Genomic DNA, 115,343 nt, shown 5'->3' with positions numbered 1-115,343 from the left:
TACCTTGAAGGACTGCAAGGTGCCGGAAACGGGAGCAGTGATTTCACCCTCGTTCCTGTCGACCGCAGTGCCGGAAACGGACGCCTGGCCGCCGTTGACGCTGCCGAGGCTGGAAAGGAGAATGCTGGGCAGGCCGACCGAAACACGCTTTCCGTCAATCTCGAGATAGGTTCGTGTCATGGAAGGATCGTCGGCCGGTGCCGGGCGCTCCATGGCGTCGGGCACGGCCGCAAAATCGGTTTCGATCCAGCGGGTGTGAACCTTGAACCCATCCGTGCCAATGAAGTCGTCCGTCTCGATCGCGGCGCGATGGAACGGAAGAACGGTCGCGATACCCTCGATGCGGAATTCCTTCAGCGCGCGGCGGGCACGGCGCAGGACCTGATCTCGGTCGACACCTGTCACGATGAGCTTCGCCATCAGCGAGTCGAAGACACCAGGCACGACGGAGCCGCTGACGACACCGCTATCCATGCGAATGCCGGGACCGGACGGCGCGTCGAAAACCGAGATCGAGCCGGGCGTCGGCAGGAAGCCGCGGCCAGGGTCTTCGGCATTGATGCGGAACTCCATGGAGTGCCCGCGCGGTTCGGGCGTTTCGAGGACCCGCAGCTTCTGGCCTTCGGCAATACGGAACTGCTCGATGACGAGATCGATGCCGGTGGTTTCCTCGGTGACAGGATGTTCCACCTGCAGGCGCGTATTGACCTCAAGGAAAGAAATGGTGCCGTCAACGCCGAGCAGGAATTCGACGGTGCCGGCGCCGGAATAACCGGCTGCGGCGCAGATCGCCTTGGCGGCGTCATGGATTTTTTGGCGCTGCTCATCGGACAGGAAGGGGGCGGGGGCCTCTTCGATCAGTTTCTGGTTCCGGCGTTGCAGCGAGCAGTCACGGGTGCCGAGGACAAGCACATTGCCGTGTTTATCGGCCAGAACCTGCGCTTCTATATGGCGCGGCCGGTCAAGGAAGCGCTCCAGAAAGCATTCGCCACGACCGAAGGCGGCGGTTGCTTCGCGCACGGCGGATTCGTAGAGGTCGGCGATCTCCTCCATTTTCCAGGCAACCTTCAGGCCGCGCCCGCCACCGCCATGGGCAGCCTTGATGGCGACCGGCAGGCCGTGCTGTTCGGCGAAGGCGGTGACTTCCGCGGCGGAAGAGACGGGGCCATCACTGCCGGCAACCAGTGGTGCGCCAACGCCGGTGGCGATGCGCCGTGCTTCGACCTTGTCGCCCAGCGCCTCGATGACATGAGGATCCGGCCCAATCCAGATCAGGCCGGCATCGATGACGGCCTTTGCGAATTCCGCGCGTTCAGAAAGGAAGCCGTAACCCGGATGGACGGCATCTGCGCCGGCGCGTTTGGCAATCGAGATCAGCTTATTGATATCGAGATACGTCTCGGCGGGCCGCACGCCTTCCAGCGCATAGGCTTCATCCGCCAGCCGGACGAAAAGCGCGTCCTGATCGGGATCGGCATAAACGGCGACCGATTTCAGGCCGTAATCGCGACAGGCGCGGATGATGCGCACCGCGATCTCGCCGCGATTGGCAATCAGCACTTTTTTCATCGCTTTTCTCCTCGGAACTATGTGTTTTTGGCCGCGATTTCGGCAAAGGGGCCGATCGGGCGGAATTTGATTTTGGCGTTGACCGGGATCTGCCCGGCAAGATCGAGATGATATTCGGCCACTGAGCCTATAACGGGATAACCACCAGTCAGGGGGTGATCAGCAAGGAAAAGAACCGGCTGGCCGCTATGGGGAATCTGGATCGCGCCCGTTGCCGTGCCTTCGCTCGGCAACTCGGCGCTGTCCTTGCGTTCCACCGGCACGTCGCCGGCAAGGCGAATGCCGACGCGGTTCGATTGCGGGGTGACCTGCCAGAGCTGGCCGGTCAGCGTGTCGATACCCTTCAGCGTAAACCAGTCCGTTCGGGGCCCGAGAACGATATCCAGTGTCACGATCTCGCCCGTTGCCGGCGGCTCGAAAGCCGGAGCCTCGTTGATCGATACGCTGGATAGACCTGACTTTTCGCCCTTGAGCGGCAGGATGGCACCTGCACCCACTGGCTCGGGACCGACGACAGCCAGAGTATCGGTTGCAAAACTGCCGAGCACCGGCTCGACGTCGAAGCCGCCGCGCACGGCAAGATAACAGCGCATTCCCTTCGGCGGCTGGCCGAAAGTGATCACGTCACCGGCTTCAAGGGAGACCGGGCCCGGGGTTTTGGCAGCGAAACTGCGCTCTGCCGTCTTGATCGTGACGGGGCAGGGGGCGCCGGTTATGCCGATAACGGTACGGTTCGCGCTTTTGAAGGAAAAGCCGCCGAGCGTCAGTTCGAGACAGGGCGTGTTGACCGGATTGCCGACGATGCGGTTTGCGGCATTAAATGCGCCGCGATCCAGCGCGCCGGAGGCGGAGACACCCTGCCCGGTCTGGCCGAAACGGCCGAGGTCCTGAAAGATGGCTGGCATTGGCGCGGCAAGCACCTCGAAATGCGGGCCATCCTTTTTTGGTACTTTCCTGTCCGGTGCCGGAGCTGGGATATCTACCGTTCGACCGGTCTTGTCCATGTCGAAGAAACGCACACGGTAGCCCGGCTGAAACAGCGCGCCGGGGTCGCGGTCTATATCCCACATCTTCACCGGCGTCGTGCCGATGATCTGCCAGCCGCCGGGGCTGTTTTGCGGGTAGACGCCGCTGAAAGCACCGGCCAATGCTACGGAGCCGGCCGGAATACGGGTGCGCGGGCTTTGCCGGCGCGGGACATGCAGCGCGGGATCGCCTCCGACCAGATAACCAAAACCGGGAGCGAAGCCGCAGAAGGCAACTGTGAATTCGCTTTCGGTGTGCCGGCGAATAACCTCTTCGATGCTCAGGCCGGTTAGTTCGGCAACATCTGCAAGGTCTTCGCCATTATAACGGACGGGGATTTCGACAAGATTGTCCGACGGCGCGATCTTTGCCGAGAGATCGCGGCTCGCAAGCCGCGCAGCCAGCGCTTCGGAGCCGATCTTCTCGGGCCGGAACCGGATCATCAGCGTGCGGGCAGCCGGCACCGTCTCTTCTATACCTTCGATGGGATCGTTCTGCAGCGAGGCGAAAAGCGCCAGCGTTTCATCGAGATCGGCGAGTTCGACAAGAATGGTGGCGAGGCTGACGGGAAGAAAACGCATCATATCCTCACGCGTGATAGGCGGAATCGGGAATATCGGTAATGAACATGTGTCCCGGCGCATGGGTAATGGCAAAGGGAACACCGGATGCCATCACGGCGGCCTGTGGGGTGACGCCGCAGGCCCAGAAGACCGGAACCTCGCCGGGTTCCATCCGCACCGCGTCGCCGAAATCGGGCTTTGCGAGATCGGTAATGCCGATCTCCTCGGGCGCACCCACATGCACGGGCGAACCATGCACCGCTGGAAAACGTCCCGAAATGGTCGCCGCATCAGCGACGCGCGACGCCGGGATCGGCCGCATGGAAACGACCATATTGCCCTTCAGCCGACCGGCCGGACGGCAGGGGCGGTTGGTGAGATACATGGGCACATTGCTCTTGTCCGTCATATGGCGGATTTCGATACCCGCCTCCACCATCGGTGTTTCGAAGGTGAAGCTGCAGCCAATGAGGAAGGCGACGAGATCGTCGCGCTCAGCCCATGCGGCGGTGGCATCAGCGGTTTCCTCAACAAGCTTGCCGTCACGCCAGATGCGATAAAGCGGCAGATCAGTCCTGAGATCGGCGCCAGGCGCCAGAAGAGTGGTCGGCGATCCGGGATCGGACACGTCGAGTACCGGGCAGGGCTTGGGATTGCGTTGCGCATAAAGCAGGAAATCGAAAGCCCAGTCGCGCGGCAGCACGATCATGTTCGCCTGCGTGAAGCCGGGCGCGATGCCGGAGGTAGGGGCGACAAGACCGCCGCGATAGGTGGCGCGGGCCTGGCGGGCGGCGTCCGCGTCCGTGTGATTGAGATAGGATGTGGGTATCGTCATCGGCTATCCTTTCAGCGATTGGATGCAAAAGAGCGGATGTCGATGCCATCAGCCTCGAAGCGCCGGCGGATTTCCTGGGCGATGGCGACCGCACCGGGGCTGTCGCCATGTACACAGATGGATTGCGCCTCGATTTTTATAATACTGCCATCGATGGCCTCCAGCGTGCCTTCGCGGGCAAGCTGCACCATGCGGTCGGCAATTTTTGCCGCGTCATGCAATACGGCACCGGCTTCCCGGCGGGAAACGAGCTGGCCCTGAGGCGTATAGGCGCGATCGGCAAAAGCTTCGGCAACGACGGCAAGACCGGACTTGCGGGCGAGATCGAGGATGGGCGCGTTCGCAAGGCCCATCAACACCAGTGAAGAATCTATGGCCTTGATGCCGTCGATCACGGCCTGCCCCTGTTTCGCATCATTGGCGATGCGGTTGTAAAGTGCGCCATGCGGCTTCACGTAACGCACCGTGGTGCCCGCAGCGGCGGCAACACCTTTCAGCGCGCCTATCTGGTAGATGACATCGGCAATCAGTTCTTCCGAGGTGGCGTCCAGATCGCGGCGGCCGAAGCCGACGCGGTCAGGATAGGAGACATGGGCGCCAACGACCACGCCCTTTTCGGCAGCGGCCTTGACGGTGCGGTAGATGCCGGCTGGGTCGCCTGCGTGAAATCCGCAGGCGATGTTGGCGCTGGAAACGATGGCGAGCATCGCCTCGTCATCACCCATGCGCCATGCGCCGTAACTTTCACCAAGATCGCTGTTGAGATCGATAGCGGCCATGTTTGCCTCCCTTATTCCATCAGTAGCCGAGCAGGGCAAAGATCGCGCCCGCCGATTTATAGGCCATATACCAGGTGAGCGCGCAGGTCAGCACGCCAAGCACCAGCAGCCAGCGCGGGTAGTGGTACCCGTGCATCAGATCCGCGCGCTTCCAGGCGGCATACATGAAGATCGAAAGACCGATCGGCAGGACGAGACCGTTGAGACCGCCGACGAAGACGAGCATGGCTGCAGGCGGGGTGGTGATGATGACATAGGCAATCAGCGAAATGGCGATGAAGCCGACCGTTGCCAGATTACGCTGACGCTCCGTTATGTCAGGCTTGAAAGCTGTCAGGAATGACACGGAGGTATAGGCCGCGCCGATGATGCTGGTCATGGCCGAGGCGAGGAAGACGGCGCCGAACAGGCGGTAGCCGATATTGCCGGCGGCGGCATGGAAAGCCTGGCCGGCCGGATTCGCCGCCTTGCCGGAGAGATCGATGACCACGCCACTTGCGACAACGCCGAGGATGGCAAGGAACAGGACGTAGCGCAGGACGCCGGTGATGGCGATGCCGCTGAGCGCCGCGCGATTGACCGCGTTGATATTTTCAATGCCCACCATGCCCTTGTCCAGCAGGCGATGCGCACCGGCATAGGTGATGTAGCCGCCAACCGTGCCGCCTACGATGGTGGTGATGGTGACGAAATCGATGGTGTCTGGCAGGAAAGTCTGGCGGAAGGCTTCCGCGACCGGCGGGCCGGAAACATATGCCGCATAAACGATCAACGCCAGCTTGACAAAGGCCGCGACGAAAACCACGCGGTCCATGGCAATGCCGGCGCGGCGGGACAGGAAGATTCCGATGGCCGCCAGTGCACCGATTGCACCGCCGATCTTCGGATCGAGATCGATCATGGCGTTGAAGCCGAGGCCCGCGCCGCCAATATTGCCGATGTTGAAGAACAGGCCGCCGATAATGACGAGAATCGCAAGCAGATAACCCGAACCCGGAATAGCGGCATTGGCAATGGCCGGTGCCCGCATGCGGGTAATGGTGACGATGCGCCAGATATTGGCCTGCACGACAAAGTCGATGAGGACGGAAATGACGATGGCGAATGCGAATGCGGCGCCCAGTTTAACCGTGAAATTTGCGGTCTGTGTTATGAAGCCCGGCCCGACGGCCGACATCGACATCAAGAACATTGCCGAAAGCAAGGCATACCGTTGATTCTTCGCCTTGCGCGCAACCTCGTTAGGGTCGGCGGGCGAGAGCTTATTCTGCTCCATGGATTTTCTCCGCTCCATTTGCAATCCGCCCCTCGCGGATGCTTTATGAGACCGAATTTGGCCTGTTCCGCGAAATTGTCAACATTGTTCAACAATAAATAATAATCGTTCTCTTATTTTGTCTATTTGTTGGACGTTATGCGCATGAATTCAGCATGTTTTTTTCGTGCTTTGCTAATGCTTTGTGCTATGGGCAGAACATGCCGTGTCCGAACATGCCTGTCACGGAATTCCAGATGCTGCATTGCTCTTAGGAAAGGAGCGCCATGACGGAAACGACAGAGGGTCTGCCGCTTGCGGATCGATTGGCCAAGGGTATTCGTACCCTGCTGATATCAGGTGAGCTGGCGCCGGGGCAGCGCCTGTCAGAGGCAGCCTTCAGTGAACGTTTCGATGTCTCCCGCAATTCGCTGCGCGAGGCATTCCGGCTTTTGACCAAGGATGGGCTTCTGCGTCATGAGGCCAATCGCGGAGTGTTCGTCGCAGTTCCCACCATCTCCTCGGTCATCGATATCTACCGGGTGCGGCGCATGGTGGAATGCGGCGCGCTGCGGCAGGCCTGGCACAAGCACCCCGCGATCAAAACGATGCGGGCAGCGGTTGAGGATGCGAAGGTAAAGCGTGAGGCTGCTGATTGGCTGGGCGTGGGCAGCGCCAATATGAAATTTCATGCCGCTGTCGTTGATCTCCTCGACAGTGCCCGGATCAGCGATTTTTACGAGCGTATCGCCGCTGAACTCCGGCTGTGTTTCGGTCTCTTGAAAGATCCCGAACAGCTTCATTCTCCATTTGTCGACATGAACAGCAAAATTCTGTCACTGATGGAGGAAGGCAAGGCGCAGGAAGCGGGCGACGAGATGGACACCTATCTCAATCTTTCAGAGCGTACGGTCCTGAAAGCGCTCGAACGTGCCGTGGAACACGCCTCCTGACATAGCGGCGGCGGCGGCGAAAGTCTCGTGCCGTACTGTTTCACTTTTGCCGATCAGGGCGATTGCCAAGTTTGCTGCGCTGCGTCATCAATGCTGGCATGACGCTTCGCGACCTGACAATTCTCGTTATCGACGAAAACGCGATCCGCGCTTCCATCATAGAGGAGGGCCTGCGCGAGGCGGGCTATCAGCGCGTTACCGTCATCCACGAAGTGAACGGGGTGGCGCGCACCATCGAGACGCTGCAGCCTGATGTCATTTTCATCGATCTTGAAAATCCCAATCGTGACATGATGGAGCATCTGTTTCAGCTCACCCGCACGGTTGGCCGGCCTATCGCCATGTTTGTCGATCGTTCCGACACCGCCTCAATCGAGGCAGCCGTCGAGGCCGGTGTCTCCGCCTATGTGGTGGACGGGTTGAAGAAAGAGCGTGTGAAACCGATTCTCGATATGGCGGTCAGCCGCTTCAATGCTTTCAGCCGCCTGCAGCGGGAGCTGGCCGATGCGAAATCGGCGCTTGAGGAGCGCAAGGTCATCGAACGCGCCAAAGGCATATTGATGAAGATGCGCGGCCTTTCTGAAGAAGAGGCCTTTGCACTTCTGCGGCAAACGGCAATGAACGAGAAAAAGAAGATATCCGAGATCGCGCAAAGCGTGGTCACCGCGGCCGGTCTGTTGATGTGACGAAGACCAGCCGGACAGCGTGGAGTGAATAACATGGCGGCACCGGAACAAACGGCAGGACCAGACAGCGGAGCGACGAAAGCCCCGGGCGCACCGGCAAGGGTCGGCAGTGACCGGCAGAAAATCCTGCGTGCTGGCTTTATACCCCTTGTTGACGCATCGGTTCTTATCGCAGCGGCCGAATTCGGCTTTGCAGAACGCGAGGGCATTACGCTCGATCTCGTGAAAGACGTTTCCTGGGCAAATGTGCGTGACCGGCTGGCGTTCCGGCAATTCGACATTGCCCATATGCTATCGCCAATGCCCGTCGCCTCCATGCTCGGGCTCGGTTCCAACCCGTCGCCGACGATTACGCCTTTTTCACTCGGACGCGGCGGCAATGCGATCACGCTTTCGACCCGCCTGTTTGACCGCATGAAGGCCGTGACCGGACTTTCCGAAACGGCGGGAGCGCTCGAAAATGCTGAGGCGCTGAAGCGTGTGCTTGATGATATGCGTGCCCGCGGCGAGCCGCCACCGACGCTTGGCATGACTTACCCGTTTTCCTCGCATAATTACGAATTTCGCTACTGGCTTGCCGCTGGCGGCATTCACCCCGACAACGACGTCAAGCTTGTGGTCGTGCCGCCGCCGTTGACATCGGATGCGCTCGCTGCGGGAGCGATTGACGGTTTCTGCGTTGGAGCGCCGTGGAATATCGTCGCCGCCGAACGCGGTGTCGGCCGGATCGTTGCCGCCAAGCAGGATTTGTGGCCTTCCGCACCCGAAAAGGTCGTCGGCATGCGGCCCGAATGGGCGGCAAACCAACAAGAAGCGGTCGGACGGCTGCTGACGGCGCTTGATGCGGCCGCGCGCTGGTGCGACCTTGCAGAAAATCACGATGAACTAAGCCGGGCCCTTGCCGATCCGCGTTACATTGGAGCGCCTGAGGCGATTATCCGTCGTGTGCTTGCCGGTGAATTCAGCATTGATAGCCGGGGGAATAGGCGCGTGATCGACAAATATTTCACCTTTCATGGCGGCCATGCGAATTATCCCCGGCAAAGTCAGGCTTTGTGGATTTACAGCCAGATGATCCGCTGGGGGCAGGCGGAATTTTCTCGCAAAGGCGTGGCGGCCGCCTTGTCTTCCTACCGGCCGGATATTTACCGGGCGGTGCTGGGCGACGCCAATGCACCTGATGATGCCGATATCCGTGTCGAAGGGCAGGAAGAGGGTGATCGTTTCGTAGATGGCCTCATATTCGATCCCGCCGACATAGAAGGCTATGTGAAGGAATTTTCAGTACGTACATCTACGGCTGTTTCTCAACCTTCCGGTGAGGCATAAACGGCCCCCAAGCTGGTCAAGCTGCGTAAAATTCAAGCGCGGGATTTCTCCATTTGCCCAAATGCAAGCCAAGAAAATCCCTGATTAAAATTTAGTCGTAAAGCTCATCTCCTGAAATACGCCTTTCTTTTCAGGGTTATAATCTAGTTTTGATAAACTGGCACGCCTTTTGCTTTTTGTTTTTCGCACCGGTCAACGGCGATCGGAGCGAGCAGGGCGCGGCATAGGCGCTTTCAAAGACACAGACGTCGCAAGGTTTTGCAGTCCGGACTTCTCCCGTCCGCAGACGCAAACACCGAGCGGCGTTTTTTTATTTTCCGGTTTTTTCGCAAGCGAAAACGTCACCTACGGGTGGCCCAATAAGGGGAACATGCGAATGAAAAAGATATTCTCCGGCGCTGTCAGCCGCCGCGCGATTTTGAAGACCACGACCACCGCAGCCCTTGTCACTGCGGTACGCGGCGCGTTTCCCTCCGGGGCTTTCGCAGCCACCGCCGAGCCTGAGGTCAAAGGTGCAAAACTCGGCTTCATCGCACTCACCGACGCCGCACCGCTCGTTATCGCCGCGGAAAAGGGCCTCTTCGCCAAGCATGGCATGCCTGACGTCGAGGTTCTGAAGCAGGCGTCATGGGGCGCAACGCGCGACAATCTGGTGCTCGGCGGCGCTTCGAACGGTATTGACGGCGCGCATATTCTGACGCCGATGCCGTATCTGATGCATACGGGCAAGGTAACCCAGAACAATGTGCCGGTGCCGATGACAATCCTCGCCCGCCTGAACCTCGACAGCCAGGGCATCTCCGTCGCCAGGGAATATGCAGATACCGGCGTTCAACTCGATGCCTCCAAACTGAAGGTGGCGTTCGAGAAAAAGAAGGCGGAAGGCAAGGAAATCAAGGCCGCGATGACGTTCCCGGGCGGCACGCATGATCTCTGGATCCGCTATTGGCTTGCCGCCGGCGGTATCGATCCCGACAAGGACGTTTCCACCATCGTCGTTCCGCCGCCGCAGATGGTCGCCAACATGAAGGTTGGCAACATGGACGTCTTCTGTGTGGGCGAGCCCTGGAACGAGCAGCTGGTCAATCAGGGCATCGGCTTTACTGCCTGTACGACAGGCGAACTCTGGAAGGGCCATCCGGAAAAGGCGCTCGGCATGCGCGCCGACTGGGTGGAAAAGAACCCCAACGCCACCAAGGCGCTGCTGATGGCGGTCATGGAAGCACAGATGTGGTGTGACGAGATGGCGAACAAGGAGGAAATGTCCACCATCCTCGGCAAACGCCAGTGGTTCAACGTGCCGCCAAAGGATGTTCTTGGCCGCCTCAAGGGCAATATCAATTACGGCAACGGCCGCGTGCTCGAAAACACCGGCCTGCAGATGAAGTTCTGGCAGGACCATGCCTCCTATCCCTTCCGCAGCCACGACAGCTGGTTCATCGCAGAAAACATCCGCTGGGGCAAATTCGCGCCCGACACCGATGTGAGGGCGCTGGTTGCGAAGGTGAACCGAGAGGATATCTGGCGCGCTGCCGCCAAGGATCTCGGCGTAACCGATCTGCCCGCCTCCACCTCGCGCGGCAAGGAAACCTTCTTCGACGGCAAGGTCTTCGACCCGGAAAACCCGTCGGCCTATCTCGAAAGCCTGTCCATCAAGGCGGCCTCCTGAGGAGGAGACCCGGGCGTCGCCCTTCATCCGCCGGCCGCGCTTCCCAACCGGTGCGGCTGAAGACCGGGTGAGGGGCGAGCCCAGACCGCAACCGACATCAAGAGGAAATGCCCATGTCCGCATTGGCCCGAAAATTCAACGAAGAGCCGCAGCAGCAGGCAGCGAAGAAGGCAAATGTCGTGGCGCTTGCGCCGAAACAGTCGCCGCGGATTGATCTGCGCAAATGGGCTGTGGTAGCGGCCCGCAACATCATCCCGCCGTTTGTCGTTCTCGCCATTCTGCTTGCTGTCTGGCAGCTGCTCTGTTCCGCCCCCGGCGCCTCCCTGCCGCCGCCGAGCCAGGTTTTCGAGGAGAGCTACGATCTCATCGTATCGCCGTTCTTCCATAATGGCTCGCAGGATATAGGTCTCGGCCTGCGCGTGCTGGTCTCGCTGGAGCGGGTGGCCTACGGTTTCGGCCTTGCCGCCATCGCCGGCATCATTCTCGGGGCTGTCATCGGCCAGTCGGTCTGGGCGATGCGCGGCCTCGATCCGATCTTTCAGGTGCTGCGCACCGTGCCGCCGCTCGCCTGGCTGCCGCTTTCACTGGCCGCCTTTCAGGACAGCAATCCGTCGGCCATTTTCGTGATCTTCATCACCTCCATCTGGCCGGTCATCATCAATACCGCAGTCGGCGTGCGCAACATTCCGCAGGATTACCGCAACGTGGCGCAGGTGCTGCGGCTGAACCAGCTGGAATTCTTCTTCAAGATCATGCTGCCATCGGCAGCACCCTACATCTTCACCGGCCTGCGCATCGGCATCGGCCTTTCGTGGCTCGCGATCGTGGCGGCGGAAATGCTGACCGGCGGCGTCGGCATCGGCTTCTTCATCTGGGACGCTTGGAATTCCTCGCGCCTGCCCGACATCATCGTGGCACTCGCCTACATCGGCGTCGTCGGCTTCATGCTCGACAAGCTGGTGGCGGCGCTCGGCAAGGTCATCACCCGCGGCTCTGCGGGCAACTGAAAGGGCGATAACTATGAACGCATATCTCAAGCTCGATCACATCGACAAATATTTCGACAAGGGCGGCTCGCGCGCCGAGGTGCTGAAAGGCATCAACCTCACTATCGAAAAGGGTGAATTCGTCTCGGTCATCGGCCACTCCGGTTGCGGCAAATCCACCATGCTGAACCTCATCGCCGGGTTGACGAAAGTCTCCGCCGGCGCCGTGCTCCTCGAAAACCGGGAGGTCAACGAACCCGGACCTGAACGCGCCGTCGTGTTTCAGAACCACAGCCTGCTGCCGTGGCTTTCGGTTTATGAAAACGTCAATCTCGCTGTCGAGAAGGTCTTCCGCAATACCAAGACACGGGCCGAGCGGGATGACTGGGTCATGCGCAATCTCGATCTCGTTCAGATGGGGCACGCGAAAGACAAAAAGCCTTCGGAAATTTCCGGCGGCATGAAACAGCGTGTCGGCATTGCCCGGGCGCTCGCCATGGAGCCGAAAATCCTGCTGCTGGACGAGCCTTTCGGGGCGCTGGATGCGCTGACCCGCGCCCATCTTCAGGACGCGGTGATGGAAATCCACGCCCGGCTCGGCAACACCATGGTCATGATCACACATGACGTGGACGAGGCTGTGCTGCTCTCCGACCGTATCGTGATGATGACCAACGGTCCCGCAGCTCACATCGGCGAAGTGCTCGAGGTGCCGCTGGCACGCCCGCGCAATCGTATCGAGCTTGCATCCGACAAGACCTACCTCAAATGCCGCGAGGCCGTGCTGAAGTTCCTTTACGAACGTCACCGCTTCGTCGAAGCCGCGGAGTAACGACCATGACGCAAAAACTCGTCATCATCGGTAATGGCATGGCGCCGGGGCGCATGCTGGAAAACCTGTTCGAAACCGCGCCCGGCCTCTACGATGTCACCATTTTCAACGCCGAGCCGCGCGTCAATTACGATCGCATCATGCTCTCGCCGGTGCTTTCAGGCGAAAAGAGCTACGAGGACATCGTCATCCACAATGACGACTGGTATGCGGCCAATAATGTGACGCTGCACAAGGGTGCGAAGGTCACCGGTATCGATCGGGACAAAAAGACCGTCACCAGCGAAAACGGTATTACGGCTTCCTATGACAAGCTGGTGATCGCCACAGGTTCTCTGCCCTTCATCATTCCCGTCCCCGGCCATCAATTGCCCGGCGTGCTCGCCTATCGCGATCTCGATGATGTGACGAAGATGCTGGAGATCGCAGAAGGAAAGGGCCGCGCCATTGTCATCGGCGCCGGGCTTCTCGGGCTGGAAGCCGCCTATGGTCTCAAGCGTCAGGGAATGGACGTCACCGTCGTCCACCTGATGCCGACGATCATGGAGCGTCAGCTTGATCCGGCAGCGGCCTATCTTCTGGAAAAGGCGCTCACCGAGCGCGGCATCGACATCATCACCAAGGCCAATACCAAATGCATTCTTGGCAAGGAGAAGGTCGAGGGCATCGAGCTGGAAGACGGCAGGATCATCAAAGGCGACATGGTGGTGATGGCGGTCGGTATCCGTCCCGCTTCCGGTCTTGCCAGGGAAGCCGGTCTTGCCGTCAATCGCGGTATCGTCGTTGACGATGGCATGATGACGTCGGACGCCTCGATCTATGCGCTTGGCGAATGCGCGGAACATCGCGGCATATGCTACGGGCTGGTTGCCCCGCTTTATGAATCGGCCCGGGTGTTAGCCGACCGCCTTTGCGGCGGTTCGGCCGAATATCACGGCTCCGTCACTAACACGAAGCTCAAGGTCACCGGCATCAACCTGTTTTCCGCCGGCGATTTCGCAGAAGGCGACGACCGCGAGGAAATCGTGCTGCGCGATGCCACAGCCGGCGTCTATAAGCGCCTCATCCTGAAAGAAAACCGCATCATCGGTGCGGTGCTCTACGGCGAGACGGCGGATGGGTCGTGGTTCTTCGATCTGATGAAAAAGTCCACCGATATTTCCGCCATGCGCGAAACCCTGATTTTCGGCCAGGCCTATCAGGGAGGGTCCCCGCTGGACCCTATGGCGGCCGTTGCAGCCTTGCCGGATGATGCGGAAATCTGCGGCTGCAACGGCGTTTGCAAGGGTAAGATCACCTCGTCCATCACCTCCAAGGGATTGACGTCTCTGGATGATGTGCGCGCCCACACCAAGGCTTCCGCCTCCTGCGGCAATTGCACCGGTCTTGTCGAACAGCTGATGACGCTGACGCTCGGCGACAGTTATAACCCCGCTGCCGTGCAGCCCATGTGCAAATGCACCGATCTCGGCCACGACGATGTACGCCGTCTCATCAAGGCCAAGGGTCTTAAGACCATTCCAGCCGTGATGCAGGAGCTTGAGTGGAAAACCTCCTGCGGCTGTGCGAAATGCCGGCCGGCGCTCAATTATTACCTCGTCTGCGACTGGCCGGATGAGTATGCCGATGATTACCAGTCGCGTTACATCAATGAGCGTGTTCACGCCAATATCCAGAAGGATGGGACCTATTCCGTCGTGCCGCGCATGTGGGGCGGTGTGACATCCTCTTCCGAACTTCGGGCGATTGCCGATGTGGTCGACAAGTTCGAAATCCCAATGGTTAAGGTGACGGGCGGCCAGCGCATCGACCTTCTCGGCATCGAAAAGGAGGATTTGCCCGCCGTCTGGGCCGATCTCGGCAAGGCCGGGTTCATTTCCGGCCAGGCCTATGCCAAGGGCTTGCGCACCGTGAAGACCTGTGTCGGCCAGCAATGGTGCCGCTTCGGCACGCAGGATTCCACCGGGCTTGGCATCCGCATTGAAAAATTCATGTGGGGATCGTGGACACCCGCCAAGCTGAAGCTTGCCGTTTCCGGCTGTCCGCGCAACTGCGCCGAGGCCACCTGCAAGGATATTGGCGTCATCTGCGTCGATTCCGGGTTCGAGATCCACTTCGCCGGCGCCGCCGGCCTCGATATCAAGGGCACTGAAGTTCTGGGTCTTGTCAGAACCGAGGATGAAGCGCTGGAGCATATCGTGGCGCTCACCCAAATGTACCGTGAGCAGGCGCGCTACCTTGAGCGCATCTACAAATGGGCCAAGCGCATCGGCTACGACGAGGTTCGTCGCCAGATCATGAATGATGCGGAGAAGCGTCGGGCCTATTTCGAACGCTTCGTCTTCGGCCAGAAATTCGCGCAGGTCGATCCCTGGTCCGAGCGTGTGTCCGGCCACGACAAGCACGAATTCAGGCCCATGGCGGCAATCGGTTTCAGCGAGGCAGCGGAGTGAGAACGATGGACGTCAACTGGATCGATATTGGTGACATCTCCGACATCCCACTACGCGGCGCACGGTGCGTAAAAACGCCGATGGGCAAGATCGCCGTGTTCCGCACAGCGGAAAATCATGTCTTCGCCATCGAGGATCATTGCCCGCACAAGGGCGGGCCGTTGAGCCAAGGCATCGTGCATGGGGCTTCAGTGACGTGTCCGCTGCACAATTGGGTCATTTCGCTGGAGACCGGCAAAGCGCTGGGAGCAGACGAGGGCGAGGTGCGGACCATCCCGGTGCGTAATCTGGATGGGAGGCTTTCGATAGCGCTTGAAACGCTGATGATTGCGGCGGAGTGAATTGCGATGGCGGCGGCTTTACCCTCCTTTGCCCTGCCGGGCATCTCCCCCTCAAGCGGGGAGATCGACAAGCGGAGGGCTCCTCGTTCCCTCTCCACCGGCGACGACGCCAGTTGTGAATGGAAGTTTGTGCCGCGATTGATCTCCCCCCTTGAGGGGGAGATGCCCGGCAGGGCAGAGGGGGGTAAGCGCCACACGTTGAGGCGGCGTAACCGCCACACGCTGAGAGGGCAAACCCATGCCCGTTGAAACCAAAACCACCTGTCCCTATTGCGGCGTCGGCTGCGGCGTCATCGCCACCGTCAACGACGATGGCATCGTTTCCATCAGAGGCGATCAGGACCACCCCGCCAATTTCGGCCGGCTGTGCTCCAAGGGCTCGGCCCTCGCCGAAACCATCGACCTTGAAGGACGCATTCTTCACCCTGAGATCAATGGCAAACGGGCGACATGGGACGAAGCGCTTGATCTCGTCGCTTCCCGCTTCTCCGACACCATTGCCGAACATGGCCCGGATTCGGTCGCCTTTTACGTCTCCGGCCAATTGCTGACGGAGGATTATTACCTCGCCAACAAGCTGATGAAAGGTTTCATCGGTTCGGCCAATATCGATACCAACTCAAGGCTCTGCATGTCGTCCTCGGTCGCTGGCCATCGCCGCGCCTTCGGGGCCGATACGGTGCCGGGCACCTATGAGGATATGGAGCTTGCCGATCTGGTGATCCTCACCGGTTCAAATCTCGCCTGGTGCCATCCCGTCCTCTACCAGAGGCTAGCGGCGGCAAAGGCGGCACGGCCGGAAATGAAAGTCGTTGTCATCGATCCGCGTCGCACGATTAGCGCCGATATTGCCGATATGCACCTCGCCATCCGCCCGGATGGAGACGTGGCCTTGTTTACCGGCCTGCTGGCGCATCTTTCCGGTAGTCCTGCAGTCGATCACGCCTTTGTGGAAGATCACACGGTCGGTTTTGATGCTGCGATGCAGGCAGCAACCGAATATAGCCTGCCTGATATCGCTGAGGCCACCGGGCTGACGATTGCCGAACTGATTTCCTTTTACGAATTGTTCGAACGCACCGAAAAAACCGTCACCTGTTACAGCCAGGGCGTCAACCAGTCGCAAAGCGGCACCGACAAGGTCAACGCTATCATCAATTGCCACCTTGCGACCGGTCGCATCGGCAGGCCCGGCATGGGACCGTTTTCGCTGACCGGTCAGCCGAACGCCATGGGCGGGCGCGAGGTCGGCGGGCTGGCCAACATGCTGGCCGCCCATATGGCCATCGAAAGTGCCGGGGATCGTGATCGCGTGCAGCGCTTCTGGGCCTCGCCTGCCATTGCGGAAAAACCCGGCCTCAAGGCCGTTGATATGTTTCGGGCCGTGGCCGATGGCCGCATCAAGGCGCTGTGGATCATGGCGACCAATCCAGTGGTGTCCATGCCTGACGCCGGTGCCGTCGAAGCGGCCATCAAGGCCTGTCCATTCGTCGTGGTGTCCGATGTCATGGCAAAGACCGACACGGCGCGCCATGCCCATGTGCTTCTGCCATCGCTTGGCTGGGGGGAAAAAGACGGTACGGTCACCAATTCCGAGCGGCGCATTTCCCGCCAGCGCGGTTTTCTCGATACACCCGGTGAAGCGAAAGCGGACTGGTGGCAGATGGCGGAAGTGGGCCGGCGCATGGGTTTCGGCGCAGCCTTTGCCTTCCGGCACGCGTCGGAGATTTTCGCCGAACATGCGGCTCTGTCTGGCTTCGAAAATCTGGGCAGTCGCGATTTCGACATCAGTGGCGTCGACCCGAAAGTCTATGACGGGATGGCGCCCTTCCAATGGCCAAGACCGCAGGCAGGCGACGCCGGCACGACGCGTTTCTTCGCAGATGGCCGGTTTTATCACGCCGATGGCAAGGCACGGTTCATCGTCACAGCCTTGCCGGAGGTGGACAGAACGTCGGCGGACTATCCGCTGACGCTGAATACCGGGCGCATTCGCGACCAGTGGCATACCATGACCCGCACCGGCAAAAGCGCACGCCTTACCGCCCATATCGCCGAGCCATTCGCCGAGCTTCACCCGCGCGATGCACAGGCGCGGGGCATCGAAAGCGCCGATCTGGTAGAGCTGGAAAGTCCACATGGTAAGGTTCTGCTGCGGGCGTTGATCAGCGAAAGGCAGGCGCGCGGATCGGTGTTCGCGCCGATGCACTGGAACGACCAGTTTGCCTCGCTGGCGCGGATCGATATGGTTGTGGCCCCGGTCACGGACCCTTATTCCGGCCAGCCCGCCTCGAAAAACACGGGCGTGAGGGCAAGACGTTTCGAAGCGAAGGCTTACGGTTTCGCCATTTCCCGCACCCGGCCCGATGCGCCGGACTGCGCCTATTGGGCCATTGCAAAGGCGGATGGCGGCTATCGCATGGAGCTTGCCTTTGCGGAAGAGCCGCAGGACTGGACGCTCTGGGCACGACAGGTCTTCGGCATCGACGCCGGGATCGAGCCGCTGGGTTGTAGCGACCGGCAAACTGGCGATCTGCGCCTTGCCTTTTTCGATGGCGATATACTGCTGGCGGCGCTGTTCATCGCAAGGCGGCCGGTGGCTGTTGCCCGCAACTGGGCGATCTCGCAACTGACCGAGCGCCATGAGGATCTGCGAATGCGGTTTGCGCTGATCGCCGGTCGCCCCGGAGCCGGCCGTCCCGATCCGGGGGCCACGGTCTGCTCTTGCTTCAATGTCGGCGTCAACCAGATCACGGCCGCAGTCCGGGATGGCTGCCATAGCGTCGAAGCCATCGGCAAGGTGTTGAATGCCGGCACCAATTGCGGCTCGTGCCGCGCCGAAATCAAGGAGGTCATCAATGGATGCCTTAAAACCGCAGCGGAATGAACCGGCCCGTATGGAGAAACTCGCCAAGCTGCCGGTTTTCTGGGGGCTTGAGGGCAAGCGCGTGGTGCTGGCGGGCGGATCGGATGGGGCCGCCTGGAAGGCGGAGCTGTTGCTGGCCTGCGGCGCGGAATTGCATGTCTTTTGTGAGAGGGGTGACCTGTCCGAGACATTTGCATGGCTCGTTGCCAGAAGCACTCGCCTGCATTTCCATGCCATGCGCTGGCATAGTGGCATATTCGCCAATGCGGAACTGGCGCTGGCGGATTGCGAAACGGATACGGAGGCGGCAGCCTTTCATGCCGCTGCGCGGGCGGCGGGTGTTCCCGTCAACGTCATCGACAAGCCGGAATTCTGCCAGTTCCAGTTCGGCTCCATCGTCAATCGCTCGCCAGTGGTCGTCTCGATCTCCACCGATGGCGCAGCACCTATTCTGGCTCAGGCTATCCGTCGGCGCATTGAGACATTGCTGCCGCCCTCGCTCAGGGATTGGGGCGCGCTTGCCCGGACCATCCGTGAGCGGGTTAACCTGCGGCTGACGCCAGGTCCGTCCCGGCGGCTGTTCTGGGAGAAATTCGTCGATCGGGCCTTTACCGAAAGGCTGGACGAAGACAGCGAAGAACGATTGCTGACGGCTACCGGAATGCAGGCTTGCGAGGTTGGGGGGCGGGTGACGCTTGTGGGCGCCGGCCCTGGAGACGCCGAACTTCTGACGCTGAAAGCGGTGCGCGCCCTGCAGGCGGCAGATGTCATTCTGTTTGACGATCTTGTCTCAGCCGAGGTGCTGGAGCTGGCGCGGCGGGAGGCCAAGCGCATGCTGGTTGGCAAGCGCGGCGGCCGCGAAAGCTGCAGGCAGGAAGATATCAACGACATGATGATCCGGCTTGCAAAGGCGGGAAAAAGGGTGGTGCGCCTGAAATCCGGCGATCCGATGATTTTCGGGCGCGCCGGTGAGGAGATCGCCGCGCTGGCGGCTGAAAACATTCCCGTCGATGTCGTGCCCGGCATCACCGCGGCAAGCGCCATGGCCTCCCGCCTGGGCATTTCCCTGACCCATCGCGACCACGCCCAGTCGGTGCGCTTCATCACCGGCCATTCCCGTCAGGGAAAGCTGCCGGAGAATATTGACTGGACATCGCTTGCCGACCCCGCCGTAACCACGGTTTTTTACATGGGCGGGCGAACCGCGGCGGCAATCCGGTCCTCCTTGCTCGCCCACGGCATGGACGCCTCGACGCCCGTTGCCGTCGTGGTTTCCGTCACCCGGGCGAATGAGCAGCGCTGGTGCGGCACACTCACGCAACTGTCTGCGGCAATCGAGCGGCTGGGGGTAAACGAGCCCGTTCTGATCGGCATTGGCGATGTGTTCCGCGCCGCTTCCCCGGCGCTGTCCGTGATGGACGCAAAGGAGATCCTTCCGCCCGTTCTGATAGCTCGCTGACGGACCACGCGCCGCCCCGGCGCAAATTTTTGACACACGACGTCGACGCGGCCACCCACGGTCGGCCTAAACCATCCCTTGACATTGGTTTTTCGTTCGCTCTTCAATAAAACGAAAAAATTGAAAGAGGAGGGAGGGCGAAATGTTGCTCACACCGCGTCAGGATGAAATCGTCGCGCTGGCGAAAGCGAACGGGCGAGTGCTGGTCGACGAGCTGGCATCTCGGTTTTCCGTCACCCCTCAGACGATCCGCAAGGACCTGAACGACCTCTGCGATACCCGTGTTCTGACCCGCATCCACGGCGGCGCGCTTTTTCCAAGCGGCAATGAAAATGTCAAATACGAGGCTCGGCGGGCGATTGCTTCCGTGGAAAAGCAGGCGATCGGAGCCGCTGCCGCCGCTCTCATTCCCAACAATTCGTCGCTTTTCATCAACATCGGCACGACCACGGAGGCGGTGGGCGAAGCGCTGGCGGATCATCACGAACTGATGGTCATCACGAATAATATAAATGTTGCCAACAGGTTACGTGTTTTCCCGGGTATTGAGGTGGTGATTGCCGGTGGTGTCGTGCGCGGCTCCGATGGCGGCATTGTCGGCGAAGCGGCCGTGGATTTCATTCGCCAGTTCAAAGTGGATTTCGCCGTCATCGGCGTGTCCGCCATCGATGAGGACGGCGCCCTGCTGGATTTCGATTTCCGCGAGGTCAAGGTTGCGCAGGCAATCATCTCCAACGCGCGCCATGTGATTCTGGTATCGGATTCGCTCAAATTCGAACGGACGGCCCCTGTCCGCATCGGCCATCTTTCGCAGGTTCATACCTTCATCACCGATCATTGTCCGATTGATTCCATCCGCGGTATCTGCGCCGATCATGATGTCCGGCTGATCGAGACGGAGGCCCGCGGCACCTGATCCACGGGCTGTCGGAATTTCGTTTGACATTCGTTTTGTCTTCGAATTAGATGGTCGTGCTTTCAATATATCGATGAGGAGAGCGTCGATGAAAGCGCGGGAGGGTGCATGTCTGACGAGGCAATTCACGATATTTTCGTGATCGGCGGCGGTATCAATGGCTGCGGCATTGCGCGCGACGCCGTCGGCAGGGGCTATTCCGTCGCACTTGCGGAAATGAACGATTTCGCCTCCGGTACGTCGTCTGCTGCAACCAAGCTCATTCATGGCGGCCTGCGTTATCTCGAACATTACGAGTTTCGTCTGGTGCGCGAAGCACTGATGGAACGCGAGGTTCTGTGGGCCATGGCGCCTCATATCATCTGGCCCATGCGTTTCGTGCTGCCCTTCCAGAAGGGCGGTGTGCGTCCGGCGTGGCTCGTGCGTCTCGGGCTCTTCCTTTACGATCATCTTGGCGGCCGCAAGCTTCTGCCCGCCACCCGCTCGCTCGATCTGCGCCGTGATCCGGCCGGAAAGCCTTTGAAACCGATTTTCGCCCGGGCTTTCGAATATTCCGACGGATGGGTCGATGACGCCCGCCTGGTCGTGCTGAACGCCCGTGATGCCGCTGACCGTGGCGCGTTGATCCTCAGTCGGACGCAGGTGGTTTCCGCGCGGCGCGACGGCGCGTTCTGGCGGGTCGAGACGAGAAATGCCGCCGGAGAAACGCAGGTCCACCGGGCGCGGATGTTGGTGAATGCCGCCGGTCCATGGGTCGACAGGGTTCTGTCGGAGACCTTCGGCAAAAACAACGTTCACAATGTTCGCCTCGTCCAGGGCAGCCATATCATCGTGCGCAAGAAGTTCTCCGATCCGCGCGCCTACTTCTTTCAGAATCCGGATGGCCGCATCATTTTCGCCATCCCTTACGAACAGGATTTCACCCTGATCGGCACGACGGATCGCGACTATACCGGTGACCCCCGGGCTGTTAAGATCAGCGACGAGGAAATCAGCTATCTCTGCAGCGCGGCGAGTGAATATTTTGCCGAACCGGTGAAGCCGTCCGATATCGTCTGGACCTACTCCGGGGTGCGGCCGCTTTTTGATGACGGCGCGTCAAAAGCGCAGGAGGCGACGCGTGATTATGTCTTGAAGACCGAGGGGACCGACGGCGAGGCACCACTTCTCAATATTTTCGGCGGCAAGCTCACCACTTATCGGCGACTCGCCGAACATGCTCTTGAAAAGATCGGCGATGCGCTGGGAACAAAGGGAGCCCGATGGACAGCGGGTTCTCATCTGCCGGGCGGAAATTTCAATGTAGAAGCTTATGCTGCGGAGGTTTCTGCGCTGCTATCGCGTTATCCCTTCCTGGAAAAGCGTCATGCGGAGCGGCTTGTCCGCTGCTACGGCACCGATGTGGCGGCGATGATAGGCAATGCGACAGACGCGCCCGCGCTTGGGCGGCATTTCGGCGGCACGCTCTACGAAGCTGAAGTTCGCTGGCTGATGGCGCGGGAATGGGCGCTGACGGCGGAGGATATTTTGTGGCGCCGTACCAAGCAGGGACTTTTTTTGACCCCCGACGAGGTGCGCGGGTTGGAGGACTACATCGATGACATTGCAGGTGGACGATTGAAGGCAATCTGACGATCCGGACAAAAGCGGAGGAGGCTTTGGATCACCATGCTTGAATTGCGAAATGTCTCGAAGATGGTGGGCGGTGACTATCATATTCATCCCACGGATCTGACGTTGCAGCGCGGAAGCCTGAACGTTCTGCTTGGACCGACGCTTTCGGGCAAGACGTCGCTCATGCGGCTAATGGCAGGGCTGGACAAGCCAAGCAGCGGCTCGATCCTGGTCAACGGCGAGGATGTGACCGGCTGGCCGGTCCAGAAGCGCAACGTCGCCATGGTGTACCAACAGTTCATCAACTATCCGGCGCTCAGCGTTTACGAAAACATTGCCTCGCCGATGCGGGTTGCGGGCAAGGATCAGGCAACCATCGACCGGGAAGTGAGAAAAGCCGCGGAGCTTCTGAGGCTTACACCCTATCTCGACCGTACGCCGCTCAATCTTTCCGGCGGCCAGCAGCAGCGCACGGCACTTGCCCGCGCCATCGTCAAGAACGCCACTCTGGTGCTGCTCGATGAGCCATTGGCCAATCTCGATTACAAGCTGCGCGAAGAATTGCGCGAGGAGCTGCCGCGCATTTTCGCGGAGTCGGGCGCGATCTTCGTTTATGCCACCACAGAGCCGTCAGAGGCGCTGCTGTTGGGCGGCAATACGGCAACACTCAACGAGGGCAGGGTAACCCAGTTCAGTCGCACCATCGAGGTTTACCGGCGCCCGGTGGATATTGTGACGGCGGAAATTTTCGCCGACCCGCCGCTCAACACCATCGAGGTCATCAAGACGGGTGGAGCCTTTACCCGTGCTGATCGCGCCGTTGTCGCGGTGCCGGCGCACCTTGCCACCGTGCCGGATGGACCTTTGACCATCGCTTTCCAGCCGCATCATCTTTTCCCGCAGGCGAAGGGTGAAGCACGGCAATCCATACGGGCGCGGACGCTGATCTCTGAAATCGCCGGGTCGGAAAGCTTCGTGCATGTGGAATTTTCGGGCCGACGCTGGGTCATGCTGGCGCATGGCATCCACGACATCGAACCGGACAGGGATATCGAGCTGTTTCTCGATACAAGCCACCTGATGGCATTCGACGCAAATGGCCGCGCCATCGGCGAAGCGGCGTAAGGGGGATCGGTCATGGCACGTATCACGCTCGATCATATCCGCCACGCCTATAACGCCAAGGCGCAGGCTGCCGGCGATTATGCCCTGAAGGAGGTTCATCACGAATGGGAGGATGGCGGGGCCTATGCACTTCTCGGTCCCTCCGGTTGTGGTAAGACCACGCTGCTCAACATCATTTCTGGCCTGCTGCGCCCCTCCGACGGCCGTATCGCGTTCGACGGAACAGACGTCACGGATTTTGCGACTGAAGATCGCAATATCGCCCAGGTGTTCCAGTTCCCGGTCGTTTACGACACGATGACAGTTTACGACAATCTTGCTTTTCCGCTGCGCAACCGGCATGTGCCGGAGGCCGAGGTCGACCGCCGCGTGCGGGAAATCCTTGAGATGACCGACCTTTCCGGTATGGCCAAACGCAGGGCCCGCGGGTTGACGGCGGACCAGAAGCAGAAGATCTCGCTGGCGCGCGGCCTCGTACGCTCCGACGTCAACGCCATTCTCTTTGATGAGCCGCTGACGGTCATCGATCCGCATATGAAATGGGTGCTGCGCTCGCAGCTGAAGCGCCTGCATCGCCAGTCCGGTTTTACCATGGTCTACGTCACCCATGACCAGACCGAAGCGCTGACCTTCGCCGACAAGGTGGTGGTGATGTATGACGGCCAGATTGTCCAGATCGGCACGCCGGCTGAGCTTTTCGAGCGGCCGGGGCATACATTTGTCGGTTATTTTATCGGCTCGCCGGGCATGAATGTTCTGCCCGCCAATATCGAGGGGACGACGGCTGTAGTCGGCGGCCTTGGTGTGCCGCTGGCAGGTGCGCCGACGATCGCATCGGGGCAGCGCATCGAAATCGGCATCCGCCCGGAATTCGTCCGGCTGGAGCGCGGCGGCATGCCCATCACTGTCGATAAGGTCGAGGACATCGGCCGGCAGAAGATCGTGCGTGCCCGGTTCGCCGGCCAGAAACTCGCGATCGTCGTTGCGGAAGACGAGGAAATCCCGGCGGAGGCCGGTGTGCGCTTCGACCCGGCCGCCATCGGTGTTTTCGCCGATTCCTGGCGTGTAAAGATGGGGGCCTGACCATGGAAAAAAGCTGGAACAACAAGGCATGGTTCATGGTGCTGCCGGTGCTGGTGCTGGTCGCCTTCTCCGCTGTCATTCCGCTGATGACCGTCGTGAATTATTCGGTGCAGGACACCTTCGGCAACAACCAGTTCTTCTGGGCGGGAACGCAATGGTTCGAGGAAATCCTGGCGTCGGACCGGTTCTGGGATGCGCTGGGGCGCAACCTGCTATTCTCCGGCATCATCCTCGCGATTGAAATTCCGCTCGGCATCTTCATCGCACTCAAAATGCCGAAATCCGGCATCGGCGTGCCGATCTGCCTCGTCACCATGGCACTGCCGCTGCTGGTGCCGTGGAATGTGGTGGGCACGATCTGGCAGGTCTTCGGGCGCAGCGATATCGGACTTCTCGGTTATTACGCCAATCAGCTCGGGCTCGACTACAACTATGTCAACGATCCCGTCGATGCCTGGATTACCGTCGTCATCATGGATGTGTGGCACTGGACGAGCCTTGTCGTGCTTCTGTGTTATGCCAGCCTCGTTTCCATTCCTGACGCCTATTATCAGGCGGCAAGGATCGATGGCGCGTCGCGTTTTGCGGTGTTCCGGTTCATCCAGCTGCCGAAGATGAAACGGGTGCTGCTGATCGCCTTCCTGCTGCGCTTCATGGACAGTTTCATGATCTATACCGAACCCTTCGTCGTCACTGGCGGCGGCCCGGGCAATTCCACAACCTTCCTGTCCATAGATCTCGTGAAGATGGCACTTGGCCAGTTCGACCTCGGCCCGGCAGCGGCCATGTCGCTGATCTACTTCCTCATCATCCTGCTGTTATCGTGGGTGTTCTATACCGTGATGACCAGCCACGACGCGGAGACCTGAGTCATGAGCGCCTCCAATGTCACGACCGGCGTGGAACGTAACGGCTTGGTCTCCGGCTCGTCGGGCGTTGCCACGTCGGCAAGACCCAGCTTTGCCGCAACGGCGCGCTCACGCCGCCATCACGGGCCATCCCGGTTTTCCTGGCTGGTGCCGACCATCTACATCCTGCTTCTGCTCGTGCCGATCTACTGGCTTATCAATATGAGCTTCAAGACGAATGCGGAAATCGTCTCTTCCATGACGCTCTATCCGCATCAGCCGACGCTGCAGAACTACAGGACGATCTTCACCGATTCATCCTGGTATTCCGGCTATATCAATTCGATCATTTATGTCGTCATGAACATGGTGATCTCGGTGGCTGTCGCGCTGCCAGCGGCCTATGCCTTTTCGCGTTACCGTTTTCTCGGCGACAAGCACCTGTTCTTCTGGCTTTTGACCAACCGCATGGCGCCACCGGCGGTCTTTGCCCTGCCGTTCTTCCAGCTCTATTCCGCTTTCGGGCTGATCGACACCCACATTGCCGTGGCGCTTGCGCATTGCCTGTTCAACGTGCCGCTGGCGGTGTGGATTCTCGAAGGTTTCATGTCTGGCGTGCCGAAGGAAATCGACGAGACCGCCTATATTGACGGCTACTCCTTTCCGAAATTCTTCGTGAAGATCTTCATGCCGCTCATTGCTTCCGGCATCGGCGTCGCCTGCTTCTTCAGCTTCATGTTCTCGTGGGTCGAGCTTCTGATCGCCCGTACGCTGACGACGACGGACGCCAAGCCGATTGCCGCGACGATGACGCGCACCGTGTCTGCCGCCGGCATGGACTGGGGCCTGCTTGCCGCTGCCGGCGTGTTGACGCTGATACCCGGCGCTCTGGTGATCTGGTTCGTGCGCAATTACATCGCCAAAGGCTTTGCGCTGGGAAGGGTTTGACCATGACGAAGATGCCCGATTTTACCTGGATGGCGTGGACGTGGCAGACGGCGGCCTTTTTCGGCACCATCGCGGTTTTGCTGGTCGGCATGTGGTTCTGGGAACGTCTCTCGCCCGGCGGCAATCCCCGCTTCGGCCTGTTGCGCTTCGAAACGACGCGTGGTGACAGGCTGTTCATCTCGCTGCTTGGCAGCGCCTTCATTCATCTCGCATGGCTCGGGCTGGTCGGCCCGAACCTGTGGTGGGCTCTCGCTCTATCCGTGGTCTACGCCGTTGGCGTTTTCCGTTTTGTCTAGAGCAGGAAAAGATGCGGCGGAGGAAAACCGCATCTCGCAGACTTCATGCAATCGCAACCCTTGGGAGGACTGATATGCGACGGCATCTGATGACGACGACGGCAGCCATGCTGCTGGCAATGACAGGTTCGGCTTTTGCCGGAATGGAGGAAGCAAAGCAGTTTCTGGACAAGGAAATCGGCGACATGTCGGCGCTTTCCCGTGCAGAGCAGGAAAAGGAAGTACAATGGTTCATTGATGCCGCGAAGCCTTTCGCGGGCATGGAGATCAAGGTCGTATCCGAATCCCTGACCACGCATGAATATGAATCAAAGGTTCTGGCGCCTGCATTTACCGCCATTACCGGCATCAAGGTGACGCACGACCTTATCCAGGAAGGTGACGTTGTCGAAAAGATCCAGACCCAGATGCAGACCGGCCAGAACCTTTACGATGGCTGGGTCAACGACAGCGACCTCATCGGCACCCATTGGCGTTACCAGCAGGTGCGCAACCTGACGGACTTCATGGCCAATGAAGGCAAGGATGTCACCAATCCCGGTCTCGACCTCAAGGACTTCATCGGCAGCGCGTTCACGACGGCACCGGACAAGAAGCTCTACCAGCTTCCCGACCAGCAGTTCGCGAACCTCTACTGGTTCCGTTACGACTGGTTCAACGACGACAAGAACAAAGCGGACTTCAAGGCCAAGTACGGCTACGACCTCGGCGTTCCCGTCAACTGGTCGGCCTATGAGGACATCGCCGAATTCTTCACCGGCCGCGATGTCGGCGGCAAGAAGGTCTTCGGCCATATGGACTACGGCAAGAAGGACCCCTCGCTCGGCTGGCGCTTCACCGATGCCTGGCTTTCCATGGCCGGCAATGGCGACAAGGGCCTGCCAAACGGCCTGCCGGTCGATGAATGGGGCATCAAGGTCAATGACAAGTCGCAGCCGGTCGGCTCCTGCGTGGCGCGCGGTGGCGATACCAACGGTCCCGCTTCGGTCTATTCCATCGAGAAATATCTCGAATGGCTGAAGAAATATGCGCCGCCGGAAGCGCAGGGCATGACCTTCTCCGAGTCAGGCCCGGTGCCGGCACAGGGCAACATCGCCCAGCAGATCTTCTGGTACACGGCCTTTACTGCCGACATGGCCAAGCCCGGCCTGCCTGTGGTGAACGAGGACGGTTCGCCGAAATGGCGCGTCGCACCCTCGCCGCACGGCGTCTACTGGAAGGACGGCATGAAGCTCGGTTATCAGGATGTGGGTTCCTGGACGTTGATGAAATCCACGCCAGACGACCGCGCCAAGGCCGCATGGCTCTATGCGCAGTTCGTGACCTCAAAGACCGTGGATGTGAAGAAGAGCCATGTCGGTCTCACCTTCATTCGTGACAGTACCATCCATCACAAGAGCTTCACGGACCGCGCCTCCAAGCTCGGTGGTCTTGTCGAGTTCTATCGCTCGCCGGCCCGCGTTCAGTGGTCGCCGACCGGCACGAACGTTCCTGATTATCCAAAGCTGGCGCAGCTCTGGTGGCAGGCAATCGGCGATGCGTCGTCGGGTGCCAAGACCGCACAGGCTGCCATGGACTCGCTCTGCGCTGAACAGGAAAAGGTCATGAGCCGCCTGGAACGTGCTGGCGTGCAGGGCGATATCGGCCCGAAGCTGGCGGAAGAGCATGATATCGAATACTGGAACAAGGACGCCGTTTCGAAGGGCAATCTCGCGCCGCAGCTGAAGATCGCCAACGAAAAGGAAAAGCCGGTCACCGTCAATTACGACGAACTGGTGAAAAGCTGGCAGAAGTGATGTCTGCATAAAATCTTAAATCGGGGCGGCTCTGCCGCCCCGTCATTGCGTTTGAAAGGGAGTGACATAATGGGCGGTTATATTCTGGCGATCGATCAGGGCACGACATCGACGAGGTCGATGGTCTTTGATCGCGACATGCGGGTCATCGGTGTCGGGCAGCGAGAATTTCCGCAGCATTTTCCTGCCTCCGGCTGGGTCGAACACGATGCCGAAGACATCTGGAAGAGTGTGCTTGAAACCATCCGACTGGCGCTTGCCGATGCCGGCATCGCCGCAACCGATATAGAGGCGATAGGCATCACCAATCAGCGGGAAACGACGGTGCTGTGGGACCGCAACACCGGCGAAGCGGTGCACCGCGCCGTGGTCTGGCAGGATCGCCGTGCCGCCCCGGTCTGCGAGGATTTGAAAAGAAGGGGGCTGGAACCGCTCTTCTCTAAAAAGACCGGACTGCTGCTCGATCCATATTTTTCCGGCACGAAGCTGAAATGGCTCTTGGACAGCGTCAGCGGTCTTCGCGAAAGGGCGGGCAAGGGAGAAATCTGCTTCGGTACCGTCGACAGTTTCCTGATCTACCGTCTCACCGGCGGCCGCCGGCACGTGACCGACGCCACCAACGCCTCGCGAACGCTGATCTATAATATCGAAGACAATGTCTGGGATGATGAGCTCCTGTCCATCCTCGACATCCCCCGCGCCATGCTGCCGGAGGTTCTGGATTGCGCCGCCGATTTCGGCGTAACTGACAAGTCGCTTCTGGGCGCGGAAATTCCGATCCTCGGCGTTGCGGGCGACCAGCAGGCGGCGGTGATCGGCAATGCCTGCTTCGAGCCGGGCATGATGAAATCGACCTACGGCACCGGCTGCTTCGCACTTCTCAATACGGGCACAGACCGGGTGGCCTCCACAAACCGGCTGCTGACGACGATTGCTTATCGTCTCGACGGCGTGACGACCTATGCGCTGGAAGGCTCTATCTTCATCGCCGGGGCGGCGGTGCAGTGGCTGCGTGACGAGCTTGGTTTCATCTCGGTTGCATCAGAAGTCAGCGCGCTTGCCGAAAAGGCCGATCCGAAGCAGCGCGTTTATCTCGTGCCTGCGTTTACCGGTCTTGGCGCGCCTTATTGGGATGCCGAGGCGCGGGGTGCGATCTTCGGCCTCACACGCGGGACGGGCCCGGCGGAATTTGCCCGCGCGGCGCTCGAAAGCGTTGCCTATCAGACGTTCGACCTGCTGGATGCGATGCGCAAGGACTGGGCAGGTGACAATGGCAAGACGGTGCTGAGGGTCGACGGCGGCATGGTCGCCTCCGATTGGACGATGCAGCGGCTGGCAGATATTCTCGCCGCGCCCGTCGATAGACCGGTGTTTCTCGAGACGACAATCCTTGGTGCCGCCTGGCTTGCGGCCTCACGTGCCGGCATCTGGCCGGACCGCAAGGCCTTCGCCGACCATTGGCGGCGCGACCGCCGCTTCAGCCCCGAGATGGAAGAGAGCGAGCGGAAGAACGCCATCGCAGGCTGGCGCGACAGCGTCGGCCGTTGCCTCTCGAAACGGGACAATTAAGGCCGGTTACACGAAACTGCCGGGTGCGATGCTCTTGCTGGAAACGAGATCGGAAAGGGCGCGCACCAGCTCCGCCTCCGCGCCCTTGCTCGGTTGAAGCACGAATTCCACGTCTTCCAGCAGCGGCAGCACGCCTGCGGCAATCTCCTTCAGACCAGCCGGCGCCATGCTGCGCGGCTGCACCAGAATGCCCATGCCCGCCCTTGCTGCGGCGGTTAGTCCACTGAGACTGCCGCAGGTGCAGACGATTCGCCAGGCGAGACCGGCCCGGTCCAGTGCCTCCTGCGCCGCCTTCCGGGTGATGCTCGGTGGCGGAAAGGCAATCAGCGGGAGCGCATCCGGCTGGTTCAGCATCCGCTCAGGATCGCGCGCCAGCCAGACGAGCGGTTCGCGATAAAGGAAATGACCAAGCTTGTCGCCGAGACGACGCTTGGCCAACACCACGTCAAGTTCGCCATTGTCCTGCATCTGGTAAAGCACACCGCTCAGCGAGACCGTTAGTTCAAGGTCAACCAGCGGGTAAAGCCGAATGAATTCCTCCAGAATGGTCGTAAGGCGACTGGCGACAAAATCTTCCGACACACCAAGCCGCAGCCGACCGCGCAGGCGGCTTTCGCTGAAGAGCGAAGAGACCTTGCTATCGATTTCAAGCATGTTGCGAGCGTAACCGAGTAATGCCTCACCCTCGCCGGTCAGTTTTACCTGATGGGTGTTGCGTGCGATCAATCGGCGGCCAAGGGAGGCTTCAAGCCTTTGAATATGCTGGCTGACAGTGGATTGGCCAATGCCGAGCCGTTCGGCAGCAAGGGTAAAACTGCCGGTTTGCTGGAGCATGACGAAACTGGCAAGATGTTGAAGGTTCAGCATTATCTCAAATCATGATAACTGTTAATCTTTGCATCCGAAATCATGATGAGCGATAGTGGCGCGCGTTTCAAGCAAAACCGCTGCCGGAAAGACCTCCCATGACCCGCTTCCTGCCCGACCGTTTCACCATGATGCTGGTGGCCACCGTAATTCTGGCTTCCATCCTGCCGATCAGCGGCGAGCCGGCAGAATATTTCGGGCTTGCGACAAAACTCGCGATCGCTCTGCTGTTCTTCCTGCACGGCGCGCGGCTTTCGCGGGATGTGGTGATTGCGGGCATCCTGCACTGGCGTCTGCATCTGGCGATCCTGCTCGTGACCTTCGGCCTTTTCCCGCTTCTCGGTGTGGCGATAGGCTTCATTCCCGAAAGCATCCTGCCGGCACCGCTCTATATGGGCGTGCTGTTTCTCTGTGTGCTGCCATCCACCGTGCAGTCATCCATCGCCTTCACGTCAATGGCGGGCGGAAACGTGCCGGCGGCGATTTGTTCAGCCTCGGCTTCGAATATTTTCGGCATGTTCCTGACGCCGTTGCTGGTTGGCCTGCTGTTCACGGTCGGCGGCCATGGCGGCGGATTTTCGCTGGATGCTTTCCTGCAAATCTTCCTGCAGCTGCTTCTGCCTTTCATCGTCGGTCAGGTCCTGCAGCCCTGGATTGGTGACTGGATAAGGGCGCGCAAGAAATTGCTTTCTCCGGTCGATCGCGGCTCCATCCTGATGGTCGTTTATCTCGCCTTTTCCGATGCGGTCATCGAGGGCATATGGCACACGTTTTCGCTCCGGGATATCGGTGTGGTCATCGTCATCAATATCCTGCTGCTGGCGCTTGTCCTATGTGTAACGATGTTCGGCAGCCGGCTATTGGGTTTTGACAAGGCCGATGAGATCACCATCACCTTCTGCGGCTCGAAAAAGAGCCTCGCCAGCGGCGTGCCCATGGCCGGCGCGATCTTCGCCGGCCAGAGCATCGGTGCCATCGTTTTACCGATCATGCTCTTTCATCAGATCCAGTTGATGGTCTGCGCTGTCCTTGCCCAGCGTTATGCCCGCAAGGCCCATGAAAAGGCAGCGATAGCCGAAGCGGCTGCGGCAGAAGGCGCCGCAGCCTCCGCTCGATAAAACGCGCTCCCGCCAACAAAAACGGCCCCTCAAGGGGGCCGTCTGTCTTGCATGTGGAATACTTAGTTAACCTGAGCCGGGGTAACCTGGGCTTCGATGGTCTTCGGCGCATCGGCGCTGTCGGACGAGATCGCAATGCGGCGCGGCTTCATGGCTTCCGGAATATTGCGAACGAGATCGATGTGAAGCAGGCCATTCTTCAGGGAAGCGGTCTGCACTTCTACGTGGTCGGCAAGCTGGAAGCGGCGTTCGAAGGCGCGCGTGGCGATGCCGCGATACAGAAATTCGCCTTCCGTCGTCTTCTCATCCGTGGCTTTCTCGGCTTTCACGGTCAGCGCATTGGCGCGGGATTCGATGCTGAGTTCATTTTCATCGAAACCGGCAACCGCCATGGTGATGCGATAGGTATTCTCACCGGTCCGCTCGATATTGTAGGGCGGATAGGACTGGGCCTGCTCAGGCTGGCCGAGGCCGTCAAGCATCGAAAAAAGACGGTCGAAGCCCACGGTGGAACGATAGAGAGGGGAAAAATCAACGTGACGCATGGTGTCCTCCTTAAGAAGCGACTGTTTGCGGTTAAGTCCGCCATCCCATTCTGGCGACGGTCGGACATTTGGCGCGGCCCCGCTTTGGCGACCGCATGAAGGAGATGGGAATGGCGTCGCGCGGCGTCAAGGGGTGGATGCAACATGAACCATGTCTGAACATCCGGTTCCGGCATCGTTCAGTTTGAGAGCCATAAAACTCCAGTCATCGGAGACATTCTCCGTGGACAGAAGCAATAACGTCCCTTCTTCTTCTGTCTTACTCGCCGGAACCGCGACTGCTTTAACCGACGGTTCCGGCAATTTTTTCTTTGACCTTCCCGCGCCGCCGACCTATCCGAAAAGAGTTGAAAAGCCGGAAAAAGACCGATGATCGAAGCCACATTGCGCGCCAGTGAAGACAATCCGGTTCCCGACAGCCATGTGGTTGGATATTTTTCTGGCCATGGCGGCAAACAGCTCCGCTATGCGATCTTTCGGACCCATCGTCATGTTGCCCGCGGAACGGTGGTTCTGCTGCATGGCAGAAACGAATGTATCGAAAAATATTTTGAAACAGTGGCCGATCTGACGGCCATGGGCTTCTGGGTCGCGACGTTCGATACGCGCGGGCAGGGCGGTTCCGAACGGCTGCTGAAAAGGCCGGGTGCCGGGCACGTGCGGCGCTTTTCCGATTATCAGCACGACATCAGCCTTTTTCTGGAACAGGTGGTGCTTCCGGATACGAGGCTGCCGTTCTTCATGATTGCACATTCTACCGGCGCGCTTGCCGCGCTTGCCGCAGCGCCCGGGCTCGCGAACAGGATTGATCGGCTGGCGCTTTGTTCGCCCTTCATAGAACTCGACAGTCAGCAATCCGTCCCGTCATCCGTTATCCGGCTGGTCGCCACGGCTTTGAGCCTTGCCGGCCTGGGAAAAGTTCAGCTTGGCAGGGACCAGCGCGAACGGGATTTTGACGGCAATCCGCTAACCTCGGACGCAAAACGTTTCGCAAGGAATCTCTCGCTGCACAGGCAGTTTCCGGAACTGTTCATTGGCGCGCCAACGGCCCGCTGGGTCTATGAGGCGTTGAAGACCATGGGCCGCGTGACCCGTCAGGATCATCTGACGAACATAACCATTCCTACCCTCATTCTGGCGCCCATGCTGGACACGATAACGCCCTATAAGGCGCAGGAAGAGCTGTCGCGCAATTTCCGGGCAGCGCAGCTTCTTCCCATCACCGGCGCGCGTCATGAACTGCTGCATGAGCGGGATGTTTTCCGCAAGCAGGCACTGGCCGCCATCGACGCGTTTTTCGCGCCGGAGTGATGGCCGCCTTGAAGGGCAGGTCTATAGTCTGGAGAGAATGGCAAGCGCCTGTTCGTGTACGGATCTGGAGCCGGCGGCCAGAATGCGGCCGCCATTTTCAGGACGTCCACCATCCCATGTGGTGATGATGCCGCCGGCCTGCTCGATGACCGGAATAAGTGCGCCCACATCGTAGGGCTTCAGGCCGGATTCAATGACGAGATCGACATGACCCGCGGCCAGCAGGCAATAGGCGTAACAATCCACGCCGTAGCGGAAAAGGCGGACCTGATCCTGCACCTTTTCGTAGAATGGCTTTTCCTCGGCGGTGAAAATATGGGGTGTTGTGGTAAAAAGTATTGCGTCCGATAACGAAGCGCAGTCACGCGTGCGGATGGTTCGTTCGCCCTCGGGTCCGAAATACCAGGCGGAGGTGCCGTCGGCAAAGTAACGCTCCCTGGTGAAGGGCTGGTCCATCATACCCATCGTGGCGCGGCCGGCAGACTGGAAGCCGATCAGAGTTCCCCATACGGGCACGCCGGAAATGAAGGCGCGTGTGCCGTCAATGGGGTCGATGACCCAGACATGCTCGCGGTCGAGACCGACATTGCCATGTTCTTCCCCGAGGATGCCGTGCTGGGGAAAACGAGCCTCGATGAGCGCACGAATGGCGCTTTCGGCCGCTTGATCGCCTTCCGTCACCGGATCATAGCCGCCATCCTGCTTGTTGGTAACGGCAACGCCCGTGCGAAAGCGGGGAAGCGTTTCGGCGCTGGCCGCATCAGCAAGTTCGAAGAAGAAATTCCGGTCGGGCAGCATGCGAAACCTCATTGCGTGAATTGATGGCCTCAATTGTGTGGCGAAATGCATAGACCGGAATCACATCCGCCGTCCACTCGTATGGTGACGAAGCCGCGGTTTCCATATTTTCGGCAAAAGCACAAAAAACATGCAAAAAATAAAATGATTGACAATTGTGCAATTACTGCGTAGCGTGATGCTACAGTCTTTGACTGTAAATACCCTCCTTGGGTGTTTCCTCCCTAGACTTGACCGCGCCAAGGCGCGGTTTTTTTTGCCCGGCGCACAGCCAGGCAAGGGGGCGAAGGATTTAATTGGGAAGCTTGGCTGTGCTATTCGGCGGCGAGCGAAGTTTCGATCGCATATTCCGACACGAAAGCCCCGAGCTGGCGCATGAATATTTCCAGCGAAGCCTGAATGGCGGGGAAATCGCCTTTCTTCAAAAGCGTTTTTTCATCGACATAAAGCGACCGGTTGACCTCTATCTGCAGCGCGTGAAGCGAGCGTATGGGACGGCCGTAATGTTCGGTAATGAAGCCGCCGGCATAGGGCTTGTTGCAGACGGCGACGAAGCCAAGTTCTTCGAGGAAATGCAGGGCCGCACGCGAGACTTCCTGGGAGGCGCTGGTGCCGTAGCGGTCGCCGATAATAATATCAGGTCTGAGGTTTGACCCGGTGACCCGGATATTACCGGGCATCGAATGGCAATCGATCAGCACCGCCATGCCGAAATGTGCGTGCGTGCGGGACAGCAGGCGGCGCAGACAGGCGTGGTAGGGTTTGTATATGGTCTCGATACGGGAGAGGGCTTCATCCACCGGCAGGCGATGGGCATAAATATCCATGTTTTCCGCAACGATACGCGGCACGGTGCCAAGGCCGCCTGCGACCCGCATGGAGCCGATATTGGCGTAGGGCGGCAAGGTGCCCTCGAACATGCGGGGATCGAGCTCATAGGGCTCTCGATTGACGTCGAGATAGGCGCGCGGAAAATTCGCTTTCAATAGCGGCGCGCCAATCTCTGGGGCGGCGCCGAAAAGCTCGTCGACGAAGTGGTCCTCGGAGCGACGGATGTCATGCGAATCGAGCCGCGCCGATTCTAGGAAGGAGATGGGATAGCAGCGGCCGCTATGAGGGGAATTATAGACGAATGGCAGGGTTTGAACGGCAGGTTCCGTTACTTCGAACAGCTCATATTCACCTGTTACCCAGTCCATTCAGGCCATTTACCATGTCGCAAACTATCAGGAGGTTCATGTTGCCAGTTACGGTGCGGCAAGTCCATACTGTCGCCCAAGTAGCGCTATACCGATTCACGTGTTCACAGGATATTTACCGTGAAAATCCTATAATCGGGCTAGGGTATTCCAAACATTAAGCAGTTACGGTCACTTAACCATGAATCAGAAAATTCTTCTCGCTGAAGACGATAACGATATGCGCCGCTTCCTCGTCAAGGCGCTGGAAAAAGCCGGCTACAAGGTTTCTTCCTTCGACAATGGCGCAAGCGCTTACGACCGGCTGCGCGAGGAGCCCTTTTCCCTTCTGCTCACCGATATCGTCATGCCCGAAATGGACGGTATCGAGCTTGCACGACGCGCGACCGAACTCGACCCGGACCTGAAAGTCATGTTCATCACCGGCTTTGCAGCGGTTGCGCTGAATGCCGATTCGAAGGCTCCGAAGGACGCCAAGGTGCTTTCCAAGCCGTTCCATCTGCGCGATCTGGTGGATGAGGTCAACAAACTCCTTGTGGCGTAAGGCCTCTCAAAAAACCTTCACAAAACCGAAAAAAAGCAGTTGACGCATGAACCGGTTTTGTGGTCTATCCGCCGCCACGGAGGGCGTGTAGCTCAGCGGGAGAGCACTACGTTGACATCGTAGGGGTCACAGGTTCAATCCCTGTCACGCCCACCATCCGAATTCATAAAAGGGTTTCTGAGCAGTCAGAAACCTTTTTTCGTTTCTCCTTCAGCCCAGCCCTTTTTCCTCGGAAGCGATTTCTGTCGCTGCTGGCTTTCGCCTGCGCACGAGCTTCAAGTCACCGCGTGGCGGGATATGCTTGCAATAAATTTCGCATTGAAAAATAAAATTCAATGCCGTTGACGTATCCGGTTTTTCCAGCTATCCCATCAGCGTGCAATAAATTACAGAGACTAAAATTTATTGCACGACAAGTCATTATCCTTGGGAGGGGAATATGTTGGCTTTTCTGAAATCGACCGTTGCTGCGGGTGTATTGGCCGTGGCGCTTGCGGCTGGCGCCGGTTCGCCTGCCGCCGCCGCAGGCAAGTTTGCCTGTGAACCCGGCGAAACCTATGTGATGAATGTCATGGTTTCCAGCCATCCCTATTGGGTTCCGGTATTTGAAGGGTTCAAGCAGGCCGCCAAGGCGCTCGGCTGCGAAGCTGTTTTCACCGGCACGCCGGAATATGACATCACAAAGCAGATCGCGTCCTTCGAGCAGGAGCTGGTGAAGAAGCCGAAAGGCGTTCTCCTGCACCCGATGCAGGCCGATCCTTTCATCGAGCCGATCAACAAGGCGATCGCCTCAGGTGTATCCGTCACCACTTTTGCCGCCGATTCTCCGAAGTCGAAGCGCACCGCCTATATTACCTCGGACAATGTCGCAGAGGCGAAGTTTGCGGCTGACGAAATCGTCAAGAAGCTTGGTGAAAAAGGCGAATATGCCGTTCTGGAAAATCCGGGCCAAAGCAACCATGATCTGCGCGTTACCGCCCTCATAGACTATATGGGGCGGACTTATCCGCAGATGAAGCTCGTTGGCCGGCAAGCGACCAACCAGGATGCAAACGTCGCTTATCAGGCAACCGCCGCACTACTGCAGGCCAATCCCAATCTCGGTGCATTGTGGATCCCTGAGGCCGGTTCGGCTGAAGGTGCGACGACCGCCGTTCTCGAGGCAAAAAAGAAGGTCCTGATCCTGCATGCGGATATCACGCCGGCAACGCTGGAACACATCAAGCAGGGTAATATCTATATGGCCATCAATCCCAATCAGGGGGTTCAGGGCTTCATGGGTTTCATGAACACGTTTCTTGGTGCTCATTCGGACCTGATCGACCCGTTCAACGACTACAAGGTCTCCGGCTTCAACCCGATGCAGGTGCCTTCGATGGACAATGGTTTTGCCGTCATCACCAAGGCGAACGCCGCCTCCTTCGATCTCAACGAATATATGAAGGGGCGCTGAGGCGTCGATCTGGACCCGGCGAGGTTTACGCCTCGCCGGCCATGTGGAAAGCCGGTTCGGGAGGGCGTTATGGGTGAGGTCATCCTCAGCATGACGAATATTCATAAGGCATTCGGGCCCGTGAAGGCGCTGCGGAGTGCTGCACTTGACCTGCGGCGCGGCGAAATCCACGCGCTGGCGGGGGAAAACGGTGCCGGAAAGTCGACGCTGATGCATATCATTGACGGCATTCTGCAGCCCGATGGAGGGGAGATCCTGCTGGATGGCAAGCCGGTCAAGATATCCTCGCCTAATGTGGCGAACCGGCTCGGCATCGGTTTCGTGCATCAGGAGATCGCTCTTTGCCCTGATATTTCGGTTGCCGAAAACATGTTTATGTCAGAGACCGGTCGAAGCCGTTCCTGGTTCATGAATTACCGCGACCTGGAAAAGCGGGCGGCAGCGGTGCTGCGGGAGATCGGCGACATCGATCCCGCCAGCCGCGCGGGCGGCCTCTCAATTTCGCAGCAGCAGATCGTTGAGATTGCCAAGGCGTTGACGCTGGATTGCCGCATTCTGATCCTCGATGAGCCAACGGCAGCGCTGACAGAGACCGAAGCCCAGACACTTTTCCGGATCATGCACCGGCTGGCCGAGCGCGGCATTGCCATCATCTATATTTCGCATCGCATGGCGGAGATTTTCGAACATTGCGACCGCATCACCGTCATGCGCGACGGTTGCCATATCAGGACGGAGAATATTGCTGATATTTCCCCTGAGGAAGTCGTTAACAGCATGGTGGGACGGGTACTCGACAAGCTCTACCCGCCGAAGCTCTCGGATGATGAGAAATCTGACGACGTCATTCTCTCTGTTCGGGGTCTGAATGAAGGAAAGCGCGTTTTCGATGTCGGTTTCGATCTGCGTCGGGGTGAAATCCTGGGGTTGGCTGGACTGATCGGTGCGGGAAGAAGCGAGATCGCGCGGGCGGTCTGCCGGCTGGAGGGCAAGCCGACAGGCGAGGTTATGTTACGTGGCCGGCGGCTTGGTCTGAAAGACTATCGTGACAGCATCCGGGAAGGGATCGTTTATCTTTCCGAAGACCGCAAGGGGGACGGGCTGTTCCTGAACATGTCCATCGCCGCCAATGTCTCCGCGCTCGACATAGGAAGGATATCGAATGGCATGGGTTTCATCGAACGGCGCAAAGAGATGAAGCGCGCAGATGAGCTGGGGCGCCGGCTGAAACTGCGGGCGAACAGCGTCGGCGATTCCGTCTCGACCCTGAGCGGCGGCAACCAGCAGAAGGTGGCGCTGGCGAAGATGCTGTCGGTTGAACCGAAGGTCATCTTTCTGGATGAGCCGACACGGGGGGTGGATGTGGGTGCCAAGGCGGAAATCCACCGCCAGATTCGGGAACTGGCGCGTGAGGGGGTTGGCGTGGTCGTCATCTCCTCCGAACTGCCGGAACTCATCGGCGTCAGCGATCGTGTGCTTGTCGTGCGCGAGGGGCGCATCACCGGCGAGGTCGAGGGGGACGACATGACGGAGGAGAAGATCATGCAGCTCGCGTCGATCAATATTGTGCAGAATGCGGCGGAAGCCTGAGGGAGCGGGAAAATGGCAACATCGGAAACACCTTCAAGCCTTGCCGGGACGGCGGCTCGCCGGACAGCGTGGTGGGAGCCGGCGCTCAAGGCGCGGGAAACCGGGCTGATCGTAATCATTCTCGCGCTTTTTGCCGTGATGTCCTTCATCTCGCCGTACTTCCTGACCGTGGACAATCTGCGGGCCATGGCCATGGTCTTCGCTATCGAAAGCATCGTCGTGGTGGGCATGACGATTCTTCTGATCTCTGGTGGCATCGATCTTTCGGTGGGATCCGTTACGGCGCTCGCGATGGTGGCAGCCGGCTGGCTTTTCCTCAACGGCGTCGACCCCTGGGTGGCGGCGGGGTTGGCAATCTGCCTGACGACATTGGTCGGCATGGTCATGGGATTTCTGACCACGGTCATCGGTCTGCATCATTTCATCGTGTCGCTGGGCGTCATGGTCATTGCGCGCGGTGTTTGCCTGCTGGCGACCGGCGGGCGGCCGCTCGGGCTCTACTCCCTGCCGCCGGAATTCAAGTTCATCGGTCAGGGTGTGATTGGCGGCATACCGCTGGTGCTGATCATATTTATGGTGGTGGTCGTTTCTTTCGATCTGCTGCTGCGGCGCACGACTGCCTTCCGCAAGGTTTTTTACACCGGCAGCAATCCCAAGGCCGCGGCCTATTCCGGCATCCGTGTCGGCCGCGTGGTCTTCGCCACCACAACGCTTTGTTCGATGCTTTGCGGTGTTGCAGGTGTTATCTACATGGCGCGCTTCGGTTCTGCCCAGCCAAGCTTCGGCATCGGCATGGAACTCAACGTCATTGCGGCCGCGGTCATCGGCGGCGCCAGCCTTTCGGGCGGTTCGGGTACGATTCTTGGCGCGATCCTGGGAGCCATCCTTCTCTCCGTGGTTTCCAGTTCGCTTGCCTTGCTCAATGTGTCTGTCTACTGGCAGGACATCATCAGGGGCAGCATCTTGCTGGCTGCGGTACTGTTCGACCACTATCTGGTCAGGCGCCGCCGTTGAGCGCCGTTCGCTCGCCCGAAGGTAACTGGAGAAAGACGATCATGCTGGATATCAAGGACGATTTCGATCAACAGAGGCAGATGTATTCCGTCCTGGTGCTGCATTTCATCGAAGGGGTGAAACAGTCCGAAATCGCCGAGCGGCTCAACCTTTCCCACACCAAGGTGAACCGCATGATTGCGGCCGGCCGCAAGGCGGGCATGGTGAAGATCAGCATCTCCAGTCCTTATCAGCGGCTTGTGGACCTTGAAAACGAGATCACCCGCCGGTTTGGCCTTAGACAATCCGTCGTTACGCCAACGGTATCGGACAATCCGGAAACAGCCTTGCAAATGGTCGGGCGGGTGGCCGCAAACCATTTGCTGGAAACGATCCGCGACGGCGATGTGATCGCGATTACGGGCGGCAAGGCGGTGAGTGCGGTTGTCGACAATCTGCAGGCGGAGCGCCGTTTCGATGTGCGGGTAGTGCCGCTCACCGGCGGGGTGCAGGGCAAGCATTACACCGATGTCAATCATCTCGCCACGCAACTGGCGGAAAAACTTGGCGGCAGCGCCTCGCTGCTGCACGCACCGTTATTCGCCGAAGACGAGGAACAGCGCGATCTCCTCATGAATGTTGCATCGATCCGTGAGGTTTTCGATCTGGCGCGTCAGGCGCAGGTGGCGCTGGTCGGCATTGGTTCGGTGGAGGCGCCAGGCTCTGGCTATTACGATCTTCTGCCGGATGCCGCCCGTGGCGGAAAGGCGCTGGTGGATGCCGGCATTGCCGGCGAGTTTCTCGCCCACCTCACCATGGCGGACGGCCAGCTTGCCCGGATCGATCTCAACTCGCGCGTCGTGGCGCTGGACCCCGGGCAGCTTGCCCGGTGCCCAAACATCATCGGTGTCGCAGCAGGCGCCATCAAGGCCGGCCCGGTGGCGGCCACGCTTGCCGGCCACTATCTGACCTCGCTGGTCGTGGATGAAGCAATAGCCGGCTACTTATTGGATCATGAAGGAGGGGAAACCTCGTGACGGACAACGCAATATTGACCCGGACGATAGGCAAAAGCGGTATCAACTCATCTGCCGTGGGGCTTGGAACCTGGGCCATCGGTGGCTGGATGTGGGGCGGCACCGACGAGCGGCAGTCCATAGCAGCCATCCAGGCCTCCATCGATGCGGGGATTTCCCTCATCGATACTGCGCCAGCCTATGGCATGGGGCTTGCCGAAACAATCGTTGGCAAGGCAATTGCCGGCAGACGCGACAAGGTGGTGCTGGTCACCAAATGCGGGCTTGTGTGGCATGTGAATGAGGGCGCTTATTTCTTCCATCAGGATGGCAAGCCGGTTCATCGTTATCTCGGCGCCGCATCCATCCGGTACGAGGTCGAAGAGAGCCTGAAACGGCTTGGGACAGATTATATCGACCACTACGTCACCCATTGGCAGGATGCCACGACGCCGATTGCCGAGACAGTCGGGGCTTTGGTGCGGCTGAAGGAAGAGGGGAAGATCCGTTCGATCGGGGCAAGCAACGTCTCGCAGGCCGATCTGGAAGCCTATATCGCCACCGGGGCGCTGGATGCCATTCAGGAAGAATATTCCATGGTAAAGCGCGACATCGAGACGGCGCTCCTGCCCGTTTGCCGGGAGAATGCCGTCTCGGTTCTCAGCTATTCGTCGCTGGCGCTCGGTCTCCTCTCGGGCAAGGTCGGGCCGGAGCGGGTTTTTGCGGAAGATGACCAGCGCCACGGCAATCCGCGCTTCAGCCAGGCCAACCGTGAAAAGATCGCGCGTTTGATCGGCGTGCTGAAACCGGTGGCGGCCGCCCATTCCGCCTCAGTGGCACAGGTGGTGATTGCCTGGACGATTGCCCAGCCGGGTATAACATTCTCGCTGTGTGGCGCACGCGACCCGGCTCAGGCGGTTGAAAACGCCGCCGCGGCGCGTCTTCGCCTCACAGAGAGTGAGCTGGCGCTCATCAGCACTGGTGTCGCGGAGCATCTCGTGGGTCTCGATACCTGATTATGTCGCTGGAACGGGGTTTCAGGCGCACATCGCATAATTTCGTTCCCTTTCTCATGTCGCTTAACGGTCAACAACATTGGGACGCTGGTCATCGCCAGCGAACGGTATTCCTATGCCCAGTTTTCGCGAGGACGCTCTCCATCGCATCCGGCAAGACGGTGATTTCGACGCCGTGGTCATCGGCGGCGGTATCAATGGCATCGCCGCCTATCGTGATCTTGCCCTGCAGGGGCTGAGAGTTCTTCTGGTCGAGCGCAGCGATTTCTCCTCGGGCTGCAGCGCTGCTCCCTCGCGGATGATCCATGGCGGCCTGCGTTATCTAGAAAACGGCGAATTCGGCCTGGTGGCGGAATCCCTGCGGGAGCGCGATGCACTTCTGAGGCTCGCACCGCATATGGTTCGGCCGCTGCCGACCACGATCCCGATTTTTTCGACTTTCAGCGGCCTGTTCAATGCGGTAGCAACCTTTGCCGGCTCCGGTGGGAAACCCGCAAGCCGGGGCGCGCTCGCCATCAAGGCGGGTCTGATGCTCTATGATTTCGTCACTCGCAAAAACCGCATCCTGCCCCGTCACGCCTTTCGTGGCGCGGCCGATACTTTGCAGCATTGGCCGGATCTGACACCGGAGATCAGATATTCCGCCACCTATTACGATGCTTGGATAAGCCAGCCCGAACGGCTTGCTCTGGAGCTTCTGATCGACAGCCAGTCGGATGCGCCGCAAAGCGTTGCACTGAACTATGCCGAACTCGTCCGTGTGGGCGATGAATATGGTCTGCGGACGGAGGAAGCGGACGAAATCCTGCCGATAGGGCCCCGGATCATCATCAATGCAACGGGAGCCTGGATCGACGAGACGATCGGCGTATTGGCCGATGGCCCGGCGTCGGACAGGGCAAAACCCACCGTTTCAGGCACCAAGGGATCGCATCTGATCCTTGCCAATGAGGAACTTCTCAAGGCGCTGAACGGCCACATGATTTTCTTTGAAAACACGGACAACCGGGTCTGCATCCTCTTCCCTTATCTCGACCGGGTTCTTGCGGGATCGACCGATATCAAGGTGGATCGGCCCGAGCGGGTACGCTGCGAGCCCGAGGAACGGGACTACATTCTGGACGCGATCCGGCAGGTCTTTCCGCAGATTGCCATCGATCGCTCCGACATCGTCTTCAGTTTCAGCGGTATACGCCCATTGCCGCGAAGCGATGCCGCCTTCACCGGGAAAATATCCCGCAGCCATTTCATCCACCGCGTTGCGGGTGATCCGCCGCAGCTCTGCATGATCGGCGGCAAGTGGACCACTTTCAGAGCTTTTGGCGAACAGGTGACCGACGAGGTTCTGGCCTTTCTTGGACGAAAGCGGCTGACCGGCACCATGGACCGCGCAATCGGCGGCGGCAGGAATTTTCCGGCCGGTGCAGGCGGCCTGCCTGCTTTGTTGTCGGAGGAGTTTTCGATTGCCGAAGACCGGGCGGAGCATCTGGCCCTGGCTTACGGCTCCCGCGCGTTTGAGCTGATGGGTTTTTGCCGGGATCGTTCGGATGACGTGCAGCTTTCAGAAAAATCGCCGATCACGGCAGCGGAAATGGTCTGGCTTATCCGTTGCGAACAGGTGCGGCACCTGACCGATCTCGTCCTGCGTCGCACGACGCTCGCCATCACCGGCGTCATCGATGCCGATCTGATCGACGCGATGCTCGCCGTTGCAGCGCGCGAGTTGGGCTGGCTGCCAAATCAGGCGTCAGCGGAACGTCAGCGGCTCATTCACGAGCTGGAGACCTTTTACGGGGTCACGCCGGCAATGCTTCAACACAGATGCAAGGAGAATGCATGATGATGCGGATTTCGAAGAAGGCGCGCATGAACAGGCTGTTCCGCAATGGCGGCTGTCTGGATGTGGCCATCGATCACGGGGTTTGTAACGAGCCGAGCTTCCTCGTCGGGCTGGAGGATATGTCGCAGACCGTGGACCGGCTGGTAGAGGCTCGCCCCGACGCCATCCAGATGGCCTACGGCCAGGCAGACCTGCTGCAGCAGCGGCCGGAGCGCGACAAGCCGGCGCTCGTCATGCGCATCGACATGGGCAACCCCTATAACTCAACACGCCACAGGACCATGTGGTCGCAGCTTCAGAATTATCATGACCCGATCATCGGCGCGCTGGAAATGGATGCCGCCTGCGTCGTCGTGAACCTGTTCATGCTGCCGGACGAACCTGAGCTCTTTCGTCAATGTGTTGAAAACATCAGCCGCGTGCGTGCCGATTGCCATCGTTTCGGCATGCCGCTGATGATCGAACCTTTGGTCATGCTGCCGAATGATGTGCGCGGCGGTTATCAGGTGGATGGCGATGCCGAAAAGATCGTTACGCTGGTTCGTCTTGCCTCGGAAATGGGAGCCGATATCATCAAGGCCGATCCGACCAGTAACCCGCAGGACTTTCACAGGGTGATCGAGGCGGCGCGGTGCCCGGTGCTGGTGCGGGGCGGGGGGCGTGAGGACTTGCGCAATGTATTGGCTAAATCGGCGGCTCTGGTGGCCGAAGGTGCAAACGGCATGGTTTACGGGCGCAATATTTACCAGCACGACAATCCCAAGGCCGTTGTTGCGGCGTTGATGGCCATCATCCATCAGGGCGCGGGTGGTGAGGAAGCATGGGATATCTATAATCGTGGCTGACAAAAATCACATATTGGGTCTGGATGTCGGCAACACGGTCATCAAGGCCGTGCTGTTCGACACGGCGGGGCGACAGGTTGCGCAACACGCGATCGACGGACAGTCGACATTCCCGCAGCCCGGCTATGTCGAGCGCGATCTTGAGGAATTGTGGCGCAACGGCTGCGAGGCGATCCGTCAGCTTCTGGTAAAAGCGGCTGTCGATCCTCGCAGTATCCTCGCGGTAGGCTGCGCCGGCCATGGCAATGGTCTTTATCTTCTAGACAAGAAACAACAGCCCCTGATCGGCATCCAGTCGCTCGACAGCCGCGCCGCCGATGTGGCGGCCGAGCTTGACGGGAAAAGCGGAGCGCAATTGCAGGCCCGCTGCCTGCAGCGGCCATGGCCTGCGCAAACCCCGAGCCTTTTGGCTTGGGTGAAGCGACATGCACCCGATCTTTACGCCCGGACCGGCACGGTGTTGTTCTGCAAGGATTTCGTCAATTTCCGCCTGACGGGCCTCCTTGCCAATGATATTTCCGATCTCAGCGGCGCGGGACTTTTGGCTTTGCCGGAAGCGCGGCTCGACCGCGAGCTTCTGTCTCTTTACGATATCGAGGACGCGTTCGCGTTTTTCCCCCATCGCGTGGAATCGGCCGACATCGTCGGCCGGGTGACGGGCGAGGCTGCGGCCATCACGGGGCTGTCCGAAGGCACACCCGTCATCGGCGGTTTCTTCGATGTGGTCTCCAGCGCCATGGGGTCGGGCGTCATCAATGCCGGGGAAGCTTCGATCATCGCCGGCACCTGGAGCATCAACCAGGTTTTCGCAGACAGGCCGGTCATCAGTCCCGATGTCTTCATGGTTACGACCTTTGGCCGCAACCGCTATGTCAATATCGAATCCAGCGCCACCTCCGCCGCCAATCTCGAATGGTACGTGCATCGTGTTCGCGGTGACCACGGCGCCCACGCCTTCGAGCGCTGCAACGAATTGGTCGGCTCCGTTACTCCGCGCGCCGACGATCCGTTCTTCCATCCGTTCATTTTCGGCTCACGGCTGGGTGCGGAATTTCGCGGCGGCTTTTACGGCCTCGCGGGATGGCATGGTGAAGGCCACATGTTGCGCGCCCTGTTCGAGGGTGTGTGTTTTGAGCATCGCCGCCACATCGGCGTCTTGCGCGAAGCGGGCTTGCCGGTGGAAAGCGCCGTGATGTCCGGCGGCGGTTCCCGCAGCCAGCATTGGCCACAGATCATGGCTGATGTCCTGGAAATTCCGCTGCGTGTCGCGGAGGCCCGCGAGACAGGTGCGCTCGGTGCTGCCATTGGTGCGGCCGTGGCGATTGGACTTTATCCCGATTATGAGGAGGCGGTTTCGGCGATGACACGGGTTGCGAATGCCTACCAGCCGGACGCTGCGCAAGTCTCGCATTATGCGCGGCGTTATGGTCTTTATGCGGAGTTGACCGCGCAGTTGCGTGGCTTCTGGAGCGCCTTGCGGCTGGCGCGAACCTGAAAGTGCACCACGTGCAGACGATCAACCGGGCCGCCGCCGGACAAAGCGTTGCTCCAAGACCTCGCTTCCCCATTGGCTGCCCGGATATTCCTCGACGCATGTAAAACCATGGGTTTCGTAAAGGTGGCGTGCGGTCGAGAGACCGTTGAATGTCCAGAGATGGGTTGCGGCGAAGCCATTTTTGTCGACAAAGGCCAGTGCTGTTTCGAGCAGTCTGCGTCCGACACCGCTGCCGCGCACACCGTCGTCGACAATAAACCAGCGCAGATGCGCAATATTCGCTCCGAGATCTTCACCGTCGATCGCGACGGAGCCGATGATTTGCTGGCTGCGCATTGCAACCCAGATCGCGTTCTTCGGGCTGTCCAGCCGGTTGCAAAAAGCCGCGAGGCCCTCTGCTACAACGGATTCGAAACGCTGGCCGAAGCCGGATGTCTGGGCGTAATAAAGCGCATGCATCTGCGTGATGCGAGCGATGAGCCCTGGCCTGTAGCCTTCGATGACCTCGACGGCGGGAGCCGTGACATCGCCCCTGTCTCCCAGCGCATCGGCATAAAGGCGTAGCCCTTCCAGAACCGTGAGAGCTTGCGCCGGGCCGATCCGTGTTAAGGCGCTCGATACCTGCCGATTTGCGAAGGCGTGAATGGTTCCCACCCTATTGTGCCCGGGTTTGGTCAGGCGGAGCCGTTTGATTCGGCTATCGTCGATATCCGTCTCCTCCAGGAGGTCTCCTGAAAGGACGAGTTTGCGAAGCATTCGGCTGACGCTCGATTTCTCCAGCCTGAGCAACTTCGCCAGATCCCGAGCTGTGATGCCGGGGCACGCCTCGATCTCAATCAGCGCGTGCACGGCGGAGGGCGGCAGATCAGTGCCGGCAAAATCTCCTCCCATAAAGCCGAGTTCGCGAACAAGCCGCCGCGAGATGGAGCGGATATCGTGTATGGGAAGGGGCTGTTCAGGCATGGTTAATCCAATATGGTTGCGTGATGCAACTATATACACATGCGGAACGGTCTGCCAAGGCCATCTCGGCATAAGGACTGGCTTTCTTGGCAAATATTGGCGATCCTCCTTCCATGCACCGATAAAGCGCCTCTCGGCCGCACCAGGGAGGTCAATAATCCGGTCAGGGAGCAGATATGCCCGATACGCCCCGCTTTTTCCGTTATGCCGTTTTGGTTGCGATGTTCCCCGTCGCCGCCCTCGGGCTTGTGGGAACGCCAAATGAATATCGCGCCGTCGGTATCGAGGCTATCGATTGCGACGGCCCCCTATCGGTTCTTGTCGCTGCCGTGCCGGCGTTTTTGGCCTATGCCGTCATCGGCTGGCTGTTTTTGTCTGGCGCCAGGCGCCATCGTTCGCTGATTTCCGGTGGCATTTGCGTGCTGGTATCCCTGGCGCTCACTTGGAACATCGGTCTGGCGCTTCAGGAACATCAACGAAACGCGGCTGAAATGGTCTGCGGTGGCAGTGGCAGGCTTTGACCTGCCCTGAGATCGTGGAACGCTTCCCTAGTCCCGGAACCGGAGGTTGCGGCGGGTCAGTTGCTCGACAGTTGTGCAGCCCATCAGCTTCATGCCGCGCTCGATTTCGATACGCATTGTTTCCAAGGCCCTCTCGACCCCCGCCTGGCCTGCAGCGGCAAGCGGGAAAAGATAATAGCGGCCAAGCCCCACGGCTTTTGCCCCCAGAGACAGGGCTTTTAGTACATGGGTGCCACGCTGAATGCCGCCATCCATCATCACGTCAATCCGGTCACCGACCGCATCGACGATCTCGGCCAGCTGGTCGAAAGCGCTGCGGGAACCATCAAGCTGGCGGCCGCCATGATTGGAGAGCACGATGCCGCTGCAGCCGATCTCGACGGCACGCCGGGCGTCGTCCACCGACATGATGCCTTTCAGGCAAAAAGGTCCGCCCCATTCGCGCACCATCTGCTCCACGTCCTCCCAATTCATGGAAGGATCGAGCATCTCAGTGAAATAGCGGCTGATGGAGAGCGCTCCACCGTCCATCTTGATGTGATCGTCGAGTTGCGGCAGGCTGAAGCGCTCATGGGTCAGATAATTGATGCCCCATGCCGGCTTCATGGCAAATTGCGCAATGCCGGAAAGATTGAGCTTGAAGGGAATGGCAAAGCCGGTGCGCTTGTCGCGCTCGCGGTTTCCGCCGGTGATGCTGTCCACCGTCAGCATCATGGTTTCCACACCGGCGCTTTTTGCGCGCGCCATCATATCGCGGTTGAGGCCACGGTCCTTGTGGAAATAAAACTGATAGACCTGCGGCCCGCCGCTGATCCGGCGCGCTTCCTCCAGACTTGTGGTGCCCAGAGAGGACACGCCGAACATCGTGCCGAATTTGCCGGCCGCCGCAGCAACCGCCCGTTCTCCCTGATGGTGAAAGAGGCGCTGAAGTGCCGTCGGGGAACAATAGACCGGCATTGACAGCTTCTGCCCCATGACGGTGACCGACATATCCACATCGGCAACGCCGCGCAGCACGTCCGGAACCAGATCGCATTTTTCGAAGGCGGCCGTGTTCCGTCGATACGTCACCTCGTCATCGGCTGCGCCGTCGATGTAGTTGAAGATCGGTCCGGGAAGACGCTGTTTGGCCATGCGGCGAAAATCGTGGAAATTATAGCAGTCTTTAAGTTGCATCTGTTGCCCGACCGGTCAGCTTTGAAAGCTCGAAAAAGATCGAGTGAACCTATACCGGGTCTCAGGGGCGGGCAATTGCGTCCGGGGCGAATTTTGCAGTTCTCAGGCGGTTAGCGATCCCGGCGACCTAGGCCCTCGAGACGGCATGCAGCGCCTTGCCGGTATCAAGAAAGCTCGCAATATTGGCGATTGTCGTGACCGCAATGTTTGTGAGTGCTTCCTGTGTGAAGAAACCCTGATGACCGGTTACCAGAACATTGGGAAAGGTCAACAACCGCGCGAAAACGTCATCGCGCAACACGTCATTGGACAGATCCTCGAAAAAGAGATCGGCTTCCTCCTCGTAGACGTCAATGCCGAGGGAACCGATTGTGCCGTCTTTTAATCCGGCAATCGCGGCCTGCGTGTCGATGATGGCGCCGCGGCTGGTATTGATGAGCATTACGCCCTTTTTCAGCAGCGGCAGCGTTTCGCTACGAATGAGATGGCGGGTCTCCGGTGTCAGCGGGCACATCAGTGTGAGTACGTCCGACGCGCGGAACAGCTCCTTTCGCGTGACATAGGTCATGCCCAGCGCCACGCAATCCGGATTCTGGCGGATATCGTGGCCGAGCAGACGGCAGCCGAAGCCGGCCGCGATACGCGTGAAGATCGCTCCGATCTTTCCCGTCCCCACAACACCAACCGTCTTCCCGTGAAGATCGAAGCCAAGCAGCCCGTCAAGTGCGAAATTTCCCTCGCGAACGCGATTATAGGCGCGGTGAATCTTGCGGTTGAGCGACAGGATGAGCGCCATGGTGTGTTCCGCCACCGCATAGGGCGAATAGGCCGGCACGCGCGCAATGGTGAGGCCAAGCTTTTCGGCGGCCTGAAGGTCCACCTGATTGAACCCGGCGCATCGCAGGGCGACAAGTCGCACACCCATTGCCGCAAGTTTCTCGAGCACCGGTCCGGACAGGTCGTCATTGACGAAGGCACAGATCGCCATCGCTCCCTCCGCCAACGCCACCGTTTCGGCAGACAGGCGCGCTTCGCAATATTGCATCTTCATGCCAGGGTGGGCGGCAGCGTCAAGGAACTGCCGGTCATAGGGCTTGGCGCTGTAAACCACGATCCGCATCTGCTTCTCCAGTCTCCAAAAGAAAGCTGCCGTCACAGGGCGGTGCGTTCGGCAGATGGCTCAGCTGTGAAGGCCCGGGGCTTCCTGTCCGGTGCTTTCGACATATTCGGTGTACCCGCCACCATATTGATGGATACCATCGGGCGTCAGTTCCAGAACCCGGTTCGAAAGGGCGGCCAGGAAATGACGGTCATGCGAAACGAACAGCATCGTGCCTTCATAATCCGAGAGGGCCTTGATCAGCATTTCCTTGGTGTCGAGATCGAGATGGTTGGTCGGCTCATCCAGCACGAGGAAATTCGGCGGATCGAACAGCATGGCAGCCATGACGAGACGGGCCTTTTCACCGCCGGAAAGAACGCGGCAACGTTTTTCCACGTCGTCGCCGGAAAAACCGAAACAGCCGGCAAGGGCGCGCAACGGTGCCTGCCCCGCCTTTGGAAAGCGCTCTTCCAGCCATTCCAGGATGGTGCTGTCACCATCAAGAACATCCATGGCGTGCTGGGCGAAGTAACCGAGCTTGACGCTGGCGCCGAGGGTAACCTTGCCGGAATCCGGTTCCGCCGTGCCGGTCACGAGCTTCAACAGCGTTGATTTTCCTGCACCATTGACGCCCATGATGCACCAGCGTTCCTTGCGCCGCACCATGAAGTCGAGATCGCCATAAATGGTGCGGCTGCCATAGGCCTTGTTCACCTTCTTCAGCGCCACGACATCCTCACCCGAGCGGGGCGCCGGCGCGAATTCGAAAGCAACAGTCTGGCGCCGGCGTGGCGGCTCAACGCGATCAATCTTGTCGAGCTTTTTCACGCGGCTCTGCACCTGCGCGGCATGCGAGGCGCGCGCCTTGAAACGTTCGATGAACTTGATTTCCTTGGCGAGCATGGCCTGCTGGCGTTCAAACTGTGCCTGCTGCTGCTTTTCATTTTGCGCGCGCTGCTGTTCGTAAAAGCCGTAGTCGCCGGAATAGGTGGTGAGACTCCCGCCGTCGATTTCGATGATCTTGTTGACGATGCGGTTCATGAATTCCCGGTCGTGCGAGGTCATCAGCAGCGCGCCGTCATAATTCTTCAGGAAATCCTCAAGCCAGATCAGGCTTTCAAGATCGAGATGGTTGGAGGGTTCGTCAAGCAGCATCACGTCCGGCCGCATCAAAAGGATGCGGGCAAGCGCGACGCGCATCTTCCAGCCGCCGGAAAGCTTGGAAACATCGCCGTCCATCATCTCCTGGCTGAAGCTCAACCCGTCCAGCACCTCACGCGCACGGCCCTCCAGCGCGTAACCATCAAGCTCTTCGTACCGCGCCTGCACTTCGCCGTAACGTTCGATGATGGCGTCCATCTCGTCCATCCGGTCGGGATCGGACATGGCGGCTTCCAGTTCCCGAAGCTCCGCCGCGACCTCGCTGACCGGGCCTGCACCCTCCATAACCTCGGCCACGGCAGAGCGGCCGGACATTTCACCGACATCCTGATCGAAATAGCCGACCGTCATGCCCTTTTCGACGACGATCTGACCCTCATCCGGCTGCTCCTCGCCAGTGATCATCCGGAAAAGCGTTGTCTTGCCGGCACCGTTCGGACCGACAAGGCCGATCTTCTCACCGCGATTGAGCGCGGCGGAGGCCTCGATATAGAGAATGCGGTGACTGTTCGACTTGCTGATGTTTTCGATGCGGATCATGACAGGGCCTGTGAATGGGAGCGGCCCTCCTATGCCACGGGCCGCCGCCGCTGTCACCTGCCGCACATGTTCTGTCAGCCATGCAGCGGACAAGGCGCTCCGGCACGGCGGCGCCGGAAGCGGATCAGTTGGTGAGCGTGGCTATGCTGCCTGCAGCCTTGCGGGCGATTTCGCCAAAGGCTGTTACGATCTGCTCCATGTTTTCAGGGGCGTAATAATTGTCAGCGCTCGATGCGCAATATTGCAGCAGCGCCTTGCCCTTGTCTGGCGCCATGAAGGCGACGCTGAAAATCTTTATTCCATCTTTCTTGGCAGTCTCGCAGGTGGTGCGCACCGACTGGTCGATGCTGGAATTCCACGAGGCGCTGTTTCCCGTCATTTCGCCATCGGTCATCAGAACAATATAGCGCTCGAAGGATTCGTTCCCCTGCGTTTTATGTGCCTTCGCTTCGTCGGGATTGGCTTTCTTGAGTGCGTTATAGGCGGCGTTCAGGCTGCTGCGGGCGTCCGTGCCGCCGGTGGGAAATTCCGGAATCTGTTTGTCCACATAGCTGACAACACTGCTCGTGCCCCAGCTAAGGGGCTGGGCGGCATAGGTCTCGTGCGTATAGACCGAGGCACCTGTCCGCACCAGTTGCGAACTGCCGTTGGCAGTGTAGGTCGGGTCGGCCTTGTTCAATGTGGCGACGAGAAATCCGACCGCGGTTTTGAGCGACGTGGCCTTGTTGACATAGCAGGGGCTGGACGTAACCTGCGCTTCGCTCTTGCCCCAGTTGCTGGCGGTATAGTTCGGGCACGACTTTTTTGCGGCATTGACGGTATCCGTCTTGAACGACATCGAGCCGGAACGATCAAGCGCCAGATACATGGAGATCGGAGCACCCTTGTTGACGGTGCTCTTTGCGGTGCCGGTTACCGAAAGATCGAGTGTTTTTGCGCCAATGAACCCGAGCAGCGGATTGAGCTGAACCTTGTGGTTGATCGTGGTTTCGATCGTGTAGGTCTTGCCGCGGGCATTTTCCGTCGTCGTAATGCTGGTTGGAGAATTCTCCTCCAGTTTCTTCTTTTCTTCTTCGGTCAGGCTTTTTTCCATCTGCGCGGCAATGAAGCCCTTGGCGATTTCCTTGATCTGCGCATCCGTCAGATCGCCCTTTTTCAGCCGCGCCTCGGTTGCCGCCGCAAGGGCGGCTGAATCCGCAGTGTTCTGCATGTCCGCTTTCACCTGCATCACATTCGCCAACTCCATGCCAGCACCGGCAAAACCGAGCAAGACAGGCAGCAGGATTGCCGTCATGATGCCGAAATTGCCGCTCTTATCGGTCAGGAAACGGCGCTTCAATTTGTCAGGTGCGGAGGCGGAGGCGGTCATAGGGGGCTCACCGATTAGAATATTCGACTGAGCGCAGGAAACCCGCAAACGATGTAAAATCCGCTAAGGTGATCGCTTCAATTTTACGCAGTGGTCAAATTGACGCAGCTTTCAAAGTATTTTCAAGAATTGTCGTCGCGAAGGTCTGGAATAATACACGTTGTGTCATTGCTGGATGGGGATCACGTCGACCGCCTGTTTTATCTGCTGGTTGCCGTAGCTCTTCAATACCCCGATAACGGGGGCGACATCGGAATAATCCCTGCCATAACCGACGACGATATGGTCGCTCCCCGCCACGATGTCGTTGGTGGGATCGAGCTCCAGATAACCGGCAGCCTCGCCGCACCAGATGCGCACCCAGGCGTGCATTGCATCGGCGCCTTCAAGCCGTTCCTTGCCGGGCGGAGGAATGGTACGCAGGAAACCGCTGACATAACCGGCGGGAATGCCGAGGCTGCGCAAGGCCATGATCATGATATGCGAAAAATCCTGGCACACGCCGCGCTTTAGTTTGAAGGCCTCCGCGGGTGTCGTATCAACGGTCGTCGCCTCGCCGTCATAGGTGAAGTCCTTATGGATCCGTTTGCACAGAGAGAGCGCAATTTCGCGAATGGTCATTCCGGGCTTCAGCACTTCCCGGGCATAGGCGGATATCGCCGTGTCCATTCCGATCCTTGGACTAGCGCCGATAAAGTGGTGCGGTGACTGGAAATCGAGCGACCACACACCGGCGAGGTCCTGCGGCAGGCGGGAAAGCTCGGGCGAAAAATCCGCCGTCAATGCCGGGGCTTCCACCATCACCCGCGCCTGCATGTGAATATCGAGCTTTTCATGCGGTGCGCGCAGATGCACCGATGTTGCCGAGAGATGAAAGAAATCCTCGAAGACGGCCCGTTCTTCCGGCGTCGGCGAAACGTCGATGGAGCCGGCGACGAGCCGCTGTCGACCCGGGATGGAGAGCGGCAGGACGCGGATGATGTGGCGTGCGCCATGTGCCGGCGTGTCGTAGGTGTAACCCATATGCAGGGAAAGATCATAGAGCATAGGATTATCCGAGATAGGTCCGGGCCAGAACATCGGAAAGATGCTCCATGTCGGTTTCGAGCTGGCGGTAGATCGCGCCATTCATGTTTTCCGGCGTCATGACCGCCAACCCGGAATGCAGACGCATCGCCTCGCGGTAGAAGGGCGACATCTGGCCGTTGACGAAGGCGTTTGGAAGCTGCTCCACCTCGGTGCGGATCTCGTTCAGCTGGAACAGGATCGAGCGGGGATTGAGCGGGTCGAGTGCCAGAAGATCGGTCACGGTCAGACCTGCCGTATTGACGTTATAGCGCCGGCGATGGGTCATGACGCTGTCGCCGATTTCAAGCAGCATGTCATAGGATCCATCTGGCGCGTCCGGGCCGGTCATATGGCCGAGAAGACGCGTCATATGCAGTCCGCGTTCGAGATAACGGCCGATCGACAGGAAACGCCAGCCGGTAAAGCGATACATGTTTTCGTGCACCAAGCCGGCAAAGCCCGCAAGCTTGCGCAAGAGGACCGTCATGGCATGGGTCGCGTCGTCGCCGGGAGCCACTTTCGCGTGGAAACGGCGGGCTGTCTTGGCAAGGTCGTTCAGCGCCAACCATCCGTCCGGCGAAAAGCGGTCACGAATGTTGCTGGCGGAATAAAGCGCGCTGTTGATGTTGGTAAGCAGGCTTTCCGGCACGGCATCGTTCATCTCCACATCAAGCGCTTCGAGATACCGCGTGACATGCGCGAGCAGCGGCTGGCGCGGATCAGCGGATTCGGCATAACGCCCATGCCAGGCGCGAAGGATGCGCAAGGCGCCTTCAGAGCGCTCGATGTAACGACCCAGCCAGAAGAGATTGTCGGCCGCGCGGCTTGGCAGGCTGCCCGGCATGTTGCGGGTGAAGCTCTCTTCCGCCGGCAGAAGCGTGGTGCGCTCCACCGGTCTGTCGCTGACGATCCAGACATCAGCCGCGCTTCCGCCCGATTGCATGGCGATGGCGGACACGTCGTCACCGCTGCCGATCCGGGCAAAGCCACCCGGCATGATCTGCCAGCCATCCTGGGTACGGGCGGCAAATACACGAAGGCTCATCGGGCGCGGCACGAGCTTGTTGTCGATATAGGCCGGGGTGGTTGAAAGCTTCACCACTTCCTGGCCCACCAGCCTGTGGCCATCGGAGGCAAGCCAGTCGCTGATCGATTCCTTTGCAGTTTCTCTCAGGGAAGAGCCAAGCACGGACTGGCCGTTATCGTCGAAGAACGGAAGCCGGGAATAGGCCGGGCCAATGACCATGCCTTCGATATTGCCGGCGACGTGACGGCGTTCAGCCTCCTGTCCGCACCACCAGGTGGCGATGGACGGCAATTTCAGTTCTTCGCCGAGAATGTGGCGGCAGATGCGCGGCATGAAGGCAAGCAGCGCCCGCGTTTCCAGAATTCCGCTGCCGAGCGCGTTGACGATGGTGAGCGCTTCATTGCGCAATGCCTGTACCATGCCCGGCGTGCCGATATGGGATTGCTGGTTGAGCTCCAGCGGATCGGAATAGGATGCGTCGAGACGCCGCCAGAGGACGCCGATCGGCTTCAACCCGGCAACCGTTCTGACCATGACGCGGCCATTGACAACGGTCAGGTCTTCGCCCTCCAGCAGCATGAAGCCAAGATAACGGGCGATATAGGCGTGTTCGAAATAGGTCTCGTTGGCCGGGCCGGGCGTTAACACGGCGATCCGGTCGTCAGGGTGTTTTCTTTGCGCCTGCAGCGTGTCGCGGAAAGCACCAAAAAACGAGGCCAGACGGTGAACATGGGTTTCGGCATAGATGTCGGAGAGCGCACGCGTGGTCGCCACCCGGTTTTCGAGCGCGAAACCCGCACCGGAGGGCGCCTGTGTCCTGTCGGCCAGCACCCACCAGTTGCCATCTGGCCCACGCCCGATCTCGAAGGAACAGAAATGCAGGTAATGACCGCTTGCCGGCTTTACGCCGACCATGGGTCGCAGATATTCGGGATTGGAGGCAATCAGCGCCGGCGGCACATAACCTTCCTTCACCAGTCGGTTTTCGCCGTAAAAATCGGCGACCATGGCTTCCAGAAGATTGGCGCGCTGCTTCAACCCCTCGGCAAGAACCGTCCATTCCCGGTCGTCGATCAGCACCGGAATATGGGAGATCGGCCAGTTTCTTTCGCTGCTGCCCTTGCCGTAATCGCGGTAGAACACGCCGGCATCGCGCAGATAGCGGTCAGTGCGGGCAAAACGCTCATGCAGCTCCCGCTCAGACATGCGCGAGAGGGCCTCGAGCAGGGTCTTCCAGACCGGTCTCACCGTGCCGTTGTTATCGAGCATTTCGTCGGCAACGCCAGGCAAAGGGGAATATTCAAGCCCGCTTGGTCGCGCGCTCGTTTCCGTCTTGCGTTCCGTTGCCGGGGCTTTGGACAATTTATACTCCGTAAGGCCGGCGCAGATCGAGCGTCAGCGGAAATTCTGGCGACACGGTTTCCGCCCGAAGCGGATATTGCCCTGCCGTATGCCCCCATGGTTCGAAACGGGCGAGGCGGCGTGCCTCCGCCTCATTGCCGTTGACGGGAAATGTCTCGTAATTGCGCCCGCCCGGATGAGCAACATGATAGATGCATCCGCCGATCGATCGCCTCGACCATGTATCATAAATGTCAAAGGTCAAGGGTGAATTGACGGGCAGCACGGGATGCAGGCCGGAAGCGGGCTGCCATGCCTTGAAGCGGACGCCGGCAACTGCGACGCTGCGGTTTTCCGTCGGAGTCAGCGGAACGGCGCGGCCGTTGCAGGCCACCGCGTAGCGGGCGGGATTGGACGTTTCGAGCCGCACCTGCAGGCGCTCGACGGAGCTGTCGACATAACGCACGGTGCCGCCGATGGCGCCCTGTTCGCCCATCACATGCCAGGGTTCCAGCGCCTGGCGCAATTCCAGCTTTGATCCTTCATATTCCACCTCCCCGAAGAAGGGGAAACGGAATTCCTGCTGGGCGGTGAACCATTCGGGCTTCAGGTCGAAACCGTTTTCCCTGAGGTCTGCAAGCACATCCAGGAAATCCGCCCAGATATAATGCGGTAGCATGAAACGATCGGCGAGTGCCGTGCCCCAGCGCACGAATTTGCCGACGGCCGGGTTTTTCCAGAAACGCGCGATGAGAGCACGCACCAGCAACTGCTGGGCAAGCGACATGCGCGCATTCGGCGGCATTTCGAAACCGCGAAATTCCACCAGCCCGAGGCGGCCGGTGGGTCCATCAGGCGAAAACAGCTTGTCGATGCAGATTTCGGCGCGGTGGGTATTGCCCGTTACATCCGTCAGAAGATTGCGGAACAGGCGGTCAACCAGCCATGGCAAGGGCGGAACGCCTTCACCGGGCAGCGGCACCTGCGCAAGCGCGATCTCCAGTTCGTAGAGACTGTCGTGGCGGGCTTCGTCGATACGTGGCGCCTGGCTCGTCGGGCCGATGAAGAGCCCTGAGAAGAGATAGGAAAGCGAGGGGTGCCGCTGCCAGTGCAGCACAAGACTTTTCAGAAGATCGGGTCGGCGCAGGAATGGGCTGTCATTGGGATTGGCGCCGCCCACCACCACATGGTTGCCGCCGCCGGTGCCGGTATGACGGCCATCGATCATGAATTTGTCGGCACCGAGACGTGACTGGCGCGCCTCTTCGTAGACTGCGGTGGTAATGTCGACACAGTCCTTCCAGCTTGAAGCGGGGTGGATGTTGACCTCTATGACACCGGGATCGGGCGCGACGCGGATTACATTGATACGCTCATCATGCGGCGGCGCATAACCCTCTATGTGGACTGGCAATCCAAGCTCGGCGGCAGCCGCCTCCGCTGCTGCAATCAGCTCGAGATAGTCCTCGATGCGTTCCACTGGCGGCATGAAGACGCAGAGCCTGCCATCACGCGGTTCCACCGACATGGCGGTGCGCACCGCGCCGCCGATTTCGCCGATCGTCTGCTCTACGCGTTCCTGCCCCGCGGCTTCGCTGGCATGGAAAGAAGCTTCGGGCATGGCGCGGCCCGATGGCGTGAAGACGTCGGGAAGCGGACCGCGAGGGATCGAGGGGTCTGCCTCGTGAATATAGGGATAGGCGGATGGCGGCACATAGGGCAGGGTGCCCAGTGGCAGGCGGTAACCCACCGGGCTGTCACCCGGAACGAGGAATATTTTACCGCGCCGCGTCTTCCATTTTTCGCTGATCCAGCGCTTGCCGGCGGCGCGCGCATTCCACGCCTGAACGGGAAGAATATAGCCGGTCGGTGTCGTCAGTCCCCGCTCGAAGACGCGGGCTATGCGGTTTCGCTCCTCCGGGTCCTTCAGCTTGGAATTTGACGGGTCAACATTGTCGGGAAGGCTTCCTTCCTTGATGATCCATTCCGCCGGATCCTCATAGGCCGGCAGCACCAGCTCCCGTTCGATGCCGAGATGGGAGGCGATGCCGCCCAGCAGTTTCTGCGCGTCTTCCGCCTTTGCGCCGGTATTCGCGCCCTCCTCGGCGATAAGCGCCGGGTTCTGCCAGATTGGCAGTCCATCCTTGCGCCAATAGAGCGAGAACGTCCAGCGCGGCAGGCTTTCGCCCGGATACCATTTTCCCTGGCCGTAATGCAAAAACCCACCCGGTGCGAAACGCTCGCGCAGGCGGCGGATCAGCAGGTCGGCCTTTTCGCGCTTTGTCGGCCCCACCGCACCGGTGTTCCACTCATCGGATTCGAAATCGTCGATGGAAACGAAGGTCGGTTCGCCGCCCATGGTCAACCGGACATCATGGGTATTCAGAACCTCATCGACCTCCTGGCCGAGCGCATTGAGTTCGTCCCAGCTTTCGTCCGAAAAAGGTTTGGTGATGCGCGGCGTCTCGGCAACCCGCCGGACCTGCATGTCGAAGGCGAATTCCGTGTTGGCATGGCCGTAATAGCCGCCGGAAATAGGCGCGGCGTTGCGGTAATGCGGTGTTGCCGCCAAGGGAATATGGCTCTCGCCGGTCAACAGACCGGACGTGGGGTCGAGGCCGATCCAGCCCGCACCCGGCATATAAACTTCGGCCCATGCGTGCAGATCGGTGAAGTCCACCTCGGTGCCGGATGGGCCGTCCAGCGCCTTGAGGTCCGGTGTCAACTGGATGAGATATCCCGACACGAAACGGGCAGCGAGGCCAAGATGCCTCAGGACCTGCACGAGCAGCCAGCTGGTATCGCGGCAGGACCCCTTGCCGGAAGCAAGCGTCTCCTCAGGTGTCTGGACGCCGGGTTCCATGCGGATGACGTAACCGATCTCCTGCTGCAGGCGGGCGTTGAGGCCGACGACCATGTCCACCGTCTGCTGACTTGGAGTGCGGTCGACAGTGGCCATGAAGGCGGCGAGCAGAGGGCCGGTCGGTTCCGGCTTCATGTAGATGGAGAGATCGTCGCGCAGTTCCTGCGGATAGTCGAAGGGCCACTTTGTCGCCTCTTCCTCCACAAAGAAATCGAACGGATTATAAACCGTCATATCGGCGACAAGATCGACCTCGATCTTGAATTCGCTCACCGGTTCCGGAAAAACGAAGCGGGCAAGGTAATTACCGTAGGGATCCTGCTGAAGGTTCACGAAGTGATTGGAGGGTGAAACCTTGAGAGAATGGCTGATGACGCTGGTTCTGGAATGTGAGGCGGGCTTCAGTCTGATGATCTGTGGTCCAAGGCGAACCGGATTGTCGTATTTATAATGCGTCAGATGATAGATGCTCGCTTTGATCGCCATTAATCTGCCTTGCCCGGTTTTCCGGCTTATGCGGTTTGTCCGCCCCTCTGAAATTACTCGGATTTTGTGCAATGCAGGAAAAGAAAGCAAGGATCATTTCCTGGGGCAATCGCATTGTTGGTCGAAGCCGCTTCATTTGCCTGCACGAAGAATTGCGCGGGCTTTCAGGTTGTCGCCGCGGAGATTTCGCCGGCATTGTGGACATGGTCGAACGGCGTGTTATTGCTTGGCATCGAAAGGCGCAGAATCGCGACCGGCTTTCTTTGCCCACTGACGTTTCGGAATGGATGAATGGCAACATCGGTAAGCGACGATCAGCGCAAGGGCGCGGCTAACCTTTCGGGCTTCGATCTCGATTTTCCGGCTCAGCTGCGCGTGATGGGGCGCGCCTTCTGGACATCGCCGGTGCGCAACCGTCTGATCTTGCTGTCGATGGCCCTTCTCACGGTGATATTGCTGACGGCCTACGGGCAGATCAGGCTCAACGAATGGAATGCGCCGTTTTATAACGCGCTGGAACGGCGCGATCTCGACGCCTTCCTTCATCAGCTCGAGGTTTTCGCGGTTATCGCCGGGCTGTTGCTGCTCCTCAACGTCATTCAGACCTGGCTCAACCAGATGACGGCGCTTAACATGCGCGAGGGTCTTGCCAAGGATATGGTGGACCAGTGGCTGAAGCCGGGTCGAGCCGCCCGCCTCGCCAGTTTCGGTACGATAGCCATCAATCCGGACCAGCGGCTCCATGACGATGTCCGCAACCTCGCCGAAAGCAGTACGGCGCTTTCGATCGGTCTTGTGAACGCGACGATCCTGCTTGTCAGCTTCATCGGCGTCCTCTGGTCGCTCTCGGCGGGCTTTGCCATTACCATCAGCGGCGATACCTATGCTATCCCCGGCTATATGGTCTGGGCGGCAATCCTTTATGCCGGTTCCGCTTCCCTGCTCAGCAACCTCGTCGGTTATCGGCTGGTGGGGCTGAACGCGGAGCGTTATTCCAAAGAGGCTGAGCTTCGCTTTTCGCTAATGCGGGCGAGCGAAAATCTTGCCGCCATTGCCCTTGCGCGTGGCGAAAAAAATGAGAGGCGGCGGATTGGCGTCGATATCGATGCCGTCCTCGGTGTCATCCGGGGACTCGCCATGGCGCTGACACATCTGACCTGGGTCTCGGCGGGATATGGCTGGCTGGCGGTGGTGGCGCCGATCCTGATCGCGGCTCCGGTCTATTTTTCCGGCAATCTCACTTTCGGCGGGCTGATGATGGCGGTCGGCGCCTTCAATCAGGTGAATACGGCGCTACGCTGGTATATCGACAATTTCGGGCCGATCGCCAGCTGGAAGGCGACGTTGCAGCGTGTCTCCGTGTTCCGGAACGCTTTGATCCAGATGGACAGCGTGGAACAGCACGGCCTGACGATCGATCTGCAACGCAGTGCGGAAAATGACAGAATCCGTCTTCAGTCGGTTACGATCTGCCGCGATGCGGGCGGGCAGGACATTGAACGCGGGTTCATGCTGCATGAGGCGGATGTCGAGGTCGGGCCGGGCGAACGGCTGATGATCAATGGCGAGCAAGGTGTGAACCGGCGGCTTTTGTTCGCAGCTATGGCGGGGCTGTGGCCCTGGGGCCAGGGCAGGATAGAGATGCCGGATCAAACCGACACGCTTTTCATTGCTCAGCACGGTTATCTGCCGGCAGGAACGCTGCGCGAAATCATGGCTTATCCGCGTGCACCCCAGCGCTTTGCGGATGAGGATTATGTTTCGGCGCTCGCCGCATCGGGTCTCGGCGAGATGGCCTCTCGTCTTGATGAAAACATCCGTTGGGACAAAAAACTGGATTCGGACGAACAGGCCAGCATCCGGGTTGCCAATGCGCTGTTGCTGAAACCGAAATTCATCGTCATTGACGATCTGCTGGAAGGCTTGGAAAAACAGACGCAGGACACGCTGGCCGGGGTTTTGAACGGGATCGAGGGCGCGGCGATTGTTTATATCGGCCGGTCCGAGACTTTTCTGTCGATTCTTTCTCCGGCGGTCGCCCATCTAGACCACGTCTCCCAGAAGGACGGGACCGACAGGCGCGATGGCGGCGCCCCGCAATAGCTCAATGGTCGTGCTGCCGGGTGTGCCGATCGAGGCGTATCAGAGCCGCAAATGCCATTTTTCAGAGTTGAGCCGCTGTTGTTTGGCGATACTTATGGTGTTGTTCGGCTCCACCTGTGAGCGGAAAGCCAGTGTACCTGTTGCCAGGCTGATGGCGACAACGCTAGCGACCGCCAGAACTATACGATCGTAACGCTGCTGTATCGTGTTGTTTCCACTCCAGTCATAGGCCATTTGTACGCCCCCGCACTTTTTTTGGAATCGTGCCCCATCATGGTTAACCGAAGCTTACGATGCCCCTGTGATTCCTTGCGGTTTTGGAAGGGCTGCCGCGACAAATCGGCTATTGGCGGAAGGGGTGCGGTTGTTTAAGTCCGGCAGCGGGAGGTTTGTGAAAGGAATTTGACAGATGGATCAGCAGCCGCCCGCCGATATGGAACTGACGCTCAGAACGCTTGCCATGCCTGCCGATGCCAATCCGGCCGGCGATATTTTCGGCGGCTGGGTCATGTCGCAGATGGACCTTGCCGCTTTCGTCCGCGCCAATGATGTGGCCGGGGGCCGAACCGTCACCGTCGCAGTCAACGAGATCGTCTTCAAGAAGCCGGTCAAGATCGGTGATACATTGTGCGTCTATACCCGCATCGAAAAGATTGGCCGCACCTCCGTCACGCTCAAGATCGAAGCTTGGACGCGCCGGCACTATCGGGATTCGCGTGAAAAGGTGACAGAGGCCGTCTTCATCATGGTCGCCGTCGATGAGAACGGTGAGCCGCGCCCGGTTCGGAAAGACGTATGAGGCGTTGATTTTCCTTCCGGATGCTGTCCGGAACGCATCGTGGAGAGACCGGCAGCGCAAGCGCCTTGGCCTTTCCGCGACCCCCATATTTCGGAAATATCGAATTTATTTATCAATTTTTGCGATCAAGATATGGAGTAGGACGGGGATCAGGCTTTGACCATTCCAGGTGTTGTTATTGTCGGCGGCGCTCATGGCACGCTCGCCCTCGCGCGCAGCCTCGGGGCCCTGAATGTGCCTGTTTATTACCTCACCCATGACTCACCCCTGCCTAGCTGGTCGCGTTTCGTGCGGGAGACAATACGCTGGGCCGGTCCGCACGACGCAGGGGCAATGTCTTTCCTGCGGCAGATGGCCGACAGGCATCATCTCAAGGGTTGGCTGCTGGTCCCATCCGGCGATGGTGAGGTTCAGCTCGTTTCGCAGCATCACGATGAACTTTCGGCTCTCTACAAGATCGTTCTGCCGGACTGGGCGGCGCTGCAATGGCTGTGTGAAAAACCGCTGCTATACAGGCGTGCGGCGGAACTCGGCGTCAGCATTCCCAGGACCTATGCGCTGGCATCAGCCGCTGATATCGATGCGCTTGACGTGCTGTTTCCCGTCATTCTCAAGCCAAATATGGGCGGCGGCGATACCGCGATCGCCCGCGCCAAGGTCGTCCGCGCCGAAGATCGGCAGGCCCTGAAAGCCGCCTTTGCCGAGGCCAGCGAAGAGATCGGCGCCGGCAATGTGGTGGTGCAGGAACTCATTCCAGGTGGCGGACGAAACCAGTTCTCCTATGCTGCCCTGTGGCTGAACGGAGAACCAGTGGCGGAATTCACCGCCCGGCGCGTCCGTCAGTATCCCGTCGATTTCGGTTACACCAGCACTCGGGTCGAGATTGTCGACAACCCGTCGGCGATCGATGCCGCCCGGACAATATTGAGGTCCGCCGGTCATAGCGGAATGGTCGAGGTGGAATTCAAGTTCGATGACCGGGACGGGACGCTGAAACTTCTCGATGTGAATCCGCGTCCTTGGTCGTGGTTCGGCCTCTGTTCTGCTGCCGGCATTGATCTTGGCGCATTGTTATGGCGTGCCGCCAACGAAGAGCCGACCGGCGAGCCGGTCAAGCCCCGCAACGGCACGTCGTGGTCCTATCTTGTCCGTGATCTTGTTGCCGCATTTACCCTGGGGCGGAGAGGTGAGGTGCGGGCTGCCGACTATCTTGCGTCCCTCGCCAAAGTCCGCAGTTGGGCTGCATTTGCGCTGAATGACCCGCTGCCGGGCCTGATCGACCTGCCGCTCACAGCTTTCAGGGTGTTGAAAAAGCGTATATTACCCGGCCTGTCGTCGCGACAACCCGCGGACCTTTTGCTGCAGCCGGTAAAACGCCTTGTGAAATACACCGTCATAAGGGCCGGGCTGGAGGTGAGTTCCCTTCCGGCTGTCCGCTCGGCATTCCCTTCGCTTGCCGGGCGAGGTGTCATCTTCACGCTTCACCACGTGCGTCCGGGCGGCGCTGTTTCGGCTTTCGCGCCCAATGTACAATTGTCCGTCACGCCGGAGTTCCTCGAAGAGGCCATACAGGCGGCGCTCGAATCGGGTCTCGTTCCCGTTCACCTGCATGATCTTCCGGCACTGCTTGCCGGCAGCGGAGAAGACCGGTCGTTTTGTGCCTTCACGCTTGATGATGGCTATCGCAACAACGCAGACTACGCCGCGCCGATCTTTCGCAAATATAACGTTCCCTACACGGTCTTCATCACGCCCGGTTTTGTCGAGCGTACACGCGGCCTGTGGTGGGAGACCGCCGCCGCCTTGACGCAGAAGGCGGCGTCGTTCGATTTCGATTTCGGGGCAGGGCCGGAGCACGTGACATGCGGAACGCTCCTGCAAAAAGCGGATGCATTCGCGCGGCTGGAAAATTTTGTCCAAAGTGCCGCCGAAGATGAAGCGGTGGAGAGGATCGATCGCGCCGCTCGACAGTGTGGCATCGATCCGGTTGCCATCGTGGACGAACTCATCATGGATGCGGCAGAACTCAGAGCGCTGTCGGAGGATCCTCTGGTGCATCTCGGCGCCCATACCATGACCCATGTGAATATGCGCAAGATCGACGCTGAGCGCCTGGCTTACGAGATTGTGGAATCGAAGCGCCGGGTAAAGGAATATGCGGGCCATACACCGCGCTCCTTTTCTTATCCCTATGGTTGGACGAAGGCGGTGGGCGAGCGCGAGGCGAAGGCGGTATCGGACGCAGGGTTTTCCGCGGCAGTCACCACACAGGCGGGGGTTCTCGGCCTCGGCAGTCTCGAAAAGCCCACACTCTTGCCGCGTGTTTCACTGAACGGCCGCTTTCAGAAAAAGCGCTTCGTCAAAGCCCTTATCTCCGGTCTGCCTTTCCGCTTCGTTTAGCGACGCGAGGGTTCGTCATCCTTGCTGGCACCCCGCTACCGGTGGGCATGGCTGATCTTGCTTTCCATTTCTCTCCGGCGACTTGAAAGGTCCGTGCGATCAATTTTGTTATTCACATCTCTTTATCTATTGAATATAAATAAATTTATCGACGTAAAACCTTACAACTTTTTGAAGGCGATGCCGTGCTGTTGATTTTTGCCGATGATCTGACCGGCGCGCTCGACGCGGCCGCCCCCTTTGCCGGGCGCGGAATGGTGACAGAGGTGGCAACGGGGCTGGAAGGCGTGCATGCGGCGCTGGCCGCTGCCCCTGCCGTTCTCAGCGTCAATCTTGGATGCCGCGATGGGAAGGCGGACGAGGCCCGACGTCGCACACAGGAACTACTGGCACTGGTTCCAGCCGACACGATCCTGTTCAAAAAGATCGATTCCCGCCTGAAGGGACATATTGCGGCTGAAATGGATGCAATTTCTTTCCGGCGCGCTCTTGTCGTGCCGGCAATTCCGGATTTCGGACGTATCGTCAGCGGCGGCGCCGTCTCGGGCTTTGGGGTTGAAACCGCCATCGCGATTGATGAAAAACTGGGAAGACATGCCCTGCGTTGTTCAATACCCGATACGCGAACGACTGAGGATATCAGGCAGGCCCTTTCTGCCGCGCAGGCTGAAGGGGTTGATCTTTTCATTGGCGCGCGTGGTCTTGCAGAGACGCTGGCTTCGGTGATGGCGGCGCGCGTCCTGCCCGATGTTGCAACCGTTCCACCTGGCAAGGGGATCTTTGTCATCGGTTCCCGCGATCCGATTACATTGGAGCAGATTGACGTCCTCAAGAGCGCGGATCTGGTGTCGATCATTGAAGCGCCCAACGGTGCCGTTCCTCGGGACGCGGATGAAGACGTCGACCTTTCCCTCATTCAGGCAACCCAGGGGGATCAGTATCTTTCTTCGCTTGAAGTTTCAGACCGGCTGGCGGAAGGGGTCGTTCCGCACTTCACGGCCGGCGCGGGCAGGCTGCTTCTGTCGGGCGGGGCAACGGCCGAGGCGGTGCTGCGCGCGATGGGCATTTTGCGGCTGCGTCTTGCCGGCGAGTGCCTGCCGGGCCTCGGTGTCGGCTGGGCGGGAAACCAATGCATCATTGCGAAATCGGGCGGTTTTGGGCAAGCTGACACACTGAAACGTATCGCGAAAATGATGCTTGGCGCGACAGATGCTGGAGAGAGCTGACCAGATGGGGCTGATGAAAGAAACGGCGCGCAAGGCACTTCCGGACATTATTTTCGAAAGGATGCACCGGGCGATAAAATCCGGCGCCTACAAGCCGGATGAAAGATTGCCGACCGAACATGAACTCGCCATGGAATTCGAAGTGTCCCGGCCGGTCGTTCGCGAGGCACTACGGCGATTACGCGAGCAGGGTTTCATTTACTCCCGCAGGGGTTCCGGCAGCTATGTCCGGGCCTTCGGTTTGCGTGAACCGCTTGGCTTCGGACAGCTGGAAAACGTTGCGGACCTTCTGAATTGCTACGAATTCAGGCTGACGCTCGAGCCCGCGGCGGCCGCTGCCGCGGCATTACGGCATGACGCCGAAAGACTTGCGGCCATCAGGAAGGCGCTTGAGCTGATGCGGGATGCGACCAACCGCCAGTCCCACCGCGAGGATGCCGACTATCAGTTCCACCTTGCCATCGCGCGGGCGGCGCGGAACAGCTATTTCTCCACCGCGATGGAGGCTCTCAAGGATCATATCGCGGTCGGGATGAAATTCCACGGCATGTCCGTAAAGCGCGAGGCCTCAGGCCTGACCCGCGTTTTTGCCGAGCACGAGGCCATCGCAAAGGCGATCGCGGATGGAGATGCCGATTCAGCCCGCCAATTGATGCTGCAGCACCTGACAGGATCGCGCGACCGGCTTTTCGAGTCATCGCACGGAGATTAGGCGGCTCAAGTAAACGGCCCGAGAACCGATGCGCGGTCACGCGCATCGGTTCTGCTTCAGTAGGCGTGACGGTAAATTCCCAGCACGTCCTGCAGGGTCATGTCGACGGGGTTGTTATCCATCAACCTGCGGATGGCATGGGCATCCTCGGCATAGCGGGTCAGATCGGCCTCGGCTGCTCCGTGTTTGGCAAGCGACATTTCGATGCCGAGCGCCGCGCAGAAATCGGTTGCTGCCTTGCGCAGATCACCGGGCGAGAGATGGTCACGAAGCCCCAGCGCTCTGGCCACTTCCGCCGTCTTCGCGGAAACCGCAGGCTGATTGAAGGCCAGCACATGTGGAAAGACGATGGCGTTGGCCAGCCCGTGCGGCAGGCTGAGACGCGTGCCGAGCGGATAGGCGATGGCGTGGCCAGCCGCCGTGTTGACCGGCCCGAGGCAAATGCCGCCATAATAGGAGGCGAGCATCATGCCTTCCCGCGCTTCCGTATCCGATCCGTCGCGAACGGCGCGGGCGAGATATTTCCCGACCAGCGTGAAGCCCATGCGGGCAAAGCCGTCAATCATCGGATGGGCCTTGCGGTTGGTAAAGGCTTCGACGCAATGGGCCATGGCGTCGATGCCTGTTGCCGCAGTTACGGCCGATGGTACGGAGTAGGTGAGTTCCGGATCGAGAATAGCGAAATCCGCGATCAGATATGGGCTTTCGACGGCGATCTTGGTGCCCCTGAGGGGATCGGTGATCAGTGAGCGGATGCCTGCTTCCGAGCCGGTGCCGGCCGTGGTTGCTATCTGCACGAGGCGCGTATCGCGACGGGCGACCTTGTTAGGTCCGGCGACGTCCTCGAGCGTCTGATCTGAATTCCACAATGCGGCGACAAGCTTTGCCACATCCATCACCGAACCGCCGCCGAGGCCGATGATGAGATCGGGCCTGGCAGTGCGCGCCGCGTTGAGAGCGGCGTCCAGTGTCGCCGTATCCGGCTCACCCGGAATGGCGTCGAAGACGGCAAAGGGCCCTTGCAGTTGCAGACGTTCGGCGAATTTTGCCGTCAGCGGCGTTGCGATTACCAGTGTTGAGGCGGTTTTGCCGGCCCAGTCACCAACCTGCGTGACGGTGCCTGCGCCAACCGCGAGCCTGCGCGGCTGGTGGATAAGAATGGGAGCCGTAGACATGGTGCTCATCCCTTTCCACCCTTGCCTGCCACGAGCTTGCGCGCATAGGCGATGGCCGCATTCATGTTGCCGTGATTGGCGATGCCCTTGCCGGCTATGTCGAAGGCGGTGCCGTGATCGACGGAGGTACGGTCTATCGGCAGGTCGACGGAGACATTGACGGCGGTGTCAAAGGCGACGAGTTTGATGGGGATATGCCCCTGATCATGATATTGCGCGACGACGAGATCGAAAGCGCCTGAATAGGCGCGATGAAATACGGTATCGGCGGAAACAGGCCCCTGTACCTCGATGCCTTCGGCGCGTGCGGCCGCAACCGCCGGCGCGATCTGATCGTCGTCCTCGGTGCCGAAAAGACCGTTTTCGCCGCAATGCGGATTGATGCCCGCCACCGCGATGCGGGGTCGTTCGTAGCCGATGCGCTTCAAGTGGGCGTTGCCGGCGCGAATGGTGGCCAGCACCCGCTCCGTCGTCGCCCGGCGTATGGCCTCCTGCAGCGAAACGTGGGTCGAAACATGAATGACCTTCAGCCGCTCGGACGCGAGCAGCATATAAGCGGCCGAGGCACCTGTCAGGCTGCGCAGCATGCCGGTGTGGCCGTCATAATGATGGCCCGCAAGGTTCAACGCTTCCTTATTGATCGGCGCGGTGACGATGCAGCCGATCCGCCCTGCCTCGGCGTCCCGCACAGCCGTTTCGATGAAGCGGAATGCGGCGTCGCCGGCCACCGGTGAAAGCGTGCCCCAGGGCAAAGGCGCACCCTCAACGGGCAAGTCTGCCACGTGCGGGGCAAGATCGATATCGAGACCGAGCGCCTGCCTTGCTGCCTCCAGCGTGGCGAGGTTTCCGTAAATCCGCGTTGCGGCCTGGTCGGAAGCGGACATTTCAGCAAATGCCCGGACAGTGATCTCGGGGCCAACCCCGCAAGGATCGCCCATCGTGATGCCGATAATATTGCTCATCTTTTTCTCCCGTCCGCAGTTTCGGCCCAGCCGGGCTCCAGCCGCACATATTTGATGGCGCGACGATGATAGGTGTAGCTTGCGTGCAGCGCACCGTCAGGTGTCTCCAGAAGCCATGGATAGGACATTTCCAGGTTTCGGCCATCTGTCGAATCGTTCGACAGACACGTGCCCGGCCCGTCCTCGATCAGGATACGGGTCGGAAAGCTGCGCCCGTCGTCATCGGAAAGGCAGATTGTGACGGGTGCGCGCGGCACACCCCAGACGGGCACGCATCCGCCGCTTGGATCAGCATCCGGCCTGCCATCGTCCTCTCCGAGTTCGTCATAAAGCGAGGCGCGGCGGTCGCTCGACTGGGCGGCGTTGACGGGATTGCAAATCATTGCCAGCCGGCCGCTACCGAGCCTTGTCACGGCGATGGAAGAATTGTTGTTCGGCACATCGGTCGGATGCGGCCTTGACCATGAGCGACCGCCATCCTTGCTTTCGGTGCGGTAGACAAAATCGGCCTGGCGGCGGCGGAAAAAAGCGGAGTGTTGCCCGTCCGTTCCCGCCACCGGGCTCATATGCACGCAGCCGATCGAGTCCGGCAATTCCTGCAATGTCCATGTCTCGCCATCGTCCGTGGAAATGCCGAGCGCTGCCGTATCGTGGCTGCCGTTCCATTTCTGTCCGGGTCGCTGAACGCAACGGAAGATCGGCAACAGCCATGCTCCATCGTCGCGGATGCGCAGCGGCGCGCGGATGAAACAGGCCTTGGGAAGATCGAGAAATCGTCCATCCTCTGAAATGAGCTTCTCCGGTTCCGACCGATTACGATGGATTTTCGCCATGCGGATGCGGCACTCATCTTGATTGCCGGAGGGCTGGGCGGTGTGAAACAGCCAGAGAGCGCCATCCGGCGCGGTGAAAAGAACAGGATTCTGTTCGGAGCGGGCCGTATCATGACTGAGGCGCTGCGGCGCTCCCCAGCGTCCGGCTCCGGGCGTCAGCACGGATGCGAAGATGGAAATATCCGACTTTCCCTCGAGCGTTCCCCCGAACCATGCGCAGAGCAGCACGCCATCGTCCAGAAGATGCAGGAAGCTCGCATGGTTCTGGATCATGGGCGATGGCAGAAAGGCTTCACGCCGTTTTTCTGACGTGACGTGGATATCTCCGGTCATGGCCTGAGCGATGTCATCAGGGGTCATCTTGATCTCCTCTTGGGCAGATGAAAATGACATATTCAAAAAGTTGTCAAGTTTATTATGAAAAAAATATCGTGATATTCATTCGCAGTTTTATATCTAATATATTGATTTACAACAATAAAAATTATAAACAGAGACTGATCTGAAATCGGTAAGGAAAAATAAATTGACAAAAAATGCGATAGCGTCGATGCTTTGATGACGGGTGGAGGAGATGATCATCCGCACGCCATGCTCCCCGATGCGGGAGACGGGGCCTTCAACTGCCTCTTGCGGTCCACCGCCATGTTGCTGAATTTCTGATCTGGGAGGAGAACGGAATGAAGAAGTCATTGATTGCGGGCGCCCTTGTTTTGGGTTCCCTCAGCGCCGCCGGCTCGCCGGCGTTTGCAGCTTCGGGGCCGATCAAGATCGTGCTGGCGGAAGAAGCGGACCTGCTTGAGCCCTGCATGGCCACGCGCTCCAACATTGGCCGTATCATTATGGAAAATGTCAGTGAGACCCTGACCGAGCTTGATGTGCGCGGCAAGAACGGCGTTCAGCCGCGCCTTGCTGAAAAATGGGAGCAGAACTCGGATGGCAGCTGGCGCTTCCACCTGCGTCAGGGCGTGAAATTTTCCGACGGTACGGATTTTGACGCCAAGGATGTGAAGCACAGCTTCGAGCGCATCATGAGCGACAAGAACGCCTGCGAGTCCCGTCGCTATTTCGGCGGCATGACGGTGACGCCGACGGTTGTCGACGACCATACGATCGATTTCAAGACGGATCCGGCCCAGCCGATTCTGCCGCTGCTGATGTCGCTCGTGACCATCGTTCCCGAAGAAACCAAGATGGAATTCATCCGCGAGCCTGTCGGCACCGGGCCCTACAAGCTGACCAACTGGACTCCCGGCCAGCAGATCGTACTGACGTCGCGTGATGATTATTGGGGCAAGAAGCCGCAGGTCACGGAAGCGACCTATCTCTTTCGCGCCGATCCCTCGGTGCGGGCCGCCATGGTGCAGACTGGCGAGGCGGATCTCTCCCCCTCCATTTCACAGCTAGACGCGACAAATCCGAAGACCGATTTTTCCTATCTCGACAGTGAAACGGTCTATATGCGCCTCGATCATAATATCGCGCCTCTGAACGATGTCAGGGTGCGCCGCGCGCTTAACCTTGCCATCGACAGGCAGGCATTTCTCGGCACGCTGGTTCCCGAAGGAGCGGTCCTGGCAACGGCGCTGGTTCCGCCGACCACGCTCGGCTGGAATCCCGACGTCAAGGTCTTCCCCTATGACCCTGAGGGTGCAAAAAAGCTGCTCGAAGAGGCAAAGGCCGCCGGCGTAAAGGTGGATACACCGATCACCGTCATCGCGCGCACGGCGAATTTCCCGAACGTTACCGAAATCATGGAAGCGATCCAGCAGCAATTGCAGGAAGTCGGCTTCAAGATCGACCTGAAATTCGTGGAAGTGGCCGAGCACGAAAGCTATTATTCGAAGCCATTCAAGGAAGGCCGTGGACCGCAGATCGTCGCCGCCATGCATGACAATTCCAAGGGCGACCCGTCCTTCACGATGTTCTTCAAATATGCCACCAAGGGTACCCAGTCCGGCTTTTCTGACAAGAAGGTGGATGATCTGATCGAACGCGCCTCCGCAGCCGTGGGTGACGAGCGCGCCAAGCTCTGGTCCGAACTCATCGCCTATCTGCATGATGACGTGGTGGCGGATGTGTTGCTGTTCCACATGGTCGGTTTCTCCCGTGTCTCCGAGCGGCTGGACTTCAAGCCGACCATTGCCACCAACTCGATGCTGCAGCTTTCGGAAATCGGCATCAAATAAGGTCCCGCGTCCTGTCAATGAAGAAGCGGCGGCGCGGCGGAAGCTTCGCCGCCGCATTGAAAAACCGGAGGCAACAATGCTGAGCTTCATCCGAAAACGTTCCTTTGCGAGCCTGATCTCCCTGATCGGCCTCATCGTGATGGTTTTCTTCCTGTCCCGTCTGACGGGGGACCCTGCGGCGCTGTTTCTGCCGGTGGAAGCGTCCGAGGAATTGAAGCAGCAGTTTCGCGCCTTGCACGGTTTGAACGACCCGCTGATGGTGCAGTTTCTGCGCTATGCCGGCGATGTGATGACGGGTGATCTGGGTGAATCCCTCCGAAAGGCGCGCCCGGCGCTGGATGTGGTGCTGGAGGCTTTCGTCTGGACGCTTTGGCTTGCCGTTATCACCATGTCGCTGGTCACCACGGCGGCCATCATCATCGGCTCGCTCGCGGCGTTCCGTTCCGGCGGCTTTTTTGACCGCGTCGCTTCGAGTATCTCACTCATCGGGGCATCCGTGCCGGATTTCTGGCTGGCGATCGTTGCGATCGTGGTTTTTTCCGTCAACCTGGCCTGGCTGCCCACGTCGGGCACAGGGTCCGTGCTGCACTGGATATTGCCTGTCGCGGTTCTGTTTGTGCGCCCCTTCGGCATTATCGTGCAGGTGGTGCGCGGCTCGATGATCGGCGCTCTGTCCTCGGCCTATGTCAAAACGGCGCGCGCCAAGGGTGTGAAATCGGGTCCGATCATCTTCATCCACGCCTTGCGCAATGCCATGTTGCCCGTGATCACCGTTATCGGCGATCAGGCGGCGAGCCTTCTTAACGGCGCCGTCGTGGTTGAAACCATCTTTGGTTTCCCCGGTGTCGGCAAGCTGATGATCGATTCCATCCTTCAGCGGGATTTCAATGTCGTTCTGGCCGCCATCCTCGTCACGGCGTTGGCCATCTTCCTGATGAACCTTCTGATCGATATCGCCTATGCGCTGCTCGATCCGCGCATCCGGCACTGAGGAGGTCGTCCAGCCATGAGCCTTATGAACGCCGATACTGAGATCATCGATGAACCGTCTTTCGCAACCCGCATGCTGCGCATGTTGTGGGCGGACAAGTTTGCGCTCTGCGCGGCCATCTTTCTCGTCATTGTCGTCATTCTCGCTTTTGTCGGCCCGGCCTGGCTCGGCGATCTCGCGACGAAACAGAACCTGCGCGGGCGCAACCTTGCACCGTTCGACTGGCAGCGCGAGTGGTATTTCTGGCTGGGGGCGGATGCACTCGGCCGCCCGCTTCTCGCGCGCATCGTCGCCGCCACACAAAACACGGTGATGATCGCCGCCGGCGCGGTTTTTCTCTCCGCCGTTACCGGAACCGTACTCGGCCTCATCGCCGGTTTTTCCTCCAGCCGCACCGGCCAAATCATCATGCGGCTTGCGGATGTGATCATGTCCTTTCCATCGCTGCTGATTGCGGTCATCGTGCTTTATCTGCTGGGCTCCTCCATCCTCAACCTGATGCTGGTACTCGCCATCACACGGATTCCCGTTTATATCCGCACCACCCGGGCGGAGGTGCTGGAGGTGCGCGAACGGATGTTCGTGCAGGCGGCAAGGGTCATGGGCGCTTCGGGAAAACGCATCCTCTTCCGCCACATCTTGCCCGTGGTGCTGCCGACACTGACGACCTTGGCAACGCTTGATTTCGCTTATGTTATGCTCGCGGAAAGCGCGCTGTCCTTCCTCGGCATCGGCATTCAGCCTCCGGAAATCACCTGGGGCCTGATGATTTCGCAGGGGCGGCAATATCTCACCAATGCCTGGTGGCTGTCCTTCTGGCCGGGGCTCGCCATCATTCTCACCACCCTGTCGCTCAACCTGCTGTCCAACTGGCTGCGCATCGCGCTCGACCCGGTGCAGCGCTGGCGGCTGGAAATGAAGGGCCGTAAAAATGGCTGACCATCTTCTCGAGGTGCGCAATCTTTCCGTGGAATTCCACACCGTAAGCGGTGTCGTGCATGCGGTGAAGGATGTCTCCTACCATATCGACCGAGGTGAGACGCTGGCGATCCTTGGCGAAAGCGGTTCCGGCAAGTCGGTATCCTCGTCGGCCATCATGAACCTCATCGACATGCCGCCCGGCCGCATCGGCGGTGGAGAAATATTGCTCGACGGCAAGGACCTGCTGACCATGCCGACCGAGGCGCGCCGCGAGATCAACGGCCGGCGCATGGCCATGATCTTTCAGGATCCGCTCAGCCATCTCAACCCGGTTTACACTATTGGCTGGCAGATCCGCGAGGCAATGACCACGCATGGCATGGGCAAGGCCGCGGCTGAAGCGGAAGCGAGGCGGCTTATAGCGCGTGTGGGCATTCCCGATCCTGACAAGGCGCTGACGAAATATCCGCATGAATTTTCCGGCGGCCAGCGCCAGCGCGTGATGATCGCCATGGCGCTGGCTTTGCGCCCCGATCTTCTGATCGCCGACGAACCCACCACTGCGCTCGACGTGACGGTGCAGGCGGAGGTGCTTTCGCTGCTCAAGGAATTGCAGCGGGAAACGGGCATGGCAGTGCTCATCATTACCCATGATCTCGGCGTAGTCGCCGAAATTGCCGACCGGGTCGTGGTGATGGAGAAGGGCGTTCTGGTAGAGGCCGGCACCGTTCGCGAGGTTTACAGCAATCCGCAGCACCCCTACACCCGCAAGCTGATCAACGCCGCCCCCGGCCGGGGCGAGATGCATGAGCCGAAAGCAACGGGTGAGCCATTGCTCAGCGTGCGCAATGTGCGCAAGCGTTACGGCGCCTTCGAGGCGTTGAAAGGTGTCTCTTTCGACCTGATGGCCGGAGAAACCATCGCCGTCGTCGGCGAAAGCGGTTCCGGCAAGTCGACGCTCGCCCGCATCCTGCTGCGGCTCGATGAGCCGGATGCCGGCAGCGCCATCTGGAAGGGGCGTGACCTGTTCAGGCTGTCGCCAGCGGAGCTTTATGCGCTTCGGCGCGATCTGCAGATGGTGTTTCAGGACCCTACCCAGTCGCTCAATCCCCGCATGACGGTGTTCCAGCTGATTTCCGAAGCCTGGGTCATTCATCCGGACATAGTGCCGAGGGCGAAATGGCGCGAACGGGTTGGCGAATTGCTACAGCAGGTGGGTCTTTCACCGGATCATATGCGCCGGTATCCGCATCAGTTTTCCGGCGGCCAGCGGCAGCGCATCGCCATTGCCCGGGCGCTGGCGCTGGAGCCGAAGCTCATCATCTGCGACGAAGCGGTTTCTGCACTCGACGTTTCGGTTCAGGCGCAGGTCATTGCGCTGCTGGACAAGCTGCGCCGCGAAATGGGCCTCTCTTTCATCTTCATCGCTCACGACCTGCCGGTGGTGCGGGATTTTGCCGATCACGTCATGGTCATGCAGCGCGGGGAGGTGGTGGAATTCGGCACCGTCCGCCAGATTTTCGAAGCACCGGGCGAGGCTTACACGCGCGCGCTTCTTTCAGCCAGTCTCGACCCCGACCCCGATAGGGAGGCCGGGCATAACGCTGCGTCGCCTGTCCAGGCCACCGGAAATTCAAGCGGAGTTCTTTCATGAGCAAACAAGCCTTCGTTGCGCTCGTCACCTGTTTTAATGAAGACGAAACCATCAATTATGAGGCGACGCGTGCGCAGGTGCGCCGCCAGGTAGCCGCCGGCAACAACATCATGTGCGCCGGTACCAACGGCGATTTTACCGCGCTGACGCATGATGAAAAGATCCGGCTGACGGAGGAGGTGGTGGATGAGGTGGCCGGCCGCGCCAGGGTCATCGTGAATGCTGGCATGCCGGCCACATTCGAAACCCTGCAGCTCGCGAGATCCTTCGACCGTATCGGTGTCGACGGCATCGCCGTCATCACGCCCTTCTTCATCGCCTGTACGCAGGATGGCCTGATCCGCCATTTCTCGACGGTGGCCGACGCTGTCGACACGCCGGTCTATCTCTATGACATTCCCGCCCGCACCCAGAACCACATAGAACCGGAAACCGCCCGCAAACTCGCCACTCACGGCAATATCGCCGGCATCAAGGATTCCGGCGGTGCACAGCAGACGCTCGAAGCCTATCTTCGGGTGGCGAAGGATGTGCCCGGCTTCGAGGTCTATTCCGGCCCGGACCATCTCGTTCTGTGGTCGCTGCAGAACGGTGCGGCAGGCTGCATTTCCGGTCTCGGCAACGCGCTTCCGGATGTGCTCGCCGGCATTCTCGATGCTTTCAACGCCGGCGACATCGCCGAAGCCGAACGCCAGCAGGCCATTTATGCGGCTTTCCGCACCGATCTCTATGCCCTCGGTTTCGCGCCGGCCATGGTAAAACGTTCGCTTTATCTCCAGGACCCTTCCGTCGGCGCCAGCCGACAGCCGGCGCTCCTGCCGGATCCTGATCAGGATGACCGGATCATGGACATCCTCCGGCGCTATCAGCGCCTGTAGACCTGATCGATCAATCACACCCGTCTGGCAAAATCCGAGGCGTGTCATCAGTAAATATCGGCAAAAACAATCAAACTCCAACCCCATTCCGTGAGCTCGTTCAAGACGAATAATTTGTGACACAAACGCGAAATTCCCCTTGTCAGCCCGGCCATTGATGTTTAAGAGGAGCGCGCAACGCAAGCGTTCGCGCATGCGGAGAGGTGGCAGAGTGGTCGAATGCACCGCACTCGAAATGCGGCATACCTGCAAGGGTATCGTGGGTTCGAATCCCACCCTCTCCGCCATTGATGCAAAAAAGCGTAATTTTATCAATGTGTTGTAATTAATTTGCGCCTTCGCCCCACAAAATGACCCACATAATTGTTGTGTGAGGATCATCATCGTTGGCTTGGCTGTTAGATAAGTGTCGCGAACGTCGCACCGTGGGTAAAGTCTTCGTGCCTAGGCCCCGAAAAAGTTCGCTTTGCGCTCTTGGTTGACGAAAGAGTGCAGTGGCGTTTTCTTCAGCCTCGACTTATCTCATGCAAAAGTAGCTCGCACCATTTGTATGGCCTCCTATTCCAGGTCTGGCGGATATCCAAACTTCTTGAGGATGCGTTTCACTAGGATGCGCATCCTGGCGCGGGCACTTGCCTTGTGTTGCCAATCAACGGTGACTGAGCCCCGCATGTTCTCGACCAGTTCGTGGGCGATCACACGCAACTGTTCGCTACCCATGACCTCGACGGCCGTCTCATTGCCAGCAAGCGCGTCATAAAAGGCGATCTCCTCCGGAGAGAGACCAAGCTCATCACCACGTGCGGTCGCCGTTTGGATTTCCTTCGCCAGCGCGATCAGTTCCTGAATCATTTCGACCGTCGAAATCGCATTGGCATGATACCGGGCCACCGCCTCCTCAAGGCGTCGAGAGAAGGTCTTGGACTGAACGACGTTGGTTTTGGACCGGCTCTTGATCTCCCCGTTCAGAAGCTTCTTCACAGCTTCCAGCGCGAGGTTCTTCTTTTCCATCTTCTGGACGTCCATCAGGAACTGGTCAGAGAGAACAGAGATGTCGGGCGACTGCAGCCCCGCAGCCTTCAGGATGTCTACGATCTCGGCGTTGGCTACGGCCTGGTTGAGAAGCTGCTCCACCGCCATTGATTTGGCCTTGTCGGACATCTTGCCGGTAGCCGTGGTTTTCACCAGAGCGGCGCGAACGGCCTGGAAGAAGCACACCTCATCACGAATTTCCGTTGCCGCATCGCTGGCGGAGGCAAGGGCATAGGCCCTGCTCAGCTCCAAAACCGCATCCTGATATCGGCGATGCGCCTGTTTCTTGACCTCTGGGCTTTCGACTTTTGCTGCTTCCGCCTGCTGCCACTTCAAGATCCAGTCGATGCCGTCTGCCAGCGCCTTCAGCCGCTCGATAGGCTTGCCCGTGACACCCAGGCTTTAGTCATGCCCGGTGAACATGCCCCGGACGATCTCGTATTTCTCCAGGAGGACGGCGACGGCTTCCTCTTCATCAATCCCCGTCTTGTCTCGATCGGATTGGGAATACTGCGGGAGCGCCTTCTTCAGGTTGGTGGCGATGCCGATGTAATCGACCAGGAGGCCGCCTGGCTTCTCCTTGAAAACACGGTTGACGCGGGCAATCGCCTGCATCAACCCATGACCCGCATCGGCTTGTCGATATACATCATGTGCATGCAGGGCGCATCGAACCCCGTCAGCCACATGTCGCGCACGATGACCAGTTTCAGCGGATCATCGACCTTTCGCGCCCGCTTGGCGAGATCGTCGCGGCCGGACATTGCCTTGGCGACCCTCGCCGTCCGGATGCACATCGACTGTCATGTCGGCTAACAGGTTAGATCAATCCGGTGCTTGGGTGAAGCCAGTTTATGTCAGGCAATACTTGCGATCGATCATCGAGTGGGAAGACGATCGTCTTTGATCGGTCGAGTGGCGCTCAACGGCTGATGAGGGCGGAAGTTTGCATGGTCCGATTGCCGGTCTTTCCTGGCGTTTCCACGTCATCGAACATTCGAAGAGCGAGTAAACAAATGACGACCAGCGACAGGCGGGAAATAACGGGCTCCTGTGCTCCTAAGGAATGACGCGTGGTCGTCAGCTCGCACGTCCGCAATGGCGAGGCGCCCTGAGGTTTTTGCGAAATCAGCACCCTCGATAGTGCCCGGCGTTCAATACCGGTTGCAATGACGCCCGCAACGAGCGCATCGACCTCTCAACGGTCGGCAGGCTCTGACAAGTCGCGAGCCTCACAATTGAGCGACTAAGGAGGTGCGAACCCCGATATGTTGCACTGTGCCACCCGCGCCGGACGTCATAGCCTGATGAGCACCTGCCCAAAAGCAACTGGTTTCGCACGGGCGGGACTACGGCGCTGCGGTCTGCGTGCGCTCCTTTTTTTATCTACGGCACGACGGCGGGTGAAAAAGCGGATTTGATCAGTGTTCTGGTGTAGTCAGCCGAAGGCCGGTTGAAGATGGCGTTTGTCTCTCCCTCCTCGACAATCTTTCCGTTTCTCATGACGATGACGTAATCCGAAATGGCCTTGATGACGGACAGGTCGTGGCTGATGAAGATGTAGGAAAGGCCGTGGGCCTTCTGTAAATCACGCAGGAGGTCGATAACCTGACCCTGAACGGACCGGTCCAGCGCCGACGTGGGTTCGTCAAGAATGATGACCTCTGGTTTGAGAATAATGGCGCGGGCAATGGCGATACGTTGGCGTTGCCCCCCGGAAAATTCGTGGGGGTAGCGGTTGCGGGCGGCGGGATCGAGGCCCACCTCCTTCAGCGCCTCGATTGCGCGCCTGTCCCGTTCCGCACGGTTGAGGTCCTGGTCGTGGACGAAGAGCCCCTCGGTGATGATCTCGCCTACCGTCTGTCGCGGCGAAAGCGAACCATAGGGGTCCTGGAACACGAGCTGGAGATGCCGCCGTAGCGGCCGCATGGCCTTTCGATCAAGCCCGGTGATTTCCTGTTTTCCGAAAAAAATCCGGCCATCGGCCTGGATCAGGCGCAGCAGAGCGCGACCGAGCGTGGATTTGCCTGACCCGGATTCGCCAACAATGCCAATCGTCTGTCCCTGATGAAGATTGACGTTCACGCCATCAACGGCCCGGAACTTGCTCGATTTCGACAGGAAGCCGCCCGGAATTGTGTAATCGATCGTTACGTTCTGGCCGGAAAGCACGATCGGAGCCTCTCGGCTGACTGCAGGCTTGTTCCCTCGGGGCTCGGCATCGAGAAGCATCCGGGTATAATCCGCCTTCGGGCGCTCGAAGATATCCTCCGTTGTCCCAGCCTCCACGATTTCCCCCCGGCGCATGACTGCGACGCGATCGGCAAAGTGGCGGACGACGCCGAGATCATGCGTGATCAGCACGATCGCCATCCCGAAGCGTTGCTGCAGCGACTTCAAAAGATCAAGGATCTGGGCCTGGATCGTAACGTCGAGGGCGGTGGTCGGCTCATCCGCTATCAGGATGTCCGGCTCGTTCGCGAGCGCCATGGCGATCATGACGCGCTGGCGCTGACCACCGGAAAGCTCGTGAGGATAGCTGTCTATACGCCGCTCGGGCTCCGGAATTCCGACGAGCCTCAGCAGTTCGAGAACGCGCGCGCGCGCCTCCTTTTTACTGCCACCGCGGTGGTGAATGATCGGCTCGGCAATCTGCGCACCGATCCGGTAGAGAGGATCGAGCGAGGTCATCGGCTCCTGGAAGATCATGGTGACTTTCGCGCCACGGATTTTGTTCAGCTCGCCGACAGGCAGTCCAAGAAGTTCCTTTCCGCGATATTTCGCGGAGCCGCTGATGGCGCCATTGGATGCAAGCAATCCCATGATGCCCATCATCGTCTGGCTTTTGCCAGAACCGGACTCGCCAACGACAGCGAGCGTTTCGCCCTGTTTGACGTCAAGGTCGATGCCCTTGACGGCATGGACGGTTCCGTCCGGTGTGTTGAAGTCGACCTTCAGGTCGCGAACGGAAAGAATGGTGTCAGTTGTCGTCTTCATGTCAACGATCCTTGGGATCGAGTGCATCACGCAACCCATCGCCAACAAAATTCAGCGAAAACAGGGTCAGAACGAAGAAAATCGCCGGGAATATCAGAAGCCAAGGGGCTGACTGGATGTTGTTGGCACCTTCGGAAATCAGTGCGCCCCAGCTTGTCAGCGGCGCCTGAACGCCGAGCCCGAGGAAGGACAGGAAGCTCTCCAGAAGAATGACTTTCGGCACGACGACCGTCACGAACACGACAACGGGTCCGATCGTATTGGGGATGATATGACGGCGGATAATCTGCCAGTCGCTTAGTCCCAGAGCCTGCGCCGCACTGACAAATTCCCGTCGTTTCAAGGCGAGCGTCTGGCCACGCACGATGCGCGCCATGTCCAGCCATTCCACCGCGCCGATGACGAGGAAGATCAGGATGAAGCTGCGGCCAAAAAAGACGACCAGAACAACGACTAGAAACACGAAGGGCAGTGAATAGAGGATTTCGACGAAGCGCATCATCACATTGTCGACGCGCCCGCCAATATAGCCCGCTGTTGCACCGTAGACCACGCCGATTCCCAAGGAAACGAGGCTCGCCAGGACACCGACCGCAATCGAAATCTGACCGCCAAGCATGACGCGCGCAAGCATGTCGCGGCCGTTGGAATCTGTACCGAAGAAAAAGTATTCGCGGTTGACGTCGCCTTCCAGCTTCAGCGTGCGTCCGTCGTCTTCTGTCGCAGTCACCTTGGTATTTTTGAATTCATTGGCACGGTCGAAGTAGCGTGTTGCGCGCGGATCGATTGCACTGCTGGAGGCGATGGTCGCCGTGAAAGTCTGGCCTTCAACGGCAAATTCCTTCAGCTCGACGCGGGCCCGGCTCGCAACACCCTCCATCACGTCCTGAAGGTTATTCACATCCGGGCGTGGCTCGAGACTGGGCGCCACCGAGACATAGGAGGAAAACACCTGATCATAGGTATGCGCCAGGAAATGAGGCCCGACGAACGAGAACAGAGTGATAAGGAGCAACATGACGGAACCCGCCATGGCCGCCTTGTTGCGTCTGAAACGCAGGGCTGCCAGCTGGAACAGGCTGCGGCTTTTGATTTGTTGCGAATGAGGGTTAGTGCCGGGGCTATCAGTCATGTCTGACCCTCGGATCAAGAAGGCCGTAGAGAATATCGACGACTAGATTGAACAGGATGACGAAAATGGCGACGAGAACAACGGTGCCCATTACCAGCGTATAGTCACGATTGATGGCGCCGAGAACGAAGTAGCGGCCGACACCGGGAATGGTGAAGATCGTTTCGATGACTGCCGAGCCAGTCAAAAGCGCGGCGGCGCAGGGAGCGAGATAGGAAACGACCGGCAGCATTGCCGCGCGCATGGCGTGGAAAACGACGACGCTGCGCGCGGGAAGGCCATAGGCCTTGGCCGTGCGGATGTGGTCCATTCGCAGTGCCTCGATCATGGCACCGCGCGTCAGCCGGGCAATGACCGCAAGCTGCGGCAGCGCAAGTGCGATCATCGGAAGAATGAGGTAGCGTAGCGACCCGTCACCCCAGCTGCCTGCCGGAAGAAGCCCGAGCAGCACGGCAAATACAAGCGTGAGAACAGGGGCCACGACGAAGTTCGGGACGGTGACGCCCACTGTCGAGATTGACATGATCGAGAAATCGAAAGCGCTGTTTTGCCTGAGTGCTGCGAGCGTGCCGGCGAGCACGCCGCCCACCAGAGCCAGCAACAGAGCATAACAACCCAGTTCGAGCGAATAAGGCAGGCCCTTGCCGATCAGCTGCGCGACGGTGTTGTCCTTATAGATGTAGCTTGGGCCAAAATCGCCGGTGACGGCATTGCCGAGATAGATGAGATACTGGCGCCATAGTGGCTCATCCAGATGATAGGTTCTCATCAGATTTTCCATGGTCTGCGGGGGGAGGGGACGTTCGAGATTGAACGGACCACCGGGCGCAAAACGCATCAGGAAAAACGAGATCGTGACGACGATAAACAACGTCGGCACGGCGCTCGCCAAACGGCGCAGAATAAACGAGATCATGTTTTTGGGCTCCGGCATGGCACGGTGGCGGGGCCACCGTGCCAGTGCTGCTTATTCGGAAACGCTCAGGAAGCGGCTGAGGTGTTGATTGGCAGCGTTGTCCACCCAACCCTTGACGCGGTTGGACACCAGCCAAAGATCGGCCTGCGTCAGAAGCGGCGCTACCGGCTGTTCCTTCATGAGGATCGCTTCGGCCTCGTGCAGCAGCTTGGAGCGAGCTGCCGGATCCTTTTCCTCGTATGACTTCTTCAGCAATGCATCATACTCGGCGTTGTTGAACTTCGAATAATTGAAGGTCTTGTTGGACGAGATCGAGAGCGCAAGGAAGTTTTCCGCATCCGCATAGTCAGCGACCCAGCCAGCACGCGCCACATTGAACTTGCCGCCTTCCTGGAGGTAGCCGTAGTGCGAGGCAACGTCGAGGTTCACGAGGGAGACCTTGGCGCCGAAGGTGTTTTTCCACATGTCGGCAATGGCGGTCGCAACGCGTTCGTGGTTGGGGTTGGTATTGTAACGGATTTCGATGGATAAAGGCTTGCCACCTTCACCGTAACCAGCCTCCTTCATGAGCTTTAGAGCTTCGTCTTCGCGATCAAGCTGCGACAGGGTTGCAAAGTCGGCCGTGGCGGGCTCACCGTAGGAATCCATGCCCGGGGGAACCATCGAATAGGCGGGAACTTGCGAGCCGCTGTAGATTTCCTTGGCGAGGAAGTCGCGGTCGACAGCCATGGATAGCGCCCGGCGCACGCGGACGTCGTCATATGGCGCTTCGCGCGTATCGAAGGTGTAGTAGTAGGTCGCGAGCGTCGGTGAAACGTGCACCTGGTCGCCATAGGATTTGCGCAGACGGTCGATCTGGTCAGCTGAAAAATTGTAGGCGAGGTCCATTTCCTTCGCCTCGAAACGGCGAACGGAGGCGGCCTGGTCGTCAACCGGGTAGAAGATCACCTTGTCGATCTTGGTATTGGCAGCGTCCCAGAAATTGATGTTCTTGACCACAGTGAGGCTGTCGTTCGGAACATGAGCTTCGAGTTTGTAGGCGCCGTTCGACACCATCACGCCCGGTTTCACGAAATCGGCGCCGTTCTTTTCGTAACTCGCCTTGGAAATGGGCAGAGCCGTTTGATGGGCGAGCAGTTCAAGGAAGAACGGCGTCGGCCGCTCAAGCGTGATCTCCAGGGTCTTGTCATCCACCGCCTTGACGCCAAGCTGGTCAACAGGCGTTTCGCCCTTGTTGATCTTTTCGGCGTTCTTGATCGGGTAGAGAATATTGGCGTATTTCGCTGCGGTCTTCGGGTCTTCGACGCGCTTATAAGAGAAGACAAAATCTTCCGCCGTCACGGGTGTACCGTCCGACCACTTCGCATCGGCGCGCAGTTTGAACGTGTAAACGGTACCATCGTCAGACAGCGTCCAGCTTTCGGCCGTGCCCGGAATGATCTTGCCGGTCGCGTCATAGATGGTCAGACCTTCATAGAGATCCTTGACGATGAAGGCCTCGATGTTGATGGAGGTCTGTGCCTGATCGAGCGTCTGTGGTTCGCCGGCATTACCGCGGTGTAACACTGTTTCTGCAAGCGCAGAGCTCGCCCCCAAGAGAAGCGCAGCCATCACCACCGCGACCCGAGACCTAGCATTTATCGACATTTTTTCTTTCCCCGTGACTATTGAGCCGACAAATATGGCCAAATCGCCAGGAAGCGCAACCGAGACGAAATCATCAGGTAAAATTGCCACTGCAGAGCCGGGGGTAGGAGAAGCGGATGCAGCGCGTGCCCGAACTTACAAATACCGTCGCCCAAATCTTCTGTTATTTTGGTGCCTCATCGCGTCTGGCAACTCTGCAGTCGGGCTGAGGCGCCGGCAAGGCAAGAGGTTGCCATCAGCCAGGTTGGAAGCGGACCGGCACCGGGTGTTACTCCTGCGGGATGAAAATACCAGCGTTACAACCATGTCGATGGAGAGATTGCCAAGTCGCTCCGTGACAGCGCAATCCCTCTTTCGAAACCGTTTTGTGCGGCACCGTACGAAAGCGATTTCGACCTGACTTAACCATGTTGGTTCCAGCCGCTTTAAGTTTCGGTCACGTAGTCTGGACGAAACACAGGCGGATATGAAACGATGCAAACCCTTCTGCAGTCGAAATGGTTTTGGAGATTTAGCCTGCCCGTCATGGCGTCATTCGCCATCTGCGGGCTGCTTCTCTTGTCACTCTATTTTGCGGCGATCGCAAGCGACGGTATCGCAGTTGCAAGGCAGCGTGACGTGGTCGCCTTGACGGTATCGAAACTCAAGTCATCGATTGCTCATGATCAGGAAAGCGCCACTGTCTGGGATGACGCCGTCACGAACTCCCTTGCCCGTAATCCAGACTGGATGGAAACCAATCTCGGCGTATGGATGAATACCTATTTCGGACACGATGCAGCAATCGTGCTGACAGCGGACCTTGATCCGATCTATCAATTTCTTGTCGATCACAATGACGAGCCCACCGCCGATGGTTTGCGGACCGCCTATCTCCCGTTAGCGACGAAGCTGAAGGAACGCCTTATCGCAGGCGATCAGGACGGAACGAGTAGCAAGGTGCTCTCCATAGGAGAAGCCGACATCGTCTACGTTGGCTCACGTCCGGCGATCGTAAGCATAAAACCGATCGTTTCCGACACGGGTGATATCGAGCAGCAACCGGGGCGACAAAATCTGCATGTTGCGGTCCGATTTCTGGACGGAGATCTCGCAGCAACGGTGGGTCAGGAATACCAGTTCGAAAATCTTCGATTTGCCCTTCATCAGCCAACGGACCCGCGTTTTTCTTATCTTGCGTTGCATTCAACATCCGGACAGGTCGTTGGCTACTTCGAATGGCAGCCGTTCAGGCCCGGCCAGCAAGTCCTTGAAGCTACCATTCCCGCGATCGCATTTGCTTTTTTTGCCATATTCAGTGCAGCGAGCGTCGGTGGAAACGCCCTCTGGAGACGCTCGAACCGATTGAAGGCGAACCAGGAGCAGTTGCAGTATCAGGCGGCACACGACATTCTAACCGGCCTTGCCAATCGATCGGAATTCAATGCGAGAGTTGCGACCGCCGCGCAAAATGCGAGGGAAGACGAGGCACACGCCGTGCTGTTCATCGATCTCGACAGGTTCAAGGAGGTGAACGATTCGCTTGGACATCCTGCAGGCGATAGATTGATATCACTTGTCGGGGCGCGGCTCACGAGCCTTTTGCCCGACAGTCTTGTTGCGCGGATCGGTGGTGATGAATTTACCGTACTTGTCACATCGAACGATTTGCTGCAGCCCGAGCATGTTGCAAAAGCCATTGTGGACGACCTTCGATTGCCTTTCGAGATCGAGGAGACGCAAGTCACAATTGGTGCCAGCGTCGGAGTGGCCGTAAAGAACGGCGCCTTTGATGCAAACGAGGCGATACGTCAGGCCGACATCGCACTGTATCACGCCAAAGCAGCTGGCAGGAATACTTACGCAATATTCGGCGACCACATGGACGAGTTGCTTCGCAAGAGAAGGGCTATGGAAGCTGACCTGCGGAAGGCGGTCAACGGCCGCGCGGAGATAGAGATATTCTATCAGCCAGTCTTCTCAGCACGGGACGGGATGCTCTGTTCCCTCGAGGCGCTGGCCCGATGGAACCACCCCACACTTGGATACATAAGCCCCGGAGAGTTTATTCCGCTGGCCGAAGAGTGCGGTTTGATCCACGAAATCGGAGCCATTGTGCTCGAAGACGCCTGTTCCATGCTGGCGCACTTTCCCGACATCGACATCGCGCTCAACGCCTCCTTGCTGGAACTGTGTTCGCCGGCCTATCCGCTGAACGTGATTGCTGCGCTCGAAAAATGGAAGGTTTCGGCTAACCGCCTGGAAATCGAGATAACGGAAAGCGCAGCTACCGGAGAGGACGGTCGATCGGAACGGACCATTGCGGCCCTGCGCGCAGCCGGAGTAAGATTTGCGATCGATGATTTCGGAACAGGATACTCGTCATTCTCGCGGGTTCAAAAGATTGAGGTGGATCGCATCAAGATTGACAGATCATTCATCGAGGAAATCCACAGAAGCGACAACAGGGCCCTCGTCACTGCCATGATCAATGTCGCGCGGGCCAAGGGGTTGAAGATTACAGCTGAAGGTGTTGAGACAACGGAGCAGCGCGATGCTCTGGAGAGCCTCGGTTGCCATCATCTGCAGGGCTTTCTACTCGCACGGCCCTTGTCGCCGAATGCTGCTCGCGCGCTGCTCTCGGCCCCTGATCCCGTCTCGACGCTGCCCGGTCACGCGGGTTTCTGGCCTGACCGACAGTCGTATAACGTAAACCGCTGATCAACCGTCGCACTCCGCGGCGGGCGGAGCCAGGTAACTCTGCTCCCCCGCTTGTTCCTCGCCCTGTTATCGCAAAACACGACCTGCTTCTGGCGAAATGCGTCGTTCTCCTCAACACCAATGGGATGCAAGCCTTCCAAGCTCGTCACATTGGCTCCGTGCAGGAACGAGGTTGGTCGCGATGCCTGGCAGATCCGAATTCGCGACCTCACGCCGAAAAAACAACCCCTGATAATCGGCAGATTGCTCGCCCGCCGGCCGTTATCTAGTTTCGGTCGAGGTTGACACGACAAAACGCGCGGGTGTCCATGTCCAATGAACCAAAAAGTCGCCTGCCATCGTTGAGTGCGGTCACGGCGGGCTTCATGTTTGCCTGTATCCTCGTCGGTGCCGCGATTGTGTTCAAGGTGATTGACGATCGAATGCTCAGTTTCCAGGAGGCAAGTCTGCGTACTGCCGTGGAAACCAGGGTACGGGGCGTTCAAATAGCCTTCGCCGCTTCCCTTTATCGAGAATGGACAAACCTCGAAACGCTGGGAAGGTCGCTTGCGGTGAGCCAGCCTGAAGAGATCCAGGACGATCTTTCAACGCTCGTGGGAAGCGGACGGGTTGTGTCGTGGGCAGGTTATGCCGGAAATGACGGCAAAGTCCGTGTCGCGTCAAACGGTCTGTTGGTCGGCGCCGACGTGTCATCCCGTCCGTGGTTTCAGAGGGGGCTTCAGGGCAACTTCGCCGGGGATGCGCACGAAGCGGTTCTTCTTGCGGCTAAACTTCCTGCTCCCGAAAGTGGGGAGCCGTTACGGTTCCTCGACCTGGCAGCCCCTGTAATCGGTGTTGGTCAGTCAGTAACAGGAGTTCTTGGGCTTCATCTCAATCTGGAGTGGGCAAAAGCCTACATTCGTGAGCTGAGTGATGCCCTGGACGTCGACGTCCTCATAGTCAATCCCGAGGGCAGGGCTGTTATATCGTCCACGAACGAGAGCCCTTCAAACCTGGATCTGCCAAGCTTTCGAAGAGCAAGGGCAGGTGCCACCGGCGTGAGCCTCGAGTTATGGCCTGATGGCAAGAATTACTTCGTAGCCACGCTTCCCGAGGCCAGCTACCAAAGCCTACCGAGGTTCGGTTGGTCCATTGTCGCGAGGATCGATGCGAACGCATTCAGCAATGCGGCCAGTAGCTTCTCCAGCGGTCTTTTTATTAGTTTGTCTCTTCTGACCCTGCTCCTTCTGCTCCTCATGTCACTGTTCATTGTCTCGTTTATCCGGCCGTTCCATCACCTCGCCGTCAATGCCAAAGCCGTTGCGGATGGACAGAACGTATATCCCTACGAGAGCAGGAGAACTTCCGAACTAGCGACAATCGGCTCGGCAATTTCTCGCTTGCAGGCAAGTGCAGACCGGCAGGACGGCGGTTAAGTAAGCTGGACCACTACTGGCGGGCAAAACGGGTGGTGGCATCCTTGATGATCGCCGATAGCCGTGTTGACGTGACACTTGGTACGCTCCCTCCAGCGTAAAGTCTTTTCAGCAAGAGCTGGTACTGTGTTTCATCCAACCCCAGCGCAACGACCAGGCCGTCGTCGGTCCGATCCAGCACCGTGGCGGTGAAATCTCCGATTTCTTTGAGTTTCATGATGATCTGGGTAGCTATAGGCGCGTCTACCCCTCTGAGACGGGCCGTTTCCTGCGTCAGGTCCGTCATCCAGACGCGCTTCAGCGCACCGCCGAGGGATATTACGACCCGCTCGGGACGGTCCGCATAGTGTTTCTCACGTCGTGGCAACTCGACACAGACCAGCAGCGTCACGGCAAGGATCACCAGATTGTAAACAGTCCAGAACAGGATAACGACCTTCCCGTCTCCTGCGTCATTGAACGCGAAACGGTCAGAGACCAGACCGATCAGGACCCCGGCGACGGTCAGAAACGTCAAAAGGAGGAAGGGGCGCATAAGACGCCATTGGACAACGACTTTGGTTCGGTCTCCTCCCTTTGCCGTAACACTGAAAGGGTGACCTTTCGGCTTCACAAGCCCCACAATGGCGGCTCTCGATATGGGGAGCGCACCAAGCAACTGGCTGACGTCATTGACGATGGGGATCACCATTCCGGACGAGATGAAGTTCAACACGAACAGGATCCACACCATATACGCCCCGAAATAGCTGATGACATCGGGAACAGATGCGTTGACCACCGTGATGTTGAAAAACCAGTAAAAGAGAGGAAAGGTCATGGAGGCGATGCGGAATGTGAAGGTGGTGAGCCAGAAAAATACCGAGTCAACGACGCTCCAGCGGTCCCGCAGCCGCAAATTGTTCCGCGAGAAGGGACCCAGCCTTCCCCGGGCAATCTGCATGAGCCCCAGGCACCATCGCGCTCGCTGAGTGACGTATTCCTTCAACCCCTCCGGAGCAAGGCCCTCGGTCAACGCTTCGTTCAGATAGACCGTCCGATAGCCGTGCTCCTGCAACTGAAGCGTCAGCATGAAATCTTCCGTGATGCTGTCTGTCGGGAACCCACCGGAGGCCTGCACTGCCCTCCATCTGATAACCGACGACGTGCCGCAGCAGAATGCGATCCCCCACCCGTCGCGGCTTGGTTGCAAATGGTCAAAGAAAAAGCGCTGCTCGTCGGGATACGATCGGCTGAGCCCGAGATTATGCTGGATAGGATCCGGATTGAAGAAGTGCTGGGGTGTTTGAACCAGTCCGACCTCCTGGTCGTGGAAAAGCGCAAGTGCGCGCGAGACAAAATCCGTGTGAGGAACGAAGTCCGCGTCCAGCACGGCTATGAAGTCTGGCGGTTGATCGTCTTGCGCAAGAACGCCCAGGGCATGATTGATGTTGCCGGCTTTCGAGCCCTTGTTATCTGGCCTGCGAAGGTATCGAACGTCGTGCTCCTCGCAGAAGTCACGCAGCCAGTCACGGCGCCCGTCATCCAGCACAAGAACCTGGACGTCCGGATGATCGCTGGCCTTTGCCCCGACGACCGTCCGTTCCAGAACGGCTTGCTCCTCGTTGTATGTGGCGATCAGAATCGCGACTTTTGGAGGCGGATCCGGTTGCCACCAGGATTTATTCTCCGCGACTTCAGGGGACCGATCGGTGGTTCTGGTCAGGATTGTAAACGAGCTCAGCGACGAGAGAACAGATAATGCTTCCAGAGCAAAGAATGACCAACTGAACAGACAGTCCAGCGTGAAGCCGGGCGGGGCCAGGGTCTGGGTTCCTCGCCACCAGATATATCGCACCGCTAAAGCCATTCCGATTGCGAAAAGGAACGTCCTGTGGGTCCAGTTACGATTGTTCAGGAGGTATGGCAGGACGAGTGCGCACCCGAAGGCCAGAGCCAGATGAGCGAAGCTCGACTGAAGTTCGCTAAGATAGAGAAAACTGTCCAAGTCCTATCTCCATAGTCCTCGCAGCCAGTCAAAAGCGCGCGTTTCGAAAAACACCCTGCCCGTGCGCCCTGCGAGGCACCGAAGGTCGGGGTCGTCCCGCAGAGCCGGCACATCAAGTGCCACGTCGTACCTTTGGAGGTGGCGCTGACTCGGTGCTATTGCCATGTTTTCATAGATCGTAGCCGCGCCGGAACCCGCAAGGCGGATTACCGATCCCTGAAGAACCTGACGGCTTCGGTTAAGGCGAAAGGTCGCGGGTGCGCCGACCCTGAGGGAATTGTAGACGCTTTCCGACACGGATAAGGTCACAATTGCGGAGTCGCAGTCGATCAGGCGCATGAGGTCCTGACCGCGCTGGACCGTTTCGCCCGAAGCGGAGAGGTACTCCCACAGCGCACCATTCACATTCGCCACCAGATCTGAGGAAGAAAGTCTGTTTACACGAAGACGCTCGTTTGCCAGCCGATCGGAAATTGCAGCCAATGCCAGTTTCTTCGCCTCAAGTTGCGCTTTTAATTCCAGACGCTGCACGTCGATCTCGGAAATCCTCTGTTCGGAGTAGGGGGCGTCGTTAAATCCGTCTCCGAGGAATACTCCCCGCTCGGCCGCCTTCTGTGCCACAACGATTTCGGCGGCCTGAGCCTTTGCATTTGCGACCTCCAGCGCGGAAACCTCGGAAAGTGACTGGGCCTGTTCAAGGGACTGTGCGGTAGAAATGCCCTGACCGCTTAGCCGTGATGATCGCTCGCGGCTGAGTTCCGCGTATTTCAGACGTGCCTCGGACGCAGCACGCGAGGCGTCGGCAGACTGAGCCTGAGCCGCGAGCTGGCGTTTTCTTTCCTCACGATAGATAGCCGCGCGGGTCTGCAACTCATCAATCGATTCATCGAAAGACGTGACGACGGTCTCGAGCCTTTTTATTTCGGTCTGAGCATCGGCCTGTTGAAGTTCGAGATCAAGGAGACGGATGCCGTCAACAAGAGAATCCTCAAGAGAGCCCAGTGGATCGCCTTGCGCAATCTGGGCGCCCAGCGGTCTCGAAATCAATTCAATTTTGCCAGCGATGGGAGCGCGTATCGTCGTCAAACGGGCATTTATGAACGCATTTGCACTCGCGCCGCTAAGCTGCTCCCCAAGCACCACATAAAGAGCACCGCAGATCAGCAACAAACCGAATCCGATCTTTATGAGCTTCATGTTTCCTCCTCCGCATCTACCTAACAAAACGTACGGCCGGGGATCGGTTCACCCTGCTTGAGAAAACCCGCTCCCAGAGTTAGCGCGCGGTTAAATGACAACCGGCGCATATAGGCTTTGACCTATCAAACCACCGAGCGCTAAACGTGTCTCAGGTCAAAACTTGCCCGCGAGTTTTTGTGGAGCGCTCGCTTTGCACGATTATCGACAGGCAAAGGGCGAGAACGCGTGCGACGATCACCGAGAGGAGGTGGCTCGGCGAGCGTCATGGATAGATCGAGAAGTTCGGGAGACGCGACTAGGGTCGTTCGATACGCCGCGCGAGTTTCGTCCAGATCGACAGCAATAAGATCGTGACGCCGCCGGTCGCTATACCGATTACCGCCTGAATAAACGCGGTGGCCAGCCAATTCGTCACGGAGGGGACAATCACTAGGGTTTGTTCTATTCTTGATGCGACTGTTTCGATCAGATGTTCAGGCTGATGCCATCCCATCCCCGCCAGACTGTGTACGATAATGCTTCCGCCTACCCACAACTTGCCGCTGTTCCAACGATTGCCAGCGCCTTCAGAAGAAACGGTACACCTTTGACCAGGCCGGCACCGACCGTTCTTGACAAGGGTCCACCGGACTTCGTCAGGTGCAATCCGACATCATCTGCTTTGACGATGAGCGCGACCACACCATAAACTGCTGCGGTGAGCAGGATGCCAACCGCCGCCAGGACCCCTGCCTGGGTATAGATGCCGGAGGAGAAGACACCAGCCAGTGTCAGCGCCATGATCTCGGCCGAGAGGATAAAGTCGGTACGGATCGCGCCTGCGACCTTGCGGTTTTCCAGATCTGTTGCATCAAGCGCCGCGTTGTCGTCCGGACCGTGTTCCGGGGCATGAGCGAAAAATGCCTCATGTAGCTTCTCCGCGCCTTCGTAGCTCAAGTATATGCCACCGATCATCAGGAGCGGTGTGATGAGCCAGGGAGCGAAATATCCGAGGACGAGAGCGATGGGCAGGAGGAAGATCAGCTTGTTTTTAAGCGATCCAAGCGCAATTTTGCCAATGATCGGCAGTTCACGCGCGGGAGCCAGACCGACGACGTAGGCCGGCGTGACGGCGGTGTCGTCGATCACGACACCTGCCGCCTTCACACTGGCTTTGGCAGTCTGGGTTGCGACGTCGTCGAGGGACGCGGAGGCAGCCTTAGCTATCGCTGCCACGTCGTCAAACAATGCGATCAATCCGGTAGCCAATTTAACTCCTGAACAGGTTCAGCGTTGTCCGTGATTTGGGGCCGTTGCACAGAATGGAGAGTAAAGGTTGCTCGATATATCACAGCCATCCTGTCTTCTTGAACCGGTAATAAAGTATCGCGCAAAGGGTGATGATTACGGCGATCACGACATAATAGCCGTATTCCGATTTCAGTTCCGGCATGTGCTCGAAGTTCATTCCATAAATGCCGGCGATCGCCGTTGGGACAGCCAGGATCGCGGCCCAGGCTGCAAGCTGGCGGGTGATCATGCCTTGGCGCTGCTGTTCAAGTAGGTTCGAGGCCTCGAACACGGAAGTGATAACTTCCCGCAAGCCTGACATCATGAATTCGACGCGCCGTACATGGTCAAGCACGTCCCGAAAATAGGCTTTGGCGTTCTCGTCAATACAGGGCAGCTCCAGATTGGCGAGCTTGCCAGCGACCTCCTCCATCGGGCCCAGAATGCGCTGAAAGCGGATCACCTGCCGTCGCATGCGGAAAAGCCGTCTGATCTGCTCCCGTTCGAGAAATGCAATCAGCATGTGCTTTTCCATCTCAAGCACCTTGTCCTCCAGCGTCTCGACCATCGGCAGATAACCGTCGACGACGAAATCGATGATACCGTGCAGGACATAGTCCGGGCCATGTTCGAGGAGTTGCGGAGACTGTTCGAGATGCTCCCTCAATTCCTTGTGGGAGCGTGCCGAACCATGCCGGACCGAAATCACATGGTGCCGTCCGACGAAAATACAGGTTTCGCCATAGGCAATCTTGTCGCCCTCAAGATGAGCGGTCTTGATGATGACGAAGAGCTGATTGCCGTACACCTCAACTTTCGGCACCTGCCTCCCGTTCAGTGCGTCTTCGACGGCGAGTGGATGCAGGTCAAACATCGACTTCAGGCTCGCCATTTCCTCGACGGTCGGCTCGGTAATACCGATCCAGGCAAACTCGCCGTCCCTCTCGGGGAACGGTCGGCCAGTCAAGGGGAGTTCTTCGGCACGCTGGCCAAGGCGGTAGATGTAGGAAGCTATGACTGTCATGAAAACCGCAGTGAGTTAACCGTCATGATTTGGTATTCTGATATCGTAGTGACAAGATGGAACGGGCGATATCCTATCCCTAACGAATCCGCACACCAGCGTCATTGGCAGAATCGCCGCGTCACAGCGCATCGATCGAACGTGATTTTGCAGTCCCTGGAACAGTCCGCGCTGCACACCGTTATAAACCGGCGCTGCAAAGGGTGGCGTTGGAGATGGTATGCATGAACAGTCGCATTTGCATTATTGGTTCGGGTCCGACCGGAATCTTTTCCCTTCAGCGCCTTATTCATTCTCCTTCCCCAATGAGTATTACTGTCTTTGAAGCAGAAATGCTGGCGGGGAAGGGAACGCCCTATCTTCCCGGCTCAAATGATCCTGTCATGCTTTCCAACATTCCGAGCATCGAGATACCGCCGTTGCCGCTGTCACTGGTGGAATGGCTATCTCGCCAGGAAGACGATTACCTTAACCGTTTTGCCATTGTACGCGATGCCATCAGCGAGCGTGCGTTTTACCCGAGGTTGGTTCTCGGTGATTATTTTCAAGAGCAGTTCAGTGCGCTTGTGGATTATGGAGTCGAGAAAGGTCACCAGATCGATATCCGCCCCGGGCACCGCGTCAGTGATATATCGCTCGACGTCGACCATATCCGAATTTGCGTCGAAAGCCCTGACGGAAAGTTCGACGCGATCTATGACCACGTCGTGATGGCAACGGGCCATAATTGGCCTGATAAGACCGAAGTGCAGCCAGGCTACTTTGCGTCTCCGTGGCCCGCTTCCGCGCTCAAAAGTTCCTGCTATGGAAGGCTTGGGATACTTGGGACGTCGCTCAGCAGTATCGACGCGCTTTTGACCGTCGCGGTATCCTGCGGCTCGTTTGTTTATGACGACACGGGAACAATGAGGTTTCACGCATCCGCCGGGCACGAAAACTTCACAGCCGTGATGATGTCCCGCAAGGGACTGTTACCGGAGGCGGATTTCTATTGCCCGCTTCCCTACCGGACACCGAGTGTTTGCACGCAGGAAGCTGTCAATGGAGAAATCGAGATTGGCTCTGCCGGTTTGCTCGACAGGGTTTTCGAGCTCTTCAAGCGGGAAATCGCGACCGCCGATCCTGACTACGCAGCCGAAATAGGGCTAAATTGCCTGACGGCGGACACTTTTGCTGACGCATATTACTCACGCCGGTCGGGAGTGGATCCGTTTGTCTGGGCAGCAGCAAACCTAGCCGAAGTCGAACGCAACGCAGAGCAGCGATTCACTGTGCCTTGGCGCTACGCCATACTCATCACACATGAAATCATCGCCAGAGCAATCCCGCACCTGGACACGCGTGACCTAGCGCGGTTCAACCGATCGTTTAAAAGTATATTCATCGATGAATATGCGACCGTACCCCACCTTTCGATCAAGCGTTTGCTTGCGCTTCGAAACGCTGGCAGGTTGGAAATTATCGCGCTGGGAGAAGATTACGCAATAGACACGTGTGGCCTTGCGCGGGGCGCCAGAGTGACCACGGCCGGCTCGGAAGAAGTCTTCGAAAGTTTCATCGATGCGACCGGCCAAACGGCGTTATCGGCACGGGACCTCCCGTTTCCTTCGCTCGTGAAGCAGGCAGCTGTCAAACCGGCTGTCACGCGCGTGGCTTCGACTGGATTAATAGCCGATACGACAGGCCACAACTTCAAGAGGACCGGTGGTATCGAGGTCGACGAATGCTATCGTCCACGCGATACCGGCTTGTTATCCAACCGGCTTTATTGCGTGGCAATACCATTCCTGTTGCATAAGAACCCCTTTGTACAGGGTATCACCAGCGCCGCGGAGTTAGGGCAGGCGGCCGCGCAGGCCATCCTCGACGATATTCGGGCGACGACAGCCGACTTGCTGCTCACAGCCTGACGTAGCGGACAGAATAGATATGACGGTCACTTTTCGCTCAAAACACGTTATCGGGAAAGTCGCTGAGATCTGGCGTTTCCCGGTAAGCTCGCTTGGTGGAGAACGATGCAAATGCGCAGAAATAGAGCCAGCGGGAATCGTCGGCGACAGGCGTTTTGCGCTGTTCGACAATGCATCCGGCATCGCCGCAGCGCCGGAAAAAGACGTTCGATGGCGGCCGGCACTTTTCCTCCGCAGCGCCATTGATGATGGCGGTGTGCGGATCACGTTTCCAAATGGGTGTAATTTCCATATTGAAGATCCTCAATTGCGACTGGAACTTTCGAAGTATTTCGGGTTCGACGTCGGTATCGGAAGTTTCATCGATGCGGACCCGCTTGCTCCTTCTCTTCCCACTGTTGAGAACCGATACTCGAGATCGGCACTTCACTTGGTCACCACTTCGTCACTGGCCGAGCTTCAACAAATGTTATCGGATAGTACGGTTGACCGTTTGCGCTTTCGGCCAAATATTCTACTCGAAACCAGTAATGTGACAGGTTTTGCTGAGTTTCAATGGATCGGTAAGGTCATTAGTTTCGGGCTGGCGGAGGTCGAGGTGACAGACCTCACAAAACGGTGCGGAATGATCCTTGCCGCACAGCCTGATCTGCCGGAACAGCCGGAGATTCTCAGAACGGTATTGAGAAAAGCAGGTCGCGCGTTCGGAGTTTACTGCGAACCTGTCAAAATAGGAAATATCGAATCCGGCCAGCGCGCAGAGTTGATTTCCGGCTAGTCATTCCAAGGGTCGATTTCCAGGGATTAAAAGCAGGCCGAAAACCCACGCCATTTCTTCTCTTCAGTAGCGCGACATTGGCTTTTGGTCATTCCGCCATCGATGGCGTCTTGAACTGGTCGCCCGGCGCAGATGGTAAGCCGAGGTTGTTCCGGAGCTTGATGACAAGACTGTCGGGGTTGAGACTTCTCCGAACGCGCGTCCTGTAGTAGAAGAAAAGGCAGCGGTCCGAGAAGGCGAAGTCTCGCAGGCGGAGCCTCCGGCAAGGCAGTTGAACCGCCTTGATGAACTGAGGCAGGAGCGCGAAGACAAGCGCGATCGAGACGACCAGGAACGGTAAGATGAACGGAAAAAGCCTGCTTCACATTTACCACGAGCAGAAATTGGCGGACGAGTTTGCGCGTGATCGCAATCCTGAGGTGCCAGCGATTTTTGTTGCGGTCGCACTGTTCGTTGTAGTGTTCGTGGTGGGTGCAGCGCTCGACACCGCTTGGGTCTACCTACAGCAATGGTATCACGTCGCCACCAGCTAATGGCCGTTCCGATGAGTAATGAAAGCCGGGTTAGCCCGGCTTTCTGATTTTGAACGCACGAGAGCCCTTGATTGCAGACGGACGCCCCTCCTTCGTACAGCTTTACCACGCAAGTCGTGATGCCTCGCGTGGGATCCACAATGATCACAACCGCTTACGTCATCGACGCCAAAGGCCTTTTGGTGACGCAGGCAGGATCCGTCCGTCTCATCCCGTGGACCTCCATTCGGTTCATACACGTTCACGTAACGAGTGGGGTCGGCTCCACCGGTTTTCCCGTCTACAGCGCCCGTTTGCGGATGCTCTTCGCGTCGAGGGAGATATCCTCGCTGCATTGGCAGGGAGAGGCACGTACCGATCAATCAGCCGGCTACGTTCGCTTCATGGAAGAACTTATTCCATTTGCAATCGCCCGTAACCCGCGGATTCGCCTCCGACACGGTGGCGACCCTATGCTCGAGGCAGCGATCCCGACGGTGCTGTTTCTCGTCTCCATGCCATTCTTGTTGATACCGTTCTTGATCGTTAAACCGCTTGGTGCTCTTGTTTCCGGCTTCAAATTTTCCGGGTTGAACAAATTCGGAACCAGGCCCGTAGTTGCTGCGATCATCGCGGGGCTTGGTGTGGCGCTCAACATGCTTCCCTGGTCGACCGGCAAGCAGTTCAAGGTCGACGATCTGCCAACCGCAGAACTTCCGCCGAAATATCGGAAAGCTCGCGTCTCATCTCATGTGGGATGAAAGCGCGGGTAGTTCCATAATAGAGCTTAGCCCGAGGGAGTCTGGAAACGTTCATGCTGACAGTTGCAGTCGGGAGCAATGGACGGTCGGTCGAAAACTGGTCCGCCGATTATCGGTGCTCGTCATTATGGCTTCGGCTCGATATCACTGCTCAAGCTGTGAAACCCGCGCCTGCATGGTCACACGCAGTCCGTCAGGATCGTAATTGATCTCGACGCCCCCCTTCCCGGGAGACCCATGCGGATCAGAACATCGGCAGATCTTATCCGCCACGGGCGTGGGACACCAGCAGGGGCACGACTTCGCGCTCAAGCCGCTCGACAGACCAGCTGTGCACAGGAGCGGATACGACGATGGCTCCCGCCGGACGACCCTCTGGCCCTGGTACCGCAGCGGCAACATTTACCTCGTCGCGGATCGACTGGCGATCCGTGAAAGCCACGCCTCGAACGCTTGCCTCCAGAATCTCTGTGCGGATTTGGTCCTTGTTCGTAACGGTAAAGGGAGTACCGGGCTGGACGGGGCTTTCCGAAAGAATTCTGTCAATTTCTCCAGGTGGCAGCCACGACAGGATCGCCCGACCACCGGAAGATGAAACGGCCGGAAGTCGCCTGCCCGGATAGGCGGTTCTGAAAGCCGGTTGTGGTCGGCTTTGAACATGCAGCAGGTGGATGATTTCCGTGCCATCCAGGATGCAGAAGGAACAACGCAGCCCGCATTCTTCCCGCAGCCTTATAAGCCGAGGCCATACCGACCGGAGCAACGCGTTTCCCATCTGGAAACGATAAAGAAGATCAAGCGCCCGCTCCGAGACATGGAAAGCGCGTTTGGGCTGGTCTTTCTTCAGATAGCCCAGTCCCGCCAGCGTATCTGTAATGCGCTGGACAGTCGGCACCGGAAAACCGGTCTGCTGTGAAAGTTGCGTCAGGGTGAGCAGCGGCGTTTGTGGGTGGAAAAACTGCAATAAATGCAGGCTTTTGGAAACTGCGGTCACCGCGAGCGGATCATTCTCGTCGTCGACCAGCGGCCACAGCGTGCGTGGATTTGGCTCGAGGTTGGCCGGGCGTACCGCCCGTGTCACCATCAACTCCCCCATGCGTGAGACGGTTTCGCAAAGTTGCCCGGTCACCGTGCCTGCTGCCTCTGTGTCTACAGGACCGGAAAGCGAAATCGCAGCAAGGGGCTGGCCGGCTGCATCGCGAAAAGCGGTCGCAATGACTTGGCGGGATCCGCCTTCGACAGTACCGTCAAAGGAAAATCCCATGCTGCGCTCAGAGGCTATCCGCTCGCGCAGCAAACCCGCGTCGCCTGTCCATGTTGCCAGAAATGTATCGAGTGTTGTCGCATCCATAAGAGACAACAGCGCCCGGCCTGGCGCGGTCTCGGCAAGTGCGACGCGGCTGCCAACCGGGGCAAGTGCCAGGGATGCGGCGGGTGACGGGACCCGGGCCAGCGTAACAGCGGTCTTGCCGTCGAGGAGCCAGAGGTCGGTGCTGAGGCCGGTGCGTGCATTCAGTTCGACGACCAGCGGCATCACGAGATCGATCAACTCGTTGCTGTAAAGATAGACATGTGCGGGATAACACGCCCGGTGCCCGAGAGAAAGGACACCGCTCAGTGCGTCGCGTTCAAGCCAATGAGATTTGACAAGTGTATGGACCAGACGCTGGGCGCTGGACCGGTTCATCCCTCCTCGCCTCGCAACATCGGCAATTCTCAGTTCAGGCGTTTCCGGCCCGAACATCTCAAGCACGGCAAATGCCTTTTCCAGCGCGGCAATGCGGGCCCGGTGATCGGATCCTTCTGAGGGTTTGGTAAAATTCATTTTGCGACGCAGCAAGATCGTTGACAAGGCTTTCAACGAACCTATAATCGATAGTCGAGAATAGCAATCGCATCGCGGTAAAATAATCCTAAGGGGAACGCCTTGCACTCTATGCCAATCGGAATGACGTCATAGTCAGCTATGCCCACATGCTCGCCATGTGACAGTAAGCTGAACCTTGCAAGCCTCTCGCGTTGCGGTCTCACAGCCGCAGTTGCGCAAGGTATTGCAGTCGTATGTTTCGCCGCACCTTTGCGGCGGTACAAGTGCTCTTCGCTGCGCAAACTTTGAGGGATCGCAGCGACATTATCGAAAACGGTCCGGATCGGAAGGGTGCCGTGCGCTTGCGTGCGGGCCAATGCCCGCGCGTTTCGGTCGCTACCTGCCAAACAAAAAAGGGAACAGCGAAATCATGCACGCTCAGTTGACCAGAAAAGCAAGCCGGGCAAGAAGCCGGCTCGTTGCGGCGATCATCGCCCTTTCAGCCTGTGTTGCGGGCTTTGGAACGGATGCCTCGGCCACAACAATGATGGCCGTACCGCATTCTGGCCTGCGTATTCTCGATCCGATCATCACGACCGCTCATATCGTACGCAATCACGGCTACATGATCTATGACACGCTGCTGGCGCTTGATGCCGATTTCAAACCGCAGCCCCAGATGGCTGACTACACTGTTTCGGATGACAAGCTGACCTATACATTCACGCTGCGCGACGGTCTGAAATGGCACGACGGCACACCTGTGACAGCAGAAGACTGCATTGCCTCGCTTCAGCGCTGGGGCAAGCGGGATACTTCCGGTCAGATCCTCTTCGACAAGACAGAAAGCCTGACGGCTACGGACGACAGGACCTTTGTTTTCAAGCTGAAGGAACCCTTCGGCTTCTTGCCCGACGTTCTGGCCAAGCCGTCTTCGGTCGTGCCGTTCATGATGCCGAAACGTATTGCCGCAACCCCGGCCGATACCGCCATTACCGAATTTGTCGGTTCCGGCCCCTTCAGGTTCGTCACGGCCGAGTACCAGCCGGGCGTCAAGGCGGTCTATGAAAAATTCACCGATTACGTACCGCGCAACGAGCCTGCGAGCTGGCTGGCCGGCGGAAAGGTGGTCAAGGTCGACCGTGTGGAATGGTTGAGCATGCCCGATGCCCAGACCGCAATCAACGCTATCCAGTCCGGGGAGATCGACTATATCGAAGCTCCGCCGGTTGATCTTCTACCACTTGTCGAGAGCAATGACGAACTGACCGTCAAGACGCTAAACACGCTTGGCTCGCAGACCATGGGCCGCATGAATTTCCTCTACCCGCCATTCGATAACAAGAAGATCCGCCAGGCTGCTCTCAAAGCGATGAACCAGAAGGATGTTCTCGACGCGCTGATCGGCAATCCGGACTACTACACCATCTGCGGCTCCGTCTTCGGCTGCGGTACGCCGCTTGAAGCACTGGCCGGTTCGGAAAGCCTGACCGGCGCGGGCGATATGGAAAGCGCAAAGGCACTCCTCAAGGAGGCCGGTTACGACGGAACTCCCGTTGTCATCCTTCAGCCAACCGACGTCGTGACCGTCAAGGCCCAGCCCGTCGTGGCGGCGGCTGCGCTGAGGAGTGCGGGCTTCAACGTAGAACTTCAGCCCATGGACTGGCAGACGCTCGTCACTCGCCGCGCCTCGCAGAAGCCGGTGGCTGAGGGTGGCTGGAACATGTTCTTCACCAACTGGATTGTGCCGGAAATCATGACGCCGCTTAACAATCCGATGTTGAACGGTCGCGGCGCCAAGGGATTTTTTGGCTGGCAGACAGACGAGAAGCTGGAAGCGTTGCGCGCCAAATACATCGCCGCGGCGACAGCTGAAGAGCAGAAGGCTGCGGCCGCCGAGCTTCAGGCCCATGCCATGGACGAGGTCAGCTACGTTCCGCTTGGCCAGTACAAGAACCCCTCCGTGTGGCGCAACCAGCTTTCCGGCTTCCTGGAATCGCCGGTTCCCGTGTTCTGGAACATCGAGAAAACAGAAGACTGAGCCTCGTGGAAGAACATGGCGGCATCCTGTGGATGCCGCTGCCCTGCCTGCCCAACCGACGTGAGGATGCTTATGCTCGCCTATACGTTCCGCCGAATTCTGGCCTCCGTTCCGGTAATGATCACGGTAGCCGTCTTCGTTTTTCTCCTGCTGCGCATAACGCCCGGCGATCCGGCCGCCATCATCGCCGGCGACATGGCCACGCCAGAGCAGCTTGAGAAAATCCGCGCTGCCCTCGGCCTCGACAAACCAATCGTCGTGCAGTTCGTCTCGTGGTTCTGGTTGCTTCTCCAGGGCGACCTTGGCGTGTCGCTGATTTCCAATACGCCAGTCACTGCGATGATCGGCAAGCACATCGAACCGACCGTGAGCCTTGCGCTCGTCACGATCGTCCTGTCGGTGCTGATTGCCGTTCCACTTGGGGTCATCGCTGCGTGGCGCCACGGCACGTGGATCGACTATGCCGTCATGACGGTGTCGGTCGTCGGCTTCTCCGTGCCGGTTTTCGTGATCGGCTATATCCTCATCCAGGTCTTCGCCATCGACCTCAAATGGTTTCCGGTGCAGGGCTTCCGGAGCATCACCAAGGGCGTCGGTCCTTTCGCGGAACGCGCCATTTTGCCGGCCCTCACACTTGCTTCCATTTATATCGCGCTGATCGCCCGCATGACACGCGCCTCCGTGCTCGAAGTGCTGGGCGAGGATTATGTGCGAACCGCCCGCGCAAAAGGGCTGAAGGAAAATACCGTCCTGTTCCGCCACGCGCTGCGCAATGCCGCGGTTCCTGTGCTCACCATTATCGGCACCGGCTTTGCACTGCTTATTTCCGGCGTCGTGGTAACGGAGAGCGTATTCAACATTCCCGGCATTGGAAGGCTCACGGTCGATGCCATTCTTGCCCGCGATTACCCTGTCATTCAGGGCATGATCCTGCTGACAAGCGGTATCTATGTGATGGTCAATCTCCTCATCGACCTCTCCTACTCCTTCTTCGATCCGAGGATACGGTACTGATGGCCAATTCCACGCTATTTGGTGCCGCCATGCGGCTGCCCGTTTTCGCCGGCAGAAAAAAACGCGGACAAGCTGTCCTCGTCCCTGCCATCGCGCTTGCAATTCTTATCCTGATCATTCTCATGGCTGTTCTCGCGCCATGGCTTGCTCCGCATGATCCCGTGGCCATGACGCCCTCTGCCCGCCTCAAGCCCGCCAGCGATATCTACCCGCTCGGTTCCGATGCCTACGGACGGGACCTGCTGTCGCGTGTGCTCTACGGGGCTCGCATCTCCCTTTTTATTGGTATCGGAGCGACTGTCATCTCGGTGGCTGTCGGACTGGGGATCGGCCTGGTCTCGGGCTTCTTTCGGTTCCTCGACGCCGTGGTCATGCGGATCATGGACGCACTGATGGCAATTCCAAGCCTGCTGCTCGCCATCGCCGTGGTTTCGCTCACCGGGGCAAATATCTGGACCGTCATGTTCGCCATTACTGTCCCGGAAATTCCTCGTGTGGTGCGTCTTGTTCGCTCGGTGGTGCTGACTGCACGCGAAGAGCCCTACGTCGAGGCCGCGATCGCTGCCGGTTCGGGCCTTCCGAAAATCCTCTGGCGGCATCTGATGCCGAATACCCTGGCGCCGCTCATCGTGCAGGCCACCTATGTCTGCGCCTCGGCGATCCTTACAGAAGCGATCCTGTCTTTCCTCGGGGCTGGTGTCTCCACGGAAATACCGACATGGGGAAATATCATGGCCGAGGGACGCGCCTATTTCCAGATCAATCCGCAACTGATCTTCTGGCCAGGTCTGGTGCTCTCGCTCTGCATTCTATCCATCAACCTTCTCGGTGATACGGCGCGCGATCTGCTCGATCCGCGCATGAAGAAAAGGGAGGCCGCGAAATGACGGCTGTTGCATTCGATCCCGCCACCGCGTCCGAAGTATTGCGCGTCGAGAACCTCGTCATCCGCCTGACCGGAGACGATGACAGCGTGCCGGTCCTCAACGGCATTTCGATCACCATCCGAGCCGGAGAAACTGTGTGCCTTGTGGGCGAGAGCGGTTCTGGCAAATCGGTGACCTCGCTCGCTACGATGGGGCTCCTGCCGCGAAATTCTCTTGAACCTGCAGGGGGTACAATCCTCTTTGAAGGTGAAGACCTCCTCAAGGCCGACGCCGGTCGCATGCGGGCACTGCGCTCGAAAAATATTGCCATGATTTTCCAGGAGCCGATGACAGCACTCAACCCGGTGCTGACGGTTGGCAGGCAGATTTGCGAGGTGCTTCAGGAGCACACGACGCTTTCAGCAAGAGAGCAGAAGATCGCCGTTCTTGAGATGATGCGGGAAGTGCATCTGCCCGATGTCGAGCGGATATTCGCAGCCTATCCCCATCAGCTCTCGGGTGGACAGCGCCAGCGTATCATGATCGCCATGGCCTTGATCCTCAAACCCAGACTGCTGATCGCCGACGAACCGACCACGGCCCTTGATGTGACGACCCAGAAGCAGATCCTCAAGCTCATCAATGAACTTCAGGAAAAGCAGGGTACCGCCGTTCTCTTTATAACCCACGACATGGGCGTAGTGGCCGAGATTGCAGACACCGTCTACGTCATGAACCGTGGCAATCTCGTCGAGAGTGGTCCGGTCGACACGATTTTAAGAGCGCCGGAAATGGACTATACCCGCACGCTTCTTTCTTCCGTGCCAAGCCTTCAACCGCGCGAGCCGCGCCCCGCCCTCTCGGACGAGGTCGTGCTCTCGGCCTCGGAGCTTGAGAAGGTGTATGGCAAAAAAGGCTTTTTCGGAAAAACCGCGGCCGGAACAAAAGCCGCGACGGATGTGTCCTTCACACTGAAGAAGGGTCGTACTCTCGGTATCGTCGGTGAAAGCGGCTCTGGCAAGTCGACCGTCGCTCGCTGTATTATGCGGCTGATCGATCCCACCTCCGGCTCGATCCGCATTTCCGGACAGGAAATCGCCGATTTCTCCCGCCGGACCCTGCAGCCATATCGCCAGCATATCCAGATGGTGTTTCAGGATCCCTATCGCTCGCTCAACCCGCGTATCACGGTGGGGGAAAGCATCATTGAAGGGCCAGTAAATTACGGTACGCCGAGGCGGGACGCCCTGAAGCGAGCGCGCGAACTTCTCGCAATCGTCGGCCTGCCCCCGGATGCAGTGGGCCGCTATCCTCACCAGTTCTCAGGCGGCCAGCGCCAGCGCATCGCGATCGCCCGTGCCGTTGCCATGAACCCGAAGGTTCTCGTGGCCGACGAGGCAGTGTCGGCACTCGACGTATCGGTTCAGGCACAGGTACTCGACCTTCTTGCGGACTTGCAGGAAAAGCTCGGTATTTCCATCCTGTTCATCACGCATGATCTTCGCGTTGCCGCCCAGATATGTGACGACGTGATCGTTATGCAGAAAGGTCGCATTGTGGAATATGCCAGCGGCTACGAAGTGCTCACCAGTCCGGTTCATGCATACACCCGCCAGCTTATCGATGCCGCCCCGGGGCGGCATTGGGATTTCGCCAATTTCCGGCCGCTTGCCCCCGAAGCTGCATAATTTCCAGGAGAATGACCGATGACGTCCCGGCGTGTCGCCTTTGCCGGTTTCATTCATGAGACCAATACATTTGCTCCCACCAAAGCCACTTATGACGCCTTTCTGAAGGGATCCGGCCATCTGCCGCTCTGCCGCGGCGAGGAGATGATCGCTCTCGTCCGGGGCGCAAATACCGGTATCGAGGGCGCGCTCGATTACGCCCGGCAAGCAAACTGGGAAGTTGTTCCTATACTGCGGGCAAGCGCCGTTCCTTCTGCTCATGTTACCGAGGATGCTTTCGAGCGCATTGCCGGTGAGATCGTTGCCGGCATCGTGGCAGCGCTGCCCGTCGACGGAATCTACCTCGATCTTCATGGAGCCATGGTCTGTGAACATCTGGACGATGGCGAGGGCGAACTTCTCGCCCGCATCAAAAGCGCAGTCGGCCACGACATCCCCGTCGCTGTCAGTCTCGACCTGCACGGCAACATAACCAGGCGGTCGGTCGACGACGCCGATGTCATGATCGGCTACCGCACCTATCCGCATGTGGACATGGCCCTGACTGGCAAACGTGCCGCGGGTTTGCTTGACCGCCTGATGGATGGTGAGCGTTTTGCGAAGTCCTATCGTCAGATCGACTATCTGATCCCCATATCGTGGCAATGTACTGAGATGGAGCCGGCGCAATCCATCTACGCCCGCCTCGCAGGACTGGAGGAAGAGAAAACAATTCTCTCGCTCTCCTTCTTTCCCGGCTTCCCGGCTGCCGATTTCAACGATTGCGGTGCGACTGTTCTCTCCTATGGAACGACGCAGGAAGCAGCTGATCTTGCCGCCGACGAGCTGAAGGCCCTGATCGACGCCAGCGAGCCCGCCTTTGCCGGGCGCGTCTACAGCGCTGATGAGGGCGTAAAGGAGGCAATCCGTCTTTCCGCAACCGCCGCAAAGCCTGTCGTGCTTGCGGATACGCAGGACAATCCCGGGGCCGGTGGCGATTCCGATACGACCGGAATGCTGCGGGCTCTCATCGACAACGGTGCACAGAACGCGGCGCTTGGCCTGCTCTATGACCCTGAGGCTGCGCTGGCAGCACAGGCAGCGGGGATTGGCGCAACGATCCGCATCGCGCTCGGTGGAAAATCCGGCATTCCAGGTGACGAGCCGCTTGAGGCGGAGTTCATCGTCGAAGCATTGTCCGACGGGTTGACACGCGTCACCGGTCCCTACTACGGCGACACCCTGATGCGGCTTGGACCTTCAGCGTGCCTCAGGATCGGTGGCGTTCGCGTAGCCGTAGCCTCTCACAAGGTGCAGATGGCCGACCGCGGCCTGTTCCGTTATCTCGGCATTGAGCCGGAAACGTCGAGCATTCTCGTCAACAAGAGCTCGGTGCACTTCCGCGCAGATTTCGAACCGTTTGCCGAGACAATTCTCGTTTGTGCCGCACCCGGTCCAATGGCCGTTGACCCGGCTGCCCTTCCATGGAGGAGGCTTCGCCCGGGCGTCCGCCTCTCCCCTCTCTCTGCCGCCCTCTCCTGATCCGTCACTTTTTTGAATTCAAGGATACAGCAATGCCCGTTATCGAGAAAATTGCCGCCTGGCACGATGAAATGACTGCCCTTCGCCGTGACATTCACGCTCATCCGGAAATCGGTTTTGAGGAGATACGAACTTCCGCCATCGTTGCCGACAAGCTGGTGAGCTACGGCATCGAGGTGCATCGCGGCATCGGCAAGACCGGCGTTGTCGGCGTTTTGAAGGGGGCTAAGGGGAGCGGGCGTACCATCGGCCTGCGTGCCGACATGGACGCGCTGCCGATGGAAGAGCGTACCAACCTGCCATACTCGTCGAAAATCGCGAACCGCTTCCACGGCTGCGGCCATGACGGTCACACGACCATGTTACTTGGTGCCGCGCGATACCTCGCCGAAACCCGCAATTTTGCCGGCACGGCCGTATTCATTTTTCAGCCCGGCGAAGAAGGCTGCGGCGGGGCTCGCGCCATGCTGGCAGATGGCCTGTTTGAACGTTTCCCCTGTGACGAGCTCTACGGGTTGCACAATATGCCGAACGAGGAGCCGAACAAGATCGGCATCAAACCCGGCACCGCAATGGCCGGCGCTGATTTCTTCGATTTTCACATCAAGGGACGCGGCAGCCACGGTGCGCGTCCCGAAGGGTCCAAGGATCCCGTCATTGTCGCAACTCACCTGGTCTCGGCCCTGCAATCGATCGTGTCGCGCAACATTTCTCCACTTCGGTCAGCCGTGGTGTCGGTCACGCAGATTCATGCCGGCTCCGCCTATAATGTCGTTCCGGAAGAGGCGACAGTCTCCGGCACGGTGCGTTATCTCGATCGCGAGGTGAATGAACAGATCCGTGAGCGTATGCGCACCATCGCAGCCGGCCTTGCCGCGTCTTTCGAAGTCGAAATTGTAACAGACATTCGCAATGTTTTCGACGTCCTCATCAATACGGAAGAACTTGTAGAGGGTTTCGCTGATGCCGCCCGCGACATCGTGGGTGCAGATCTTGTCTATACGAAGGACGAGCCTGTCATGGGCAGCGAGGACTTTGCCGATATGCTCTACAAGGTGCCCGGCGTCTACTGCACCGTTGGCCATGCCGGATCGGTACAGCTGCACAATCCGGGCTTTGTTCTGGATGACAATATTCTGCCGGTTGGTGCGAGCCTTCTGGCGCGTGTCGTCGAAAAACGTCTGGCCGCCTGACGCCCATGCCCTGCCACAAGATCGGGATTGCCCCCTCCCTTGTGCGCGGGCGTCCCGTCACGATGAAACGAGCCCCAATTATGGATTTCACCAAACTTCCCTTTGATACAGACGCCATGCTGAAGCGTCTGAGGCCCTGGATAGAATGCGAAAGCCCGACATTCGATGCTGCAGCCGTGGATCGCATGATGGATCTTGCTGCCACCGATTTCGCAACGATCGGTGCCACAATAGAACGAATCCCCGGCCGTATGGGACTTGGCGGCAGCCTGCGTGCGCGTTTTGGCGACACGCACGGCACGCCTGGAATTCTCGTCTCCGGTCATCTCGATACGGTTCACCCGGTTGGCACGCTGAAAGAACTCCCGTTTCGTATCGAGGATACTCGTGCCTACGGCCCGGGCATACTCGACATGAAGGGTGGCAACTTTCTGGTCTTCGAGGCAATGAGGCAGCTTCTGAACACGGGCATCGGCACCCGCCTGCCGGTCACCGTCTTGCTGACCCCCGACGAAGAGATCGGCACACCCTCGACGCGGGACCTGATCGAGGCTGAGGCCCGGCGCAACAAATACGTGCTGGTTCCCGAACCGGCACGGGAGGAGAACGGGGTGGTCACCGGTCGCTATGCCATCGCCCGCTACAACCTGGTGGCCCGCGGCAGACCCTCGCATGCCGGCGTTTCGCCGAAATCCGGGCGGTCTGCAATTCGCGAAATGGCCCGCAGGGTGATTGAAATAGATGCAATGAGCGACGACGACTGCACTTTTTCCGTTGGCGTCATGCATGGCGGGCAATGGGTCAATTGTGTCTCTTCGCTGTGCACGGCCGAGGCGCTGTCCATGGCGAAAACCGATGACGATCTCGCGTCCGGTGTCGCCCGAATGCTCAATTTGTCAGGGGTGGAAAACGAGGTGGAGTTCTCGGTCACCTGCGGCGTCACCAGACCCGTCTGGCCACCGGACCGTCCGGAAACCATGGCGCTTTACGAAAAGGCTCGTTTGCTTGCCGACAGTCTTGGGGTTTGCCTTCCCCACGGCAGTTCAGGCGGCGGTTCCGACGGCAATTTTACGGGCGCGCTCGGCATTGCCACGCTCTGTGGCCTGGGGCTGCGTGGCGCAGGTTATCACACCCTCGAAGAGCACATCGAAATTGACAGCCTGATTGATCGCGGCAGGCTGATGGCCGGTCTTCTGGCGACGCTGGATTGAGGACAGAGTAATGACAGGCGACATCACCCGGCTCTCCGCAGCCGCGCTTTCCAGGGCAATCCACCTGCGGCAGGTTTCCTGCCTCTCGGTGATGGAAGCCTATCTCGATCGCATCGACAGCCTCAATCCAGCCGTGAATGCGATCGTCTTTCGTAGACCAAGCACAGAGTTGCTGGAGGAGGCGCGCGCCTGTGACCGGGAACTTGAGGAAGGGCGCTCGCGCGGCTGGATGCACGGGTTTCCCCAGGCGGTAAAAGATCTCTCCGAAGTTCAGGGCCTGCCGTGCTCCTGGGGGTCGCCGCTCTTTGACAATTTTGTTTCCACCGCCGACAGTCTCCATGTGGAACGTGTTCGCGCCGCCGGCGCGATTTTCATTGGCAAGACCAACACGCCCGAATTTGGCCTCGGGTCCCATACGACCAACCCTGTCCATGGCCCAACCCGAAACCCCTATGACAGGACCAGAAGCGCCGGCGGTTCTTCCGGTGGCGCGGCGGCGGCGCTCGCATGCCGGATGCTGCCGGTCGCAGATGGCTCTGATATGATGGGCTCGCTGCGCAATCCTGCCGCCTTCAACAACGTTGTCGGCTTCCGGCCGAGTTTCGGGAGGGTTCCAGGCACAAAAGGGAACGAGCTTTTCCTTGGCCAGCTTGCCACTTCAGGCCCCATGGGCAAGACGGTGGAGGACGCCGCTTTGCTTCTCGCAACGCAGGCAGGTTATGAGCGGCGCGACCCGCTATCCCTGGCGGACGAAAGTCTGGCAATCCGAGGTCCTGCAACGACACAGGGAATGAAAGTCGCCTGGTTTGGTGATTTCGGTGGATATCTTCCCTTTGAGCCCGGGGTTCTGGATGTTGATTGCAAGGCTCTCGCCGTCCTGGCGAACATGGGCTGCGATATCGATGAACTCGTGCCGGATTTCGAACTGCCGAAACTCTGGGAAGCGTGGATGACATTGCGCAGCTTCAGCGTGACCCACGGCCTGCGCGCCTTTTATGACCAGCCGGAAACACGGTCGCTTCTCAATCGGCAACAGATGTTTGAATTCGACATCGCGCTTTCGTGCAGTGCCGCCGATATCTTTAATGCGTCCGTCGTCCGGACAGCCTGGTACCAGTATCTCTGCAGATTGTTTGAACGGTACGATTTTATTTTGATGCCGAGTGCACAGGTATTCCCTTTCGATATCGATCTCTCGTGGCCGACCGAAATCGACGGAAAAGCCATGGACACCTATCATCGCTGGATGGAGGTCGTGATCGGTCCCACGCTGGCTGGACTTCCCGTGGCGGCCGTTCCCGCGGGATTCGGGGTTAACGGGTTGCCGACTGGTATACAGCTGGTGGGACCACCACGCAGTGACCGGGCAACCCTTGAATTTGCACTGGCGTATGAGCAGTCAGCTGACATCCAGACGGGTGATGTGGTCATGTAAACCCCTTTGGCGCTCCGGGGCTTTCTTTGAAGCGCGAGCCGGTCTGAGACGGATAGCTTATGCGGCTTGTAGCAAGTAATATCGTCTCGTTGGACCGGGTCCTGCGTTCAATTGCAGAGCCATGAGTATGGTTTCTGTTGCATCCCGGGCTTCCGTCTGTTCGCAACAACAAATCTCTGCCATTGCCTGTAGCGGCTGAGGCGCTATCATGGGAGTGCTGTGGGGCGCTAAGCTTTGGGAGGAGCGATACGTGAGACGGATGTGGCCAGATGAATTTGCCTTTCTGCTGGACGATGCGGAAGAGGTCGACTTGCATATTCCACCGGTGGCACATGAGGATGGATCGCCGGGAAAAACCATTTCCAGGAAAGCCTTGAAAGTTCGTATCAGCCAGCAGGACTTCGAGAAAATTTGGCCGCTTGCCGAGGCTCGCTATCGGTTGAACGGCAGGTTTGCGGGCAAGGCCATTACGCTGATCGCCAATAATCCCCATTACCAGAAGTGGCATCCCTCCGATGGCGGCAGTGTCGAAAGCGTGTCGGATAGCGGTCAAAAATATACCACGCCTTATGTGATCGTGCACTTTCTGCTGGATGATGTCCGCGAGCCTGTCGAGGTTTAGTTCACAGCGCCGGCTCTGCCGTCAGGTAGCCCGGCCTTTCATGGCGTCGAGATATTGGCGTTGCGGGAATAGTCTCTCGCTTCAACGGCTCTCGCACATGATCGAACGATCATTGAAGATTGAGGCAGCCATTGTATGAAAACGGGAGACGCGGCCGCTGGCCGCGCCCTTCGGGTTCAGAAGCCGCTTTTTGCAAGAAATGCCCTGCTGGCTGCCAGATCATCGAGAATGCTGCCTGTATTACGCGGGTCGCGTTCCTGTTCGATGGTGATATAGCCGCCATAACCAAGTTCGGTCAGGAGGCTGCGGATGGCTGGATAGTCAATCGAGCCGCGGCCGATCGGACACATCACGCCCTTGGCGCAGGCCTCGAAGAAGCGGATGCGCTCCGCCATCACCTCCTGAAAGACCGCGGCGTCGATATCCTTGAAATGAATGTAGTCGACGCGATCCCAATAGCGGCGCAACGTGGCGACGGGGTCCATGCCGGAATAGGCCATATGGCCGGTATCGAGGCAGAGACCCGCAAGATCTGCGGGAATGTCCTCAACGATCTGCTGCAACTCATCGGCAAACTCGATGTAGCCGCCGGCATGGGGATGTAAGGTGGCGCGCACGCCATATTTGTCCCGGGCGAGCGTTGCGATGGCCCGGATGTTCTCGACCATGCCCCGCCAGGCGGTTTTATCGAGACGTGGCGCGCGGTCAGAATGTCCGGCGGCATAATCACGCTCGTCATGGCCCCAGTCCATCACCGTCAGATAGGGGGCGGAAAAACGTTGGCCCGCATGGGTTTCCGGCTTTGGCAGGCGCGTTATCAGCGCGCAGATCTCCTCAGTCTGGCGTAGCAGATTGTCGCGATTTCCGGGTGAGACCAGATCGTCGAAGATGGTGCCGGCGACGATCTTGAGGCCTCGTTCATCCAGCGCCTGCGAAACGCGCCTGAGGTCGAGCGGCAGATAACCGTAGGGGCCGAGTTCCAGACCGCCGAAACCGGCTGCTTTCGCTTCGTCCAGCACCCTTTCCCAATGGGGAAGATGCGGGTTCTTGACGTCGTCGACACCCCAGCAGCAGGGAGCGGTGGTGATGGTGATCGGGTTGGTCATTTGATCCTCATGGCGGCAGCGGCATCGGCCAGTTCTCTAGCCCGTTGCAACGTCTCAGCGGTTGATGGCGGCTTGCAGGGCAACGATGGAGGGTCGGCTGTCCGCTTGGTGAATATGGTGAAATCCTCACTTGAAGGCTGACCCAGCCGGAGGAGGATTGATCCGGAATGCCCTTAAATCCATTATGCGAAATCGACCCAGGTGGCACCGGCATCGGCCGAACGAACGCAGTTTTCCAGCCAGCGGACGCCTTCTGTGCCGGCTGCGATGCCGGGATAGTGATGGGTCTTGAGAAAAGCCCTGTCACCGCGATTGGCCGCATCGATTGCCTGGGCGATCCAGAGGTAAATGTTCGACCAGCTATCACCGAGACCTTCGGTGTGCAGCGCGCCCATACGATCGATAGCAAGGCTCTCCTCTTCCAGATACGGCATGCCGTGATGCAGGATACGCTCCGGCTCGCCCTGAACCTGATAGATCAGCTGATCGGGACGCGAATCGGACCATTCAAGCGACGCCCTGGAACCGATGAAGCGGTAACGCTGCGACCCCATATTGCCGGCATTGACGGAAGAAACCCACAGACGCCCGCGTGCGCCATTATCATAATGCATGAGAACCGTCGCGTGGTCCTCCAGCGGCGCCCGCGTCGGGATGAAGGCCTTCCGGTCGCAAAGCAGTCGTTCCACCTTCATGTGCGGCAGCACGATTTCCGAGAGATAATAGAGATGCGTACCGATATCGCCGAGCACGAAGGTCGGACCAGCGGTACGGGGATTGGTGCGCCACTTGACGGCCTCGCCAGCGCCCACATCGTCGCCGGCATTGAAGCCGTGGGTATATTGCAGATCGACGATGCGGATATCGCCCAGCATCCCCTTTTTGACCATGGCCGCCATCTGGTGCACCAGCGGATGGCCGGTATAGCCATAGGTGACGCCGACGATCAGTCCCTTCTGTTGGGCCAGTCGCGCCACCTCGTCACATTCTGCAACGGTGAAGAATAACGGTTTTTCGCAGATGACGTGCAGCCCGGCTTCAAGGCAGGCCTTGGTGATCTCGTAATGGGTAAAGTTGGGGGTGGCGATGGAGACGACGTCGATACCGTCTTTGCGCGCGGTTTCGCCAGCTATCAGTGCCCTGTAATCCGGATAGCAGCGTTCCGCCGCCACGCCGAGATTGACGCCGAAATCGCGGCCCATTTCGGCATCGAGGTCGAAGGCACCGGCGACGAGCTGGTAATTGCCATCGCGCAGAGCGCCGGTGCGGTGCTTGTATCCTACCTGTCCCGTGCGGCCGCCGCCCACCATGGCCCAGCGCAGCGGTCGCGAAATCAGTCTTTCTCCATTGATCATGTCGATCGTCTTTCCGTCGGATGTTTCGAATGGCGTAGCCAGAGGCAGGTTCTGCCTGGGCACCGGCACCGGTTTTTCGCGTTATTTCTTGAAATAGAGGTCGATATAGTCCTGCATCTTGGCGCGCATGAACCGGCTCGATTCATCCGCCCTGTCTTCCCAGGCGAAGACGCAGGAGGTCATGATGCCGTCGAAACCGATTTCAGCGAGCGTGCCGAAGAAGTCGTCCCATGGCACTTCGCCCTGACCGATATTCAGGTGCTGGTGCACCCTTGCCTGTGTACCGGGCGGGTTGAGAATGTAGCGGAGCCCAGAACTTGCCCTGTGGTTGAAGGTGTCGCCCACATGCACATGGGCCAGCACGTCCTTGGCTTCCCGAAGCATCGCCTTGGTGTCGTCGCCGAAATAGAAGGTGTGTGGCGCGCAATAGAGGAATTTGACGTTCCTGGAGTTGACCGTGCGGATGATATCAAGCGCCGGCTGCAGCGTTTCGCACCAGTCTTCCGGATGCGGCTCGACATGCAGGCTGATGTTCTCGCGCTCGAAGATCGGTACCAGCTCTTCCATCGAGCGCCACCATGCATCCTCGCAGGCCTCGATCATCGAACCCGTATGGCAGCAATAACATGAGCCCTTGTCGGGATGCGGTCCGCGGCCGAACTCCGAGTTCATCGTGTCGACCTCAAGTTCGATTGCGATCTCGATAGCGCGTTTCCAGTGCTTGACCGCTGCCTGCCGCTCGATTTCATCATTGGAGGCCCAGCGATACATTGGCAGCAGCGCGGCGATGCCGACATCGGCGTCTTTCAAAGCCTTCTTGAAGGACCTGATACGTTCGGGAAACACGCGCGGCGCCTTGAACCATTCGAGGAAATCGGCGCGCGGGCTGAGTTCGATCCAGTCGTAACCGAGCTCCTTAACTTTGGCGGGCAGCTCATCGAGGCTGGTGAAACGGTGCATGTGGGGGTCGATGGCGATTTTCATTGATCTTGATCCTTCTTATGTCTCGACCGGATGGCGAGGGCGGATGGCCGCAAAGGCACTGGACGCCATCACAAGCGACGCGGTTCGTATCGCGAAAGATTTTCTGAAAAATGCCATTGCTTCCTCCCCGCCCATCCTCCCGATGGGCCTGAATGACAGGCCGATTTATATCTTTCATTTTCGCGGAAATGGAATTTATATTTCATTTGGCGTTGCATTTCGTATCATTTCATGTCATTCATCAATGATACGATTGAGGGCGCCATGAATCGACCCACCATTGCCGATCTTGCGAGAGCCGCGGGCGTCAGCATCTCCACTGTCAACCGGCTGC

General features: G+C 58.9%; 95 protein-coding genes, 2 tRNA genes and 1 pseudogene (2 of these 98 cut by a window edge). 62 read left to right on the top strand and 36 right to left on the bottom strand.

Going from position 1 to position 115,343, the window contains the following annotated elements:
• The 5 genes in view from FHW77_RS21985 to FHW77_RS21965 are tightly spaced (at most 19 nt apart) and all read right to left on the bottom strand, a layout consistent with a single transcriptional unit that may run on beyond the window.
• Positions 1-1,569, bottom strand: the 5' portion of a protein-coding gene (locus tag FHW77_RS21985) for an acetyl/propionyl/methylcrotonyl-CoA carboxylase subunit alpha (protein WP_111813658.1). The gene continues 162 nt to the left of window position 1, outside the view; only the first 1,569 of its 1,731 coding nucleotides appear in the window; its start codon is at positions 1,567-1,569; the stop codon falls past the left edge of the window.
• Positions 1,570-1,586: 17 nt separating this feature from the next.
• A complete protein-coding gene (locus FHW77_RS21980; RefSeq protein WP_037090383.1) occupies positions 1,587-3,176 on the bottom strand; it encodes a 5-oxoprolinase subunit B/C family protein in 1,590 nt (529 codons plus the stop codon).
• Positions 3,177-3,183: 7 nt separating this feature from the next.
• Positions 3,184-3,993 carry a putative hydro-lyase gene (locus FHW77_RS21975; RefSeq protein WP_111813660.1) on the bottom strand — a complete coding sequence of 270 codons (810 nt, stop codon included), beginning with the start codon at positions 3,991-3,993 and terminating at the stop codon, positions 3,184-3,186.
• An 11-nt stretch (positions 3,994-4,004) separates the two neighbouring features.
• Positions 4,005-4,772: a LamB/YcsF family protein gene (locus tag FHW77_RS21970; protein WP_003505845.1), complete on the bottom strand. Its 768-nt coding sequence runs from the start codon at positions 4,770-4,772 to the stop codon at positions 4,005-4,007.
• 19 nt (positions 4,773-4,791) lie between these two features.
• Complete coding sequence (locus FHW77_RS21965) at positions 4,792-6,048, bottom strand: NRAMP family divalent metal transporter (RefSeq protein WP_004437230.1); 1,257 nt, start codon at positions 6,046-6,048, stop codon at positions 4,792-4,794.
• A gap of 266 nt (positions 6,049-6,314) precedes the next feature.
• Here FHW77_RS21965 and FHW77_RS21960 point away from each other — a divergent pair, with 266 nt between their 5' ends.
• From FHW77_RS21960 to glpK, 19 genes are all read left to right on the top strand, one after another.
• Positions 6,315-6,980, top strand: a complete 666-nt coding sequence (locus FHW77_RS21960) for a GntR family transcriptional regulator (RefSeq protein WP_111813662.1) — start codon at positions 6,315-6,317, stop codon at positions 6,978-6,980.
• 98 nt (positions 6,981-7,078) lie between these two features.
• Positions 7,079-7,666, top strand: a complete 588-nt coding sequence (locus tag FHW77_RS21955; protein ID WP_006699921.1) for an ANTAR domain-containing response regulator — start codon at positions 7,079-7,081, stop codon at positions 7,664-7,666.
• 33 nt (positions 7,667-7,699) lie between these two features.
• Positions 7,700-8,995: a CmpA/NrtA family ABC transporter substrate-binding protein gene (locus FHW77_RS21950; RefSeq protein ID WP_111813664.1), complete on the top strand. Its 1,296-nt coding sequence runs from the start codon at positions 7,700-7,702 to the stop codon at positions 8,993-8,995.
• A 376-nt stretch (positions 8,996-9,371) separates the two neighbouring features.
• Entirely contained in the window at positions 9,372-10,664 is a 1,293-nt protein-coding gene (locus tag FHW77_RS21945; RefSeq protein WP_111813666.1) for a CmpA/NrtA family ABC transporter substrate-binding protein, read from the top strand.
• Between the two features lie 113 nt (positions 10,665-10,777).
• On the top strand, positions 10,778-11,671 hold the full coding sequence (gene ntrB, locus FHW77_RS21940; protein ID WP_182590690.1) for a nitrate ABC transporter permease: 894 nt from the start codon (positions 10,778-10,780) through the stop codon (positions 11,669-11,671).
• A gap of 13 nt (positions 11,672-11,684) precedes the next feature.
• Positions 11,685-12,482 (top strand): ABC transporter ATP-binding protein, encoded by a 798-nt coding sequence (locus FHW77_RS21935; protein WP_111813668.1) that lies wholly within the window; start codon positions 11,685-11,687, stop codon positions 12,480-12,482.
• Between the two features lie 5 nt (positions 12,483-12,487).
• Entirely contained in the window at positions 12,488-14,935 is a 2,448-nt protein-coding gene (nirB, locus tag FHW77_RS21930; RefSeq protein ID WP_111813670.1) for a nitrite reductase large subunit NirB, read from the top strand.
• 5 nt (positions 14,936-14,940) lie between these two features.
• Positions 14,941-15,276, top strand: coding sequence for a nitrite reductase small subunit NirD (nirD, locus tag FHW77_RS21925; RefSeq protein ID WP_100911278.1), 336 nt, complete (start codon positions 14,941-14,943; stop codon positions 15,274-15,276).
• A gap of 238 nt (positions 15,277-15,514) precedes the next feature.
• On the top strand, positions 15,515-18,163 hold the full coding sequence (locus FHW77_RS21920; RefSeq protein WP_100911279.1) for a nitrate reductase: 2,649 nt from the start codon (positions 15,515-15,517) through the stop codon (positions 18,161-18,163).
• Positions 18,135-19,601: a siroheme synthase CysG gene (gene cysG, locus FHW77_RS21915; protein WP_162696209.1), complete on the top strand. Its 1,467-nt coding sequence runs from the start codon at positions 18,135-18,137 to the stop codon at positions 19,599-19,601. The genes FHW77_RS21920 and cysG overlap by 29 nt, the downstream gene beginning before the upstream one ends.
• A 142-nt stretch (positions 19,602-19,743) precedes the next feature.
• Positions 19,744-20,517: a DeoR/GlpR family DNA-binding transcription regulator gene (locus FHW77_RS21910; RefSeq protein WP_006699927.1), complete on the top strand. Its 774-nt coding sequence runs from the start codon at positions 19,744-19,746 to the stop codon at positions 20,515-20,517.
• A gap of 108 nt (positions 20,518-20,625) precedes the next feature.
• On the top strand, positions 20,626-22,149 hold the full coding sequence (locus FHW77_RS21905; protein WP_182590689.1) for a glycerol-3-phosphate dehydrogenase: 1,524 nt from the start codon (positions 20,626-20,628) through the stop codon (positions 22,147-22,149).
• Positions 22,150-22,185: 36 nt separating this feature from the next.
• Positions 22,186-23,256, top strand: coding sequence for an ABC transporter ATP-binding protein (locus FHW77_RS21900; protein ID WP_006699929.1), 1,071 nt, complete (start codon positions 22,186-22,188; stop codon positions 23,254-23,256).
• Between the two features lie 12 nt (positions 23,257-23,268).
• Positions 23,269-24,339 (top strand): ABC transporter ATP-binding protein, encoded by a 1,071-nt coding sequence (locus tag FHW77_RS21895; RefSeq protein ID WP_035207356.1) that lies wholly within the window; start codon positions 23,269-23,271, stop codon positions 24,337-24,339.
• 2 nt (positions 24,340-24,341) lie between these two features.
• Positions 24,342-25,208: a carbohydrate ABC transporter permease gene (locus FHW77_RS21890; protein WP_004437268.1), complete on the top strand. Its 867-nt coding sequence runs from the start codon at positions 24,342-24,344 to the stop codon at positions 25,206-25,208.
• A 3-nt stretch (positions 25,209-25,211) separates the two neighbouring features.
• The gene (locus FHW77_RS21885; protein ID WP_004437272.1) at positions 25,212-26,135 is read left to right on the top strand and encodes a carbohydrate ABC transporter permease; all 924 of its coding nucleotides are present in this window, start codon (positions 25,212-25,214) and stop codon (positions 26,133-26,135) included.
• A 2-nt stretch (positions 26,136-26,137) separates the two neighbouring features.
• Positions 26,138-26,431: a DUF2160 domain-containing protein gene (locus FHW77_RS21880; RefSeq protein WP_004437276.1), complete on the top strand. Its 294-nt coding sequence runs from the start codon at positions 26,138-26,140 to the stop codon at positions 26,429-26,431.
• Positions 26,432-26,505: 74 nt separating this feature from the next.
• On the top strand, positions 26,506-28,227 hold the full coding sequence (locus FHW77_RS21875; protein ID WP_004437278.1) for an ABC transporter substrate-binding protein: 1,722 nt from the start codon (positions 26,506-26,508) through the stop codon (positions 28,225-28,227).
• A gap of 69 nt (positions 28,228-28,296) precedes the next feature.
• Entirely contained in the window at positions 28,297-29,796 is a 1,500-nt protein-coding gene (gene glpK / locus FHW77_RS21870; protein WP_004437281.1) for a glycerol kinase GlpK, read from the top strand.
• Positions 29,797-29,802: 6 nt separating this feature from the next.
• Here the strand turns inward: glpK and FHW77_RS21865 are convergent, their stop codons facing one another.
• Positions 29,803-30,663 carry a LysR family transcriptional regulator gene (locus FHW77_RS21865; protein WP_044459571.1) on the bottom strand — a complete coding sequence of 287 codons (861 nt, stop codon included), beginning with the start codon at positions 30,661-30,663 and terminating at the stop codon, positions 29,803-29,805.
• A 98-nt stretch (positions 30,664-30,761) separates the two neighbouring features.
• Here FHW77_RS21865 and FHW77_RS21860 point away from each other — a divergent pair, with 98 nt between their 5' ends.
• Positions 30,762-31,781 (top strand): bile acid:sodium symporter family protein, encoded by a 1,020-nt coding sequence (locus FHW77_RS21860; protein WP_022563300.1) that lies wholly within the window; start codon positions 30,762-30,764, stop codon positions 31,779-31,781.
• Between the two features lie 62 nt (positions 31,782-31,843).
• On the opposite strand, the gene hspL is transcribed toward FHW77_RS21860, so the two are convergent.
• On the bottom strand, positions 31,844-32,326 hold the full coding sequence (hspL, locus tag FHW77_RS21855; protein WP_004437287.1) for a heat shock protein HspL: 483 nt from the start codon (positions 32,324-32,326) through the stop codon (positions 31,844-31,846).
• A gap of 223 nt (positions 32,327-32,549) precedes the next feature.
• Between hspL and FHW77_RS26785 the strand changes: the two genes are divergently transcribed.
• Positions 32,550-32,699, top strand: coding sequence for a hypothetical protein (locus FHW77_RS26785; RefSeq protein ID WP_162471999.1), 150 nt, complete (start codon positions 32,550-32,552; stop codon positions 32,697-32,699).
• Complete coding sequence (locus FHW77_RS21845) at positions 32,696-33,637, top strand: alpha/beta fold hydrolase (RefSeq protein WP_035207362.1); 942 nt, start codon at positions 32,696-32,698, stop codon at positions 33,635-33,637. Before FHW77_RS26785 ends, FHW77_RS21845 begins: the two co-directional genes overlap by 4 nt.
• A 21-nt stretch (positions 33,638-33,658) precedes the next feature.
• On the opposite strand, the gene hisN is transcribed toward FHW77_RS21845, so the two are convergent.
• Together hisN and FHW77_RS21835 are read right to left on the bottom strand one after the other, a co-directional pair.
• Positions 33,659-34,435 carry a histidinol-phosphatase gene (gene hisN / locus FHW77_RS21840; RefSeq protein ID WP_035207365.1) on the bottom strand — a complete coding sequence of 259 codons (777 nt, stop codon included), beginning with the start codon at positions 34,433-34,435 and terminating at the stop codon, positions 33,659-33,661.
• A gap of 314 nt (positions 34,436-34,749) precedes the next feature.
• Positions 34,750-35,634 (bottom strand): N-formylglutamate amidohydrolase, encoded by an 885-nt coding sequence (locus FHW77_RS21835; RefSeq protein WP_022563305.1) that lies wholly within the window; start codon positions 35,632-35,634, stop codon positions 34,750-34,752.
• A 181-nt stretch (positions 35,635-35,815) separates the two neighbouring features.
• On the opposite strand from FHW77_RS21835, the gene cpdR reads away from it, so the two are divergent.
• The 10 genes from cpdR to FHW77_RS21785 all read left to right on the top strand — a co-directional run bounded on the left by cpdR (position 35,816) and on the right by FHW77_RS21785 (position 46,426).
• Positions 35,816-36,178 carry a cell cycle two-component system response regulator CpdR gene (gene cpdR, locus FHW77_RS21830; protein ID WP_003497910.1) on the top strand — a complete coding sequence of 121 codons (363 nt, stop codon included), beginning with the start codon at positions 35,816-35,818 and terminating at the stop codon, positions 36,176-36,178.
• A gap of 81 nt (positions 36,179-36,259) precedes the next feature.
• Positions 36,260-36,334, top strand: a tRNA-Val gene (locus FHW77_RS21825).
• 283 nt (positions 36,335-36,617) lie between these two features.
• Entirely contained in the window at positions 36,618-37,631 is a 1,014-nt protein-coding gene (locus FHW77_RS21820; RefSeq protein ID WP_004437310.1) for a substrate-binding domain-containing protein, read from the top strand.
• Positions 37,632-37,700: 69 nt separating this feature from the next.
• Positions 37,701-39,221 (top strand): sugar ABC transporter ATP-binding protein, encoded by a 1,521-nt coding sequence (locus tag FHW77_RS21815; protein WP_100911281.1) that lies wholly within the window; start codon positions 37,701-37,703, stop codon positions 39,219-39,221.
• A gap of 12 nt (positions 39,222-39,233) precedes the next feature.
• Complete coding sequence (locus FHW77_RS21810; RefSeq protein WP_111813673.1) at positions 39,234-40,235, top strand: ABC transporter permease; 1,002 nt, start codon at positions 39,234-39,236, stop codon at positions 40,233-40,235.
• 41 nt (positions 40,236-40,276) lie between these two features.
• A complete protein-coding gene (locus tag FHW77_RS21805; protein ID WP_162696213.1) occupies positions 40,277-41,251 on the top strand; it encodes a sugar-binding transcriptional regulator in 975 nt (324 codons plus the stop codon).
• On the top strand, positions 41,248-42,246 hold the full coding sequence (locus FHW77_RS21800) for an aldo/keto reductase (protein ID WP_100911283.1): 999 nt from the start codon (positions 41,248-41,250) through the stop codon (positions 42,244-42,246). Before FHW77_RS21805 ends, FHW77_RS21800 begins: the two co-directional genes overlap by 4 nt.
• 115 nt (positions 42,247-42,361) lie before the next feature.
• Positions 42,362-44,086, top strand: coding sequence for a glycerol-3-phosphate dehydrogenase/oxidase (locus tag FHW77_RS21795; RefSeq protein ID WP_100911284.1), 1,725 nt, complete (start codon positions 42,362-42,364; stop codon positions 44,084-44,086).
• A 2-nt stretch (positions 44,087-44,088) separates the two neighbouring features.
• Complete coding sequence (locus tag FHW77_RS21790) at positions 44,089-44,931, top strand: class I fructose-bisphosphate aldolase (RefSeq protein ID WP_100911597.1); 843 nt, start codon at positions 44,089-44,091, stop codon at positions 44,929-44,931.
• Complete coding sequence (locus FHW77_RS21785; protein WP_162696210.1) at positions 44,924-46,426, top strand: FGGY-family carbohydrate kinase; 1,503 nt, start codon at positions 44,924-44,926, stop codon at positions 46,424-46,426. The genes FHW77_RS21790 and FHW77_RS21785 overlap by 8 nt, the downstream gene beginning before the upstream one ends.
• 21 nt (positions 46,427-46,447) lie before the next feature.
• On the opposite strand, the gene FHW77_RS21780 is transcribed toward FHW77_RS21785, so the two are convergent.
• Positions 46,448-47,389 (bottom strand): bifunctional helix-turn-helix transcriptional regulator/GNAT family N-acetyltransferase, encoded by a 942-nt coding sequence (locus tag FHW77_RS21780; RefSeq protein WP_100911285.1) that lies wholly within the window; start codon positions 47,387-47,389, stop codon positions 46,448-46,450.
• Between the two features lie 176 nt (positions 47,390-47,565).
• On the opposite strand from FHW77_RS21780, the gene FHW77_RS21775 reads away from it, so the two are divergent.
• On the top strand, positions 47,566-47,910 hold the full coding sequence (locus FHW77_RS21775; protein ID WP_006699943.1) for a hypothetical protein: 345 nt from the start codon (positions 47,566-47,568) through the stop codon (positions 47,908-47,910).
• Between the two features lie 27 nt (positions 47,911-47,937).
• Here the strand turns inward: FHW77_RS21775 and FHW77_RS21770 are convergent, their stop codons facing one another.
• The 7 genes from FHW77_RS21770 to FHW77_RS21740 form a co-directional block, all read right to left on the bottom strand.
• Positions 47,938-49,086 (bottom strand): alpha-hydroxy acid oxidase, encoded by a 1,149-nt coding sequence (locus tag FHW77_RS21770; RefSeq protein ID WP_022563314.1) that lies wholly within the window; start codon positions 49,084-49,086, stop codon positions 47,938-47,940.
• Positions 49,087-49,213: 127 nt separating this feature from the next.
• Entirely contained in the window at positions 49,214-50,206 is a 993-nt protein-coding gene (locus FHW77_RS21765) for a 2-hydroxyacid dehydrogenase (protein WP_182590688.1), read from the bottom strand.
• Positions 50,207-50,266: 60 nt separating this feature from the next.
• The gene (locus tag FHW77_RS21760; RefSeq protein ID WP_004437328.1) at positions 50,267-51,889 is read right to left on the bottom strand and encodes an ABC-F family ATP-binding cassette domain-containing protein; all 1,623 of its coding nucleotides are present in this window, start codon (positions 51,887-51,889) and stop codon (positions 50,267-50,269) included.
• A gap of 124 nt (positions 51,890-52,013) precedes the next feature.
• The gene (locus FHW77_RS21755) at positions 52,014-53,258 is read right to left on the bottom strand and encodes a vWA domain-containing protein (protein ID WP_100911287.1); all 1,245 of its coding nucleotides are present in this window, start codon (positions 53,256-53,258) and stop codon (positions 52,014-52,016) included.
• A 165-nt stretch (positions 53,259-53,423) separates the two neighbouring features.
• Entirely contained in the window at positions 53,424-54,305 is an 882-nt protein-coding gene (locus FHW77_RS21750) for a transglutaminase family protein (RefSeq protein ID WP_100911288.1), read from the bottom strand.
• Positions 54,306-54,309: 4 nt separating this feature from the next.
• Positions 54,310-56,715 carry a circularly permuted type 2 ATP-grasp protein gene (locus tag FHW77_RS21745; RefSeq protein ID WP_100911289.1) on the bottom strand — a complete coding sequence of 802 codons (2,406 nt, stop codon included), beginning with the start codon at positions 56,713-56,715 and terminating at the stop codon, positions 54,310-54,312.
• A gap of 1 nt (position 56,716) precedes the next feature.
• Positions 56,717-60,043 carry a transglutaminase family protein gene (locus FHW77_RS21740; RefSeq protein ID WP_100911290.1) on the bottom strand — a complete coding sequence of 1,109 codons (3,327 nt, stop codon included), beginning with the start codon at positions 60,041-60,043 and terminating at the stop codon, positions 56,717-56,719.
• Positions 60,044-60,114: 71 nt separating this feature from the next.
• On the opposite strand from FHW77_RS21740, the gene FHW77_RS21735 reads away from it, so the two are divergent.
• Both FHW77_RS21735 and FHW77_RS21730 read left to right on the top strand, forming a co-directional pair.
• Complete coding sequence (locus tag FHW77_RS21735) at positions 60,115-60,378, top strand: hypothetical protein (protein WP_034500309.1); 264 nt, start codon at positions 60,115-60,117, stop codon at positions 60,376-60,378.
• Positions 60,335-62,146 (top strand): ABC transporter ATP-binding protein/permease, encoded by a 1,812-nt coding sequence (locus FHW77_RS21730; protein WP_006699950.1) that lies wholly within the window; start codon positions 60,335-60,337, stop codon positions 62,144-62,146. Before FHW77_RS21735 ends, FHW77_RS21730 begins: the two co-directional genes overlap by 44 nt.
• Before the next feature lie 39 nt (positions 62,147-62,185).
• Here the strand turns inward: FHW77_RS21730 and FHW77_RS21725 are convergent, their stop codons facing one another.
• Positions 62,186-62,380 (bottom strand): hypothetical protein, encoded by a 195-nt coding sequence (locus tag FHW77_RS21725; protein ID WP_004437341.1) that lies wholly within the window; start codon positions 62,378-62,380, stop codon positions 62,186-62,188.
• A 175-nt stretch (positions 62,381-62,555) separates the two neighbouring features.
• Between FHW77_RS21725 and FHW77_RS21720 the strand changes: the two genes are divergently transcribed.
• The 4 genes from FHW77_RS21720 to FHW77_RS21705 all read left to right on the top strand — a co-directional run bounded on the left by FHW77_RS21720 (position 62,556) and on the right by FHW77_RS21705 (position 67,283).
• Positions 62,556-62,945 (top strand): acyl-CoA thioesterase, encoded by a 390-nt coding sequence (locus FHW77_RS21720; protein WP_004437343.1) that lies wholly within the window; start codon positions 62,556-62,558, stop codon positions 62,943-62,945.
• A gap of 156 nt (positions 62,946-63,101) precedes the next feature.
• The gene (locus FHW77_RS21715; RefSeq protein WP_100911291.1) at positions 63,102-65,345 is read left to right on the top strand and encodes a polysaccharide deacetylase family protein; all 2,244 of its coding nucleotides are present in this window, start codon (positions 63,102-63,104) and stop codon (positions 65,343-65,345) included.
• Positions 65,346-65,530: 185 nt separating this feature from the next.
• Positions 65,531-66,571, top strand: coding sequence for a four-carbon acid sugar kinase family protein (locus tag FHW77_RS21710; protein WP_100911292.1), 1,041 nt, complete (start codon positions 65,531-65,533; stop codon positions 66,569-66,571).
• Between the two features lie 4 nt (positions 66,572-66,575).
• Entirely contained in the window at positions 66,576-67,283 is a 708-nt protein-coding gene (locus tag FHW77_RS21705; protein WP_004437348.1) for a FadR/GntR family transcriptional regulator, read from the top strand.
• Positions 67,284-67,339: 56 nt separating this feature from the next.
• Here the strand turns inward: FHW77_RS21705 and FHW77_RS21700 are convergent, their stop codons facing one another.
• Genes FHW77_RS21700 through FHW77_RS21690 form a run of 3 tightly spaced genes read right to left on the bottom strand, consistent with a single transcriptional unit; the run spans position 67,340 to position 70,613 of the window.
• Positions 67,340-68,467: an iron-containing alcohol dehydrogenase gene (locus FHW77_RS21700; protein WP_100911293.1), complete on the bottom strand. Its 1,128-nt coding sequence runs from the start codon at positions 68,465-68,467 to the stop codon at positions 67,340-67,342.
• Positions 68,464-69,420: a 4-hydroxythreonine-4-phosphate dehydrogenase PdxA gene (gene pdxA, locus FHW77_RS21695; RefSeq protein ID WP_044459553.1), complete on the bottom strand. Its 957-nt coding sequence runs from the start codon at positions 69,418-69,420 to the stop codon at positions 68,464-68,466. Before pdxA ends, FHW77_RS21700 begins: the two co-directional genes overlap by 4 nt.
• Positions 69,417-70,613 (bottom strand): sialidase family protein, encoded by a 1,197-nt coding sequence (locus tag FHW77_RS21690; RefSeq protein WP_182590687.1) that lies wholly within the window; start codon positions 70,611-70,613, stop codon positions 69,417-69,419. Before FHW77_RS21690 ends, pdxA begins: the two co-directional genes overlap by 4 nt.
• Positions 70,614-70,933: 320 nt before the next feature.
• On the opposite strand from FHW77_RS21690, the gene FHW77_RS21685 reads away from it, so the two are divergent.
• From FHW77_RS21685 to FHW77_RS21660, 6 genes are all read left to right on the top strand, one after another.
• Positions 70,934-72,442 carry an ABC transporter substrate-binding protein gene (locus FHW77_RS21685; protein WP_004437354.1) on the top strand — a complete coding sequence of 503 codons (1,509 nt, stop codon included), beginning with the start codon at positions 70,934-70,936 and terminating at the stop codon, positions 72,440-72,442.
• 76 nt (positions 72,443-72,518) lie between these two features.
• Positions 72,519-73,433 (top strand): ABC transporter permease, encoded by a 915-nt coding sequence (locus FHW77_RS21680; RefSeq protein ID WP_100911294.1) that lies wholly within the window; start codon positions 72,519-72,521, stop codon positions 73,431-73,433.
• 15 nt (positions 73,434-73,448) lie between these two features.
• Positions 73,449-74,372, top strand: a complete 924-nt coding sequence (locus FHW77_RS21675; protein WP_037090460.1) for an ABC transporter permease — start codon at positions 73,449-73,451, stop codon at positions 74,370-74,372.
• On the top strand, positions 74,365-76,008 hold the full coding sequence (locus FHW77_RS21670; protein ID WP_100911295.1) for an ABC transporter ATP-binding protein: 1,644 nt from the start codon (positions 74,365-74,367) through the stop codon (positions 76,006-76,008). The genes FHW77_RS21675 and FHW77_RS21670 overlap by 8 nt, the downstream gene beginning before the upstream one ends.
• Complete coding sequence (locus FHW77_RS21665; protein ID WP_044459547.1) at positions 76,005-76,886, top strand: dihydrodipicolinate synthase family protein; 882 nt, start codon at positions 76,005-76,007, stop codon at positions 76,884-76,886. Before FHW77_RS21670 ends, FHW77_RS21665 begins: the two co-directional genes overlap by 4 nt.
• Before the next feature lie 197 nt (positions 76,887-77,083).
• Positions 77,084-77,173: transfer RNA gene (locus tag FHW77_RS21660), tRNA-Ser, on the top strand.
• Positions 77,174-77,444: 271 nt separating this feature from the next.
• Here FHW77_RS21660 and FHW77_RS21655 read toward each other — a convergent pair.
• The 7 genes from FHW77_RS21655 to FHW77_RS21635 form a co-directional block, all read right to left on the bottom strand.
• Positions 77,445-78,254, bottom strand: coding sequence for a DUF3387 domain-containing protein (locus tag FHW77_RS21655; RefSeq protein WP_234942560.1), 810 nt, complete (start codon positions 78,252-78,254; stop codon positions 77,445-77,447).
• Positions 78,255-78,320: 66 nt separating this feature from the next.
• Positions 78,321-78,533, bottom strand: a complete 213-nt coding sequence (locus tag FHW77_RS26780) for a hypothetical protein (protein WP_234942561.1) — start codon at positions 78,531-78,533, stop codon at positions 78,321-78,323.
• A complete protein-coding gene (locus FHW77_RS26775) occupies positions 78,533-78,715 on the bottom strand; it encodes a type I restriction enzyme subunit R domain-containing protein (protein ID WP_223215480.1) in 183 nt (60 codons plus the stop codon). Before FHW77_RS26775 ends, FHW77_RS26780 begins: the two co-directional genes overlap by 1 nt.
• A gap of 589 nt (positions 78,716-79,304) precedes the next feature.
• A complete protein-coding gene (locus FHW77_RS21650) occupies positions 79,305-80,915 on the bottom strand; it encodes an ABC transporter ATP-binding protein (protein WP_182590686.1) in 1,611 nt (536 codons plus the stop codon).
• A 1-nt stretch (position 80,916) separates the two neighbouring features.
• Entirely contained in the window at positions 80,917-82,047 is a 1,131-nt protein-coding gene (locus FHW77_RS21645; RefSeq protein WP_044459545.1) for an ABC transporter permease, read from the bottom strand.
• Entirely contained in the window at positions 82,040-82,963 is a 924-nt protein-coding gene (gene oppB / locus FHW77_RS21640; RefSeq protein ID WP_004437372.1) for an oligopeptide ABC transporter permease OppB, read from the bottom strand. Before oppB ends, FHW77_RS21645 begins: the two co-directional genes overlap by 8 nt.
• 51 nt (positions 82,964-83,014) lie before the next feature.
• Positions 83,015-84,610 (bottom strand): peptide ABC transporter substrate-binding protein, encoded by a 1,596-nt coding sequence (locus FHW77_RS21635; RefSeq protein WP_044459544.1) that lies wholly within the window; start codon positions 84,608-84,610, stop codon positions 83,015-83,017.
• A 474-nt stretch (positions 84,611-85,084) separates the two neighbouring features.
• On the opposite strand from FHW77_RS21635, the gene FHW77_RS21630 reads away from it, so the two are divergent.
• Positions 85,085-87,310 carry a putative bifunctional diguanylate cyclase/phosphodiesterase gene (locus FHW77_RS21630; RefSeq protein ID WP_044459543.1) on the top strand — a complete coding sequence of 742 codons (2,226 nt, stop codon included), beginning with the start codon at positions 85,085-85,087 and terminating at the stop codon, positions 87,308-87,310.
• 308 nt (positions 87,311-87,618) lie between these two features.
• Complete coding sequence (locus FHW77_RS21625) at positions 87,619-88,725, top strand: cache domain-containing protein (RefSeq protein ID WP_082055415.1); 1,107 nt, start codon at positions 87,619-87,621, stop codon at positions 88,723-88,725.
• 13 nt (positions 88,726-88,738) lie between these two features.
• Here FHW77_RS21625 and FHW77_RS21620 read toward each other — a convergent pair whose 3' ends face one another.
• The 4 genes and pseudogenes from FHW77_RS21620 to FHW77_RS21605 all read right to left on the bottom strand — a co-directional run bounded on the left by FHW77_RS21620 (position 88,739) and on the right by FHW77_RS21605 (position 94,205).
• The gene (locus FHW77_RS21620; RefSeq protein WP_182590685.1) at positions 88,739-90,712 is read right to left on the bottom strand and encodes a glycosyltransferase family 2 protein; all 1,974 of its coding nucleotides are present in this window, start codon (positions 90,710-90,712) and stop codon (positions 88,739-88,741) included.
• Between the two features lie 3 nt (positions 90,713-90,715).
• Positions 90,716-91,909 carry an HlyD family secretion protein gene (locus FHW77_RS21615; RefSeq protein WP_044459540.1) on the bottom strand — a complete coding sequence of 398 codons (1,194 nt, stop codon included), beginning with the start codon at positions 91,907-91,909 and terminating at the stop codon, positions 90,716-90,718.
• Between the two features lie 298 nt (positions 91,910-92,207).
• Positions 92,208-93,160: pseudogene (locus tag FHW77_RS21610) on the bottom strand (DUF808 domain-containing protein).
• Positions 93,161-93,239: 79 nt separating this feature from the next.
• Positions 93,240-94,205 (bottom strand): magnesium and cobalt transport protein CorA, encoded by a 966-nt coding sequence (locus FHW77_RS21605; RefSeq protein WP_044459539.1) that lies wholly within the window; start codon positions 94,203-94,205, stop codon positions 93,240-93,242.
• Positions 94,206-94,429: 224 nt separating this feature from the next.
• Between FHW77_RS21605 and FHW77_RS21600 the strand changes: the two genes are divergently transcribed.
• From FHW77_RS21600 to FHW77_RS21585, 4 genes are all read left to right on the top strand, one after another.
• The gene (locus FHW77_RS21600) at positions 94,430-96,115 is read left to right on the top strand and encodes an FAD/NAD(P)-binding protein (RefSeq protein ID WP_044459538.1); all 1,686 of its coding nucleotides are present in this window, start codon (positions 94,430-94,432) and stop codon (positions 96,113-96,115) included.
• Between the two features lie 19 nt (positions 96,116-96,134).
• On the top strand, positions 96,135-96,893 hold the full coding sequence (locus FHW77_RS21595) for an MOSC domain-containing protein (RefSeq protein ID WP_044459537.1): 759 nt from the start codon (positions 96,135-96,137) through the stop codon (positions 96,891-96,893).
• Between the two features lie 341 nt (positions 96,894-97,234).
• On the top strand, positions 97,235-97,426 hold the full coding sequence (locus FHW77_RS21590; protein WP_044459536.1) for a hypothetical protein: 192 nt from the start codon (positions 97,235-97,237) through the stop codon (positions 97,424-97,426).
• A 140-nt stretch (positions 97,427-97,566) separates the two neighbouring features.
• Positions 97,567-98,166 (top strand): hypothetical protein, encoded by a 600-nt coding sequence (locus FHW77_RS21585; RefSeq protein WP_004437405.1) that lies wholly within the window; start codon positions 97,567-97,569, stop codon positions 98,164-98,166.
• Positions 98,167-98,428: 262 nt separating this feature from the next.
• Here FHW77_RS21585 and FHW77_RS21580 read toward each other — a convergent pair whose 3' ends face one another.
• Positions 98,429-99,991: an IclR family transcriptional regulator gene (locus FHW77_RS21580; protein WP_044459535.1), complete on the bottom strand. Its 1,563-nt coding sequence runs from the start codon at positions 99,989-99,991 to the stop codon at positions 98,429-98,431.
• Positions 99,992-100,403: 412 nt separating this feature from the next.
• On the opposite strand from FHW77_RS21580, the gene FHW77_RS21575 reads away from it, so the two are divergent.
• The 9 genes from FHW77_RS21575 (at position 100,404) to FHW77_RS21535 (ending at position 111,564) form a co-directional block, all read left to right on the top strand.
• On the top strand, positions 100,404-102,014 hold the full coding sequence (locus tag FHW77_RS21575; RefSeq protein WP_004437412.1) for an ABC transporter substrate-binding protein: 1,611 nt from the start codon (positions 100,404-100,406) through the stop codon (positions 102,012-102,014).
• A gap of 72 nt (positions 102,015-102,086) precedes the next feature.
• Positions 102,087-103,028, top strand: coding sequence for an ABC transporter permease (locus FHW77_RS21570; RefSeq protein ID WP_004437414.1), 942 nt, complete (start codon positions 102,087-102,089; stop codon positions 103,026-103,028).
• 29 nt (positions 103,029-103,057) lie between these two features.
• Positions 103,058-103,915, top strand: coding sequence for an ABC transporter permease (locus FHW77_RS21565; protein WP_223215483.1), 858 nt, complete (start codon positions 103,058-103,060; stop codon positions 103,913-103,915).
• The gene (locus tag FHW77_RS21560; protein ID WP_022563353.1) at positions 103,912-105,582 is read left to right on the top strand and encodes an ABC transporter ATP-binding protein; all 1,671 of its coding nucleotides are present in this window, start codon (positions 103,912-103,914) and stop codon (positions 105,580-105,582) included. The genes FHW77_RS21565 and FHW77_RS21560 overlap by 4 nt, the downstream gene beginning before the upstream one ends.
• 18 nt (positions 105,583-105,600) lie before the next feature.
• Positions 105,601-107,103, top strand: coding sequence for a M81 family metallopeptidase (locus FHW77_RS21555; protein ID WP_044459534.1), 1,503 nt, complete (start codon positions 105,601-105,603; stop codon positions 107,101-107,103).
• Positions 107,104-107,135: 32 nt separating this feature from the next.
• Positions 107,136-108,296: a M20 aminoacylase family protein gene (locus FHW77_RS21550; RefSeq protein WP_044459533.1), complete on the top strand. Its 1,161-nt coding sequence runs from the start codon at positions 107,136-107,138 to the stop codon at positions 108,294-108,296.
• 80 nt (positions 108,297-108,376) lie between these two features.
• Entirely contained in the window at positions 108,377-109,507 is a 1,131-nt protein-coding gene (locus FHW77_RS21545) for a M20/M25/M40 family metallo-hydrolase (protein ID WP_044459532.1), read from the top strand.
• A gap of 10 nt (positions 109,508-109,517) precedes the next feature.
• Entirely contained in the window at positions 109,518-110,942 is a 1,425-nt protein-coding gene (locus FHW77_RS21540) for an amidase (RefSeq protein ID WP_044459531.1), read from the top strand.
• A 259-nt stretch (positions 110,943-111,201) separates the two neighbouring features.
• Positions 111,202-111,564 (top strand): hypothetical protein, encoded by a 363-nt coding sequence (locus FHW77_RS21535; RefSeq protein ID WP_034500166.1) that lies wholly within the window; start codon positions 111,202-111,204, stop codon positions 111,562-111,564.
• Between the two features lie 176 nt (positions 111,565-111,740).
• Here the strand turns inward: FHW77_RS21535 and FHW77_RS21530 are convergent, their stop codons facing one another.
• The 3 genes from FHW77_RS21530 to FHW77_RS21520 all read right to left on the bottom strand — a co-directional run bounded on the left by FHW77_RS21530 (position 111,741) and on the right by FHW77_RS21520 (position 115,009).
• Positions 111,741-112,670, bottom strand: a complete 930-nt coding sequence (locus FHW77_RS21530) for a sugar phosphate isomerase/epimerase family protein (protein ID WP_035207450.1) — start codon at positions 112,668-112,670, stop codon at positions 111,741-111,743.
• Positions 112,671-112,852: 182 nt separating this feature from the next.
• Positions 112,853-114,025, bottom strand: a complete 1,173-nt coding sequence (locus FHW77_RS21525; protein WP_044459606.1) for a Gfo/Idh/MocA family protein — start codon at positions 114,023-114,025, stop codon at positions 112,853-112,855.
• A gap of 81 nt (positions 114,026-114,106) precedes the next feature.
• The gene (locus tag FHW77_RS21520; RefSeq protein ID WP_037090498.1) at positions 114,107-115,009 is read right to left on the bottom strand and encodes a sugar phosphate isomerase/epimerase family protein; all 903 of its coding nucleotides are present in this window, start codon (positions 115,007-115,009) and stop codon (positions 114,107-114,109) included.
• On the opposite strand from FHW77_RS21520, the gene FHW77_RS21515 reads away from it, so the two are divergent.
• On the top strand, positions 114,996-115,277 hold the full coding sequence (locus tag FHW77_RS21515) for a hypothetical protein (RefSeq protein WP_139786391.1): 282 nt from the start codon (positions 114,996-114,998) through the stop codon (positions 115,275-115,277). The two genes, FHW77_RS21520 and FHW77_RS21515, sit on opposite strands and share 14 nt — an antisense overlap.
• Positions 115,274-115,343, top strand: partial view of a LacI family DNA-binding transcriptional regulator gene (locus FHW77_RS21510; protein WP_044459530.1) — the 5' portion only. The gene runs 971 nt beyond the window's last position; the window shows 70 of its 1,041 coding nt (coding positions 1-70); the start codon lies at positions 115,274-115,276; the stop codon falls past the right edge of the window. Before FHW77_RS21515 ends, FHW77_RS21510 begins: the two co-directional genes overlap by 4 nt.

It is taken from the genome of Agrobacterium sp. RC10-4-1, assembly GCF_014138475.1.
Taxonomy (GTDB): Bacteria; Pseudomonadota; Alphaproteobacteria; order Rhizobiales; family Rhizobiaceae; genus Agrobacterium; species Agrobacterium pusense.
The sequence above is the reverse complement of the archived record's forward strand: the minus strand, read 5'-3'. Positions and strand labels throughout refer to the sequence as shown.

Coding starts and splice junctions, on each gene's coding strand:
- FHW77_RS21980 (WP_037090383.1), bottom strand. CDS start 3,176: ATGCGTTTTCTTCCCGTCAGCCTCGCCACCATTCTTGTCGAACTCGCC.
- FHW77_RS21975 (WP_111813660.1), bottom strand. CDS start 3,993: ATGACGATACCCACATCCTATCTCAATCACACGGACGCGGACGCCGCC.
- FHW77_RS21970 (WP_003505845.1), bottom strand. CDS start 4,772: ATGGCCGCTATCGATCTCAACAGCGATCTTGGTGAAAGTTACGGCGCA.
- FHW77_RS21965 (WP_004437230.1), bottom strand. CDS start 6,048: ATGGAGCAGAATAAGCTCTCGCCCGCCGACCCTAACGAGGTTGCGCGC.
- FHW77_RS21960 (WP_111813662.1), top strand. CDS start 6,315: ATGACGGAAACGACAGAGGGTCTGCCGCTTGCGGATCGATTGGCCAAG.
- FHW77_RS21955 (WP_006699921.1), top strand. CDS start 7,079: ATGACGCTTCGCGACCTGACAATTCTCGTTATCGACGAAAACGCGATC.
- FHW77_RS21950 (WP_111813664.1), top strand. CDS start 7,700: ATGGCGGCACCGGAACAAACGGCAGGACCAGACAGCGGAGCGACGAAA.
- FHW77_RS21945 (WP_111813666.1), top strand. CDS start 9,372: ATGAAAAAGATATTCTCCGGCGCTGTCAGCCGCCGCGCGATTTTGAAG.
- ntrB (WP_182590690.1), top strand. CDS start 10,778: ATGTCCGCATTGGCCCGAAAATTCAACGAAGAGCCGCAGCAGCAGGCA.
- FHW77_RS21935 (WP_111813668.1), top strand. CDS start 11,685: ATGAACGCATATCTCAAGCTCGATCACATCGACAAATATTTCGACAAG.
- nirB (WP_111813670.1), top strand. CDS start 12,488: ATGACGCAAAAACTCGTCATCATCGGTAATGGCATGGCGCCGGGGCGC.
- nirD (WP_100911278.1), top strand. CDS start 14,941: ATGGACGTCAACTGGATCGATATTGGTGACATCTCCGACATCCCACTA.
- FHW77_RS21920 (WP_100911279.1), top strand. CDS start 15,515: ATGCCCGTTGAAACCAAAACCACCTGTCCCTATTGCGGCGTCGGCTGC.
- cysG (WP_162696209.1), top strand. CDS start 18,135: ATGGATGCCTTAAAACCGCAGCGGAATGAACCGGCCCGTATGGAGAAA.
- FHW77_RS21910 (WP_006699927.1), top strand. CDS start 19,744: ATGTTGCTCACACCGCGTCAGGATGAAATCGTCGCGCTGGCGAAAGCG.
- FHW77_RS21905 (WP_182590689.1), top strand. CDS start 20,626: ATGTCTGACGAGGCAATTCACGATATTTTCGTGATCGGCGGCGGTATC.
- FHW77_RS21900 (WP_006699929.1), top strand. CDS start 22,186: ATGCTTGAATTGCGAAATGTCTCGAAGATGGTGGGCGGTGACTATCAT.
- FHW77_RS21895 (WP_035207356.1), top strand. CDS start 23,269: ATGGCACGTATCACGCTCGATCATATCCGCCACGCCTATAACGCCAAG.
- FHW77_RS21890 (WP_004437268.1), top strand. CDS start 24,342: ATGGAAAAAAGCTGGAACAACAAGGCATGGTTCATGGTGCTGCCGGTG.
- FHW77_RS21885 (WP_004437272.1), top strand. CDS start 25,212: ATGAGCGCCTCCAATGTCACGACCGGCGTGGAACGTAACGGCTTGGTC.
- FHW77_RS21880 (WP_004437276.1), top strand. CDS start 26,138: ATGACGAAGATGCCCGATTTTACCTGGATGGCGTGGACGTGGCAGACG.
- FHW77_RS21875 (WP_004437278.1), top strand. CDS start 26,506: ATGCGACGGCATCTGATGACGACGACGGCAGCCATGCTGCTGGCAATG.
- glpK (WP_004437281.1), top strand. CDS start 28,297: ATGGGCGGTTATATTCTGGCGATCGATCAGGGCACGACATCGACGAGG.
- FHW77_RS21865 (WP_044459571.1), bottom strand. CDS start 30,663: ATGCTGAACCTTCAACATCTTGCCAGTTTCGTCATGCTCCAGCAAACC.
- FHW77_RS21860 (WP_022563300.1), top strand. CDS start 30,762: ATGACCCGCTTCCTGCCCGACCGTTTCACCATGATGCTGGTGGCCACC.
- hspL (WP_004437287.1), bottom strand. CDS start 32,326: ATGCGTCACGTTGATTTTTCCCCTCTCTATCGTTCCACCGTGGGCTTC.
- FHW77_RS21845 (WP_035207362.1), top strand. CDS start 32,696: ATGATCGAAGCCACATTGCGCGCCAGTGAAGACAATCCGGTTCCCGAC.
- hisN (WP_035207365.1), bottom strand. CDS start 34,435: ATGCTGCCCGACCGGAATTTCTTCTTCGAACTTGCTGATGCGGCCAGC.
- FHW77_RS21835 (WP_022563305.1), bottom strand. CDS start 35,634: ATGGACTGGGTAACAGGTGAATATGAGCTGTTCGAAGTAACGGAACCT.
- cpdR (WP_003497910.1), top strand. CDS start 35,816: ATGAATCAGAAAATTCTTCTCGCTGAAGACGATAACGATATGCGCCGC.
- FHW77_RS21820 (WP_004437310.1), top strand. CDS start 36,618: ATGTTGGCTTTTCTGAAATCGACCGTTGCTGCGGGTGTATTGGCCGTG.
- FHW77_RS21815 (WP_100911281.1), top strand. CDS start 37,701: ATGGGTGAGGTCATCCTCAGCATGACGAATATTCATAAGGCATTCGGG.
- FHW77_RS21810 (WP_111813673.1), top strand. CDS start 39,234: ATGGCAACATCGGAAACACCTTCAAGCCTTGCCGGGACGGCGGCTCGC.
- FHW77_RS21805 (WP_162696213.1), top strand. CDS start 40,277: ATGCTGGATATCAAGGACGATTTCGATCAACAGAGGCAGATGTATTCC.
- FHW77_RS21795 (WP_100911284.1), top strand. CDS start 42,362: ATGCCCAGTTTTCGCGAGGACGCTCTCCATCGCATCCGGCAAGACGGT.
- FHW77_RS21790 (WP_100911597.1), top strand. CDS start 44,089: ATGCGGATTTCGAAGAAGGCGCGCATGAACAGGCTGTTCCGCAATGGC.
- FHW77_RS21780 (WP_100911285.1), bottom strand. CDS start 47,389: ATGCCTGAACAGCCCCTTCCCATACACGATATCCGCTCCATCTCGCGG.
- FHW77_RS21775 (WP_006699943.1), top strand. CDS start 47,566: ATGCCCGATACGCCCCGCTTTTTCCGTTATGCCGTTTTGGTTGCGATG.
- FHW77_RS21770 (WP_022563314.1), bottom strand. CDS start 49,086: ATGCAACTTAAAGACTGCTATAATTTCCACGATTTTCGCCGCATGGCC.
- FHW77_RS21765 (WP_182590688.1), bottom strand. CDS start 50,206: ATGCGGATCGTGGTTTACAGCGCCAAGCCCTATGACCGGCAGTTCCTT.
- FHW77_RS21760 (WP_004437328.1), bottom strand. CDS start 51,889: ATGATCCGCATCGAAAACATCAGCAAGTCGAACAGTCACCGCATTCTC.
- FHW77_RS21755 (WP_100911287.1), bottom strand. CDS start 53,258: ATGACCGCCTCCGCCTCCGCACCTGACAAATTGAAGCGCCGTTTCCTG.
- FHW77_RS21750 (WP_100911288.1), bottom strand. CDS start 54,305: ATGCTCTATGATCTTTCCCTGCATATGGGTTACACCTACGACACGCCG.
- FHW77_RS21740 (WP_100911290.1), bottom strand. CDS start 60,043: ATGGCGATCAAAGCGAGCATCTATCATCTGACGCATTATAAATACGAC.
- FHW77_RS21735 (WP_034500309.1), top strand. CDS start 60,115: ATGCAGGAAAAGAAAGCAAGGATCATTTCCTGGGGCAATCGCATTGTT.
- FHW77_RS21730 (WP_006699950.1), top strand. CDS start 60,335: ATGGCAACATCGGTAAGCGACGATCAGCGCAAGGGCGCGGCTAACCTT.
- FHW77_RS21725 (WP_004437341.1), bottom strand. CDS start 62,380: ATGGCCTATGACTGGAGTGGAAACAACACGATACAGCAGCGTTACGAT.
- FHW77_RS21720 (WP_004437343.1), top strand. CDS start 62,556: ATGGATCAGCAGCCGCCCGCCGATATGGAACTGACGCTCAGAACGCTT.
- FHW77_RS21705 (WP_004437348.1), top strand. CDS start 66,576: ATGGGGCTGATGAAAGAAACGGCGCGCAAGGCACTTCCGGACATTATT.
- FHW77_RS21700 (WP_100911293.1), bottom strand. CDS start 68,467: ATGAGCACCATGTCTACGGCTCCCATTCTTATCCACCAGCCGCGCAGG.
- pdxA (WP_044459553.1), bottom strand. CDS start 69,420: ATGAGCAATATTATCGGCATCACGATGGGCGATCCTTGCGGGGTTGGC.
- FHW77_RS21690 (WP_182590687.1), bottom strand. CDS start 70,613: ATGACCCCTGATGACATCGCTCAGGCCATGACCGGAGATATCCACGTC.
- FHW77_RS21685 (WP_004437354.1), top strand. CDS start 70,934: ATGAAGAAGTCATTGATTGCGGGCGCCCTTGTTTTGGGTTCCCTCAGC.
- FHW77_RS21680 (WP_100911294.1), top strand. CDS start 72,519: ATGCTGAGCTTCATCCGAAAACGTTCCTTTGCGAGCCTGATCTCCCTG.
- FHW77_RS21675 (WP_037090460.1), top strand. CDS start 73,449: ATGAGCCTTATGAACGCCGATACTGAGATCATCGATGAACCGTCTTTC.
- FHW77_RS21670 (WP_100911295.1), top strand. CDS start 74,365: ATGGCTGACCATCTTCTCGAGGTGCGCAATCTTTCCGTGGAATTCCAC.
- FHW77_RS21665 (WP_044459547.1), top strand. CDS start 76,005: ATGAGCAAACAAGCCTTCGTTGCGCTCGTCACCTGTTTTAATGAAGAC.
- FHW77_RS26780 (WP_234942561.1), bottom strand. CDS start 78,533: ATGCAGGCGATTGCCCGCGTCAACCGTGTTTTCAAGGAGAAGCCAGGC.
- FHW77_RS26775 (WP_223215480.1), bottom strand. CDS start 78,715: ATGTGCATCCGGACGGCGAGGGTCGCCAAGGCAATGTCCGGCCGCGAC.
- FHW77_RS21650 (WP_182590686.1), bottom strand. CDS start 80,915: ATGAAGACGACAACTGACACCATTCTTTCCGTTCGCGACCTGAAGGTC.
- FHW77_RS21645 (WP_044459545.1), bottom strand. CDS start 82,047: ATGACTGATAGCCCCGGCACTAACCCTCATTCGCAACAAATCAAAAGC.
- oppB (WP_004437372.1), bottom strand. CDS start 82,963: ATGATCTCGTTTATTCTGCGCCGTTTGGCGAGCGCCGTGCCGACGTTG.
- FHW77_RS21635 (WP_044459544.1), bottom strand. CDS start 84,610: ATGTCGATAAATGCTAGGTCTCGGGTCGCGGTGGTGATGGCTGCGCTT.
- FHW77_RS21630 (WP_044459543.1), top strand. CDS start 85,085: ATGCAAACCCTTCTGCAGTCGAAATGGTTTTGGAGATTTAGCCTGCCC.
- FHW77_RS21625 (WP_082055415.1), top strand. CDS start 87,619: ATGTCCAATGAACCAAAAAGTCGCCTGCCATCGTTGAGTGCGGTCACG.
- FHW77_RS21615 (WP_044459540.1), bottom strand. CDS start 91,909: ATGAAGCTCATAAAGATCGGATTCGGTTTGTTGCTGATCTGCGGTGCT.
- FHW77_RS21605 (WP_044459539.1), bottom strand. CDS start 94,205: ATGACAGTCATAGCTTCCTACATCTACCGCCTTGGCCAGCGTGCCGAA.
- FHW77_RS21600 (WP_044459538.1), top strand. CDS start 94,430: ATGAACAGTCGCATTTGCATTATTGGTTCGGGTCCGACCGGAATCTTT.
- FHW77_RS21595 (WP_044459537.1), top strand. CDS start 96,135: ATGACGGTCACTTTTCGCTCAAAACACGTTATCGGGAAAGTCGCTGAG.
- FHW77_RS21590 (WP_044459536.1), top strand. CDS start 97,235: ATGAACGGAAAAAGCCTGCTTCACATTTACCACGAGCAGAAATTGGCG.
- FHW77_RS21585 (WP_004437405.1), top strand. CDS start 97,567: ATGATCACAACCGCTTACGTCATCGACGCCAAAGGCCTTTTGGTGACG.
- FHW77_RS21580 (WP_044459535.1), bottom strand. CDS start 99,991: ATGAATTTTACCAAACCCTCAGAAGGATCCGATCACCGGGCCCGCATT.
- FHW77_RS21575 (WP_004437412.1), top strand. CDS start 100,404: ATGCACGCTCAGTTGACCAGAAAAGCAAGCCGGGCAAGAAGCCGGCTC.
- FHW77_RS21570 (WP_004437414.1), top strand. CDS start 102,087: ATGCTCGCCTATACGTTCCGCCGAATTCTGGCCTCCGTTCCGGTAATG.
- FHW77_RS21565 (WP_223215483.1), top strand. CDS start 103,058: ATGCGGCTGCCCGTTTTCGCCGGCAGAAAAAAACGCGGACAAGCTGTC.
- FHW77_RS21560 (WP_022563353.1), top strand. CDS start 103,912: ATGACGGCTGTTGCATTCGATCCCGCCACCGCGTCCGAAGTATTGCGC.
- FHW77_RS21555 (WP_044459534.1), top strand. CDS start 105,601: ATGACGTCCCGGCGTGTCGCCTTTGCCGGTTTCATTCATGAGACCAAT.
- FHW77_RS21550 (WP_044459533.1), top strand. CDS start 107,136: ATGCCCGTTATCGAGAAAATTGCCGCCTGGCACGATGAAATGACTGCC.
- FHW77_RS21545 (WP_044459532.1), top strand. CDS start 108,377: ATGGATTTCACCAAACTTCCCTTTGATACAGACGCCATGCTGAAGCGT.
- FHW77_RS21540 (WP_044459531.1), top strand. CDS start 109,518: ATGACAGGCGACATCACCCGGCTCTCCGCAGCCGCGCTTTCCAGGGCA.
- FHW77_RS21535 (WP_034500166.1), top strand. CDS start 111,202: ATGTGGCCAGATGAATTTGCCTTTCTGCTGGACGATGCGGAAGAGGTC.
- FHW77_RS21530 (WP_035207450.1), bottom strand. CDS start 112,670: ATGACCAACCCGATCACCATCACCACCGCTCCCTGCTGCTGGGGTGTC.
- FHW77_RS21525 (WP_044459606.1), bottom strand. CDS start 114,025: ATGATCAATGGAGAAAGACTGATTTCGCGACCGCTGCGCTGGGCCATG.
- FHW77_RS21515 (WP_139786391.1), top strand. CDS start 114,996: ATGGCGATTTTCATTGATCTTGATCCTTCTTATGTCTCGACCGGATGG.
- FHW77_RS21520 (WP_037090498.1), bottom strand. CDS start 115,009: ATGAAAATCGCCATCGACCCCCACATGCACCGTTTCACCAGCCTCGAT.